This window comes from Caballeronia sp. KNU42, assembly GCF_053760385.1.
In genome coordinates, this window is record NZ_CM132389.1 from 1,203,116 (window position 1) to 1,314,910 (window position 111,795).

Annotated in this window: 112 protein-coding genes (2 of these 112 only partly in view); 70 read left to right on the top strand and 42 right to left on the bottom strand. The window is 60.1% G+C overall.

Annotated features, from left to right (window positions below):
* The 3 genes from ACSOSP_RS24530 to ACSOSP_RS24540 form a co-directional block, all read right to left on the bottom strand.
* Window positions 1–333: the 5' portion of a hypothetical protein gene (locus tag ACSOSP_RS24530; RefSeq protein WP_455313494.1), read on the bottom strand. The gene continues 279 nt to the left of window position 1, outside the view; the window shows 333 of its 612 coding nt (coding positions 1–333); its start codon is at window positions 331–333; its stop codon lies off the left edge, out of view.
* Between the two features lie 97 nt (window positions 334–430).
* Complete coding sequence (locus tag ACSOSP_RS24535; RefSeq protein WP_455313495.1) at window positions 431–802, bottom strand: hypothetical protein; 372 nt, start codon at window positions 800–802, stop codon at window positions 431–433.
* 131 nt (window positions 803–933) lie between these two features.
* Window positions 934–1,254, bottom strand: coding sequence for a ribbon-helix-helix domain-containing protein (locus ACSOSP_RS24540; protein ID WP_455313496.1), 321 nt, complete (start codon window positions 1,252–1,254; stop codon window positions 934–936).
* Between the two features lie 433 nt (window positions 1,255–1,687).
* Between ACSOSP_RS24540 and sctC the strand changes: the two genes are divergently transcribed.
* The 18 genes from sctC to ACSOSP_RS24630 all read left to right on the top strand — a co-directional run bounded on the left by sctC (window position 1,688) and on the right by ACSOSP_RS24630 (window position 17,761).
* Complete coding sequence (gene sctC, locus ACSOSP_RS24545) at window positions 1,688–3,739, top strand: type III secretion system outer membrane ring subunit SctC (RefSeq protein WP_455313497.1); 2,052 nt, start codon at window positions 1,688–1,690, stop codon at window positions 3,737–3,739.
* The gene (locus tag ACSOSP_RS24550) at window positions 3,729–4,826 is read left to right on the top strand and encodes an FHA domain-containing protein (protein ID WP_455313498.1); all 1,098 of its coding nucleotides are present in this window, start codon (window positions 3,729–3,731) and stop codon (window positions 4,824–4,826) included. Before sctC ends, ACSOSP_RS24550 begins: the two co-directional genes overlap by 11 nt.
* On the top strand, window positions 4,804–5,058 hold the full coding sequence (locus ACSOSP_RS24555) for a hypothetical protein (protein WP_455313499.1): 255 nt from the start codon (window positions 4,804–4,806) through the stop codon (window positions 5,056–5,058). Before ACSOSP_RS24550 ends, ACSOSP_RS24555 begins: the two co-directional genes overlap by 23 nt.
* A gap of 17 nt (window positions 5,059–5,075) precedes the next feature.
* On the top strand, window positions 5,076–5,402 hold the full coding sequence (locus tag ACSOSP_RS24560) for a hypothetical protein (protein ID WP_455313500.1): 327 nt from the start codon (window positions 5,076–5,078) through the stop codon (window positions 5,400–5,402).
* Window positions 5,403–5,457: 55 nt separating this feature from the next.
* On the top strand, window positions 5,458–5,907 hold the full coding sequence (locus ACSOSP_RS24565) for a tetratricopeptide repeat protein (protein WP_455313663.1): 450 nt from the start codon (window positions 5,458–5,460) through the stop codon (window positions 5,905–5,907).
* Window position 5,908: 1 nt separating this feature from the next.
* Entirely contained in the window at window positions 5,909–6,232 is a 324-nt protein-coding gene (locus tag ACSOSP_RS24570; RefSeq protein ID WP_455313501.1) for an acyl carrier protein, read from the top strand.
* Window positions 6,232–7,167, top strand: a complete 936-nt coding sequence (gene sctJ / locus ACSOSP_RS24575) for a type III secretion system inner membrane ring lipoprotein SctJ (protein ID WP_455313502.1) — start codon at window positions 6,232–6,234, stop codon at window positions 7,165–7,167. Before ACSOSP_RS24570 ends, sctJ begins: the two co-directional genes overlap by 1 nt.
* Window positions 7,164–7,739: a hypothetical protein gene (locus ACSOSP_RS24580; RefSeq protein ID WP_455313503.1), complete on the top strand. Its 576-nt coding sequence runs from the start codon at window positions 7,164–7,166 to the stop codon at window positions 7,737–7,739. The genes sctJ and ACSOSP_RS24580 overlap by 4 nt, the downstream gene beginning before the upstream one ends.
* Entirely contained in the window at window positions 7,733–8,533 is an 801-nt protein-coding gene (locus ACSOSP_RS24585; protein ID WP_455313504.1) for a FliH/SctL family protein, read from the top strand. The genes ACSOSP_RS24580 and ACSOSP_RS24585 overlap by 7 nt, the downstream gene beginning before the upstream one ends.
* Window positions 8,530–9,501 (top strand): FliM/FliN family flagellar motor switch protein, encoded by a 972-nt coding sequence (locus ACSOSP_RS24590; protein ID WP_455313505.1) that lies wholly within the window; start codon window positions 8,530–8,532, stop codon window positions 9,499–9,501. The genes ACSOSP_RS24585 and ACSOSP_RS24590 overlap by 4 nt, the downstream gene beginning before the upstream one ends.
* A complete protein-coding gene (sctR, locus tag ACSOSP_RS24595; protein WP_455313506.1) occupies window positions 9,498–10,142 on the top strand; it encodes a type III secretion system export apparatus subunit SctR in 645 nt (214 codons plus the stop codon). The genes ACSOSP_RS24590 and sctR overlap by 4 nt, the downstream gene beginning before the upstream one ends.
* Window positions 10,139–10,414, top strand: a complete 276-nt coding sequence (gene sctS, locus ACSOSP_RS24600) for a type III secretion system export apparatus subunit SctS (RefSeq protein WP_455313507.1) — start codon at window positions 10,139–10,141, stop codon at window positions 10,412–10,414. Before sctR ends, sctS begins: the two co-directional genes overlap by 4 nt.
* 2 nt (window positions 10,415–10,416) lie before the next feature.
* Entirely contained in the window at window positions 10,417–11,139 is a 723-nt protein-coding gene (locus tag ACSOSP_RS24605; protein ID WP_455313508.1) for an EscT/YscT/HrcT family type III secretion system export apparatus protein, read from the top strand.
* Entirely contained in the window at window positions 11,136–11,876 is a 741-nt protein-coding gene (locus tag ACSOSP_RS24610; protein ID WP_455313509.1) for an EscU/YscU/HrcU family type III secretion system export apparatus switch protein, read from the top strand. Before ACSOSP_RS24605 ends, ACSOSP_RS24610 begins: the two co-directional genes overlap by 4 nt.
* A 1-nt stretch (window position 11,877) precedes the next feature.
* On the top strand, window positions 11,878–13,956 hold the full coding sequence (locus ACSOSP_RS24615) for a flagellar biosynthesis protein FlhA (protein WP_455313510.1): 2,079 nt from the start codon (window positions 11,878–11,880) through the stop codon (window positions 13,954–13,956).
* On the top strand, window positions 13,953–15,293 hold the full coding sequence (locus ACSOSP_RS24620; protein ID WP_455313511.1) for a FliI/YscN family ATPase: 1,341 nt from the start codon (window positions 13,953–13,955) through the stop codon (window positions 15,291–15,293). The genes ACSOSP_RS24615 and ACSOSP_RS24620 overlap by 4 nt, the downstream gene beginning before the upstream one ends.
* A gap of 125 nt (window positions 15,294–15,418) precedes the next feature.
* A complete protein-coding gene (locus tag ACSOSP_RS24625) occupies window positions 15,419–15,721 on the top strand; it encodes a hypothetical protein (protein WP_455313512.1) in 303 nt (100 codons plus the stop codon).
* Window positions 15,722–15,877: 156 nt separating this feature from the next.
* Complete coding sequence (locus ACSOSP_RS24630) at window positions 15,878–17,761, top strand: hypothetical protein (protein ID WP_455313513.1); 1,884 nt, start codon at window positions 15,878–15,880, stop codon at window positions 17,759–17,761.
* Window positions 17,762–17,889: 128 nt separating this feature from the next.
* On the opposite strand, the gene ACSOSP_RS24635 is transcribed toward ACSOSP_RS24630, so the two are convergent.
* The 3 genes from ACSOSP_RS24635 to ACSOSP_RS24645 all read right to left on the bottom strand — a co-directional run bounded on the left by ACSOSP_RS24635 (window position 17,890) and on the right by ACSOSP_RS24645 (window position 21,445).
* Window positions 17,890–18,456, bottom strand: a complete 567-nt coding sequence (locus ACSOSP_RS24635; RefSeq protein WP_455313514.1) for a hypothetical protein — start codon at window positions 18,454–18,456, stop codon at window positions 17,890–17,892.
* A 215-nt stretch (window positions 18,457–18,671) separates the two neighbouring features.
* The gene (locus ACSOSP_RS24640) at window positions 18,672–19,940 is read right to left on the bottom strand and encodes a DUF1521 domain-containing protein (protein WP_455313515.1); all 1,269 of its coding nucleotides are present in this window, start codon (window positions 19,938–19,940) and stop codon (window positions 18,672–18,674) included.
* A gap of 1,265 nt (window positions 19,941–21,205) precedes the next feature.
* Window positions 21,206–21,445: a hypothetical protein gene (locus tag ACSOSP_RS24645; protein WP_455313516.1), complete on the bottom strand. Its 240-nt coding sequence runs from the start codon at window positions 21,443–21,445 to the stop codon at window positions 21,206–21,208.
* A 74-nt stretch (window positions 21,446–21,519) separates the two neighbouring features.
* Between ACSOSP_RS24645 and ACSOSP_RS24650 the strand changes: the two genes are divergently transcribed.
* Together ACSOSP_RS24650 and ACSOSP_RS24655 are read left to right on the top strand one after the other, a co-directional pair.
* On the top strand, window positions 21,520–22,479 hold the full coding sequence (locus tag ACSOSP_RS24650) for a cytotoxic necrotizing factor Rho-activating domain-containing protein (protein ID WP_455313517.1): 960 nt from the start codon (window positions 21,520–21,522) through the stop codon (window positions 22,477–22,479).
* Between the two features lie 173 nt (window positions 22,480–22,652).
* Window positions 22,653–23,114 (top strand): Lrp/AsnC family transcriptional regulator, encoded by a 462-nt coding sequence (locus ACSOSP_RS24655; RefSeq protein ID WP_455313664.1) that lies wholly within the window; start codon window positions 22,653–22,655, stop codon window positions 23,112–23,114.
* Between the two features lie 52 nt (window positions 23,115–23,166).
* Here the strand turns inward: ACSOSP_RS24655 and ACSOSP_RS24660 are convergent, their stop codons facing one another.
* The gene (locus ACSOSP_RS24660) at window positions 23,167–24,891 is read right to left on the bottom strand and encodes a S10 family peptidase (protein WP_455313518.1); all 1,725 of its coding nucleotides are present in this window, start codon (window positions 24,889–24,891) and stop codon (window positions 23,167–23,169) included.
* Window positions 24,892–25,362: 471 nt separating this feature from the next.
* Here ACSOSP_RS24660 and ACSOSP_RS24665 point away from each other — a divergent pair, with 471 nt between their 5' ends.
* Entirely contained in the window at window positions 25,363–27,294 is a 1,932-nt protein-coding gene (locus tag ACSOSP_RS24665) for a potassium transporter Kup (protein ID WP_455313519.1), read from the top strand.
* A gap of 60 nt (window positions 27,295–27,354) precedes the next feature.
* Here ACSOSP_RS24665 and ACSOSP_RS24670 read toward each other — a convergent pair whose 3' ends face one another.
* The 4 genes from ACSOSP_RS24670 to ACSOSP_RS24685 all read right to left on the bottom strand — a co-directional run bounded on the left by ACSOSP_RS24670 (window position 27,355) and on the right by ACSOSP_RS24685 (window position 34,441).
* The gene (locus ACSOSP_RS24670; RefSeq protein WP_455313520.1) at window positions 27,355–30,987 is read right to left on the bottom strand and encodes a hydantoinase B/oxoprolinase family protein; all 3,633 of its coding nucleotides are present in this window, start codon (window positions 30,985–30,987) and stop codon (window positions 27,355–27,357) included.
* 1,070 nt (window positions 30,988–32,057) lie between these two features.
* The gene (locus ACSOSP_RS24675) at window positions 32,058–33,362 is read right to left on the bottom strand and encodes an MFS transporter (protein WP_455313521.1); all 1,305 of its coding nucleotides are present in this window, start codon (window positions 33,360–33,362) and stop codon (window positions 32,058–32,060) included.
* Between the two features lie 29 nt (window positions 33,363–33,391).
* Complete coding sequence (locus ACSOSP_RS24680) at window positions 33,392–34,162, bottom strand: putative hydro-lyase (RefSeq protein WP_455313522.1); 771 nt, start codon at window positions 34,160–34,162, stop codon at window positions 33,392–33,394.
* Between the two features lie 12 nt (window positions 34,163–34,174).
* Entirely contained in the window at window positions 34,175–34,441 is a 267-nt protein-coding gene (locus ACSOSP_RS24685; RefSeq protein WP_455313523.1) for a hypothetical protein, read from the bottom strand.
* Between the two features lie 125 nt (window positions 34,442–34,566).
* Here ACSOSP_RS24685 and ACSOSP_RS24690 point away from each other — a divergent pair, with 125 nt between their 5' ends.
* Both ACSOSP_RS24690 and ACSOSP_RS24695 read left to right on the top strand, forming a co-directional pair.
* Window positions 34,567–36,123, top strand: a complete 1,557-nt coding sequence (locus tag ACSOSP_RS24690) for a methyl-accepting chemotaxis protein (protein ID WP_455313524.1) — start codon at window positions 34,567–34,569, stop codon at window positions 36,121–36,123.
* Window positions 36,120–37,052: a LysR family transcriptional regulator gene (locus ACSOSP_RS24695; protein WP_455313525.1), complete on the top strand. Its 933-nt coding sequence runs from the start codon at window positions 36,120–36,122 to the stop codon at window positions 37,050–37,052. Before ACSOSP_RS24690 ends, ACSOSP_RS24695 begins: the two co-directional genes overlap by 4 nt.
* On the opposite strand, the gene ACSOSP_RS24700 is transcribed toward ACSOSP_RS24695, so the two are convergent.
* Complete coding sequence (locus ACSOSP_RS24700) at window positions 37,049–37,603, bottom strand: GNAT family N-acetyltransferase (protein ID WP_455313526.1); 555 nt, start codon at window positions 37,601–37,603, stop codon at window positions 37,049–37,051. The two genes, ACSOSP_RS24695 and ACSOSP_RS24700, sit on opposite strands and share 4 nt — an antisense overlap.
* Window positions 37,604–37,748: 145 nt before the next feature.
* The gene (locus ACSOSP_RS24705; RefSeq protein WP_455313527.1) at window positions 37,749–38,651 is read right to left on the bottom strand and encodes a LysR substrate-binding domain-containing protein; all 903 of its coding nucleotides are present in this window, start codon (window positions 38,649–38,651) and stop codon (window positions 37,749–37,751) included.
* 130 nt (window positions 38,652–38,781) lie between these two features.
* Here ACSOSP_RS24705 and ACSOSP_RS24710 point away from each other — a divergent pair, with 130 nt between their 5' ends.
* The 10 genes from ACSOSP_RS24710 (at window position 38,782) to ACSOSP_RS24755 (ending at window position 48,688) form a co-directional block, all read left to right on the top strand.
* Complete coding sequence (locus ACSOSP_RS24710; RefSeq protein ID WP_455313528.1) at window positions 38,782–39,669, top strand: HalD/BesD family halogenase; 888 nt, start codon at window positions 38,782–38,784, stop codon at window positions 39,667–39,669.
* 30 nt (window positions 39,670–39,699) lie between these two features.
* Complete coding sequence (locus tag ACSOSP_RS24715) at window positions 39,700–40,926, top strand: M24 family metallopeptidase (RefSeq protein WP_455313529.1); 1,227 nt, start codon at window positions 39,700–39,702, stop codon at window positions 40,924–40,926.
* 61 nt (window positions 40,927–40,987) lie between these two features.
* Complete coding sequence (locus ACSOSP_RS24720; protein ID WP_455313530.1) at window positions 40,988–42,025, top strand: ABC transporter substrate-binding protein; 1,038 nt, start codon at window positions 40,988–40,990, stop codon at window positions 42,023–42,025.
* A 54-nt stretch (window positions 42,026–42,079) separates the two neighbouring features.
* Window positions 42,080–43,036 (top strand): ABC transporter permease, encoded by a 957-nt coding sequence (locus tag ACSOSP_RS24725; protein ID WP_455313531.1) that lies wholly within the window; start codon window positions 42,080–42,082, stop codon window positions 43,034–43,036.
* A 33-nt stretch (window positions 43,037–43,069) separates the two neighbouring features.
* Window positions 43,070–43,894: a quaternary amine ABC transporter ATP-binding protein gene (locus ACSOSP_RS24730; RefSeq protein WP_051888135.1), complete on the top strand. Its 825-nt coding sequence runs from the start codon at window positions 43,070–43,072 to the stop codon at window positions 43,892–43,894.
* A 155-nt stretch (window positions 43,895–44,049) separates the two neighbouring features.
* Window positions 44,050–45,198: a porin gene (locus tag ACSOSP_RS24735; RefSeq protein WP_455313532.1), complete on the top strand. Its 1,149-nt coding sequence runs from the start codon at window positions 44,050–44,052 to the stop codon at window positions 45,196–45,198.
* A gap of 363 nt (window positions 45,199–45,561) precedes the next feature.
* Window positions 45,562–45,753 carry a type II toxin-antitoxin system RelB/DinJ family antitoxin gene (locus ACSOSP_RS24740; RefSeq protein WP_455313533.1) on the top strand — a complete coding sequence of 64 codons (192 nt, stop codon included), beginning with the start codon at window positions 45,562–45,564 and terminating at the stop codon, window positions 45,751–45,753.
* A gap of 48 nt (window positions 45,754–45,801) precedes the next feature.
* Window positions 45,802–46,722, top strand: coding sequence for an ABC-three component system protein (locus ACSOSP_RS24745; RefSeq protein WP_455313534.1), 921 nt, complete (start codon window positions 45,802–45,804; stop codon window positions 46,720–46,722).
* Window positions 46,719–46,970, top strand: coding sequence for an ABC-three component system middle component 6 (locus ACSOSP_RS24750; protein WP_455313535.1), 252 nt, complete (start codon window positions 46,719–46,721; stop codon window positions 46,968–46,970). The genes ACSOSP_RS24745 and ACSOSP_RS24750 overlap by 4 nt, the downstream gene beginning before the upstream one ends.
* Complete coding sequence (locus ACSOSP_RS24755; protein WP_455313536.1) at window positions 46,967–48,688, top strand: ABC-three component system protein; 1,722 nt, start codon at window positions 46,967–46,969, stop codon at window positions 48,686–48,688. Before ACSOSP_RS24750 ends, ACSOSP_RS24755 begins: the two co-directional genes overlap by 4 nt.
* A 182-nt stretch (window positions 48,689–48,870) precedes the next feature.
* On the opposite strand, the gene ACSOSP_RS24760 is transcribed toward ACSOSP_RS24755, so the two are convergent.
* Window positions 48,871–49,968, bottom strand: coding sequence for a branched-chain amino acid ABC transporter substrate-binding protein (locus ACSOSP_RS24760; protein WP_455313665.1), 1,098 nt, complete (start codon window positions 49,966–49,968; stop codon window positions 48,871–48,873).
* A 395-nt stretch (window positions 49,969–50,363) separates the two neighbouring features.
* On the opposite strand from ACSOSP_RS24760, the gene ACSOSP_RS24765 reads away from it, so the two are divergent.
* A complete protein-coding gene (locus ACSOSP_RS24765; protein WP_455313537.1) occupies window positions 50,364–50,645 on the top strand; it encodes a type II toxin-antitoxin system RelE/ParE family toxin in 282 nt (93 codons plus the stop codon).
* On the top strand, window positions 50,645–50,947 hold the full coding sequence (locus tag ACSOSP_RS24770) for a HigA family addiction module antitoxin (protein WP_455313538.1): 303 nt from the start codon (window positions 50,645–50,647) through the stop codon (window positions 50,945–50,947). Before ACSOSP_RS24765 ends, ACSOSP_RS24770 begins: the two co-directional genes overlap by 1 nt.
* A gap of 146 nt (window positions 50,948–51,093) precedes the next feature.
* On the opposite strand, the gene ACSOSP_RS24775 is transcribed toward ACSOSP_RS24770, so the two are convergent.
* Entirely contained in the window at window positions 51,094–51,777 is a 684-nt protein-coding gene (locus ACSOSP_RS24775; protein WP_455313539.1) for a DUF2848 domain-containing protein, read from the bottom strand.
* 191 nt (window positions 51,778–51,968) lie between these two features.
* Here ACSOSP_RS24775 and ACSOSP_RS24780 point away from each other — a divergent pair, with 191 nt between their 5' ends.
* Complete coding sequence (locus tag ACSOSP_RS24780) at window positions 51,969–52,958, top strand: LysR family transcriptional regulator (protein ID WP_455313540.1); 990 nt, start codon at window positions 51,969–51,971, stop codon at window positions 52,956–52,958.
* Window positions 52,948–53,493 (top strand): ureidoglycolate lyase, encoded by a 546-nt coding sequence (locus ACSOSP_RS24785; protein WP_455313541.1) that lies wholly within the window; start codon window positions 52,948–52,950, stop codon window positions 53,491–53,493. Before ACSOSP_RS24780 ends, ACSOSP_RS24785 begins: the two co-directional genes overlap by 11 nt.
* A 16-nt stretch (window positions 53,494–53,509) precedes the next feature.
* Here the strand turns inward: ACSOSP_RS24785 and ACSOSP_RS24790 are convergent, their stop codons facing one another.
* Window positions 53,510–54,433 (bottom strand): LysR substrate-binding domain-containing protein, encoded by a 924-nt coding sequence (locus ACSOSP_RS24790; RefSeq protein ID WP_455313542.1) that lies wholly within the window; start codon window positions 54,431–54,433, stop codon window positions 53,510–53,512.
* Window positions 54,434–54,616: 183 nt separating this feature from the next.
* On the opposite strand from ACSOSP_RS24790, the gene ACSOSP_RS24795 reads away from it, so the two are divergent.
* The 9 genes from ACSOSP_RS24795 to ACSOSP_RS24835 all read left to right on the top strand — a co-directional run bounded on the left by ACSOSP_RS24795 (window position 54,617) and on the right by ACSOSP_RS24835 (window position 63,003).
* Window positions 54,617–55,648: an ABC transporter substrate-binding protein gene (locus tag ACSOSP_RS24795; RefSeq protein WP_455313666.1), complete on the top strand. Its 1,032-nt coding sequence runs from the start codon at window positions 54,617–54,619 to the stop codon at window positions 55,646–55,648.
* Window positions 55,649–55,707: 59 nt separating this feature from the next.
* Window positions 55,708–56,787, top strand: a complete 1,080-nt coding sequence (locus ACSOSP_RS24800; protein WP_455313543.1) for an ABC transporter ATP-binding protein — start codon at window positions 55,708–55,710, stop codon at window positions 56,785–56,787.
* Window positions 56,774–57,646, top strand: a complete 873-nt coding sequence (locus tag ACSOSP_RS24805; protein WP_455313544.1) for an ABC transporter permease — start codon at window positions 56,774–56,776, stop codon at window positions 57,644–57,646. The genes ACSOSP_RS24800 and ACSOSP_RS24805 overlap by 14 nt, the downstream gene beginning before the upstream one ends.
* A gap of 13 nt (window positions 57,647–57,659) precedes the next feature.
* On the top strand, window positions 57,660–58,457 hold the full coding sequence (locus ACSOSP_RS24810) for an ABC transporter permease (protein ID WP_455313545.1): 798 nt from the start codon (window positions 57,660–57,662) through the stop codon (window positions 58,455–58,457).
* Window positions 58,454–59,596 (top strand): NAD(P)/FAD-dependent oxidoreductase, encoded by a 1,143-nt coding sequence (locus ACSOSP_RS24815; protein ID WP_455313546.1) that lies wholly within the window; start codon window positions 58,454–58,456, stop codon window positions 59,594–59,596. Before ACSOSP_RS24810 ends, ACSOSP_RS24815 begins: the two co-directional genes overlap by 4 nt.
* Before the next feature lie 111 nt (window positions 59,597–59,707).
* Window positions 59,708–60,076 (top strand): (2Fe-2S)-binding protein, encoded by a 369-nt coding sequence (locus ACSOSP_RS24820; protein WP_455313547.1) that lies wholly within the window; start codon window positions 59,708–59,710, stop codon window positions 60,074–60,076.
* On the top strand, window positions 60,066–61,460 hold the full coding sequence (locus ACSOSP_RS24825; RefSeq protein WP_455313548.1) for an FAD/NAD(P)-dependent oxidoreductase: 1,395 nt from the start codon (window positions 60,066–60,068) through the stop codon (window positions 61,458–61,460). The genes ACSOSP_RS24820 and ACSOSP_RS24825 overlap by 11 nt, the downstream gene beginning before the upstream one ends.
* Window positions 61,453–62,589, top strand: coding sequence for an NAD(P)/FAD-dependent oxidoreductase (locus tag ACSOSP_RS24830; protein ID WP_455313549.1), 1,137 nt, complete (start codon window positions 61,453–61,455; stop codon window positions 62,587–62,589). The genes ACSOSP_RS24825 and ACSOSP_RS24830 overlap by 8 nt, the downstream gene beginning before the upstream one ends.
* 60 nt (window positions 62,590–62,649) lie before the next feature.
* Entirely contained in the window at window positions 62,650–63,003 is a 354-nt protein-coding gene (locus ACSOSP_RS24835; RefSeq protein ID WP_213768060.1) for a RidA family protein, read from the top strand.
* A 176-nt stretch (window positions 63,004–63,179) separates the two neighbouring features.
* Here ACSOSP_RS24835 and ACSOSP_RS24840 read toward each other — a convergent pair whose 3' ends face one another.
* The 3 genes from ACSOSP_RS24840 to ACSOSP_RS24850 all read right to left on the bottom strand — a co-directional run bounded on the left by ACSOSP_RS24840 (window position 63,180) and on the right by ACSOSP_RS24850 (window position 65,720).
* Entirely contained in the window at window positions 63,180–63,599 is a 420-nt protein-coding gene (locus ACSOSP_RS24840) for a type II toxin-antitoxin system HicB family antitoxin (RefSeq protein WP_455313550.1), read from the bottom strand.
* A gap of 302 nt (window positions 63,600–63,901) precedes the next feature.
* Window positions 63,902–64,531 (bottom strand): TetR/AcrR family transcriptional regulator, encoded by a 630-nt coding sequence (locus ACSOSP_RS24845; protein ID WP_455313551.1) that lies wholly within the window; start codon window positions 64,529–64,531, stop codon window positions 63,902–63,904.
* 283 nt (window positions 64,532–64,814) lie between these two features.
* On the bottom strand, window positions 64,815–65,720 hold the full coding sequence (locus ACSOSP_RS24850; protein ID WP_455313552.1) for a LysR family transcriptional regulator: 906 nt from the start codon (window positions 65,718–65,720) through the stop codon (window positions 64,815–64,817).
* Window positions 65,721–65,850: 130 nt separating this feature from the next.
* Between ACSOSP_RS24850 and ACSOSP_RS24855 the strand changes: the two genes are divergently transcribed.
* Entirely contained in the window at window positions 65,851–66,657 is an 807-nt protein-coding gene (locus ACSOSP_RS24855; protein ID WP_455313553.1) for an alpha/beta fold hydrolase, read from the top strand.
* A 25-nt stretch (window positions 66,658–66,682) separates the two neighbouring features.
* Here the strand turns inward: ACSOSP_RS24855 and ACSOSP_RS24860 are convergent, their stop codons facing one another.
* On the bottom strand, window positions 66,683–67,093 hold the full coding sequence (locus tag ACSOSP_RS24860) for a histidine kinase (protein ID WP_455313554.1): 411 nt from the start codon (window positions 67,091–67,093) through the stop codon (window positions 66,683–66,685).
* A 57-nt stretch (window positions 67,094–67,150) separates the two neighbouring features.
* The gene (locus ACSOSP_RS24865; RefSeq protein WP_455313667.1) at window positions 67,151–67,918 is read right to left on the bottom strand and encodes a COG4705 family protein; all 768 of its coding nucleotides are present in this window, start codon (window positions 67,916–67,918) and stop codon (window positions 67,151–67,153) included.
* Window positions 67,919–68,268: 350 nt separating this feature from the next.
* Here ACSOSP_RS24865 and ACSOSP_RS24870 point away from each other — a divergent pair, with 350 nt between their 5' ends.
* Together ACSOSP_RS24870 and ACSOSP_RS24875 are read left to right on the top strand one after the other, a co-directional pair.
* A complete protein-coding gene (locus tag ACSOSP_RS24870) occupies window positions 68,269–68,682 on the top strand; it encodes a DoxX family protein (protein WP_455313555.1) in 414 nt (137 codons plus the stop codon).
* Window positions 68,683–68,872: 190 nt separating this feature from the next.
* Entirely contained in the window at window positions 68,873–69,577 is a 705-nt protein-coding gene (locus ACSOSP_RS24875; RefSeq protein WP_455313556.1) for a YceH family protein, read from the top strand.
* A 27-nt stretch (window positions 69,578–69,604) separates the two neighbouring features.
* Here ACSOSP_RS24875 and ACSOSP_RS24880 read toward each other — a convergent pair whose 3' ends face one another.
* The 5 genes from ACSOSP_RS24880 to ACSOSP_RS24900 form a co-directional block, all read right to left on the bottom strand.
* Window positions 69,605–71,029 carry an efflux transporter outer membrane subunit gene (locus ACSOSP_RS24880; protein ID WP_455313557.1) on the bottom strand — a complete coding sequence of 475 codons (1,425 nt, stop codon included), beginning with the start codon at window positions 71,027–71,029 and terminating at the stop codon, window positions 69,605–69,607.
* The gene (locus ACSOSP_RS24885; RefSeq protein ID WP_455313558.1) at window positions 71,026–74,190 is read right to left on the bottom strand and encodes an efflux RND transporter permease subunit; all 3,165 of its coding nucleotides are present in this window, start codon (window positions 74,188–74,190) and stop codon (window positions 71,026–71,028) included. The genes ACSOSP_RS24880 and ACSOSP_RS24885 overlap by 4 nt, the downstream gene beginning before the upstream one ends.
* A 12-nt stretch (window positions 74,191–74,202) precedes the next feature.
* Window positions 74,203–75,453 carry an efflux RND transporter periplasmic adaptor subunit gene (locus ACSOSP_RS24890; protein ID WP_455313559.1) on the bottom strand — a complete coding sequence of 417 codons (1,251 nt, stop codon included), beginning with the start codon at window positions 75,451–75,453 and terminating at the stop codon, window positions 74,203–74,205.
* A 222-nt stretch (window positions 75,454–75,675) separates the two neighbouring features.
* The gene (locus ACSOSP_RS24895) at window positions 75,676–76,995 is read right to left on the bottom strand and encodes an ATP-binding protein (protein ID WP_455313560.1); all 1,320 of its coding nucleotides are present in this window, start codon (window positions 76,993–76,995) and stop codon (window positions 75,676–75,678) included.
* Entirely contained in the window at window positions 76,988–77,728 is a 741-nt protein-coding gene (locus ACSOSP_RS24900; RefSeq protein WP_455313561.1) for a response regulator, read from the bottom strand. Before ACSOSP_RS24900 ends, ACSOSP_RS24895 begins: the two co-directional genes overlap by 8 nt.
* Window positions 77,729–78,030: 302 nt before the next feature.
* Here ACSOSP_RS24900 and ACSOSP_RS24905 point away from each other — a divergent pair, with 302 nt between their 5' ends.
* The gene (locus ACSOSP_RS24905; protein ID WP_455313562.1) at window positions 78,031–78,897 is read left to right on the top strand and encodes an intradiol ring-cleavage dioxygenase; all 867 of its coding nucleotides are present in this window, start codon (window positions 78,031–78,033) and stop codon (window positions 78,895–78,897) included.
* 82 nt (window positions 78,898–78,979) lie between these two features.
* Here ACSOSP_RS24905 and ACSOSP_RS24910 read toward each other — a convergent pair whose 3' ends face one another.
* The 3 genes from ACSOSP_RS24910 to ACSOSP_RS24920 all read right to left on the bottom strand — a co-directional run bounded on the left by ACSOSP_RS24910 (window position 78,980) and on the right by ACSOSP_RS24920 (window position 81,709).
* On the bottom strand, window positions 78,980–79,912 hold the full coding sequence (locus tag ACSOSP_RS24910; RefSeq protein WP_455313563.1) for a glycoside hydrolase family 6 protein: 933 nt from the start codon (window positions 79,910–79,912) through the stop codon (window positions 78,980–78,982).
* A gap of 82 nt (window positions 79,913–79,994) precedes the next feature.
* Complete coding sequence (locus tag ACSOSP_RS24915; protein ID WP_455313564.1) at window positions 79,995–81,050, bottom strand: porin; 1,056 nt, start codon at window positions 81,048–81,050, stop codon at window positions 79,995–79,997.
* 140 nt (window positions 81,051–81,190) lie between these two features.
* The gene (locus tag ACSOSP_RS24920) at window positions 81,191–81,709 is read right to left on the bottom strand and encodes a PACE efflux transporter (protein WP_455313565.1); all 519 of its coding nucleotides are present in this window, start codon (window positions 81,707–81,709) and stop codon (window positions 81,191–81,193) included.
* A gap of 89 nt (window positions 81,710–81,798) precedes the next feature.
* On the opposite strand from ACSOSP_RS24920, the gene ACSOSP_RS24925 reads away from it, so the two are divergent.
* A complete protein-coding gene (locus ACSOSP_RS24925) occupies window positions 81,799–82,680 on the top strand; it encodes a LysR family transcriptional regulator (RefSeq protein WP_455313566.1) in 882 nt (293 codons plus the stop codon).
* A gap of 14 nt (window positions 82,681–82,694) precedes the next feature.
* Here the strand turns inward: ACSOSP_RS24925 and ACSOSP_RS24930 are convergent, their stop codons facing one another.
* The 3 genes from ACSOSP_RS24930 to ACSOSP_RS24940 form a co-directional block, all read right to left on the bottom strand.
* On the bottom strand, window positions 82,695–83,549 hold the full coding sequence (locus ACSOSP_RS24930; RefSeq protein WP_455313567.1) for a DUF72 domain-containing protein: 855 nt from the start codon (window positions 83,547–83,549) through the stop codon (window positions 82,695–82,697).
* A gap of 79 nt (window positions 83,550–83,628) precedes the next feature.
* Entirely contained in the window at window positions 83,629–85,023 is a 1,395-nt protein-coding gene (locus ACSOSP_RS24935) for an MFS transporter (protein WP_455313568.1), read from the bottom strand.
* A gap of 103 nt (window positions 85,024–85,126) precedes the next feature.
* The gene (locus tag ACSOSP_RS24940; RefSeq protein ID WP_455313569.1) at window positions 85,127–85,993 is read right to left on the bottom strand and encodes an alpha/beta hydrolase; all 867 of its coding nucleotides are present in this window, start codon (window positions 85,991–85,993) and stop codon (window positions 85,127–85,129) included.
* Window positions 85,994–86,121: 128 nt separating this feature from the next.
* Between ACSOSP_RS24940 and ACSOSP_RS24945 the strand changes: the two genes are divergently transcribed.
* Both ACSOSP_RS24945 and ACSOSP_RS24950 read left to right on the top strand, forming a co-directional pair.
* A complete protein-coding gene (locus ACSOSP_RS24945; protein WP_455313570.1) occupies window positions 86,122–86,997 on the top strand; it encodes a LysR family transcriptional regulator in 876 nt (291 codons plus the stop codon).
* A 119-nt stretch (window positions 86,998–87,116) separates the two neighbouring features.
* Window positions 87,117–87,494, top strand: coding sequence for a hypothetical protein (locus tag ACSOSP_RS24950; RefSeq protein WP_455313571.1), 378 nt, complete (start codon window positions 87,117–87,119; stop codon window positions 87,492–87,494).
* A gap of 32 nt (window positions 87,495–87,526) precedes the next feature.
* Here ACSOSP_RS24950 and ACSOSP_RS24955 read toward each other — a convergent pair whose 3' ends face one another.
* From ACSOSP_RS24955 to ACSOSP_RS24965, 3 genes are all read right to left on the bottom strand, one after another.
* Window positions 87,527–87,949, bottom strand: coding sequence for a DUF1801 domain-containing protein (locus ACSOSP_RS24955; RefSeq protein WP_455313572.1), 423 nt, complete (start codon window positions 87,947–87,949; stop codon window positions 87,527–87,529).
* 67 nt (window positions 87,950–88,016) lie between these two features.
* Window positions 88,017–88,544, bottom strand: coding sequence for an SRPBCC family protein (locus ACSOSP_RS24960; RefSeq protein WP_455313573.1), 528 nt, complete (start codon window positions 88,542–88,544; stop codon window positions 88,017–88,019).
* Entirely contained in the window at window positions 88,541–88,876 is a 336-nt protein-coding gene (locus ACSOSP_RS24965) for an ArsR/SmtB family transcription factor (protein ID WP_455313574.1), read from the bottom strand. The genes ACSOSP_RS24960 and ACSOSP_RS24965 overlap by 4 nt, the downstream gene beginning before the upstream one ends.
* 125 nt (window positions 88,877–89,001) lie before the next feature.
* Between ACSOSP_RS24965 and ACSOSP_RS24970 the strand changes: the two genes are divergently transcribed.
* From ACSOSP_RS24970 to ACSOSP_RS24990, 5 genes are all read left to right on the top strand, one after another.
* Window positions 89,002–90,153 (top strand): epoxide hydrolase family protein, encoded by a 1,152-nt coding sequence (locus ACSOSP_RS24970; RefSeq protein WP_455313575.1) that lies wholly within the window; start codon window positions 89,002–89,004, stop codon window positions 90,151–90,153.
* 153 nt (window positions 90,154–90,306) lie between these two features.
* Window positions 90,307–90,747: a MarR family winged helix-turn-helix transcriptional regulator gene (locus tag ACSOSP_RS24975; protein WP_455313576.1), complete on the top strand. Its 441-nt coding sequence runs from the start codon at window positions 90,307–90,309 to the stop codon at window positions 90,745–90,747.
* 98 nt (window positions 90,748–90,845) lie between these two features.
* Complete coding sequence (locus ACSOSP_RS24980) at window positions 90,846–91,325, top strand: hypothetical protein (protein ID WP_455313577.1); 480 nt, start codon at window positions 90,846–90,848, stop codon at window positions 91,323–91,325.
* A 113-nt stretch (window positions 91,326–91,438) separates the two neighbouring features.
* A complete protein-coding gene (locus ACSOSP_RS24985) occupies window positions 91,439–92,332 on the top strand; it encodes an NmrA family NAD(P)-binding protein (protein WP_455313578.1) in 894 nt (297 codons plus the stop codon).
* A gap of 153 nt (window positions 92,333–92,485) precedes the next feature.
* Complete coding sequence (locus ACSOSP_RS24990; RefSeq protein WP_455313579.1) at window positions 92,486–92,935, top strand: ester cyclase; 450 nt, start codon at window positions 92,486–92,488, stop codon at window positions 92,933–92,935.
* A gap of 86 nt (window positions 92,936–93,021) precedes the next feature.
* Here ACSOSP_RS24990 and ACSOSP_RS24995 read toward each other — a convergent pair whose 3' ends face one another.
* Window positions 93,022–93,969: a LysR family transcriptional regulator gene (locus tag ACSOSP_RS24995; protein ID WP_455313580.1), complete on the bottom strand. Its 948-nt coding sequence runs from the start codon at window positions 93,967–93,969 to the stop codon at window positions 93,022–93,024.
* 122 nt (window positions 93,970–94,091) lie between these two features.
* Between ACSOSP_RS24995 and ACSOSP_RS25000 the strand changes: the two genes are divergently transcribed.
* The 5 genes from ACSOSP_RS25000 (at window position 94,092) to ACSOSP_RS25020 (ending at window position 97,778) form a co-directional block, all read left to right on the top strand.
* Complete coding sequence (locus ACSOSP_RS25000; protein ID WP_455313581.1) at window positions 94,092–95,354, top strand: MFS transporter; 1,263 nt, start codon at window positions 94,092–94,094, stop codon at window positions 95,352–95,354.
* A 256-nt stretch (window positions 95,355–95,610) separates the two neighbouring features.
* Entirely contained in the window at window positions 95,611–96,552 is a 942-nt protein-coding gene (locus ACSOSP_RS25005) for an aldo/keto reductase (protein WP_455313582.1), read from the top strand.
* Between the two features lie 30 nt (window positions 96,553–96,582).
* Entirely contained in the window at window positions 96,583–96,966 is a 384-nt protein-coding gene (locus tag ACSOSP_RS25010) for a nuclear transport factor 2 family protein (RefSeq protein ID WP_455313583.1), read from the top strand.
* Window positions 96,967–97,121: 155 nt separating this feature from the next.
* Window positions 97,122–97,280, top strand: a complete 159-nt coding sequence (locus ACSOSP_RS25015) for an STAS domain-containing protein (RefSeq protein WP_455313584.1) — start codon at window positions 97,122–97,124, stop codon at window positions 97,278–97,280.
* Window positions 97,281–97,415: 135 nt separating this feature from the next.
* Window positions 97,416–97,778, top strand: a complete 363-nt coding sequence (locus ACSOSP_RS25020; RefSeq protein WP_455313585.1) for a translation initiation factor Sui1 — start codon at window positions 97,416–97,418, stop codon at window positions 97,776–97,778.
* Between the two features lie 47 nt (window positions 97,779–97,825).
* On the opposite strand, the gene ACSOSP_RS25025 is transcribed toward ACSOSP_RS25020, so the two are convergent.
* Window positions 97,826–98,542, bottom strand: a complete 717-nt coding sequence (locus ACSOSP_RS25025; protein WP_455313586.1) for a GNAT family N-acetyltransferase — start codon at window positions 98,540–98,542, stop codon at window positions 97,826–97,828.
* Between the two features lie 146 nt (window positions 98,543–98,688).
* On the opposite strand from ACSOSP_RS25025, the gene ACSOSP_RS25030 reads away from it, so the two are divergent.
* Complete coding sequence (locus ACSOSP_RS25030; RefSeq protein ID WP_455313587.1) at window positions 98,689–99,651, top strand: GlxA family transcriptional regulator; 963 nt, start codon at window positions 98,689–98,691, stop codon at window positions 99,649–99,651.
* A gap of 72 nt (window positions 99,652–99,723) precedes the next feature.
* Window positions 99,724–100,593, top strand: coding sequence for an ABC transporter substrate-binding protein (locus tag ACSOSP_RS25035; protein ID WP_455313588.1), 870 nt, complete (start codon window positions 99,724–99,726; stop codon window positions 100,591–100,593).
* Between the two features lie 101 nt (window positions 100,594–100,694).
* Here ACSOSP_RS25035 and ACSOSP_RS25040 read toward each other — a convergent pair whose 3' ends face one another.
* Genes ACSOSP_RS25040 through ACSOSP_RS25050 form a run of 3 tightly spaced genes read right to left on the bottom strand, consistent with a single transcriptional unit; the run spans window position 100,695 to window position 103,554 of the window.
* Entirely contained in the window at window positions 100,695–101,831 is a 1,137-nt protein-coding gene (locus tag ACSOSP_RS25040; protein ID WP_455313589.1) for a serine hydrolase domain-containing protein, read from the bottom strand.
* A 35-nt stretch (window positions 101,832–101,866) separates the two neighbouring features.
* Window positions 101,867–103,243, bottom strand: a complete 1,377-nt coding sequence (locus ACSOSP_RS25045; RefSeq protein ID WP_455313590.1) for a GIN domain-containing protein — start codon at window positions 103,241–103,243, stop codon at window positions 101,867–101,869.
* Window positions 103,240–103,554 (bottom strand): PadR family transcriptional regulator, encoded by a 315-nt coding sequence (locus ACSOSP_RS25050; protein WP_455313668.1) that lies wholly within the window; start codon window positions 103,552–103,554, stop codon window positions 103,240–103,242. The genes ACSOSP_RS25045 and ACSOSP_RS25050 overlap by 4 nt, the downstream gene beginning before the upstream one ends.
* A 350-nt stretch (window positions 103,555–103,904) precedes the next feature.
* Between ACSOSP_RS25050 and ACSOSP_RS25055 the strand changes: the two genes are divergently transcribed.
* From ACSOSP_RS25055 to ACSOSP_RS25075, 5 genes are all read left to right on the top strand, one after another.
* Window positions 103,905–105,932, top strand: a complete 2,028-nt coding sequence (locus tag ACSOSP_RS25055; protein WP_455313591.1) for an acyltransferase family protein — start codon at window positions 103,905–103,907, stop codon at window positions 105,930–105,932.
* Window positions 105,933–106,202: 270 nt separating this feature from the next.
* Complete coding sequence (locus ACSOSP_RS25060) at window positions 106,203–107,387, top strand: acyltransferase family protein (RefSeq protein ID WP_455313592.1); 1,185 nt, start codon at window positions 106,203–106,205, stop codon at window positions 107,385–107,387.
* 189 nt (window positions 107,388–107,576) lie between these two features.
* Complete coding sequence (locus tag ACSOSP_RS25065; RefSeq protein ID WP_455313593.1) at window positions 107,577–108,395, top strand: MipA/OmpV family protein; 819 nt, start codon at window positions 107,577–107,579, stop codon at window positions 108,393–108,395.
* Between the two features lie 9 nt (window positions 108,396–108,404).
* Complete coding sequence (locus tag ACSOSP_RS25070; protein ID WP_455313594.1) at window positions 108,405–109,109, top strand: response regulator transcription factor; 705 nt, start codon at window positions 108,405–108,407, stop codon at window positions 109,107–109,109.
* Between the two features lie 111 nt (window positions 109,110–109,220).
* Window positions 109,221–110,576 carry a sensor histidine kinase gene (locus tag ACSOSP_RS25075; RefSeq protein ID WP_455313595.1) on the top strand — a complete coding sequence of 452 codons (1,356 nt, stop codon included), beginning with the start codon at window positions 109,221–109,223 and terminating at the stop codon, window positions 110,574–110,576.
* Window positions 110,577–110,584: 8 nt separating this feature from the next.
* Here the strand turns inward: ACSOSP_RS25075 and speG are convergent, their stop codons facing one another.
* On the bottom strand, window positions 110,585–111,127 hold the full coding sequence (gene speG / locus ACSOSP_RS25080; RefSeq protein ID WP_455313596.1) for a spermidine N1-acetyltransferase: 543 nt from the start codon (window positions 111,125–111,127) through the stop codon (window positions 110,585–110,587).
* A 76-nt stretch (window positions 111,128–111,203) separates the two neighbouring features.
* Window positions 111,204–111,795 carry the 3' portion of a LysR family transcriptional regulator gene (locus ACSOSP_RS25085; RefSeq protein WP_455313597.1) on the bottom strand. It continues 380 nt past the right edge of the window, so only the last 592 of its 972 coding nucleotides appear in the window; its start codon lies beyond the right edge, outside the window; the stop codon is at window positions 111,204–111,206.

Sequence of the window (111,795 nt, forward strand, 5' to 3'; positions counted from 1 at the left end):
CGCGGCGGCGTTGCCCGGCAGGATAAAGGCGCACTGCACGCCGAGGTCGACAAAATACCGGCTTCGGCTGCGTTGTAGCGCGGCGAGCCCGTCGCAAGAGATCCGCGACACGCGGTACGAGGTGCCCACGTAATCCTTCATCAATTGCAATTCGTCGAGGAAACGCTGCACGATCGCGTCCGGCGGTACGGCGCTGCGCAGCATTTCGCAGACGTGGCGATGGCCGCCGTCGACAAAACCAGTAATGGCCGTGTGCGACTCCGCATTGGAGCGTCGTACGAGTCTGTCGATTCGCTGGAGATCGACACGGCCAAGCACGGGGGAATTATTCATTGCATCCTGAGGGAGCGTGATTCGAAACGGGGCGGCATGCCGGATGCCGCCCCGAGACCGGCCGAGGTTGCGCGACGGCCGGATGTTCAGGGCTTCGTCAAGCGGCGTCCTTACCCGACGTACCCGAGGTACCTGCTTTGCCCACCATCGACGTGATCATGTCGACAATTGGCGAAACCAGCTGCGTCGCGGCGGAGATAGCCGTTTTGATGAAATCCATGATCTGGCTCATCGCTTCTCCCGACTTGTCGCTACCGCCTCCGCCCTTCGCTGCGCTACTGTCACCGCTACCGTCCGCGGCTGCATTGCCAGCGTTTTGATGTGATGTCGCCGAGGTCGATTGCGTATTGCCGGTATTACCGGCGGTGTCAGGCGAGAACGTGCGCACCGAGCTCAAGTGGACATCGGTCCGCACGCTGCTTTGCGCCGGCGCGGGCGTGCTGCCGATGCTGTTGATTGCATTTGTCATTAACAGATCCTTGATATTAAAAATTTAAACTGACCGGTTGCGCTTCGCACAGTAATTGCGCGTCGTGCTCTGCATTCGCAGCAATGCATAAGAAAAATGGCTATTTTTATTCCGGTGAACCTCCTTGCAGGTTATTGAAGCGAATTGACTGGCGCATCTGGGTCGAGGGTCTTCATATCAATCAGATGCCGTTGTTCGATTATTTGGGTGACACAGATGATTCTGATAAATCCGGTAAAATTGCAGACGGTTTCTTGCGTCATATCAATATCGATAGCCCATTTCGAGATTAGCTTGCCAACTGTTAGAGACTCCCTGCGTGCAATTTCTTCGATGATCCGCCAGTAAATCTCCTCGAGCCGCAGACATGTTGCGAATCCGTTGATCCTAATGGAGCGTAGCCTTGGTTTTGCAAGTTGAGGACTGAAGTTGCAGTACTGTGTCATTCTCATGTCGCTGCGTCTCTAGGAGCTGGCGGGCCTGAAATCCATAGGTGCAAATCCTCTATTAGAGACTCAAAGTCTATTAATGCCCAGTATGAGTTCGATAAAATCGGAGAATTGCGGCTCGGATCGAATGGTTCATTTGTCATGATCGAACTAATAGGGTTGGCGGTTCGTCAATCCTCTCTCAGCGTTAACCCGGCAGGGTCGTACAGATATACGACTTGCGATCATGTGTAACTCCACTTTATTTTTAAGATAAGCATTCATCTAAATGAATTCGATGCGCGGACAGACGTCGTGCTTTGAGAGTGCTTTGAATCAACGGCGACGCGGCGCATTTGATCTTCGGCGAGTGGCATACATGTGTATGACCAGAGGGCGTTGAAACGGCATTAAATTTCTGGCTAACGTAGTCAATAATCGCAGCCAGGGATTTTCAATGTTAAAGATGTGGCCCACTGATTCGATCATCGAGAAGGGACGCCGGGTTTCGCTCCTGCCGCAGTGCGCGATCGGGGCCGCCGTGCGCCACTTCGTGGGGCTGCTCGGCGTAGCCTGTCCCGTCTTGCTGATGGCAGCGGCCGACGCCGCGACCCCCGTTTGGCAAGGCGCTCCGATTCACTACGCAGTGAACGGCGCGCCACTACCCGATGTGTTGCGCGACATGCTCGCCGTCGAAGGCCTGAGCGCTGACATCGGCCGCGACGTAAAAGGAGCGGTCAACGGCCGCTTCGACGACACGCCGGGCAACGTCTTCATCCAGCTAGTGGAGGCTTACGGCCTTGTCTGGTATTTCGACGGCAAGGCGATGCATGTCGCGACGGCTTCGGACGTGCGCAGCCGGGTCATCCCGTTTGCGCCAATGACCCGCGAGGCGGTCGCGTCGTTGCTTCGAAACCTGGATCTCGACGACCCCCGCCTGCCGATCAAATACTCGGCGAGCACGGTCAAGGTTGCGGGTCCATCGAAATTCGTCGAGGCAGTGGCGGAGGCGATCGACAAGGCGCAGCGCCAGACTACGGTCGAGCCGTCATTCGATGAGACCGTCATCCGCGTTTTCCCGCTGCGCTACGCACAGGCGCAGGACGTACGCTACACGGTCGGGGCGCAGGAGCAGACCGTGCTCGGCATTGCGTCACTCCTGCGCCGGTTGATGTCGGACACCTGGCAGCCTACTGCGCCGCGCACAGCGCGCACGCCCGGCGATGCGCGCGGCGGCCCGCCGCCGCTGCCAGGCCTGCTTGGCTTTGGTCTTGGCAGCGTATCGTCCGAAGGCGGGGGTGCGCGAACGTCACTGCCTGACTCTGACACCGCGCAGCCCGCTGCGACGCCGGCGCGCCGCAACATCGTCGCGGACCAGCGCACCAACGCGGTGGTGATCAGCGACATCGTGTCGATGATGCCGAACTACGAGCGCGCGATCGCGATGCTCGACCAGCCGCAGGAATTGGTCGAGATCGACGCGGTCGTGATCGACGTGTCGTCGAACGCGGCGCGCTCGCTCGGGGTACGGTGGGGCGGCGCCAATGGCCGGATCAACGGCGCCGTGGGAACCTCGAGCGCGCCGCTGAGCTTCGGCGCCGCTGACTTGATGACGCCGGCTAGCGCGATGGCCGGACTGAATCTCGCGACGCTGGTCGGTAATTCGGCGCAGTACCTGTTCTCACAGATCCAGGCGTTGGAAGAGGCCGGTAAGGCACGGGTTCTGTCGCGCCCGCAAGTGCTCACGCTAAACAACACGGAAGCGGCCCTGACTTCGCGCAGCTCGGTGTACGTGCGCGTGGCGGGCAACCAGGCCGTCGACCTCTTCAACATCGACACAGGGCTGACGCTGAAAGTGACGCCGAGCATTGAATCGAGCGGCGAGCCGCGCCGCAATATACGGCTCAGCATTCAGATCGAAGACGGCGCATTCAACACGCTGATGACGGTGGATGGCATTCCTAAAGTGGACAATCATTCAGTCGTCACTCAGGCGATCGTGCGCGATGGCGAGAGTCTGCTGATAGGCGGTTATCAATACGAGCGCAGCGAGAGCACCACATCGAAGGTGCCGGTGCTTGGCGACGTGCCGTTTCTTGGCGCGCTTTTCCGCGATACCCGGACCACGCACGATCGTCTTGAGCGATTGATCCTGATCACGCCGCGCCTCAAACGCATGTCGGTCGATGGAGCGCCGAACGTGGCGCCAGCCGTCGCGGGAACGACGACGGGCGCCGAAAGTCCGGGTCCTGCGGCCATCCCGGAGCAAAGGGCTGTTGTGGCGACTCTGCTGCGGGCGCCGGTACGGATGTCTCCCGGTGTCGCGGCAGGTTCTGCGGAACCGGTTCATACGAGGGTCGCTGTCGCGTCCAGCGTCGAGGTTGGGCCGCGGACTCTGGAGCAGGTCGCTGCGGGAAACATGCCGCAATCATCGTCGCCGGCGCTTTCGTCATCGCCAGTTTTGCCGCTGGCGCGCACGATGCCGTGGGAGAAGCGCTATGACCGCTGATGCCCTGATTGTCGTCATGGACGGCGTGCATACCGGCGCGAGCGTAGTGGTGCCGGCCGGCCGGCAGTTGCGCATAGGCAGCGGCGCCGATGCCGACCTGATGGTGATCGACCAGGGCGTCGAACCACTGCATGCCACCGTTGAATTGCGAGGTACGGCGCTCGCACTGGTCCCTCACCGTGCGAAGGTTGCGGTGTTCGGCCGGCCCGTGCCGCCGGGGCGGCGCGTGACGCTTGCGCACGGTGCGCGGTTTTCAGTAGGTGTCGTGACATTTCAGTTCAGTGGCCGCCATGCGCCGGGCGCGACGATGACGCGTAACGCCGAGCGCGACTATCTGCTACGCCATGCGCCGCTTGTGTTTCTCGCCAGACGCTGGTCGGATGCGTCGCCCGTGACAAAAGCAGTAGTCCTCGGATCGCCGTTCGTGTTCGTGCTGCTGACGTGGATCGTGTCAAATCAATGGTCCGGCGTACCACGCGCGATGCGTCCCAACGAAGCGTTCCGTCTGGTGACGACACATATTGACTCGAAGTCCGGTGCGCTCATCTACGAAGGCTACGTACAGTCGGCTGCCGATCTGTCAGCGCTGACCGCTAGCGCGTGGTCGCAGAAGCGCTCGCCGGTAATGCATGTGATCGTGCTTGCGCAGTTGCAGGAGCAGGTTGGCGAATTTCTCGCGCGCTACTACCGTGGCGCCACGCTGAGCTCCACGCAGCCTGGTACGTTCACTGCGATGCTGCCCGAAGCCCAGGGGTTTCTGTCGCCCGAATCGTGGGACTACGCGCGCGTCGTCCGCCTGGCGCGCGCCGAGATCGGAGGTTTGGGCGGCCTCACTTTTCCCGGTCACGCGCAGGACGGCGAACGGGTGCGTGTGCCGCTCGAAGCGCTTGGCATGAATCTGCTCGCCAGCCCTCACGCGGTGTGGCTTACGGATGCGCAGGGCGTGCGCTACTTCCCGGGTGCACGACTGTCCATCGGGCGGGTGACGCGAATATCGACCTGTTCCGCGTATGTCGTGCGCGACGATGATGGTTCGGAATACGAATTTTTTATGGATACTGCCCATGCCCCCAGAAAATGCCGGTAAAAGCACGCTTGGCGCGTGCGCCCATTTACCCCTTGAGGATCAACTTGCCGACGGCTGCGGCGGCCGCGAGATGATCGCAGCACGGCTGACGGCCGAGATTGACCGCATGTGCGCCGCGCTGGTGACAGCGGCGCCGGCTGTGAACAATGAACTGGCTCTCCTTGTCGAGTGTTTGCGAGCGGCTCGGCAGGTGGTTGAACGAAGCGCAAGCTTCAAAAACGCTCGGGATTAAATTTAGGAATCCAAAAAATGAGTGATGTAAACACGACGATGTCTCCGAATTCGGGCGGCGGCGGTCTCAGCAGCGGTGGTGGTGGCACTTCGGTGGTTGGCGACACGGGAGGTGTGTCGGCACAGAAGGTTGTCGAAGTGCTGGCGAAGATTCTTGAGAAGCAGAACAAGGACTTCGACAACAAATTGAAGCAGGCCGAAGTCGCGGACGACAAGCAGCAGAACGTCGCAATGCTGAAGGTCCAGCAGGCGATGGGCTCGGTCAACACGACCCAAAGCGCCGCAACGTCCTGTATTCAGGGCTTGACCGACGCGCAGAAGGAAACGGCGCGCGCCTCCAAGTAACGTTTTTTTAACCAGGACAAAGACGCCATGGCGGCGTCTTTGGGAGCAATTGCAGATGCAGGACGACACACTGGAACTACTGATTTCAATCGGCCACTACGCTCGCATCCACCGACGCTTCGACGAGGCGCGCTACTTGTTCGATCGACTGGTCTTGCTGTATCCGCGGCGGGCCTTTCCGTACCTCGGGAAGGGGCTTGTCGAACTCGATCGTGCGAACTACCGCGGCGCGTCGCTGCTGTTCAGCATAGCGATCGAAGTTGTGCCGGACAGCGCGCTGGCACGCGCCTGGCTCGGCGTGTGCCAGATTTTCGAAGGCCACTACGAGCTCGGCGCGCGCACGCTGACGGCGGTGGGAGACAGCGACGAACCTGCCGCAAATTCGATGGCGGCGGCATTTCTGAATCTGCCTGAATGCGCACCTTATACCCGCGCCGCTCGCGCCACGCCCTCTGCGGCTCCTTTTTCAACCATAGAACGACTGACTAATCTAGGCAGGCATTGATATGTTGCAACCCCCGGTCACCACCATGCCGACGCAAGCCGGCCCATTGTCCCCCGCGGCTCCAGCCGCGAGCGTGTCCGGCGACGGTACGGGCGACAGCGCTTCGCTGGTCGAGCGTCTGCTGACGCACGCGCAGAACGCGCAGGATGCGTCGGCGCAGCAACTGTCGCAGCACCTCGATCAACTCGACTCTGGCCGCGTCTCGACGTCAGACATGCTGCGTCTCCAGGCTGACATGGGCGCCTTCGCCGTGAAGGTGCAGATGACGGTGCGCGTGGCCGACGAGATCGGCCGCGCAATCCAGACGCTGACCCAACGAAGCTGATGCGCCGCACTCTGATCCTGCTGCCGGTCCTGCTTTTCCTCGTCGGCTGCAGAACCTCGCTTTTTGAAGGCCTGGACGAGGACCAGGCGAACCGCATCATCGCCGCGCTGAGCCATCACGGCATCACCGGCTATAAGGAGCGCAACGCGGACCGGACCTGGAACATCTCGGTCGACGACACCGATGCGGTGATCGCGACCGAGCTGGCCAGCGCGTACGCACTGCCGCGCGGCGGCCACGCGAATCTGGGCGACCTGTTCAGCCGCCAGGGGCTGATATCGAGCCCGGGGGAAGACCGTGTGCGCTACGTGTATGGGCTGTCGCAGGAACTGTCCGAAACGCTCGAAAAGATCGATGGCGTCCTGCTCGCCCGCGTGCACATCGTGTTGCCCGAAAAGGATCCGATGGATCCCGCGCAGGACACGCTGCCGTCGGCGTCCGTGATGATGCGCTACCGCAGCGACTACAACCTCGAACTGATGCGTGACCGGATTCGCGCGCTAGTGGCCGGCAGTGTGGAAGGGCTGACGCCCGAGCACGTGTCGCTGACCTTGCTGGCGGTGACGCCGGTGCTGAGCTTCCCGGGCGATTGCGCGGAGGGCGAAGTCGCCGGCGCCGCGAGTGCCGCAGGCGCGGTCGAGGCGACGGCCTGTGGGCGCGATAGCGGCAAGGCTTCGTTACGCGCGACGGCCATGCTGTACCTGTCGGCCGTGCTCGTGCTGCTGGTGGCCGGCTTCATGTGGTTCTGGCATTCGGCAGCGCGCACGTGGTTCAAGCGGAAGGAGCGCGGCGCCGGCGCCGGGGTAACACCTGAAGCTTCCGGGCAGTCTGCGCACCAAGGGCCACCTGATGCGCGTGACGCGAACACACCCGACACTGCGCACGCCGGAGCCGGTCCGTCGCAATCCACAACCCGTATTGGAGACGACGAATGAAGCACGCTTATACCTGCGCGCCTGCCCACTGGGCACATCACAGCTGGCTGGAAGCCGGGCAGAAAATTCGTCACGAGCGTGCCGCGCGCGCCGCCCATGTTTTTCTGTTTCGCCGCTATCCGCAACTCGTCCAGGTGGTGCTTGCCGACGTGCCGGCAGTCCTGCCGCTCTGGCCGCGGCCGGCTAGCGCACGCTTGTGCCGGATCGTTGCCGCGCTCGCATTCGCCCGTTCGCTGCGCCGTGTGGTCGCCGCAAGAGCGCGTGCGGCGCTAGCGGTGAGCGTCGCGCCGCATCTGCTTGTGGCGATTCAACGGCACCCGCGTGCCGACGCGGCTGACCTGAACGTCGAGCCGCAACCATCGCTATCCAGCCGGCGTGACATGACGGCCCTCGGGCTGGCGCTTGCAATGCACGCGGCGGCGGACCCCCGCTATGCATTCTGGTGGAGCCTTCGCCTGCCGCGTGACATAGCTGAAGCCGCGACTCACTTCCGCGTGGACGGATTGTCGCCGCGCGATGCGCGGGAGCTGGTCGCCGACGCGCGGCGTTTGATGGAGGCGCGCTCATGCTGATCTGTCGAATGGGTGCGTGGCGAATCGAGTCGGACGGGCATTTGAGCGCGCACGAACTGGCATCGCTCGAAGGCCTTCGTGCCGTCGAAGCAGATCGCGCAGCCGAAGCGGCGCGAGAGCGCGCTGACTTCGCCATGCGGGTGCGTGAACTCAAACGTCGCGCGTGGCGTCACGGTCACTCGTCCGGTAAGGCCGCTGCGTTGCGTGAACAGGTCGGACGCGCGGTTGCCACGGCCTTCGCCGCGCATCGCTTGCAGGACCGGTTGGCTCAGATCGTTCTGAGCGCGGTGAGCGATATTGTCGGCGGACTGCCGCCGTCGGCTGCGTTGACCAACCAGTTGCGCCGCGCAGTTGCCGTGTCGCAGTCGCAACGACTGGTATCGGTTCGCGTTCCCGCGGCGGTATTCAACGAAGCCGCACAACTGATCGCAGCGATCGAGCAGGAACTCGGAGCGCCGTTTTGCACCGTATTGGCCGATGCGGGATTGCCTGCTCATTCGTGCGTCATCGAAACCGAGGCCGGCGTGATTGATGGCGGCCTGAAGGCACAACTGCGGGCGTTGGAGCACGGCATCCGGGATGGCGTTGCGCAAGTGCTGCGTACCTACGACCTGGCTGACAGTTCGGGGCGCACGACGCTCGAGAGCATCGAGAATGGCGTGCGGCAGACGCTCGCCGTGCTGGCCGCACCACAGGCGCCTCCGCTCCCGCCGCCGCGGCCCACCGATCCGCAGCCGCCTACGCCAATGCCGTCCCGCGTCTTTGCGCGCCGGTTCATGCGGGAGGCGGCATGACGATCTGGCCAAACATGGAAACCCTCGCCGAGGCTGACGCCGAACGCAATAACCTGGCGATCCGGCACTTCGGCCAGCCACGGGCGGTGGGCGTCGGCACGCGCCGCTTCATGCTGGAGTTCGAACCGTGCCGCGAGCGCTATCCATTGCTGCTGTCCGGCACGGCAGCGCAAGCGCCGTTTAGCGCAGCGTGTGACGCCGGTGCGCTGCTGCCGGAACTTGCGCCGTCGGTCGTCGCCGAGCGGGGTGACGCAGCCCTGATGCATGTTGTTGATGCGCTGAGCGACTGGTTGTGCGCGCTCGAAGGGCTGTTCGGCTTCACGATCGAAGTCACCGCTGTCGCTTTCGATGCATTCACGCAGCCGGGCGCATACGGCATTGCCGTCACGCATGCCGCGAGCGCTCGTGCCGCTCATTTCTCGTTTTTCAGTCCCGCGGTCGACGCCTGGCTGCAGCGCCACATACCGGCGCCGCTGTCGAGCGACGCGTTGCTGCGTCGCCTGTACGTGCGGATGCCAATCTGCATGCCCGGCCCGTCGATGTCGCTCGCGCGTTTGCGCAAGATCGCGGTGGGCGATGCCCTGCTGCTCGACCGTCATTCGTGTTGCCTGCGCGTGCCCTTGAAGTTGGGCGCGTGCCGGATTTTGTTGAAGTTCACTGAGGAGCATACCTTGATAGACCATGTACTGAACGATCAAACCCCGCCCGCTGAATTGACCAGCGAGTTGTTGCCTATCGACTCGCTGACGTTCGCGTTCGACGCGATGCTCGCCACGGTGTCGTTGTCAGTCGCTGAACTGGCCCATCTGCGCCACGGATCGATCGTCGCGTTCCGGCTGCCCGCGCGTGAGCGAACCGTCACGCTGCTGTGCCAGGGCATTCCGTTTGCGCGTGGCGAGCTGATCGACATAGAAGGTTCGTTAGGCGTGCGCGTGACGCGGCTAACCCATGAGGATCTGCCGGCATGACACCCCAACTCGATCAGCTGCAAACCGTCGGCATGTTCTTCATGCTGGGTCTGCTGCCGCTTGCGGTCGTGATGACGACTTCATTCACGAAGTTCAGCATTGTGCTCACGCTGCTGCGCTCGGCGCTCGGCGTGCAGCAGGCGCCGAGCAACCTGGTGATCTCGGGGATCGCGCTCGCGGCGACTCTGGTCGTGATGTCGCCTACCGTCACGAAGATCGAAGCCGCGCTGCCGGCGGGCGACAGCGGCGAAGTGGCGATGCCGCGTCCTACTGAACTGTGGCAGGCGGTGCGCGGTCCGCTCGGCGAATTCATGCTGAAGCATTCGCGGCCCGACGAGCGGAAGTTTCTCGTCGGCGCCGCGAAGCGGATCGATCCCGGACACGACGCCCGCGAGACTGATCTCCAACTGCTGATTCCGGCGTTTCTGATCAGTGAAATATCGAGCGGGTTCGAGGCGGGCTTCCTGCTCTATATCGCGTTTCTGGTGGTGGATCTGGTCGTCGCCAACGTGCTGACCGCGATGGGCATGATGATGCTCTCGCCAAGCACGGTTTCGATTCCATTGAAGCTTTTCATCTTCGTGTCCGTGTCAGGCATCTCGAAGCTGATGCACGGGCTAATCGTCAGCTATGCAAAATGAACAGCGTCCCGTCCCTTTCCACGTTGTCCAGCGACGCACTCATGCTGGTGTTCTGGTTGTCGCTGCCGGCGCTCGCTGTGGCGACCCTCGTCGGTTTGCTGATCGGGCTGTTGCAGTCGGTCACGCAGATCCAGGATCAGAGCCTGCCTTACGGCGCAAAGATTATCTGCGTCGGTGCGGTGCTGATGGTTACCGGACCATGGGCAAGCCGCGAGGTCATGCGCTTTCTCGCTCATGTGTTCACCTTCATTGCTGCAGGGCGACTGCATTGAACATGAACTACACCGACTATCTCCAGGGTTTTGCGTTCTGTGCGATCAGGCCCGCAGTGGCGTTGTTCCTGATACCGTTTGGCCAGAGTGGTTCACTCGGTATCCTGCTGCGCCTGCCAATGCTGATTGCGTTGGCCATGCTGCCTCAACAGACCGGCTGGCCGGCGCCACTGCTACCGGCCATCTGTGTCGAAGCGGTGACCGGTATTGCGCTTGGCCTGCTGCTCGGCACGATCTTTCATGCGGCCGGCGCGGCGGGCGCAATACTCGACCAGCAGGGCGGCTACTCCAGCGCGTCGATTTACGATCCGCACTTCCAGCACGAGGCGGCGCTATTCGAAACGATGTTTTCTCAATTTGCGGCGCTGACGCTCTTTACGGGACCAGGCCTGCCGCTTCTGTTTGGCTTTTTCACGGATGCGTGGGTGTTATGGCCGCCGGGCCGTTTGCACATCGATCTGAGCGACTTGTTCCGGGACATTGCGTTGCGTGAGCTGCCCGGCGCGCTGACTGAAGGCGTACGGCTCGCCAGTCCGTTGCTCGGTCTCGCGCTGCTGATCGATATGGCCTTCGGGTTGATGTCGCGGCACGCAAGGCGGCTCAATCCGTTTGCCACAGCACGCACCGTCAAGGCAATGATCCTGTCGTTTGCCGCGATGCTCAGCGTACCGCCGCTTTTTGCCCAGTTGCGAATCGCATTCGATCAAGTGATCCATCTGCGATGAGTGACAAGACTGAAGCCCCGACCGCAAAGCGGATCCGCCGCGCGCGCAAGGACGGCGAGATCTCGAAGAGCACGCATCTGACGGTCGCGTTCAGCGGCCTGTGCTGGTGGCTGTATCTGTTCATCGAGGCCCCGCGGCTGTATGCGTTGGGCACGAGGCTGATGGCGCATATGACGGCACTCGACGCCACCGTTGCATTCGGCGATCGGCTTGCGTCGACGTTCGCCGCGCTGAGCGCGTTCATGCCGGCAATCCTGACTCCACTCGGCATCGGCGCGCTCGCAGTCCTGGTGCCGGAATTGATGCAGACGCGCGGCCTGCTCGCGTGGAAGCGCGTGACACCCGACTTGAAGCGGTTGAACCCGGTCAACGGGCTCAAGCAGATGTTCAGCCTGCGCTTGCTGTGGGACATCGTGCTCACGCTGCTCCAGTTCACGATCCTGCTATTTCTGTTCGCGCAGGCGCTCGCCGCATGGCTGCGGCAGCTGGCTCCTATCTGGGTCTTCTCGTTGCCGGTTCACCTTGGCTACACGGCGATGTCGCACTCGCATCTGCTGGCCTGGATGGCGGCATCGCAGATCGTGCCGGCTGCCGCCGATTATTTCATTCAGCGCTTTCTGTGGCTGCGCGGTTTGCGCATGGACAAGAGCGAAATCAAACGGGAATTCCGCGACGACGAAGGCGACCCCTACGTAAAGAACCGTCGCCGCGCGCTTCATCGGGAGCTTGGCCAATAAAATGTCGAACCGTTCCATTCTCAGCCGTTACGATCTCCCTTCCCTTTTTGCGCGTCACGCCGACCTCGCAGTTGGTATCGGCATCCTTGCGGTGCTCGCGCTGCTGATCGTGCCCGTGCCGCCGTTCGTGCTCGATCTGTTCATCTGTGTGAGCTTCGCTGTCAGCCTGACTATGCTAAGCGCGACCGTGTATGTATCGAAGGCTGCTGATCTCGCAAGCTTTCCGTCGCTGCTGCTGCTCACTACGCTTTTGCGTCTCGCGTTGGCGATTGCGTCGACCAAGATGATCCTGTTGCATGCGCATGCCGGGCAGATCATCGGCGCATTCGGCGAATTGGTGGTGGGCGGCAACGTCGCGGTCGGGCTGGTGGTGTTTATCGTGCTCGCCGCGATCCAGTTCATCGTCGTTGCCAAGGGCGCAGACCGGGTCGCCGAAGTGGCCGCGCGTTTCACGCTGGACGGCATTCCGGGACGCCAGATGAGCATCGACGCCGACATGCGCAACGGGGTGATCACGGCCGCCCAGGCAAGCCGGATGCGCGCGGCGCTCGAGCGTGAGACGTACTTCTACGGCTCGCTCGACGGCGCGATGAAATTCGTCAAGGGCGACGCGGTTGCGGGACTCGTCGTCGCATTGGTGAATATCGTGGGCGGGCTGGCGGTCGGCATCGCGCAGCGCGGCATGTCGTTTGGCGACGCGCTGCATACCTACACGATTCTCACGGTCGGCGACGGTCTGGTGTCGCAGATTCCGTCGCTGATCGTGTCGGTGGCGGCGGGCATCCTCGTGACGCGCGTGGCTTCGGCCGAAAACGCGGATTCGCATCTGGGCGCCGACATCTACCTGCAACTGGCGCAGCATCCGAAAGCACTCGGCATGGCCGGTGTTGCATGTCTCTCGTTGGCGGCGATTCCCGGTTTTCCGCACGTTCAGTTTCTGGTTGCCGGCGGACTGCTGCTTGCGCTGGCGATTACGCTGATGCGCAACGCCGCGCTTGCGACGAACTCGCAGCGCGCGCTGATGCCTCAGATGACGCGCGACGGCGGCAACTATGTGCCGCGCATCCTTGACGATGTCGAACTGGGCACCAGCGCGACGTTGCGGCTGCGCCTCGGCCTGAAGGCCTTCGACGCGCTGCGGCCCGAGGCGTTGAACCGGCAGCTTGGCGAGTTGCGCCGCCAACTGATGGTTGAACTGGGCGTGCCGTTTCCAGGCCTTGCGTTGCTCCGCGATCCACGGCTCGATCCGGATCGCTACATCGTCGATATCGAGGACGTACCGTTTGCGAGCAGCACGCTGATTGCCGCCCACATGCTGGTGAGCGGCGCCGAGAGCCTGATTGCGTTCGAAGGTATCGAGGGCTACCGTCCGCGCGCGGCGAAATCGGTCTGGGTGCCGGCCGCGACGGCGGCATCGATCACGGATCCGGAGATCAACAAGTCGACCGTCGACGAAGCCTTACGCGATCACCTCGCTGAAATCTGCGAGCGTTCGGCGGCCGATTTTCTCGGCACGCAGGAGACACGTTTCCTGCTCGATCAACTGGCGATCGAATTTCGCGAGCTGGTCGCGCAAGCGGCGCAGGCTGCGAGCACGGTGCAGATTGCGAGCGTGCTGCGGCAACTGCTGCAGCAGCGCGTGCCGATTCGCAACCTGCGTGCGATCCTCGAAGCAGTCGTGCGCGTGCCGGCGGGTGAGCGCACGATCGACCGGATGGTGCGGGAAGCGCGCATCAAGCTTGGACGGCAAATGACGCGCGGTTATGCTGATCTGGATACGTGGACAATTTCGGCGGCCGTGCTGGATCCGGCATGGGAGGCCAGTCTCGAGACGCAGATCAGAACCGGCATCGACGGTGAGCCCCAGTGTGTGCTGTCCGCCGAACAACTCACCCACGTGCAACAGATCCTTGCGGCGGACCTGTCAGGGATCCGTGTGGTCGTCACGAATGCTGTTCTGCGTCCGCACCTTGCGCGTGTGTTCAGCGACTTCGGCTGGCGTGTTCCTGTGCTCGCGATCGAAGAGATTCCACTCGATATCTACCGTGTCCAGACGGTTGTGACGCTGGGTGCGGCATGACCCGGAACATCTTGCGTGCGTCTGAACATGGCGTGCCGGTGTTGACCTCGGCGCCGGCGCTGCGCGGCCGGGTGATCGAAGCGCGCGGCGTGGTTGCGCGGGTGGTGGGCGTGTCGTTGCGGATCGGCGAGAAGGTGCGGCTGGTGAGCCCCGATACCTTGGAGGCGCAATACGGCGAAGTGGTCGGCTTTACGCACGACGGTACGCTCGTCATGCCCCTCTCCGGTTTGACGGGCCTCTCGGATATCACCGAGGTGCAAGGCTGTGGCTCGATGTGGGGCGCGTTCGATGCGGCGGGGCTGCTCGGACGGGTGATCGATGGCCTTGGCAACCCGCTCGACGGCAGTCCTGCGCCACGGCCCCTTGCACCAGATGAGGCATTGCATGTCGATGCCGGGGCGACGCTCAATCCGCTGGAGCGGCCCGTGATCACCACGCCGTTTTCCACCGGCGTGCGCGCGATCGACGGCCTGCTCACGTGCGGCGTCGGCCAGCGCACGGGCATCTTTGCGCCGGCAGGCGGAGGCAAGAGCACGATCATGGGCATGATCGCCAACGGTGCATCGACCGATGCGGTCGTGGTGGCCCTGATCGGCGAGCGGGGCCGCGAGGTGGCCGAATTCATCCAGGACTATCTTGCACACCGGCGCGCCTCGACGATCGTGATTGCCTCGACGTCCGACCGTCCCGCTGCGGAGCGGATCAAAGCGGCGGAACTCGCGGGCAAAGTGGCGGCAGACTTGCGAGCGACGGGGCGCAATGTGCTTCTCCTGTTCGATTCGCTGACGCGCTATGCGCGGGCGTTGCGCGAGCTTGGTTTGGCGGTCGGGGAACCACCCCTGCGCGGCGGCTTTCCGCCGAGCGTGTTCGCGCAGTTGCCGCGGCTGATCGAATCGGCCGGCGTGACGGCACGAGGCAGCATCACGGCTTTCTATACTGTGCTCGCAGACGAGGCCGATCTGTCCGATCCGGTTGCGGAAGAGGCGCGCTCGCTGCTCGACGGTCACATCCAGCTATCGTCGAAACTGGGTGCGGCCGGGCACTATCCGGCAATCGACATTCTGCGCAGCCGCAGCCGCCTGATGAATCGCGTTGCCGATGCCGCGCAGCGCGCCGAAGCCAACCGCGTGCGCGACTGGCTGGCGCGGTATGAGGAGGTCGAGATGTTGCTGCAGATCGGCGAATACGAGTGGGGTAACGACGCCGGGACGGATTACGCGATCGACCGGCGCCCTGACATCCAGCGCTTTCTGTGTCAGCCGTACGATCGTTGCAGTTCGTGGTCCGAAACGCGCGCGCTGTTGCATGAGCTGTGCGCGGGCGCGCCCACGGTGTGATGCGCGACGCGACGCGGGAGTCGGATCTTTGGGGGCTGCTCGCGAGGGTACGCGGCGTGCGAGTGCGCCGCAGGCTCCGCGCGCTGGCAGAGGCGCGCCGACATGAGCAGGAGGCGGCAGCGGCGGTGTCGGAACAGATCGCCGCACTGGAGCGGCACGCAGTCGAGCGGCAGCGCGTGCTCGCGTTCTGCCGGCGCGATCAGGGGGCCGGTCGGCAATGGCATGCGACGCTCCGTGCACATGACGCACAAACGCCTGTGCTGCAGCAGCAACTGAGCGACGCGCAGCACGGGCATGCGCTGGCGCGCCAGCATGCGGGTGAAGCACTGCGGAACTGGAACATTGAGCGGGTCCGGCATGACGATGCCAGGGAGCGTTGGCGGGCGGCTCTCGCACGCGTAGCGCGCGATGGTTGCGAACACGGCTAGCGCTCCCGCGCGGAACGGGGCGTGGCGTAATTCTGAACGTACAGGTGCATTGCCTGGATCTGTTGTGAACGGCACTCCCACCCAGTACTCCGAATTCGAGTTTCGTAAGCCTTGTCATAGATCTTTACGACATACGGCACCGAAGGCGCCTGTAGCATGAATGCCTCAAAACCACCAAAAGGAATAAACATGACACAAGTTCAGGATTCCAATTATCGCAATCGCGATTTCGACCGCAGCTATGTTGATTTATCTGAAGATGGTGGCGGCAATGAAGGATTAATCGATGACGGTCGTCCTGCTAACTTCGATACTCAACCCACAATTTATTCGCCATCATCTTTCGGAGATAACAACCTGTACGATCAGAGCGTTGAAAATTATTCGCCATCATATTCCGGTGATAACGACCAGTACGGCCAAAGCGTTGAAAATTATTCGCCGGCATATTCCGGAAAAAGCAACCTGGACGATCCAGGTATAAAAGTTGATCCGTCATATTCGGACCAAACTAACCAGTACGATCGAGATGCCGGAAGTAAGCCGCCCGTATCGCCAAACGCCCCGCATTTCAAGGATTCAGTTAAGCAGGAAGCTCTTGCGCTTGATATCATGAAGAACCTTGGATATAAGTCGCCGACGTTCGATCCCAGCTCCGAGACCAAGTTTGGAGCAAAGGAATTAGGCCTATTTGCGGATACGATTTATATATTGTCGGGCGAAGTGCCCTCTGACCAAAAGAATAAGGCGACATTCGACTTCGCTAAAGGCGTGGGATCTGATACTTTCTCGTTCGCTATGAAGCAGATGGAAAAGGATGACCTTTTCGGCATTGGCGGGAAAATGAAGTCTGCATATGGATACATAGGCGCGCTTCCAGGCATCGTGGATTCAGCGATCAAGCTGTATGACGGTGTGGCTGCCGGGAACCCTTACAAGGCTACGGCAGGAGCCATTGGTGTGGCTTCCGGTATCGTCGGTGTAGCGGCGCCAACCTCTTTAGCCGGGTCATTTCTTGGCGGCGCAGCGGTGGTAGCGGAGGGGCTGGATCAGGCACATAGCTTCGCCACTGATACAAACACTTTTAATCAGAAAACGATTCTCAATAAAGAGGAGAATCAGAGATACGACTACGTATGGACAGCCAAAGGTAATCAGAACGGTACAACGTCCTCAGGAGTAAATACACTATCCTTGGGGGCGCACGGAAGGCCGATGAGTGCGATGGTCGATACCCCCAATAATGGTGCGGTGCCACCGTTTACAGTGACAGACGTGTTCCGATACAAGAACTTGTCGCCAAGTGATACGGGTGCGGTGAATAATGATTCTTACGACTCCAATCCTAAGGAAAACCGTACAGGATTTACATCCTATGGGAACGGATTTGTTGGATTTAAAACGTCAAACTACGACAAGCCTGGCAGCGGGGAAGAACTCAGGCCAGCTAATAATCTTATCTATACATCGAATAACAGTCTAACTAACGTCATGGGTAGCGACAATAAATCAGTAGATGACATAAATCCTGATGGTACAGGATTGCCCGGTAACGACAAGATCATATCGACATCGGGTGCGGGAACAAAAATCAACGCCGGTGCGGGCGATGATTTCGTGAGTATCACCGGTAAAGAAGCGAAAGTCGACGGAGGCCCCGGATTTGATCAATTAGAGGTGAGGAATGACGGCGGGAACACTCTCGTAATGCACGGTAACCACGGACTACTCAATGGCACTGTGGAAGTGGACAACTTTGAAGTATTCAAGTTTCATGGTCAGGGAAATCATGTCTATTTGGACATGCCGAAACCGGGTGAACTGCCTGTTTTTGTGCTGACTGATACCCAAGGAGACAACACGATCGAGCTCAAACCACAGACGCCACAGGATGTGGATAGGAATGTTACACAAGAAAGGGACAGGATGCGGACCGAGGGCGAAGTCGGACATCGAACATACACGCCGTTACTGGATCAAACAACCATCAACGGTCGCGCCGTAGCGGAGACATTGAACTTCACAGTGCACCGCACCTGACGGACAACATGGCCTCTTGGAGTCGACCCGCCCAAGTTGGCAGTTATGCCGTTGAATCTCCTGTGAATGGCTTGCCTCGTTTTGACATGCTAGTGCAGGTTGTCGAGGGCCGGACGGCAGGTCGTCTATCACGACCATGAAGCCGGCCGGCGGTGGGCGCCCCGCAGGAGAATGATGTCGTTTGTTGTATGGCTCGCGGACTTGGTATTCGTGCTGGATTCGGATTCTCCTGGCTTACTGGCCTGCGGGCCGGTTGTATTCGGCTGAGCGGATTTACCGGACGCGCTACTAGCCACGGACGGAGTCTTCGAAGGTGCGAGCTGCTCGTCTGGATTCTTCGTTGAAGACGTTTCGAATGCGGGAGGCCCCGGAGCCTTGCCAGTAGGTCGAGGCGATATGGATTCGCTCGCGTCCGGCTGAACGTTCGGGGGCTGCGGCATCACCGGGCTGCCGTCCGGATTTTTCTGGCCGGCGATAACGCGAGTGATATTCAATGCCTCGCCGATAACGGGCACCTTCTCAAGTACCTCGTCGACCTTCTTGCCGGCTTCCTCGCTACTATGCTCGCGGTCGTTGCTGACTATATCCCTGGTCTTACCGACGGTTTGTCCCGGGTGCGTGGCGCCGTCCTCGGCGCCACGCTTACAGACATCCCACGGCGTTTCGTTGCCTTTGTTCTCGGGATGCGGATTCACCACGGTACTCGAACGTTTTCCAGACGAGCTTCGCTGCAATTCCGGCCGGAGGGGCAAGCGGTGCGCCTGCGTGAGAATGCCGGCGGTCGTGGTTCACAGGGCGGCGGACAGGAAAGGGGCTGAGGGGGGGCGGATACCGCACTCGATCGGCGATCGTACGTGCGGCATCCGTGGGGGCAATCACGGATGGAGTTGCCCCTCATCGTGCAGTTCGCTTACGTGTTGGCCTTGCTGATGTTGGCAGCCGTCGGCTCCTTGCCGGTGACCGGGTCGATCCAGCCGCTGCCGTTGCGAGCCGCGAGGACAGTGTAGCCGTCAGGTGTGGCGGCGTCGAGCGCGCGGCCGTTTTTGCTTTTCTGGACGTTGAGGCCCGCCGCGTCCTGCTCGCTCAGCCCAGTGACCTGGTAGGCCTGCTTGCCGTGGGTGATCGTCACCTGATCCGCAAACGAAATATTCTTGTTGTTCGCGGCCGCCTGGGTGCTGACGGTGACTTTGGTGTTGTCCGGCAACATGAACGTCATCGGGCCGTTGAACATCGCAGTCGACGAGTTGGCGGCGTTCTCGTGCTGGGTAATATGCGGATCACCCCAGATCTTCGTTATATCGCCGGATTTCGTATTGGTCATGACCATCGACGAATCGGCCTTGTTGAAGTCGAGCGTGTAGTTGCCCAGGTTGATACTCGTCTTGTTGTTGCACACCGCGGTGTTGGTCCACTCCGTCGAGTTGTTCTTGCCGGCATCCTTGCCGCCGCAGTCGTTGCGCGACGGCGTCGAGTTGTTTTTGCAGGGGTCCTTACTGCTGCAGTCGTTGCGCGACGGCGTCGGGTTGTTCTTGCCAGCGTCCTTGCCGCCGCAGTCGTTACGTGAGGGCGTCGGGTTGTTCTTGCCAGCGTCCTTGCCGCCGCAGTCGTTGCGCGATGGTGTCGGGTTGTTCTTGCCGGCGTCCTTGCCGCCGCAGTCGTTGCGCGGCGGCGTCGGGTTGTTCTTGCCGGCATCTTTGCCACCGCAGTCGTTGCGTGACGGCGTTGGGTTGTTCTTGCCGGAGTCCTTGCCGCCGCAGTCGTTGCGCGACGGCGTCGGGTTGTTCTTGCCGGCGTCCTTGCCACCGCAGTCGTTACGTGACGGCGTCGGGTTGTTCTTGCCGGAGTCCTTGCCGCCGCAGTCGTTGCGCGACGGCGTCGGATTGTTCTTGCCGGCGTCCTTGCTACCGCAATCGTTGCGCGACGGCGGTGGCGGGGCGCGGTTGTCGGCTTTCGAGTTGTCACGGCAAGGGTTGCTGCTCGCCGGCGTACAGCTTTGGCCGAAGCTGGGGAACGACGCCTTGGAAAAGCCGCTCAGCATATTTGACATCTGGCTGGCCGTTTCTGCGCCGCGTGAGAGCAGTGACTGTGCGCCGCCGCCAAACAGCGTATTTGTGCTCCCTTGAAATGAAAGATAAGGAGTATTGATTTGTGGATAGTTGCTTTGCGTAGATGCTTGCATGTCGATATTCCCGAAGTAAAAAGCCGGTCTGAGCTGTACAGCCGGAACCGCGTTGCCGACGGTATGAGGTGGGTCCCGCATAAGAATAGTAGGGGGTGAGCCACAGCAACAGGCGATACTTATGTATAGAGTTGCACACCGCCCGGAGGCTTGACTGGTCGTCTGCATATGAGACGGGTAGCCTCTCCGCTGGAGCCACGCCATCCTGAAGTACTGGAGTCACACCTCCCGGAGAGCCATGAGGTCACGATGCTGATTTGCTAGCTTGTTGAACGAGGCATGTTGACTTTGTGCCAAGTGATTACTTGCGATTCCTGAATATATGAAAACGAGCATGGGATGATAGAAATCGCCTTGAATGGTCTCAACATTTCAAGTGTTCGAAGGGGGTATTCGAACATCTGGTGCGCCAGTTTGGCGCTCATTTTATAGAGGTGCAATCGTGCGAGTGAATTCCCAAAGTGGATGGAGTTACGGTCAGGCAGATTCGACATTCAAAGACAATGGTCCAGATCCGACACACACTGGTTCGGCGGTGGATCAAACACGGGAGGCGCCTGTCTCACCAGAGCCGTCGAAGAGTGGTTTATCGTTGCCGCTGGTCCACCCGGACGCAGTCTGGGCGCGACTCCAGAACTTCGAGAAACGTGTTCAAAAGATTGAGCAAGTGCAACGCGCAGGGAGTGCGCTTTCTGATGCCGACCGTGGGGCACTTAGTGCGTACGAGAAACTGCGCAGTGATCCCTTGTTTTTGACTCCGACTCGGGGCCGGGATCCGACCATCGTGCGGCGCTCTGTGGGAAATCCAGGCACGAAAACGGCCATACCCGCTCCCTCGGACAGGAAGGAGGATGGTCCTGATCAAAAGTACATTGGCGGAGTCGGGATCAGGCGCGACTACACGTTATCGGAAGGCTCTGCCATCTTCGTAGACGCGCTGAGAAATCCATTCGGCGCTTTTGCGAGAAGTGCAATGGATTCCTACCGGAAGCTGGAACGGGGGCGTCCCATATCCGAGGAGGAAAAACAAAGCATTGATCGATACGCCAGTTTTATCGATGCCGCCTATTCGATGACCCCCCAGGGACGAGCGACGACTGCGACTGCCTCGGTGCTGGAGACAGCAAATAATGCAAGATCGGGCAAACTGCCATCGCCAGAATCCATGGCAGGTGCAATGCAGCCGGTTACCAATGCTGGTGGCCCCAGCAGCCCGCATTCAACCAAGTCGCGGGGCACAACCTCCAAGCCACCGACCACAACCTTCAAGCCTCCTGCTCGACTTCCCGACGGTCGGATCGGCTATCCTTTGAGCCCGACGAAGCCGCCCCGTTTGCCAACAAAGACGTCCCCCACGGAGTCTTCTGGAACGCATGACCCGCAGCCAGGAACGTCGGGAACGACTGGAACGCATGACCCGCAACCGGGAACATCAGGAACATCGGGAACGCCGAAAGCGCCGGGAACGACCGGCGCGAGACCGCGTCGACCGACTGAGACGCCAACCGGCCCACCGAGGAAACGCCCGTTTGGTACCGCGCTCTCCAAGTTTAGAGCGCCCTCAGTAAGAAAGGGGCACGTGGAAAAGCTCATCGGAAAAGGACCGTTCAACCTTGAACCTCCTGCAAATCCAGGAGAAGAGAGTAAGAGAATCCATGAATTCCCCCTCGATTTTGATTTTTATCGGAAGGATGGAGAGGGTGGAATGAGCTACGGAATTAATACGGAGCACGCCGTGTCGGCCAAGGAGGCCATCCCCGAAGTACGAAAGGACGTCCTGACAGTAGGAAACGGCACACAAGTTACCTCGGAGGAAAGCCACAGCAAGGTTCGTCTGGGAGATCAATGGGGGCCGTCAAGGAATCGACTTTCCAAAGATGTGAGTGTCATCGAACTAAGCAACGGTCGCAACGGCGTTGGCGCTATCAGAATTTCGTATGAGAATCTGAAACCAGGGCAGACCATTGCCGTGACCGGAGGCTCCCTGAGCGGCTGCACGATGATGTACGCATCAGATACGAAGCATTTCTATGCCTATCATGCTGGAACCTTCGGCGAAGGGAACGAACCCTGGCTTACGTCACGTGACGGTGCAAACGCCATTCGATATGCAAGCAGTAAAATGACGAATGACACGAGCATGGATCCCCATAACTACGAGGGTAATAACAATGACCTCGTGCACGTCGGCAATAAGTATCCGTTTTCCGTCATTGTGTACAACGGGAAACATGAAGCACCGGCAACGAGCGGAAAATTTTTGAAACCGTCGGATCCCCAGCCTTTGGACGCACGTATTACGGAATATCAGGGCGCGAGAAATCCTGGCACACACGCTTTCGACTATCACGTTTCTAACCAGCAAGTAGGCCAGTTGGGTACAGCGGAAGCCCTGATAAGCAAAGACAAACAAGGTGTAGTTACGGTGCGTGTACTGGCGGAAAATGGGGAAGTCGAGTTGCCGGGGCCGGGTTCCCGTCGAGGCGGAAAATATACGCCCATCAAGACGAATACGTACGAATATAAGCCGGGGAGTTGAGCGCTTGTTGATAATGCGAGTGGTGCACGGTACCAGTATCGCCGGAATAGTTCTCCCGAAAATCCGCAAGTATGTCAGTGCTGCGAGAGCCCTGCCGATCTCCAAGATTGCAGTCCAACGGAGCGCGAGCTATCTGTGGCTCAGAGAATCACAAGAGGATCAGAATGGAACGGATGGAACTCGACAAGATAGATCGTGCAATCCTGATCGCGATCCAGGCCGACGGCCGCGCGACTAATGCAAGCCTCGCCGAAGCCGTTGGTCTTAGCGAAACGCCGTGCGCCCGACGTCTCAAGCGGCTGGAAGCGGAAGGTTATATAGAAGGGTATCGGGCGCTCTTGTCCAAGCCCGCACTGAAGCTGGGTCTGGTCGCATTTACGCTGGTGCGTTTTGGCGTGCACGACCGGCCACTGGCTGACCGGTTCGAACGCGAAATCCAGGCCATACCGCGTATTGTTTCGTGCCACAACATTTCCGGCAGCGCCGACTATCTGCTGCAAGTCGTCGCGCGGGATCTGGAGGACTATGGCACCTTCCTGCGTGACGTATTGCGGACGTTGCCCGGCGTGACGGCCGTCGAGTCGACGCTTTCGCTGCGGGAGGTAAAGCGTGATGCGGGGTTGCCATTACTCTAAGCAACCGGCTCCCGGATTAATCAGGAATCCAAATAAGTGTCTCACTGGAGATTTACTGCGATCCGGTTTTAGACGCTTGCGCTGCACCGGCACTATAGAAACGCACGAGATCTTGCTTGAGCGAATGCAGGGCGGCATCGTCGAGATAAATCATGTGGCCCGTCGGATAATACGTGCGCTGCACGTTTGATCGGAGCGACGGGTCGAGCCCCATATGCGCCAGATCGTATTCGGTCTGAAAGAACGGCGTCGCCAGATCAAAGTAGCCGTTGAGCGACAGCACGCGCATCTGGGGATTCTGTCGCATCGCTTCAGCGAGGTCACCGGCCGCATAGGGCAACGCAAGCTGCTCGCCCCACCACTCGCGATGTTTCCAGTTCCATTGCTTCAGCGCGTCGTCGTTGAATACGCGATACGCATCTTTCGGTTCGACGTGCAGGTCTTGTGCGAGATGCTCGTGGTACGCAGCAACGAAGGCGCTCGACACGCTGGTGACCGACGCGTCGTAGTCGGGATGCTCGGACGCGTCGTCGTAGTCCATGCCTTCGAAGCGCGCATCGTAGCGGCCCACCGTGCGCGATTCGCGTATCAGCAGTTGCTTGCGAAACCGTGACGGCCAGATTTGCAGGCGCGACTGCTTGATGTAGTTCACATCGAGTCCTGTGTAATGCGCCAGACGTGCGGCGATCGCGTCGCGATCGGAATCGGGCAGCGAATCACCTGCTGCCAATGCTTGCGCGTAGGGGCCGGAAGCGAACGCCCTGACCTCGTCGAGGAACGCCGGCATGCTCGGCGGCTTGGGCACGATCTTGTCGTGATACCAGGCAATGGCTGCATAGGTCGGCAAGTAGCTCTCGGCCCCCAGATCCGTTCCATTCATGTGCGCGCCCGAGTTGAGGACGGAGGACATCAAGACGACCCCGTTCAATGCGATGTTGCTCTGGCTCAGGCGATACGCAAGCATGGCGGCGCGCGCCGTTCCATACGATTCGCCAAGCAGGTACTTCGGCGAATTCCAGCGCTGGTTCACGCTCAGGTAGCGCTCGATGAAATGCCCGAAAGCTTCGAGGTCTTCATCGACACCCCAGAAGCGCTTGCCGGTGGCGTGGCCAACGATCCTTGAGAAGCCTGCACCGGGTGCATCGATGAAGACCAGGTCGGTCGTGTCCAGAAGACTGTCCGGATTGTCCGCGAGCACGTAAGGCGCCGGCGCCGTGATAGCGGGACTCGATGTATGCGCGCGCTTCGGCCCAACCGATCCCATCAGCAGGAAGACGCTGCCCGCGCCCGGGCCACCGTTAAAAAGAAACGTGATGGGACGCGTGGCGGTGTTTTTCGTATTCGATGTGTAAGCAACATAAAAGACGCTGGCCTCTGCCTGCCCCGCGTTGTTGCGCAGAAGCAGATTGCCGGCTGTGGCCGTGTAGTCGATCTTGTGCCCGTCAAGACGGATCGAATGTTGCGTGACCGACGTGGTTTCCGGCGGGACCGGTATCAGGGTGTCTGCTTTCGTTTCGCTGGCGGCCTCAGTGGCAGCAGCCGGCGCTCGCGCAGCGCTTGCGCTGTTGCGGCGAGCGGGGTTTGCGATCGCATCCGATGCGGCGCGGGCGCTGGGCTGAGCGGAGAGTTTGCCTGCATCTGCGCGCGCTGGTGTTCCAGCAGGCGATGAAGCTGTCGCGTCGGGCGGCTCCTGTATGTCGGCGGGCGCAGCATCGGTTTCCTGGGACAAGGCAGCGGATGGTCCGCCGGCGAGGCCAAGCACGATCAGACTGCTCATGAGACCGCTTACTGCTGTATGGAAACAAGCGCGCATCTTAGTCCTGGCCGTTTTTGTTTTCTGTAGGTGCTGCGTGGATTCTCGATAAGCCCACTCGCTGCGTCAATAGCGTTGTTGTCATCGGAGTGATAGCGCAAGGTCCGTAAGCGCTCATGTAAGTATTTCGAAGCCATGGTGTTAGCCAAGGCACCAGGTGGTCACATGTACCGGTCACAAGTACGTCACAACTCCGCAGGAAGCCGACCGGATTTGAGTTAACCCTTAGCGCCTTTTCCGGTCGCTCAATCTATGCTGCCGTACGCGAGATGGATTCGCCGATCCGCTTACGCTTTCCTATACTTGGATCAACCAGAGATAACAAACCGCTTTTTGCCTGACAATTAAGCCGGTTTCGGATCGCGCCAGAAACAGCGGACGGACGATCCGTACCCCGGGGCCAAGGGCTCCCGGCGGCGGCCATCTGGAGGAGACATGGGACTACATGCATCCGCTGCAACCGGCGCCGAGAACGTCGGCGAGCCCCAGCCGCATCGGCCGGCCGTGTTCGGCCTGGCGCTGGCTGCGCTTGGCGTGGTTTATGGCGACATCGGCACCAGTCCGCTGTACACCCTGCAAACGGTCTTCGATCCCGGCAACGGGTTGAAGCTGGATCCCGGCAATGTGATCGGCATTGTCTCGCTGATCTTCTGGTCGCTGACGGTGGTCGTCTCGCTCAAGTACGTGACCCTCATCCTGCGCGCGAACAACCACGGCGAGGGCGGAATCATGGCGCTGCTGGCGCTTGCAGCGTCGTCGGTGGCGAGCCGGCCACGGCTGCGGCATACCCTGCTGGCGGTTGGTGTGATGGGCGCTGCACTGTTCTACGGCGATGGCGTGATTACGCCCGCCATATCGGTGCTGAGCGCGGTTGAAGGACTGCAGGTCGCAACGCCGCTGCTCAAGCCTTATGTCATTCCCATTACGCTGGCCGCGCTGATTACATTGTTCATGATGCAAAAGCACGGGACGTCCGGCATTGGCGCGGTGTTCGGGCCGATCATGGTGGTGTGGTTCATCGTCATCGCCGGGGCGGGGCTCGTCCAGATCATGAACGCGCCGCATATCCTGGTCGCGCTCAATCCGTTCGCAGGGTTGGCGTTCTGCCTGCATCATCGGTGGCTGGCGTTCGTCGCACTGGGGGCTGTTGTGCTGTCCCTGACGGGTGCAGAGGCGTTATATGCCGACATGGGGCATTTCGGCGCCCATCCGATCCGGCTCACCTGGTTTGGCCTGGTATTCCCGGCACTCGCATTGAACTACCTGGGGCAGGGCGCGCTGCTGCTGTCCGATCCATCCGCTGTGCAAAATCCGTTCTATCGATTGTTCCCGGTATGGTCGCTTTATCCGATGGTCGTGTTGTCGACGATAGCCACGGTAATCGCCTCGCAAGCCGTGATCTCAGGCACCTATTCGATGACCAAGCAGGCGATGCAACTAGGCTTCCTGCCGCGCATGAACGTGGTGTACACCTCGGCGAAAGAAATAGGGCAGATCTATGTTCCAGGCATCAACTGGACATTGCTTGTGGCCGTGGTGGCGGCTGTGATCGGCTTTGGTTCATCGACTGCGCTGGGGTCGGCTTACGGCATTGCCGTTACCGGCACGATGCTTATCACGACCATGCTCACGTTCTTCGTGATCCGCTATGCGTGGCATTACAACTGGTTCTTGTGCGTGGGCGCCACAGTGTTTTTCTTTGTGATCGACGCCACGTTCTTCTCGGCCAATCTGCTCAAGATCACGCAGGGCGGCTGGTTCCCGCTCGTTATCGGGCTGCTGATGTTCGCCGTCATGACCACGTGGGGACGTGGATGGGAAATCATGCTAGGTGAAGCCAAGGTACGGGCCGGGACCACGCCGCTTAAGCCCTTCCTGGAGTCGCTGCTCGCTCGTTCACCGGTGCGGGTCAACGGGACGGCGATTTTCCTGTCGCCTGATCCTCATGGCGTGCCGCATGCATTGATCAACAATCTCATGCATAACCAGGTGTTGCACCGGCGGGTGGTGTTCCTGACGGTGTCGAACAAAGAGGTTCCGTGGGTTGAAGAGAGCCAGCGTGTGTCGGTGCAATCGCTGTGCAGCGACTGCTATCACATCACGATCTCCTACGGCTTCAAGGACGAGGTCAACCTGCCGCGTGCCCTTGAAGCATGCAAGGCATATGGCCTTGAGTTCGAGCAGTCGGAGACGTCCTACTTCCTGAGCCGCGCGACCGTGATACCGAAGCGCGAGAGGGAAAGGTGCATGGCGCTGTGGCGCGAGCGATTGTTCGGCGTCATGCTGCACAACGTCGGCAATGTATCGGCGTATCTCAAGCTGCCGACTAATCGCGTGGTTGAATTCGGATCGAAAGTGGAGATCTGAGGTTTGCTTTCTCAGGTACCGCTGTCCGCCTCGCTAATAGCTCGAGACGGACAGCCGGCATCAACGCTCTTCGCCGTAGCCACCACCGCCTGGCGTCTGGATGACGAAGACATCGTCGGGATTCATGTGCGCCTGATGCCGCGCGCCGAAGGTTTCACGCTCCTTCCCATCTGCCCGTTCGACCCAGTTCACACCAAGCGCACCCGGCTTGCCGCCCGCCAGTCCGAACGGCGCAATACGCCGCCGGTTGGACAGGATGACGGCGGTCATCGGCGCGAGAAAACGTACCCTTCGCTCGGTGCCGTCGCCGCCTGCATGCAGTCCCGCGCCGCCGCTGCCGCGGCGGATGCGGAAGTCGTCGAGACGCACCGGAAAGCGCCACTCGAGCACCTCCGGGTCGGTCAGGCGCGAGTTCGTCATGTGCGTCTGGACCGCGCTGCAACCGTCAAAGGCAGGGCCCGCACCCGCGCCGCCGCAGATGGTCTCGTAGTACTGGAACTGCTCGTTGCCGAAGGTGAAGTTGTTCATCGTGCCCTGTGCGCCGGCCATCACGCCGAGCGCCCCGTAGAGGGCGTCCGTGACAACTTGCGAGGTCTCGACATTGCCCGCCACCACCGCTGCCGGATAGTGCGGGTTGAGCATCGATCCCGCCGGAATGCGGATCTCCAGCGGCTTCAGGCAACCGGCGTTGAGCGGGATATCGTCGTCGACCAGCGTGCGGAACACGTACAGCACCGCCGCCTTGCAGATCGCCGATGGCGCGTTGTAGTTGTTCGGTTGCTGCGCGCTCGTGCCCTCGAAGTCGATCACGGCCGACCGCGCTTCGCGGTTGATCGATACCGCCACCACGATCTTCGCGCCGTCATCGAGCGCGTATTCGAAGCGGCCGTCCTTGAGCACGGACAGCGTGCGCCGCACGACTTCTTCCGCGTTGTCCTGCACGTGCTGCATATAAGCACGAACGACGTCCAGACCGAACTGCCCGCACATGCGTTCAAGCTCCTGCGCGCCCTTCGTGCAAGCGGCAACTTGTGCGCGCAGATCGGCCAGGTTCTGTTCGACGTTGCGAACCGGGTACTGGCCGGAGGTCAGCAGGTCGCGTATTTCACGTTCGAGAAAACGCCCTTGCGCCACGAGTTGAATGTTGTCGAGCAACACGCCTTCCTGGTCCACGTGCGTGGAATCCGGCGGCATGGAGCCGGGCGTGATGCCGCCGATATCGGCATGGTGTCCGCGCGCCGCGACATAGAAGGTTGGTGTGGCGCTGGCATCGACGAACACGGGCATGATGACGGTCACGTCCGGCAAATGCGTACCGCCCGCGTACGGTGCGTTGAGCACGTAGACATCGCCGGCTTGCATGGTGCCCGCGCGCCGGTCGATGATCGTCTGCACGCTTTCGCCCATCGATCCTAGATGCACTGGCATATGCGGCGCGTTGGCGATCAGGTTGCCGCCGGTATCGAAGAGCGCGCAGGAGAAGTCGAGACGTTCCTTGATGTTCACCGAGTACGATGTGTTCGCGAGCGTCACGCCCATCTGTTCGGCAATCGACATGAACAGGTTATTGAACACTTCGAGCAGCACCGGGTCCGCTTGCGTACCGGCAGCATGACGATTGACGAGCGCGGTCGTGCGTTCAACCACCAGATGATTGTGCTTGCTCACGACCACTTGCCAGCCGGGTTCGATCACGGTCGTTCCGGTACGCTCGTTGACGATCGCCGGACCGTCGATGCTCGCGCCGGGTGCGAGCGCATCGCGATCGAAGACAGGGGTATCGCGCCATTCGCCGCCGGAGAAAATGCGCGTGGTCGCGAGCGCTTCCGGATTCACCGATGCACGTTCGGCCAGCGGCCATTGTTCGTCTTCAGCGTCCTGCGTGCGGCCAATGGCTTCGACCGCGACGGCTTCGATGATCAGCGTCTTGTTCGGCATGAGGAAGCCATAACGCGCACGATACAAACGCTCGAACGTGTCTACGATGCTGGCCGGTTCCGTCGAGAAGTCGATTTCAAGCGCGGTGTCCGTGCCGTCGTATTTGATATGCAGCGTGCGTCGCAAGACTATGTTGGTGAGCGGAATGCGTTGCTCGGCAACTTCGTTTTGCGCTGCGATTTCCAGTGGTTCGAACGTGTGATGGCAAGCGGCGAGCGCTTCTTTTGACAGCGTCGTTTCGAGCGCTTGTTGCCGCAGTGCGCGGACATCGGCGAGACCCATGCCGTAGGCTGACAGCACACCTGCCAGCGGATGGATGAACACGCGCGTCATGCCGAGCGCGTCGGCGACGAGGCACGCATGCTGACCGCCCGCGCCGCCAAAACACGCGAGCGTGTAGTGGGTAACGTCGTAGCCGCGCTGCACGGAGATCTGCTTGATCGCGTTCGCCATGTTTTCGACTGCGATCTTCAGGAAGCCCTCCGCAATTTCTTCAGGTGTTCGCGCGACGCCGGTCGCGGCTTCTACGGACGCCGCCACCTCCGCGAACTTGCGTTGCACGACGTCGGCATCCAATGGCAGGTCGCCGTCCGGCCCGAATACGTGCGGGAACCAGCGCGCGCTGATCTTGCCGGTCATCACGTTGCAGTCGGTCACGGTCAGCGGGCCACCGCGCCGGTACGAAGCCGGTCCCGGATTCGCGCCAGCGCTTTGCGGCCCGACGCGAAAACGCGCGCCGTCGAAGCTGCAGATCGAGCCGCCGCCCGCCGCGACCGTGTGGATCTTCATCATGGGCGCACGGATGCGCACGCCGGCGACTTCGGTGGCGAACTCGCGCTCGTACTCGCCGGCGTAGTGCGTGACGTCGGTGGATGTGCCGCCCATGTCGAAGCCGATGATCTTGTCGAAGCCCGCGAGCTTCGACACCTGCGCTGCACCGACGATGCCTCCCGCCGGTCCCGACAGGATCGCGTCCTTGCCCTGGAAGCGGTGGGCATCGGTGAGGCCGCCATTGCTCTGCATGAACTGCAGCGGCACCGCGCCCAGGTCGGCTTCAACCTGCCCGACATAGTGGCGCAGGATGGGCGAGAGGTATGCGTCGACTACGGTGGTGTCGCCACGAGAAACCAGCTTCATCAGCGGGCTGACTTCGTGGCTAACCGATATCTGCGTAAAGCCGATTTGCTCCGCGAGCTCCTTGAGCTTTTGTTCATGCGCGGTGTAACGATAGCCGTGCATCAGCACGATTGCGCAGGACCGAATGCCGTTATCGAAGGCGCTTTGCAATGCCTGGCGGGCCTGCTCGATGTCGAGTTCACGCACGACTTCGCCGCGGGCACCGATCCGCTCATTGATCTCAACAACTTGTTCGTATAGGAGTGTCGGCAGTTCAATGTTTCGCACGAACAGCTTCGGACGGCTTTGATATGCGATGCGGAGGGCATCGGCGAAGCCTTTCGTGATCGCGAGTACGGTTGATGCGCCCTTGCGTTCGAGCAGTGCGTTCGTGGCTACTGTGGTGCCCATGCGTACGCTATCGATCAGCTCGGCCGGCACTGCTTCATGGTTTGCGATGCCTAGTAACTCGCGGATGCCATGCACGGCGGAATCGCGATATCGCTCGGGGTTCTCTGACAACACCTTGTGCGTGACGATGCGGCCGTCGGGGCGGCGCGCGACGATGTCGGTGAAGGTGCCGCCGCGGTCGATCCAGAATTGCCAGCGGCGGTCGTGGGAGGGATTTGTCTGCGACATGGGAGGGGTCCTGTTGAAATGGATAACTTGGGTATGATGGGTTGCTCGCGCCGGTGGACGGGAGGTTTTGGGTTTGGGGGTCGGGGGTAGTGGTCGGATTGCTAGGTTCCTGCGTTAGCGGTCGGGGTCATTGCCGGGTTGCTGCTGCTTGGCTTAGCGGTCTGCTTGAGTGAGCTAATTTCTTTAGCACTATTAGCCACTGCGCGTGGCGGCGCGTCATTTCTTTGTCCAAAGCGACAAAGAAACGAAGCAAAGAAAGCGCTTTCAAAACGCGGGCTCATAAGTTGACCTAGCGTGCAGCCTCCACGTTTTTGGCACCCCAAAAGCACGGTGCTCGCAAGAGCGACGGATGTGTGAAACCCTCCTTCTCCGAATACCGATACCCACACGCTTCGCCACCAGTGACTGAACCTGCCCAAGGAACACCCCGCGCTATCCGCGAAAAACCATCCTCCGAATTTGTACGCATGCCGAACCACGTCGCCAACCCACCAAGAAATGAAGCCGTAGAGTACGTAAGGCCATACCCGCAAAAATAGCTGCGCAAATCAAACAACCAACCGACCAAATAATGAGGCACTAAAAGCGCGTGAGGCCGTGAAGGTTTCCTGGCAATGGTGCTTGCCCGAGAGCGTACGGGGCGAAGCGTGTGCGTGTAAGAATTCGCGAGAAGGAGGGTTTCACACATCGGTGGTTCTGGCGAGCACCGTGCTTTTGGGGTGCCAAAAACGCGGAAACTGCACGCTGGGTCAACGCATGAGCCCTCGTTTTGAAAGCGCTTTCTTTGCTTCGTTTCTTTGTCGCTTTGGACAAAGAAATGACGCGCCGCCACGCGCAGTGGCTAATAGCGATAAAGAAATTAGGCAACCTAAGCAGATCACTAAGCTAAGCAGCAGCAACCCGGCATCGACTCCGACCGCTAACGCCAGAACCTAGCAACCCGGCATCGACCCCGACCGCTACCGCCAGAACCTACCAACCCGGCACCAACCCCGACCCCCGACCACCAACCCCAAATCACCCCAAACCAAAACCCGTCCACCGGCGCGAGCGCACCATCCCACGAAAACCTAAGAAACAAGCCTAGCGCCACGCGTCTCCGGCAACGTCAACGCCGCCAAAATCACCACGCCGTAAGCCGCAGCCGCGAACGTCCCAATCGCGATACCCAGGGACATTTTCTGCGCGACAAAACCGATCAGAAATGGAAACGTCGCACCCACCGCACGGCCAAAGTTGTAGCAAAAGCCCTGACCGGAACCGCGTATCCGCGTAGGAAACAACTCAGTCATAAACGCGCCCATACCCGCAAAGATCCCCGACGCAAAAAATCCAAGCGGAAAGCCAAGAACCAGCAGCAGGGTATTGCTCATCGGCACACGCGTATAGACCAGCGCGATGATCATGGAAGCCAGCGAAAACACGATGAAGTTGAGCCGTCTGCCGAACCGGTCGCTGAGAAATGCGCCACACAGGTACCCCGCATACGATCCGGCGATCACCACGGCGAGATAACCGCCCGTGCCAACCACGCTCAGGTGCTGCTCAGTCTTCAGGTACGTCGGCAACCAAGTGGTAATGGCGTAATAGCCACCTTGCGTGCCGGTCGCGAGAATGGCCGTACGTAGCGTGGTGAACCACATACCGGGGCCGAAGATTTCGAGGAACGAGCTACGATCGTTGGCTTCCAGCTCGCGCCGCTTTTGCTCCTTGTGGACCTCGGGTTCATCGACAAGCCGACGGATCATGATCACGAACGGCGCGGGCAAGATCCCCAGCGCGAACAACGCGCGCCACGCGATGTCGCCAGGCAGGAAGGAAAACACCAGCGTATAGAGACCCGCGGCAACGGCCCATCCAATTGCCCAGCCCGCCTGCACCATGCCCACTGCCTTACCTCGATCACGCGGGCGGATGACCTCACCGATCAACACCGCGCCCGCTGTCCACTCGCCGCCGAAGCCGAAGCCCATCAAACCGCGTGCGACCAACAACTGCGCGTAGTTCTGGGCAAACGCGCAGACGAGCGTGAAGAACGCAAACCAGAGAATGGTGATCTGCAGCGTCTTCACGCGGCCAATGCGATCCGACAGAATGCCTGCGATCCACCCGCCGAGCGCCGACGTCAGCAACGTAACCGTACCGATCAACCCGGCCTCGCCCTTGCTCAACCCCCAGGTTGCAATCAGCGTAGGGATCACGAAGCTCAGGAACTGAGTGTCCATGGCGTCGAGTCCGTAGCCTATCTTGCAGCTCCAGAATGCGCGCTTCTCGCTCGGGGTCGTGTGTTTGTACCAGCCGAACATGCCGCTGCTGGCGGGTTCATCGGCTAGTGTTTCAACTTGCGTGCTCGCATAGTGTGCTTCGGTATTCATGGCTTTCTCCAAGGTTCGTGAGCGTGCGCTCAGAGCACAGCGAGCGATGCGTTGGGGATGTCGGTCATGAGCATGTGACCCGGCCGATGTGCAATCGCGAACGGCAAACGGGCACTTTCAATGGCGCTTTGCGGCGTCACACCGCACGCCCAGAACACAGGTATTTCGTGTTCATGGATCGAGACCGGTTGACCGTAGTCGGGCTGCATCAGGTCTTCAATACCGAGCACCGCCGGGCTGCCCAGATGCACCGGCGCACCGTGCACCGAAGGGAACCGGCTCGTGATCTGGACAGCGCGCACCGCATGCGTACCGCTCATGGGACGCATGGAGACGACCAGCTTGCCGCCAAACGGGCCGGCCGCCTGGTTGGAAATATTCGTCCGGAACATGGGTACGTTGACGCCCTCATCGACGTGCCGCAACGGAATGCGTTCGCGTCCCAGCATCTGCTCGAACGAAAACGAGCAGCCGATGGCAAACACCACGAGGTCATCGCGCCAGAGTTCGACGATATCGCCGGGCCGTTCGCACAGCACGCCGTCGCGATACACGTTGTAGCCAGGAACGTCGGTGCGGATATCGAGGTCGCGGCCGAGCGCAGGGACGTTCCACTGGCCGGGTTCTCCCACGCCGAGCAGCGGGCACGCCTTGGGGTTACGCACGCAAAAACGCAGGAAATCCTCCGCATAAGTGCTTGGGATGATGGCGAGATTGGCTTGCGCGAACTCGCCGCAGTGACCGGCTGTAGGACCGGTAAAACGCTTGCTGCGGACTTGCTGGCGGAAAAGGTGCGGCATGGTTCAGGTCCCTCACGAATGCAATGAAATGGCGATGAAACAAGTGATGGGATGCAGGTTAGGGTCGAAAAAAAAGCGGCGCCAGCGAGTTATTCCGCTCGTGGCCGTTAAGGTTTTCTTAACAGATTCGTGCGGGTTTTCACTTAACAGGGTTGGCCTCAAAGCAGCGGACACATAGCCGCCGAGCAAGGCTGCATGCCTTTGTCCGCGATGTTTTAAACCACAAAGAGCCGCGCGCCGACGCGCATCTTTTGCCCGGAAATGCGCTTCAAAAAACATCGATCACGCAGGCGCATTTTTTAGGCGGAGTTAATAATTCCTCCGGGCTGCCGTTAAGCGAACCAGCGGGCTCGTTCTCCCGCGCCTCTCCTGACCGCCGTTCCTTTCAACTGGAAAACAAAAAAATGAACCGTCTGTCCTTGCGTCAGAAGTTATGGATGCCGCTGATTCTGTCGTGGTTCGGCCTCCTGACGCTGACCGTCTGGCACGCTTACCAGACACGTGACCTGCAGTTGTCGGAGCGTCATCGCGATCTGGGCGATATTGTCTCGATGTCGTATTCAATCGCCGCCGGCCTCGACAAGCTGGCGCAAAGCGGCAAAATGTCCGTCGATGCCGCGAAGCAGGAAGCCATCGCGCGGATCGGCGACCTGCGGTATGACGGCGGCGGCTACGTGACTATCGTGGGCGCGAATTCGGTCATGATCATGCATCCGATCAGCCCGAAGCTGGACGGCAAGGACATGTCGGACTGGAAGGACGCGAAGGGCAACCCGCTCTACAAGTCCATCGCCGCGGCAGGCAGTTCCGCGGAAGGCGCGGGGTTCCTCGAATACTGGTGGCCGAAGCCGGGCGAGACCGAACCGAGCTCGAAGCTGGGCTATACGAAACGCTACAAGCCCTGGGACTGGGACATGATCGCCGGCACGTACCAGGACGATATCCAGGCCGCGTTCTATCGCACACTCCTGCATTCGTTCCTGATGCTGTTCGCGCTTGGCGCCGCTATTTCGCTGTTTGCATCGCTGGCGATCAAGAGCGTGCGCCGCTCGCTTGGCGGTGAGCCTGCCGCGGCTGCGCAACTCGCGCGGCAGATTGCATCGGGTGACCTGACGGGACGAATCGACGTGACGGCCGGCGATACGCAGAGCGTCATTTCAGCGATTGCCCATACGCGCGACAGCCTGGCGGGAACGGTATCGCGCGTGAAGGACGCCGCCGATGCCATCAAGCTCGCCGCAGCGGAAATTGCCGGCGGCAACGCGGACCTGTCGAGCCGCACCGAGCAGCAGGCAGCGGCGCTGCAGGAGACCGCGGCGGCCATGGACGAGATCACGTCCACGGTCCGCGCGAACGCCGACAACGCGTCGCAAGCCAGCCAGGTTGCGGCAAGCGCGTCGGCGCAGGCGCTGCGAGGCGGCAGCGTGGTGAATGACGTGGTCGAGAACGTGCGCGCGATTGCAACCAGTTCGAAGCAGGTTGCCGAGATCACGGCGGTGATCGACGGCATTGCATTCCAGACGAATATCCTCGCGCTGAACGCGGCAGTTGAAGCAGCGCGTGCCGGCGAAAACGGCCGTGGTTTCGCGGTGGTGGCGGGCGAGGTGCGCAGCCTCGCGCAGCGCAGCGCGGCGGCGGCAAAAGAGATCCGCGTGCTGGTCGATACCTCGCTGACGCAGATCGAAAGCGGCGCGGGACTCGCCGAAAACGCGGGCAAGGCCATGGCCGATATCGTCACGGCGGTCAAACGCGTGACATCGATTGTGGAAGACATCGCGACTGCGTCGAGCCAGCAGAGCGTGGGGATTGAAGAGGTCAACCGGGCCATCGCGCAGATGGACGGCACCACGCAACAGAACGCGGCGCTGGTCGAGCAGGCCGCAGCCGCAGCGAGTTCGATGAACGATCAGGCGTTGCGCCTGGGTCACGCCATGCAGTCGTTCCGGCTGACGCCTGCATGAATACACGCTTCCTCGAGACCTTCGTGACGCTGGCTGAACTGGAAAGTTTCCGGGCGACGGCGCGTGTTTTGCACGCCACGCCCGCGACCATTTCGCTGCGCATCAAGTCGCTCGAGGATGAGTTGAAGACTGAACTCGTCGACCGTACTTCAACAGCGTTCCGGTTGACGACGGCGGGGCAGAGTCTGCTAGGGCTCGCGAGGAACGTGGTCGATGCCGCGCGTGCGTTGCGCGAGGCCGCGGGTCAGGAGGTCGTGGTCGGCGGCAAGCTGCGGCTGGGGGTCATCGAAACCGTGGTGCATAGCTGGCTGTCGCACTACATCACGTATTTGAATGCGAACTATCCGAAGCTCGATGTCGATCTCACCGTCGACTCGAGTTCGGTGTTGCAGCGCCGTTTGCTGAGCGGTGAACTCGATCTCGTCATACGGGTGGAAGGTATCGACAGCACGAAGATTGCATCGAGCGCGGTGGCGAGTTATCCGGTGCGATGGATCGCGAGGCGCGGGTTGTTGTCGCGACGCGCGGCGGGGCTTGCATTACGTGTCTTGCAACGGCCGATCGTCACGTTCGGCCGTGGGACGGCGCCGCAAGTCGCGCTGGAAAGTATCGTGCATACGCTTGCCCGGCAAGAGAACATGCGGCCCGAACAAACGCGTATTACTTGCTCGCCCTCAGTGGCCGCTATCGTTCAACTGGTACGCGATGGATACGGCGTCGCCGGCATTCCCAGTCTTTTCGTCGCCAAGGAATTGCAAAGCGGCGAATTCGTCGAGTTGCCGTTGAAGCCGGTTCCACCGCCGATTGTTGTGTCGCTATGCAAGCCCGTTGATGCGAGTGTGATGGTCAACGCGGCGGCCAATGCCGCGCATGTTGCGTGTTCCGCCTACTCCAAATCGATCAAAAAAGACTTCCTCGAAGGGCTTTAACTTTCGCTTTCGCTTTCACGCGATGACGCCTCGCGCTGGAATACAACGGTTGCCTTGCCCTTGTACGTTGTCTCGCGACTTTGTGCGAATGAGCATTTTTTGGCGAGCGCAAGCGAGGGCGCATTTTCCGGCGAGATGATGCAGACAATCTCCGCATCGGGCCAGCGTGTATCCGCCCATCGCAACGCGGCGCGCACGGCTTCAGTTCCGTAGCCTTGTCCTTGCGACTCGGCAGTCAACATCCATCCGATCTCCGGCGCTTCATCGAACGCGGGATCGATACCGCGCTTGAATTGCCCGAAGCCGACCTCACCGACGAACTTGCCGCTGTGCTTCTCGCTGACTACCCAGTAGCCGAATCCCATCAATGACCAATGCCCCGCGCTTCGAAGCAGGCGAGCCCACGCTTCCTCTTTCGTGAAGGCGTTGCCAGTGACATGGCGCACGACGTTAATGTCCGACCACATGGCGTGGATGTCGTCGAAATCGGCTTGTTGCGGCGGGCGCAGGATGAGGCGATCGGTTTCCAGAACAACGGCGGAATGGGGCATGGCGAAACGTGTGAGCGTAGATAGGGCAGGAGACGTCGCTAACGACGCAGCCCGAAGCGAACAGGGAATATAACCGCTCGGGTCCCGACCGAAAAGTCCGGGAGCGTGGTGCACATTGTCGAGCCGTGCCGCCCGCCATCAAGCCTCAAGCTATCACGCCGCTATGCTCTGACACCAGCGTTTCGATCAGCGCGCTCAGGTCGCGCGTTGCCTCGTTACGCATGGTCGGCGCAACGTGCAGTTCCAATTCCGCAGGCGGCAGCGCCGGCAGACCCTCCGCTTCTCCGAACGTGCGCCAGCTTGCGGGCAACGTCCGGCGATCGATGATCGTCACCGCCGCGGCATGATTCACCGCGATGCGGATGCCGGTCGGACTTTGGCTCGTGTACACGAGTTGGTAATCGCGCCCGATCGCGGTCAGCGCCTGCAATCCCCGTTGCCTATAGGTACAGCTTTCGTCGAAGAGAGCGAGCGGTATCGGCGCATCCGCGCACAACTCGAAATCGCGATGCGCTGCCCACACGAGTTCCTGTCGCGCTAGGGGTTTTCCCCCGGCACGTTCGCCATGCCGCACGACCAGCGCCAGATCGAGTTCGCCCGCACCCAGCCGTTCCAGCAATTCCAGCGACGTCCGGCAATGAATATGCGGCCGAGCGCCGGGGCGCAACGCATAAAACGCCCGCAGCAATTCCGGCAACCATAGCTCCGCATAATCCTCCGGCAGCCCGAAACGAATCACGTTGCCGCGGCTACCTCGCGTAAGCGATGCAATCGCCTCGTTCTGCACCTGCAGTATCCGCCGAGCGTGAATCAGGAAATTTTCACCATCGCTGGAGAGCGCGAAATGGCGGCTATTGCGCAAGAACAGGTGCGCGCCAAGCCGCTCCTCAAGCGTCCGGATACGCAGGCTGATGGTGGATTGCGTGCGATGAAGCTGGCGCGCGGCCGCTGTAAAACCCCCACTTTCAGCCACTACTACAAACGCACGCACGAGTTCCGCATCGAGTGAAGGGATCTTGGACCAATCGGGTTCGCTAATGGAATCCATCGGAAATACTCGCTTTCCAAAAGAAATTGGCCGCCAAAAGATCAGGCCGTTGTTTGCAGATCGTGTTCGCAGATTGTTGTTGAAGTCGCCCCGTAAATCCACTCGCCAAAATATCGATCTGGAGCCTGCCGTGGTTCTCTCTGTTTCACTTGCCGATGCTGAATGCCTGGATCTCAGCGATATCGTCAACACCGACCGCTATCCCTTGCATGACCCGCAAAGCCCGCGCCTGAACGAACTGGTGGCGGCCTGCCGCGCCGAACTGGCCGCCAGCGGCAGCGCCGTGCTGCACCACTTCCTGCGCCCGGAGGCGCTGGAGCGGGCGCGCAACGAAGGTCGTGCGCTGGCCGCAAAAACCTACTTTTCAACTCGTAAGGTGAACGCCTACTTCACCGCCGACGATCCCGCACTCTCCGACGCCGATCCCCGCCGCATCTTCATGGACCGCACCAGCGGTTTTGTGACACGCGACCTGATTCCGGCGGACGCGATCGTGCATCGCATCTATGTCGCCCAGGCGATGAAGCGTTTCGTGGCGGACTGCCTGGGCGAAACGCGGGTGTGGGAATACGCCGATCCGTATGCGGGTCTGGTGCAGAACGTGATGCCGCCCGGCACTGAACAGCCGTGGCATTACGACACGAACGAATTCATCGTTTCGATGATGACCCAGCAGCCCACCTCGGGCGGCGACTTCGAATACTGCCCGAACATTCGCACGCCTCAAGGCGAGAACTATGAAGGCGTCGGCCGCGTGGTACGAGGGGAAACCCGCGAAGCCATCAACATCATTACGTTGCGTCCGGGTGACCTGCAATTGTTCAAGGGCCGCTTTTCGCTGCACCGCGTCACGCAGGTAGCGGGCGAAGTCGAGCGCCACACAGCCATCTTTGCGTACTCGCAAAAGCCTGGCGTGATCGGACGGCTTGAACGGACACGGCAGTTATACGGGCGTGTTTCGGAAGCTCACCTGGAAGCCGAGCAACGGCTCGTTCGCGCCGATAGCCTGGTTGATTAACTCGTCGATTAACTCTTATAAAAAGCCCACATGTCGATTATTCGCCCCACCCATCTCCCTGAAGATTGCGAACCCACCGCCGAGGAAATTGCGCAGATTCAACGTGACCGGCTGGCTGCCGTGCGCCGTGAGTTGAAGAAGCGCGACCTCACCGCTGCTGTTTTATTCGATCCGACGCACATGCGCTACGCCACCGGCTCGCGCAACATGCAGGTCTATTCAATGCGCAACCCGGCCCGTTATGTGTTCGTGCCGGCGGAAGGCAAGGTCGTGCTGTTCGAATACGCAGGCTGCGATTTCCTCGCCGACGGTCTGGACACTGTCGATGAGGTCCGCCCCGCCACCGCGATTTCCTATTACTTCTGCGACGACATGCTTGGTCAGGTCACCGAGCGTTGGGCTGCAGAAATCGATGAGCTGATGAAACAAAGCGGTGGCGGCAAGCGCATCGCGATCGAAAGCGCGACGTCCGCCGCGGCGTTCGCTTTGCAGGCGCGCGGCTATCAGGTCTTCGATGCACAAGAGCCGCTCGAACGGGCGCGCGCCATCAAGGTGCCCAACGAGATCAAGATGATCCGCGCGTCGCTGCGTGCCGCTGAAGAAGGCGTCCACAAACTGGAGGCGGCGCTCGTGCCGGGTATCAGCGAGAACGAGCTGTGGTCGCATCTGCACCAGCACATCATTGCGACCGATGGCGACTACATTGAAACGCGCCTGATCAGTTCGGGGCCGCGCACCAATCCCTGGTTCCAGGAAAGCAGTCCGCGCAAGATTCAGTCGGGTGAACTCGTCGGGCTCGACACGGACGTGGTCGGCCGCTTCGGTTACTACGCGGATTTCTCGCGCACGTTCCTGTGCGGCGATGTGCAAGCAACAGCCGCGCAAAAGAATCTCTACCAGCTCGCGTACGAGCAGATTCATTCGAACATGGAGAACGTGCGCGCGGGCACGACCTTCCAGGAGTTCATCGCGCGGGCGTGGAAGATTCCCGAGCCATACCGTGCACGCCGCTATTTTGCGCTCGCGCATGGCGTTGGCATGACGGGTGAATATCCGTACATCGTGCATAGAGAGGACAACGAGGCCAAGGGCTATGACGGCGTGATCGAGCCGGGCATGACCCTGTGCATTGAAAGCTATATCGGACACGAGGCCGGCGGCGAGGGCGTGAAGCTCGAAGAGCAGGTCTACATTCACGACGACGGCCGCGTCGAACTGCTCTCGGACTATCCGTTCGAGGCCAGGTTGCTGGCCTGATTCTCTCAGACGCCGTGTCACTAAAAGATCGATAACAAACCAACCCCATAGGTGCAAGACGATGCTCAAACGAATCTTCAAGGCAAGCATTTCGGCGCTGGTCGTGGCTGCGGCTAGCGCCGGCACTGCGCACGCCGCAGGGACTTTCTGCAGCTCCGGCAAGACCGTGCATTTTGCGGGCATTACGTGGGAGAGCGGTGCGTTTGCGACGGAAGTGTTGCGGCAAATACTTGAAAAGGGCTATGGCTGCGCGACGGATGTCGTGCCCGGCAGCACGGCCGCCACCGAGACCGCGCTGGCAAGCAACGACGTGCAGGTCTGGGCCGAGCAATGGACTGGTCGCAGCGAGATCACATCGAAGGCGGTCGCTGCGGGCAAGGTCAAGCTGATCGGTGACACGCTGCCGGGCGGCACCAAAGAGGGCTGGTTCGTGCCCGAATACGTGATCAAGGGCGATGCGTCCCGCAACATCAAGGCCAGCGCGCCGGGTCTTGTTTCCGTCGCGGACTTGCCGAAATACAAGGAGCTGTTTGCCGATGATGAAGAACCGGAAAAGGGCCGTTTCCTGAACTGCCCGACAGGCTGGGACTGTGAACGCGTCAATACGCGTTTGCTCAAGGTGCTGAGCCTCGATGCGTCGTACACCAACTTCCACCCGGGCACGGGCGCGGCGCTCGATGCATCGATCGAATCGGCGTATCAGCGCGGCAAGCCGCTGGTGTTTTACTACTGGGGACCGGCTGCGTTGATGGCGAAATACAAGTTCGTCGAACTCAAGATGCCGGCCTATAACGATGCCTGCTGGAAGACCCTGCGCGATGAAAGCAGCACGAAGCAATGCGCTTCGTCGTACATGGTGTCGCACGTGACCGTGGGTGTCTCGACGCCCTTCAGCGAAGCCGAACCGCAAGCGATCGAGATGTTCTCGAAAGTCCGCTTTCCGATGGACTTCCTGAACAGCACGATTCTTGAGATGACATCGAAGAAGATCGACGGCTCGGCCATGGCCACCACGTTCCTGCGCACGCATCCCGAGATGTGGAAGACCTGGGTGCCGGCCGATGTAGCGGCCAAGGTGCAGGCCAAGCTGGGTACTTAATAACGGGCCGGACCCCTTCCCTTTCACCGCGACCCTTCTCAAGACGAGTGAACCATGACGTCCATCTTTCCGCATCTGTCGCTTGCCGACCCGATCAACGACAAGGTCGCATTGCTGGTCCAGAACTATGGCGATGCCTTCCACTCGTTCAGCCTGGTCGTGCTGAAATACCTGCTGGTGCCGCTGGAAAGCGGCTTGCGGATAACGCCGCCGTGGCTGCTGTTGATACTCGCCGGTGTGCTCGCCTGGCACGCCACGCGCAAGCTTTCGCTGGCCGCGTTGTTCGTGCTGCTGCTCTACGCCATCGGCGCGTTCGGGCTGTGGGACAAGCTGATGCAGACGCTCGCGCTGATGCTGGTGGCAACCGTCCTGTCGATCGTGCTGGGCATTCCGCTCGGCATCTTGTGCTCGCAAAGCAGGTGGGTGCGCAGGGCGTTATTACCCGTGCTCGACGTGATGCAGACGCTGCCCAGCTTCGTGTACCTGATCCCGGTGCTGATGCTCTTCGGACTGGGCAAGGTGCCTGCCATTTTTGCAACCGTGATCTATTCACTCCCGCCGCTGATCCGCCTCACGGACCTGGGCATCCGGCAGGTTGACGGTGACGTCGTGGAAGCCGCGCGCTCCTTTGGCACGACACGCTGGCAGGTGCTGATAGGCGTGCAGTTGCCGCTCGCGCGGCCGAGCATCATGGCCGGTATCAACCAGACCACCATGATGTCGCTGTCGATGGTCGTAATTGCATCGATGATCGGCTCGCGTGGTTTAGGTGAAGACGTGCTGGCCGGCATCCAGACGCTCGATGTCGGCAAGGGCATGCAGGCGGGCATCGCCATTGTGATCCTGGCGATAGTAATCGATCGGATCTCGCAGGGTTATGGTCAGGAACGGCGCGCGCGTCTGGCGTTGAGCGCGAACAGAAGGGCACGCGTGCAGGCACGCCAGAGTGCGCGCAGCGCTGGTCTTGGCGAGCCGGAAGCGGCGGGCGACGCCGCTTCGCGTCACGTCTGACTCTCACCCAACCTTCTTGCGCGGAGCGCGAACATGACAGCTATCCGAGTCAGCAACGTCTACAAGATCTTCGGGCCGACGATGACCCATGCACGCGTTATCGACATGCTCAGGCACGGCGCGTCGAAGGCGGACGTGCTGGCAGACAACGGCTGCAACGTCGGCCTCAACAACATCAACCTGAACATCGAGGCGGGTCAGATCTTCGTGATCATGGGCTTGTCCGGTTCCGGCAAGTCCACGCTCGTGCGCCACTTCAACCGGCTGATCGATCCCAGTGCGGGCGAGATCGTGATCGATGGCGAGAATATTCTTTCGCTGAATGCCGCGGGGCTGCGCGAGTTCCGGCGGCATCGCGTGAGCATGGTGTTCCAGAACTTCGGCCTGTTGCCCCATGCAACGGTGCTGGAGAACGCGGCGTACGCATTGCGCGTAAGAGGCGAGCGGCACGATGTAGCGAACCAGAAGGCTCGGACCTGGCTCGGCAAGGTGGGCCTTGACGGTTACGGCGATAAATTCCCCGACGAGCTTTCAGGCGGGATGCGTCAGCGCGTGGGGCTCGCCCGTGCATTGGCGGCGGACACTGAAGTGCTGCTGATGGACGAAGCATTCTCGGCACTTGATCCGTTGATCCGCACCGAGATGCAGGATCAGCTGCTCGAACTGCAGAGGACATTGAACAAGACCATTGTCTTCATCACGCACGACCTGGACGAAGCCTTGCGGCTCGGCACGCAGATCGCGATTCTGCGCGATGGCGAACTGGTGCAGCAAGGCACGCCCGAGGACATCGTGCGTTTCCCCGCTAACGACTATGTTCGCCGGTTCGTCGAGCGGCGGGCTGAGCGCGTCGCGTAACTCAATCAGTTGGCACCGTTGACTGAGCGCAGGACAGGGCCCATGACACGGGTCCTGGAAACACACGCCCATAACGGGCGATCAATAAAAGAAGCGTCATAAAAAAAGCAGGTCCACACCGGCGACACGCCGGGTCCATGGTTTTGGAGCCATCAATGAAAAAGCAAGCAATGTGCATGACGTTGTCATGCCTGTTCGTCGCGGGCGCGCATGCCCAAAACAGTGTGACGCTGTATGGCGTCATCGACGAAGGGTTCGACTATACGAATAACGTCAACGGCAATAAAGCCTATGAAATGCAGAGCGGTTATGCGCAGGGCAGCCGTTGGGGATTGAAGGGCGGTGAAGATCTGGGCGGGGGCGTCAAGGTGATCTTCACCCTTGAAAATGGCTTCAATCTGAACAACGGGCGGCTGGGTCAGGGCGGTCTGGAATTCGGGCGGCAAGCGTTCGTGGGCATTAGCGACGCCACATACGGAACCGTTACGCTTGGCCGCCAATATGACTCGGTAGTGGACTTTCTCGCGCAGACAACGGCGAACGGCAACTGGGCAGGTTATCTGTTCGCGCATCCGTACGATAACGACAACACCGACAATTCATTCCGCGTGAATAACACGGTGAAATACACGAGCCCGACATGGGCCGGTTTTCAATTCGGCGGCATGTATGGGTTCAGTAACGTGGCCGGGGGTTTCGCCAACAACCGGTTGATGAGCGTCGGCGCGCAATATACCTACGGCGGCCTGCTGATTGCTGCGGCCTATTTGAATTCGGATAACCCTTCCGGCACGACGAGCGGCGCCATTCCCACGACCGACCAGAACTTCCTCGCGCAGCGCCTGCGCGTCTTCGGCGCCGGTATCAACTACACCATGGGCAACGCGACGGTGGGCTTCGCGTACACCAACTCCAACCTGTCCGACCCGACTTCCACGACCTATATCACGGGGTCGATCGTGCCGGCAGGCGGGTCGATATCGTCGCTCAAGTTCAACAACTTCGAGATCAACGGCAAGTATCAATTCACGCCGGCATTTTTTGTCGGTGCGCAGTATGTCTATACACGCGCTACCGATAACGCCAGCACCGGCACGGCTCATCCGAACTATCAGTCGGCGGGGTTGATGGCCGATTACCTGTTGTCCAAGCGTACCGATGTCTACGCGCAGGCTGCATTTCAATCCGTCGGTGGGGACAACACCGGGACCGCGCTGGATGATGCGTACGTGCCGGGTGCGGCCGATGCCTCGTCCACGTCGAAGCAGGTTGTCGTGCGGCTCGCGATACGGCACAAGTTCTGAGAGAGGGATGTTCCCGGGTGGCGGGCGTGGCCCAGGAATCCACCATTCTTTACGGATGCGCATTGAGCCAGACGACAATATCGGCTGCGATCTCGCGGATACTGGATGAGTTGCATTCCGCGGATCGCCGCTCGAGGCGCTTCCCTTCCTAAACTCTCGATCGCCGGGCATGAACGTCCCTGCGTGTGCTGGATCAGCATCACCTCATCGATTTCCATGCCATAGATCTGCGCGTGCAGCGCGGCGTAGCGGTCCGAGCCCGACGGCGGACCGGCGGGAAGCCACGCTGCGGAGACAAAAAGTGACTGACTTCAATGCGCACATGAGCCACAATGTAGCTACTAAAATTTAGAGCGCGCAGCAGTGGCGAATACCGATGTCGTCCGTGCCCGGATAGACGGGTATATCAAAGAGGAAGCTACTAACGTACTGGCAGAAATGGGTTTGTCCGTTTCGGATGCAATCCGAATTTTGCTTACCCGCATCGCGGCAGATAAAGCACTTCCCTTTGATATCAACCGTGCGCATCCCCAATCGGATAGTAGGACGCCGTGAGGTTTTCCCGGAAGCAATCAAACAACCTCCAGTCACGGCACCGAACCTATGGATCGCATACAACAGCTCAACTACGAAAAAGATTTCCGCATTGCATTCCTGGAGTGCAAGGGGGACGGATTTCAACGCCTTTTCGAGAAGTTGATGTCGAAGGCTCACCCGAACGACTTCATGGCTTGCCGCCCCTGGGGCAATGTTGGGGATCGGAAGAACGACGGATATCTGCCTTCGGCGCGAGTCCTGTTCCAGAGCTACGCCCCCAATGAATTGAGCGCCACAGAAGCCATTAAGAAGATCAACGAGGATTTCGAGGGCGCCAAAGAGCACTGGGCGAAATACTTCGATGAGTGGACTTTCGTCCACAACGCTCCTGACGGCCGTTTGAGTCCTCAAATCATCGAAGCACTAGCCAGAATCGGACAAGAAAACCCGAAGATCAAAATCGGCCACTGTGGATACGAGGAGATGCTGAAGAAGTTCCGCCAGTTGAATCTGCTGGATCTTGAATCCTGGTTCGGTCTCGCGCCGACGATGGAAGCGAACGTCAATCTGGGTTACGGCGACTTGGTAGCCGTGCTTACTCATATCAACGTCACTCCCATACCGACCACGAGCGAAGTGAAAGACGTATCACGCGGTAAGATCGAGGCGAACCTTCTCTCTCAGGCTGTCGCCGACTTCTTGAAGATTGGTATGCAGAAGTCGCCGCTGGTTGCACAGTTCTTCAACAACTGGAAGAACCCCATCTACGGCGAGCAGATTGCGTCAGCATTCAAGAGCGAATATATGGCGTTGCGGGAGGCGACGCCTCGACTCCATCCAGATGAGATCTTCGGCCGACTGGAAGCCTGGGCCGGAGGGTTGGCAAATACTACGCCCACGCATAAGGTTGCGGTGCTGGCCGTCATGGCCTACCTGTTCGACAAATGCGAGATTTTCGAAGACGCTCGAGCGATGGGGACAGCATGATCCTTCCATCGAAGCATCTTCCACAGGATCGCGCACTGTTGACCGTGGGCGGCCAGGTTCTGACCTTCCTGGCTGGCCCCAAGACGGTTTCCGCGTTATGGGAGGAGCTGAACAGGCACGATGCAGGTTTGACTGGCATAACGCCTCGGCGGATCACCTACGACTGGTTTTTGCTCGCACTTGATCTTCTGTATGCCCTTGGGACCATTGAACTTGACAGAGGCCTCGTGGCACGGAGGACAGCTTGATTCACCAGATTTACAGCGCGCTGCCCACTTTCAAGAATCTCGCTGATCTGAAGCCAGGCCTAAATGTCCTGCTTGCTCAAAAAACAGAGGGCGCAAGCAGCAAGCAAACACGCAATCGAGCGGGCAAAACCAGTTTCGTCGAACTTGTGCATTTCCTGACGGGCTCCGAAGCCCCTCCGGATTCCATTTTCCGCACGCCGGAACTCGTCGACTACACCTTCGGTATGAGCTTCGATCTGAAGGCTGAACACACTGTCGTTGAGCGCAGTGGCAGCTCCAAGGCGAAGATCTCCGTTGGAGCCCCGCACGCGGCCAAGAACAAATTCTCGGCAACCGAGTGGTGCACTTTCCTCGGCGAACAAATGTTCGGTTTGAGCAGCCTGGAAGCGGTAGGCAGCAAGCCGCCTTCGTTCCGGTCGCTGTTCGCCTATTTTGTGCGCCGGCAGGCAAGTGGCGCTTTCATGACGCCGGAAAAGCAGGCCACGATGCAGGGAACTGGCGACATGCAAATGGCGCTCATGTTTCTTCTCGGATTGGACTGGCAGATTGCACGCGATTGGCAAGCTGTTCGTGATCGTGAAAAGACGCTGGAAGAACTGAAGAAGGCAGCTGGAACCGGCGCGTTCGGCTCGATCATCGGCAAGGCCGCAGACTTGCGCACGCAGATGACTTTGCAAGAGGCACGTCTCAAGAAACTCCATGCAGAGATCGAGACCTTCCAGGTGTTGCCCGAATATCGGGAACTGGAGGTCGAAAGCTCCACGCTGACACGTCAACTCAATGAGTTGGCCAATGCCAACACCATCGACTTCTCGGCTATTCGCGACTTGGAAGACGCACTGACCTCCGAAATCCCTCCCGATCTTGAAGACCTTCAGGCGGTCTATCAAGAAGCAGGCGTCGCGCTTCCTGGCTTGGTCAAGCGCCGCTATGACGACGTGAAGAGTTTCCATGAGTCGGTGGTACGCAATCGCCGGGACTATCTGTCCAGCGAACTCGAAGCAGCAAAGCTGCGTATCGAGCTACGCGATGGGAAAAAGGCACAGCTTGACCATCGACGCGGTGAAGTTCTGGGCATCCTCAAGAGCCACGGTGCGCTGGAACAGTTTTTAAAGCTGCAAGGAGAACTTGGTCGACTCGAGTCCGAAGTGGAGTCGCTGCGCCAACGCTTTGAAGCCGCGGAGCAGCTTGAAGGGACGAGGAACGAGTTGGAGATCGAACGCAATCGCCTCACGATCCGGCTACGGCGCGACTTCGCCGAGCAGAAGGATCAACTGGCTGAAGCGATCGTCGCGTTCGAGGAGACCTCTCAACGCCTGTATGAATCAGCCGGTAGCATGACGGTCGATGAAACATCCAACGGCCCAATGTTCAAGTTTCCGATGCAGGGTGAGCGGAGCAAGGGCATCAAGAACATGCAGATTTTCTGCTTCGACATGATGCTTATGCGTTTGTGCGCAAAACGTCGAGTGGGGCCCGGATTTCTGATCCATGACAGCCACCTCTTTGATGGCGTGGATGGTCGCCAGGTAATTAGCGCGTTGCGTCTTGGCGCCGAGATTTCGAGTGAACTTGGTTTTCAGTACATCGTGACGATGAATGAAGACGACGCCTTCAAGGAAACCATCGAAGGGTTCGATCTCAATGACTATGTACATGGAACGCGTCTGACTGATGCAACCGAAGATGGCGGGCTGTTCGGCATCAGGTTTGGATAAGCGATGACTCCCGTCAATGCAGGGCTCTGGCCAGACTCGTGCGATCAGGCCTATGTGCCGGGTGCGGCCGATGCTTCGTCCACGTCTAAGCAGGTCGTTTGCGATACGGCACGCGTTCTGAGAGCGGCGAGTTCGCGGGCGGTAGCCAATCATTGGCCCGCGAACACCCTCCCAAGCAACCCTCACATCTTGATGACATCCATCACGGTTTTCTTCTTGTCCTTGAACTGATAGATCGTGATGGCCGCATCCTTGAGATCGCCGTGCGGATCGAACGCAATGCGGCCGATCACGCCGTCGTACTGAGTCGATGGCATCGCGGCCAGCACTTTGGTGCGCTCAGTCGAGTCCGCGCGTTTCATCGCGTTGTAGATCACGTAGACCGCGTCATAGGTGAACGGTGCATACGCATCGATCGGCGTATTGAAGCGTGCCGCATAGCGTTTTTCGAAGTCCTGGCCCTTGGGCATCTTCGAGAGCGCCAAGCCTGCCTCTGAGCAGGTCACGTTGCCGATCGCGTCGCCGGCCAGGTCGATCATCTTCTCCGTGCATGCGCCGTCGCCGCCCAGCACCTTCGCTGTAATCCCGAGATTGCCCGCCTGCTTGGCCAATGGCCCGGCGGTCGCATCCGAGCCGCCGTACATGATGACGTCGGGTCGCAAGCCTTTTATCTTCGTCAGGATCGCGCGGAAATCGGTTGCCTTGTCGTTGGTCTGTTCGCGCGTGACGATCGTGCTGCCCTTCGCTTTCGCGGCCTTTTCGAACTCATCGGCGAGTCCCTGGCCGTAAGCGGTGGAGTCGTCGATGATCGCAATCCGCTTCGCATGCAGCGAGTCGAGCGCGTAATGGGCGAGCGCCGGTCCCTGAAGCGCGTCGGTAGCGACTACGCGAAACGTGGTCTTGTAGCCCTGCAGCGTGTACGTGGGGTTGGTCGAGCCTTGCGAAATCTGCACGATGCCCGCTTCGCTGTAGATCTTCGACGCGGGGATCGAGACGCCCGAATTGATGTCGCCCACGACGGCCACCACGCCGTCATCCACCAGCTTTTGCGCGACCTGCGTGCCGGTGCGCGGATCGGCGGCATCGTCCTGGGAGTCGAGCTGGAAGCGGACCGGCTTGCCGCCGATCACCGGGTGCTGGCTGTTGATTTCGTCGATTGCCAGCCGGGCCGCATTTTCGCTGTCCTTGCCCATGTGGGAAAGCTGTCCGGTCAGCGGCGCAGCGTGGCCGATCAGGACGACCGCCGGGTCGGCGGCGAAGCATTGTCCGCTGACAATCAAAAGAACCGCTGCCGAGAGGGCGGAGCAGGCGGAACGCGAGAAACGAAACGGGGCGGAAGAGGAAGTCACGAGCGGATCCTTGGGGCTTGGAGAATGGGCGGGGGCGTCCATCGAATGCAGTTAAGCAACATGGCCGGCGAATGAGGATCAGTATTGAAACGCCAATTTCCCCCGTCCAACGACTAATTATGTTGACTGGCGATAAACAAATCTAATTGGGGCGCAAGGAATACACCAATGCTGTGTAACGATGCGTATCGCGCTGCAGTTGCAGCGGCCAGCGTCGCACGGAACGAGGTCGGGTTCGCATTCGTGTGAGTAGCCAACTGCGCGAGGAGTTCAGCCCGTGTCGTTTCTCCACCTTGTTCTTTGTAGCGCTATGCGCTACACTTCATATGGCAATCAAGACATTCAAGCATAAAGGTTTGCGGGCGTACTTCGAGACAGGCAATGTCAAAGGCATCAAGCCGGCGCATGCAGCAAGACTGAGCCGCTTGTTATACGCGCTCAATCGAGCGAGTGAGCCCAGTTCAATGAATTTCCCCGGCAACGACTTTCACAAATTGAAGGGCGATTACAGCGATTTTTTTGCTGTGTCGGTTAACGGAAACTGGCGGCTTATTTTTACTTTCGACGGTACCGATGCGGTGCTAGTCGATTACCGGGACTATCACTGATGAAGCAACATTTCGTTCCGCATCCGGGCTCGCTGTTGCGTGAAGACATTCTTCCTGCATTGGGGCTGACCGTCACCGAAGCGGCCGGGCAACTCGGCGTTTCGCGCTCCGCGTTGACGCGTTTAATCAACGAACATGCAGCGATAAGCGCGGAAATGGCCTTGCGTCTGGAGCAATGGATCACGAACCCGCCCGCGTCCATGTGGTTGCAATTGCAGAATGATCGCGATCTTTGGGAAGTCGAACAGCGCGGCGTTCCGAAGATCGTGAGGGCAGCTCCACGCACCGAAGCACCGGTTTAGCCCGTGCCGTCATCATCGCGTTGGATCTGTCAAAAAACATAATCGTTCCAACGCCGACCGACCTACACACACGCAGTCATCAAGGCCAGCAAGTCGAAAGAATCGGTCGACAACGCCGAACCCGTTGGTGATGACCCGGACCGCCGTCATTCGACATGGGCCAACGCGTCGACCCTATAGCGATGCCAAAGGCTGCGCCCAAGCACAGGATCGTGTAGTTCAAGCTCATAGCCCGCGCCAGAGCTCAGTTCGCCGAGGACGGCTTGCGTACCGCAGAACATCGCCGAACCGGGCGGCATGGCGGCCGCGTCGAAGCCTCGTTCGATCAATTCCTCCGGACGCAACAAGCGCGCGAGCGTGCCTTCCTGGTACAGCACGGGGGCGGCATCACCATCGATCCGCCAACTGCGCGCGATCAGTGAGTCCCAGTGTGGGGCGACATCGGCGTAACGCCAGAGCGCGGCGCTCACCGGCTTCGCGCACATCTGCTTCGATACCGCGACGTCATAGCTTTCCACCCGGCGATCCGTATGGTCGGACCCTATGCCGACGAGCAAACCCTCGTTCGCGCTCTGGATCAGCACGACCTCGACCTCGCCGGATGAGTGTGTACCCACCACATCGATTGCATCGCCGGTCGTCAGCAAGGCGGGCGCGACCAGGTAGAACGTTGGCACCGACGCCGGGCGTTTGACCCCGAGCGCTTCCAGTTCGCGGATATGGTGCTCGACGTCGCGCGCATCGCGCCCCGCCCAGCCGGCGATGACAAGACGGCTCACCGCTACTTCGATACTCGCGCCACCATCTATCGTGCATTCAAGTGTTTTCATCAAAACCTTTCAACGGTTGGATTCAATGAATGACAGTCTTGAAGAGGGGCTCGCCGATGTCCAACAAGTAAATGTGGGCCTACGTGCTCACTTTTTCTTATCACGCGGAAATTTTTCCAGCGATAAACTGAAGGGAATGATTCGGTCGATGCTCGCCGCTTCGCCACTCAACGCATCAGCCGGGGTGCGCCATGAATGTCCGCTTTCTCGAAACGTTTGTATGGCTCGCCAAGCTGCGCAACTTCCGGATGACGGCCGAGCATTTGCACGCGACCCAGGCCGCCATCTCCAGCCGGATATCTGCCCTGGAGCAGGAGTTTGGCGTGCGCCTGTTCGACCGCGGACCGCGCGATGTGACACTCACGCAGGAAGGCACCAAGGCGCTTGCGTTCGCGGAGCAGATCCTGAAGCTGAACCGCGACATGCTCGCGAGCGTGAGCGACCGTTCCAAGGTATCCGGGTTGTTGCGGCTGGGCGTGATCGAGTCGGTCGTGCATACGTGGCTGCCGAATCTGCTGAAGCGGGTAAGGGAGGAGTATCCGAACCTCACGATCGAACTCACGTCGGACACCACGGCCAATCTTTCCGGGCATCTCGTGAACGGCAATGTGGACGTCGCATTGCTGACCACGAACGTGACCGGCAGCGACGCCGTCAACATTCCGCTTGGGACACTCCCCATGCGATGGGTGGCGAGCCCTTCGCTCAACCTATCGGCTGAAGCGCTCTCGGAGGCTGAGCTGGCTGCGTTTCCCATCGTCAGTTTTGCGCGGCACTCGGCGCCCCATGGTTTTCTCACCGAGCTGTTCGCGGCAAGTGGTGAGACCACCGTCCAGATCAACTGTGTCTCGTCGGTGGCCGCGATTATTCGTCTTGTCGTCGATGGGTTCGGCATAGCTGTGTTGCCGACCGCGTTTGTCATGCACGAGTTGCAGTCGGGACGGCTGCAATTGCTGCAGGTGACGCACCGTGTTCCGGCGCTCCCGCTTGTAGCAACGTTCAGGCGCAGCCCGGACAGCTTGCTGTGCGAATCCATTACACGCCTTGCGTTGCAGGTCGTGCGTGATTTCAGCCTGGCCAATGGCCCCGAGTTCGCGCTTTTTCCCAATACAGACGATGCGCCGGTTTCACTACCAGGCCCCTCTATTAATCCAGACGCCTTGCCGAAAAATGCCGACTGATCTTTATCCTTCTCTCACGATTGAACCGCTCAGCGCCGAGGCCTTCAATGCCTATGGCTGGATGCTGGGCAAGCCGCTCAAGAAAGACGGCGACGCTCCCGCGTACAGCAGTCCGGCGTCAGACTTCTGGCGCGAGCATCTCTTCGATACCGGCGCGACAGGCGAGACCGAAGTCCTGTGGGTCAAGTACAGGAACGCTGATGAAACGGTCGCGAGCCTCGAAGCCCATTGGCTGACGCAGCAAGCTATCGTGCCGCTGACCGCGCCTGTGATCCAGATCGTTGCAACGAGCACAGAGGGCGGCCAACCCGATATGGAGACGCTCCGCGCGTTTTGGGTGCCGCAAGGCGTTGGTGTCTGCATGCGGCCGCACTGCTGGCACGCAACGCGGGTGCCCCACGGCGAGTCGACGTGCCTCATGCTTACGCGGCGCTCGACGACCTACGACCTGGTGGTGCATCTGGAAACCGGAGCGCCAGCATGCGAGAGCGCAATCAAGCCGATTTCGACGCATAAGCTGGTGGGTCTGAAGTAGCCAGGATCACATCTCCTCAAGCTCGCTTCAACCGCTCCAGCTTACCCATCGCCGCCATCCGATCGTCGTGCGTCTTTCGCAGTATGTCGACGAATTCCATGGTCAGGCGAGCCCGCGGCTGATGCGGAGGAAACAGCAGATAAATGGGAAACAGGACCGCTGGCGTGAACGGACGGATCTCGATGCCAGGCCCGGCAAAATCCTGTGCGACGATAGGATGTGACAGCGTCACGCCCATGCCGCTGCGGACCATCTCGCAGCAGATGGCCGAGTATTGAGCCTCGATTGCCATGACTCGTTCAACGCCCGCATGCGCGAAGACCTCGTCCATCTGGGCGCGTGTGCCGTCGCCATGACACAGAGAGATATAGGGTTCCCCCTGAAAATCCTTCGGCTTGAGCGACGCTTTCTTCGCCAGCCGATGACCCGCAGGGAGCACGCCAACCGCGGCCACCTTCGATAACAACTCGACCTCGCAATTGGACGCCTCGGCAGGATAGATCGCGACCCCGAGGTCGCAGAACTGGGAACTCGTCCAGTGGTTGACGGTGCCCGACGTGTTCACGTGCAACGAGATGGTGACTTCCGGATACAAGGCCTGGAAGCGCTGGATTGCATGCGGCACCAGAGTCATTCCCGCGGACGGCATTGCTGCAATGCGCAATCGACCGGTGCCCAGATTCTTGATCTGGGCCGCCGCATTGGTCAGCCCTTGCAGGCCGACGTACGCGCGTTCCACTTCGCGAAAGAACGCGTTCCCCTCGCTGGTCGGAATCAACCTGACGCCACTGCGCAAGAAAAGCAGGAGCCCGGTCTCGCGTTCGAGTTGCGTGATCAGGCGGCTGATATTGGGCTGCGACGTAAACAATTCCTTGGCCGCCGCGGTCATTGAACCCGCCAGCATGACTGCCCGGAACGCCTCTATGTGCTTAAGATTCATTGAACGAGACCCATATCATTCATGTATGGATAGCTATTTTATTCTTATTGGACGATATGCCCTGCAACGAACAAAATAAATTTGCCTGACCACCTTCCTCAAGCGTCCGACCCGCCCCAGTCTGGAGAATCGCCCATGAAACAACTGCAGCAGATTGCTTGTTCGTCGTCTTCTCGTTCGTATATGCGACCCCTGCTGATTGCGCTCGGCTGCGCTGCGGGGTTGTCCGGATCGCTGCTGGCGCAGGCTGAAACCACGCTTTATGTGGCGAACGTAGGTGGCTCGAACGAGACCATGTATCGCGAGAAGATCATCCCGCCGTTCGAGAAAGCGCACGACGTCAAGATCGTCTACGTTGCGGGGAATTCCAGCGACACGCTCGCGAAATTGCAGGCGCAAAAAGGGCATCAGCAGATCAATGTCGCGGTGATGGATGACGGCCCGATGTACCAGGCAATGCAGATGGGTCTATGCGCGAAGGTCGAGGAAGCGCCGGTGATGAAGGACCTGTATCCGCTTGCGCGTCTTGGTCCCACCTCGGTGGGTGTCGGCATGGTCGCCACAGGGATTGGCTATAACGCGGATGCCTTCAAGAAAATGGGCCTGCCCGCGCCGGATTCCTGGAACGTGCTGTACGACAAGCGCCTGAAGGGCAAGCTCGGCATGCCGCCGATCACCAACACCTACGGCCTGCATACGCTGGTGATGCTCGCCCGTTTGAATGGCGGCGGCGAGAAGAACATTGACCCGGGGTTTACGGCGATGTCCAAGCAGGTCGCACCGGATGTCCTGTCGTGGGCGCCGACGCCCGGTGAAATGGACGGACTGATGCAAAGCGGCGACGTGATCCTCGCGCCGTATGGAAGCGGCCGCGCCGTTGCGCTGCAGAACACGGGTTTCCCGCTGAAGTTTTTCTATCCGAAAGAGGGTGGCGTTGCGCTGCAGGTCGGGGCTTGCGCCGTGGCCGAGAACGCACAGCCGGCGTTGTCGCAGCAGTTCATCCAGTATCTGCTGAGCCCGCAGGTGCAGACGATTCAAGCGCAGGCGATCGGCCTCGGCCCGGTCAACAAGACGGTGCAACTGACGCCGGAAGTGGCGGCGCGCGTACCGTATGGTCCTGAACAGATATCGAAGCTGGTTGCGGTGGACTGGACGACGATCAACCAGCATCGGACCGAGTGGACCGAACGCTGGAATCGCAGCGTGGAGCGCTGAGCGTTGAGCTTCATCCGGAGCTTCACACGCCGGCCGCCGACTTTAACTCACGGACGCACATGAGCTTTCTGACACTCAAAGGCATCTCGAAGCATTACGGCGACTTCACCGCGATCGAACAGATCGACCTTGATGTCGAGCGTGGTGAGTTCCTGTCGCTGCTCGGTCCCTCCGGTTGCGGCAAGACCACGACGCTGCAGATGATCGCGGGCTTTGTCACGCCAAGCACCGGCACGATCCTGCTCGACGGTCGCGACATCACACATGAGCGGCCGGAGAAGCGCGGCATGGGCGTGGTGTTCCAGAGCTATGCGTTGTTTCCGCATATGACCGTGAACGGCAACGTCGGCTTTGGCCTCGAGATGCGCAACATGAAACGCGCGGCACGCGCTGATCGCGTGGCCGAAGCGCTCGATCTCGTGCGTCTGAACGGACTGGGTGGCCGCTATCCGAAAGAGTTGTCGGGCGGCCAGCGGCAACGCGTCGCGATTGCCCGCGCGCTTGCCATGCGCCCCGAACTGCTGCTGCTCGACGAACCGATGTCCAATCTCGACGCCAAGTTGCGCGAGGAAATGCACATCGAATTGCGGTCCATTCAGAAGCGGCTCGGCATCACAACCATTCTTGTGACGCACGATCAAGTCGAAGCCATGACGATGAGCGATCGCATCGCGGTGATGCATCGCGGCAAGATCGCGCAACTGAGCACGCCGTTCGAAGCGTACGAGCGCCCGGAGACTGCGTTCGCATCGGCGTTTCTTGGCAAGACCAATCTGTTGCCTGGCGCGGTGTTGCGCCTCAATGCCCGTTGCGCTGAAGTCGATGTAGCGGGGACCACGCTCAAGGTGCCGCACGAGGGTCGCGATGTGCAGGGCGAGGTGAACGTGTACATCCGCCCGGAGAAGGTCCATCTCGCGACCATCAATACAGCGGGGGTTCGCGCTACTGGCCGCATCACTACGCGCGTGTTCACCGGTAACCAATGGCTTCTGCTGATCGATACCGGTCTTGGGCGACTGAGCGTGGCCCAGGCGAACAACGGCGCACCACCGCCCGATGAAGGCGCGGAGGTCGGCGTCGCGTGGTCTGATGACGACTTGCGTGTGCTTCAGAAGGAGGGACACCATGGCCACGCTTGACAACGATCGCGCGGGTGCCGCGCCATGGCTCTTGTCCGCTCCCGCGTTGCTGTTGTTCGGCAGTCTGCTGCTGGTGCCGCTGCTGTTGACGCTCGTGTTGTCCTTCCACGTTTTCAGTGACAGCCAGGGCACGCTCACGACCTACACGCTGCGGAACTACCTCGAAGTCGTCACCGATCCCTACTACGGCGCTATCTTCGCGCGCACCGCAGGCCTCGCGTTCGCCGTGACCTTGCTATGCATCCTGCTTGGTGTGCCCGAGACCATCGTGCTCGCGCGGATGAAACGTCCGTGGCAATCCATCTGCCTGCTCGTCGTGCTCGGTCCGTTGTTGATATCGGTGGTGGTGCGCACGCTCGGCTGGCAGATCTTGCTTGGTAATAACGGTGTATTGAACAACGCGTTGCAGGCGCTTCACATCACCGATGAACCTATCCGCCTCGTCTTCACCATGACCGGCGTTGTGATCGCCCTCACGCACGTGCTGGTGCCCTTCATGGTGATGTCGGTATGGGCGACGTTGCAGAAGCTGGACCCGCAAGTGGAATGGGCCGGCCGGTCCATGGGCGCCTCGCCGTTCCGCGTGTTCCGGCGCGTGGTGCTGCCGCAAATCCTGCCGGGCATCCTGTCTGGCTCGATCATTGTCTTCGCGCTGTCGGCATCGGCGTTTGCTACGCCCGCGTTGATCGGCGGCCGGCGTCTCAAGGTGGTCGCGACCGCCGCTTACGACGAATTCCTCGGCACGCTGAACTGGCCGCTTGGAGCGACGATCGCTGTCCTGCTGCTGATCGCGAATGTGGCAATCGTACTGGGCTGTAGTCGTCTCGCCGAGCGCCGTTTCAAGCATATATTCGATTGAACCGGGAGACGTCATGAAACAAAACGGATTCCTGGGCCTGCTGTTTAATGCGCTCTTCCTTGCGTTCATCGCGGCGCCGCTGGTGGTCGTGATCGCGGTCTCGTTCACCGACAAGGGCTTCATCTCGCTGCCGTTCGACGGCGCGTCGTTGCGCTGGTTCAAGGCGCTTCTGCACAACGACCAGATCGTCGATGCCTTCTGGCTCTCGGTGCGCCTCGCGCTGGTGGCGGCCACGGTCGGCGTAGCGCTTGCGTTGCCGGCGGCGCTGGCCATCGCGCGTTATCGGTTCCCCGGACGCGGCGCGCTGACCGGCTTTTTCCTCTCGCCCATGATGATTCCCGCCGTCGTGCTGGGCATCGCGTTCCTGCGCTTCCTGAGCTTGCTCGGCCTCGGCGGCTCGTTCTGGGCGCTCTGCGCGACGCACGTGATCATTGTGTTGCCGTACGCGCTGCGGCTGGCGTTGTCATCGGCTATTGGACTCGATCGCGATGCAGAACGGGCAGCGCTGTCATGTGGCGCGAGCCGCTTCACGGCCTTTCGCCGCGTCGTGCTGCCGATGATCCGCACCGGCGTGGCCGGGGGCTGGGTGCTGTCGTTCATCCAGAGCTTCGACGAACTCACGATGACCATTTTTGTCGCGACGCCGGGCACGACCACGCTGCCCGTCGCGATGTACAACCAGATCGCGCAGACGATCGATCCATTGGTGGCCTCCGTGTCGACCGTGTTGATCGTCGGCACAATAATACTGATGCTGGTGCTCGACCGGATGGTGGGTCTGGACCGCGTCCTGATTGGAGAAACACGATGAGAGGTCATTCAGTCGACAGTCCCGACGTGCTGGTGGTCGGGGGTGGGCTGGTAGGAACGGCCGTGGCCTACGGGCTGGCGCGCGAAGGGGCAAAAGTCACGGTGCTGGATCAAGGCGATGGCGGTTTTCGTGCGTCGCGCGGCAATTTCGGGCTGGTGTGGGTGCAGGGCAAAGGCTACGGTTTGACGCCCTATGCACGCTGGTCGCGCAGTTCGTCAAGATTGTGGCCGGGACTCGCCGCGGCGTTGCTGGCAGAAACGGGTATTGATGTATCGCTCAAGCAGCCCGGCGGTTTCCACCTGTGTTTCTCCGACGAAGAAATGGCCGAGCGCGAGAAGCGCCTGTCCACGTTGCAGGCGGAACTGGGCGACGAGTATCCGTTTCAATTGCTCGATGCACGGGAGTTGCGCGAACGTATTCCCGCTGTAGGACCTGAAGTGATCGGCGCAAGTTATACGCCCATGGACGGGCATGTGAATCCGCTCAAGCTGCTGCGCGCGCTGCACGACGCCATACAGCGGCGCGGTGTGACGCTTATTAGCGGCGAAGATATCCAGCGCATTGTTCCCGAGACTAACGGCTTCGCCGTGCACGGTAAGAACGCGGTATGGCGCGCGCCGAAGGTTGTCCTGTCAGCGGGCCTTGGCAACCGGGCGCTAAGCGCCCAGGTGGGCCTGCATGCGCCGGTTGCGCCGAATCGCGGACAGGTGCTGGTCAGTGAACGGGTCGCCCCGTTCCTGCATTACCCGACCATCAATGTGCGCCAGACCGATGAAGGCTCCGTGCAGTTCGGTGACTCGATGGAGGAGGTCGGTTACAACGACTTCACCACCGCCGATGTGCTCTCGACCATCGCGCGGCGCGGTGTGCGTGCGTTCCCGTTGTTGAAGAACGTGCGGCTGGTACGCACCTGGGCTGCGCTGCGTGTCTACAGCCCGGATGGTTTCCCGATCTACGAGCAGTCGCTGCAGTATCCAGGCGCGTTCGTTGTGACCTGTCACAGCGGCGTGACGCTCGCGGCAGCGCATGCAATGCGCATTGCCCCCTGGATCAGAGGCGGACCGATCCCCGATGAACTGGCTTCGTTTCGAGGCGGCCGCTTTCTCGCCGCCGATCACGCGGCCAGCCATGCTCATTAGCCGCTTCAACGTCTCGCTTGCATCGACTTCGGGAACAACGGTTTGCCATTGTCCCTCTACCGCGATGCGTCCTGAACGCCGCCATTCCGCTTTGCTTCGACCTGTCCGACTATGACTTCAAAACCGCTATTCAGAGTGCTTTCGCCGGCTGCTGGCGCCGATGCCAAGGCCGAGGCCACTATCCAGATCTGGTTCAATGACCAGCCGCTCAGCGTGCCGGCCGGACGCTCGGTTGCCGCCGCATTGCTGGCCGCAGGCGTCCAGCGATTTCGCGCGACGCCAGTGTCCGGTGCGCCACGTGCGCCGTATTGCATGATGGGCGCGTGTTTCGAATGCCTGGTCGAGATCGACGGTATGCCGAGCCGGCAGAGTTGCCTCGTCGCGGTGCAAGACGGCATGCGTATTCATTCACAAGAGGGGGCGCGCGACTTGCCGCCGCTGTCCGATGTGAACCCGGTGGAGAACGCTCATGGCCGCTGAAACCTTTGATGTTGCCGTGATCGGCGCCGGGCCTGCCGGGCTCGCTGCTGCAACGCAGGCTGCGAGAGCCGGGCTGTCCGTGGTCCTGCTCGATGAACAGGAAGCGGTCGGCGGGCAGATCTATCGCGCGATCGAGCGTAGCGACGCTCAGCGCCGCGAGATCCTCGGCGCGGACTATGCCGCGGGTGCGGCGCTCGCGAGCGAGTTTGCGCGTTCGGGTGCGCGTTACGTGCCGAACGCGTCGGTCTGGCAAGTCACGCGCGAGCGTACGGTGCATTATCTGAAGGACGGCAAGGTGAGCAGCTTCGAGGCCCGGCGCGTGGTGCTCGCGACCGGTGCGCTGGAGCGGCCGTTTCCGATTCCCGGCTGGACCCTGCCCGGGGTGATGACCGCCGGCGCCGCACAGATCCTGCTGAAAAGCGCGGGCGAAGTGCCGGCTGATGCGCCCATACTCGTCGGCTGCGGACCGCTGCTTTATTTGCTCGGCTGGCAGTACGTCCGCGCGGGTGTACCTATTCGCGCGCTCGTGGACACTACGCGTCATGAAGACCGCTGGCGCGCGAAGCGGCACATGTTGTCCGCTTTGCGCGCGTGGCCGTATCTGAGCAAAGGCCTGCAGTTGATGCGGACCTTGCGCGAAGCAGGCGTGTCAATGCATGAAGCCGCCGATGATCTCCGGGTAGAAAGCGGTATCGATGAAGACGGTTCCGAACGGGCGCGCGCTTTGAATTTCTCAGTGCGTGGCGTGTCGCATCGGATCGAGGCCAACGTGATCCTGCTGCATCAGGGCGTGGTGCCGAATACGCAGTTCACGCTCTCGCTCAGGGCATCGCATGAGTGGGATGACGCGCAGTTATGCTTCGCGCCCGTCACCGATGAATGGGGCGAACTCGATGTCCCCGGCATCTTCGTCGCGGGAGATGGCGGTGGCATCGGCGGCGCGCAGGCGGCGCAAACGCAGGGCGAAGTCACAGCGCTGGCGATTGCTGCTCAGCTCGGCGTGATCGATACCGCCGCGCGCAATCGCACTGCGGCGCCGCTGCTTCGCCGGCTGGCCGAGGTCATGCGCATTCGTCCTTTCCTCGACAGTCTCTACCGTCCACGCGATGAAAATCGGGTGCCGAAGGACGAGGTGATCGTGTGCCGCTGCGAGGAAGTCACTGCCGGTGAGTTGCGCAATTTCGTGAAGCTCGGCTGTCTTGGGCCGAACCAGGCGAAATCCTTCGGCCGATGCGGCATGGGTCCATGTCAAGGCCGCTTGTGCGGATTGACCGTGACCGAAGTGATCGCGAATGCACGCAGCGTGCCTCCCGACACGGTGGGCTATTACCGCATCCGTCCGCCGATCAAACCACTCACGCTCGGAGAACTGGCCGGTGAATAAGCCCGTAGCCTATGAGTCGGATGTGCTGGTCATCGGCGGTGGGCTGCATGGATCGAGCAGCGCATTCCATATGGCACGCCGCGGGGTGGGCGTGACCGTGCTGGAAGCCGATTATGTCGGGCGCCACGCATCGGGCGTCAATGCGGGTGGCGTGCGTACACTCGGTCGGCCATTGCCGGAGATCCCTCTTGCGTTGATGTCCCGGGAGATCTGGCACGACATCGTCGATACAATCGGTGACGACTGCGGTTTCGTGGCGTCGGGGCAGTTGAAGATTGCGGAGACCGAAGCCGAACTCGATGAATGCCGCGAACGCGTCGCGCTGCTCGAAGCGCATGGTTTCACGCATGAGAAAATCATCGATCGTGAGACCGTGCTTGAACTTGAGCCCGCGCTTACGCCGCATGTGACCGGCGGTATCTGGGTCGAACGCGATGGTTACGCGTTGCCGTTCAGGACGACCACCGCGTTCCGGCTGGCGGCGGAGCGTCACGGGGCTGTGTTTCATGAAGGTACACCGGTCAGGCGTATTGAACAGAAGGGCGAACGGTGGTTTGCACATACCCCGTCGGGAGTTTTCTCCGCCGCGAAGCTGGTGGTCACGGCCGGCGCGTGGGCGGGTGAGCTCTCGCAACAAGTGGGCGAGCCGGTTCCGGTTCATCCGGAAGGGTTGATGCTGATGGTCACGCATCGGGCCGCACCGTTCTGCCGTGCGACACTCGGCGCGACGGGACGGCCGTTGTCGTTCAAGCAATTCGATAACGGCACGGTGGTGATTGGCGGCAAGCTGATCGGGATCGCGGACTTGCCCGGACGCCATGGCGAAGTCGATTTCGCGCGGCTGGTGAAGAGCGCAAATACGGTCGTCGATCTGTTTCCGCACTTGCGCAATCTCGGCATCAATCGAGCATGGGCCGGCGTGGAAGCGTTCACCGACGACTCGCTGCCCGTGATCTCGGCCAGCCGGCGTGCGTCGAACCTGACCTATTCGTTCGGGTACTGCGGCAGCGGGTTCCAGCTAGGGCCGGCATGCGGGAAGCTGGTGTCGGAACTGGTGCTGGACGGCGTGGCGTCTTTGCCGCTGGATGCGTTTGCCATCGACCGGTTCAAGGATGTCGCGGCGGCATAGAGATGACACATGTTTATGCCATGCTGATTGATGGTAATTTTAAATTAACGAGGAATACTTATGAATGATATCGTCAGAATCGAAACCAACCAACGGATGAGCCGTGTCGTGAAGGCGGCAGGGCTGGTGTTCGTCGGCGGACAGACGTCGAATGACCGCACGCTCGACGTAAAAGGACAGACGCAGCAGGTTCTCGCGAAGATCGACGGTTTTCTCGCGCAAGCGGGTATCGATAAAACGCGGCTGGTGTCGGCGCAGGTCTGGCTGGCGGATATTGGCCGCGACTTCGCGGGCATGAACGAAGTGTGGGATGCATGGGTCGCACCGGGTTGCGCGCCGACACGCGCGACGGTCGAATCCAAGCTGGCCGCGCCGGATCTGCTGGTTGAAATCACGGTGACTGCGCTGGCGTGATTTTGCCGGGCAAGGGTGTTGGCTTTTGCCCGGATGGTGTTTTGTTACGGATGCGCGCAAATGAGTCAAGCGCTTTGCGCAGTGCGTTGACGGGCGTCTTGGGCTCGGCAGCAGCCCAATTAGAAAGGCCCCGTAAACGCCGACGCGTCCGGGGCCGAACTTTGTGCGAAAACTGATCAGGCGATGGATATTTCCAACCGTTTGCCGAGCTTGTTGAACGCCGCTTCAATGGCATCCAGCTTGGATGAATGACGCGGATCAAGCAACCGATCGACCTGCGGCATATGTACGTCCAGACGACGTGCGAGTTCCGACTTCTTGATACCCTGGCGGATCATTTCGTTGGCGAGCAAAACCTTCGAAACGACGAGTGCCGGCAACGTCACGACAGGCTGTCCTTTTTTTGGTTTTGAAGGAGGGGGAACCTCCCGCTTCGCGTCAAAATAGATCTCGATGGCGCTCTCCAAAGCGTCCAGCGCGTTAAGTAGTGCCTCGTCTTCATCGTCTCCGACAGATACGGCTTCGGGGATATCCGGGAAGGTCACCAGATACGTGTTCTTCGTATCTAGCTCCAATTTCACAGGATAAGACAACATGGTTATGTGATTCTCCGATAATTTTCACACCTCAAAACCGAAGTGCGATGTCTTGCATTGCAACGACTCCGCGACCTATCATCTACAGCGAATGTGTGAAGGCAGCCCCTCCCGAGGCCACCGACTCACTTCAATCCAAGCTGTTTCTTAATCTGCTCAACTAACCCCGTTCCCATTTCTGAATCCGGCGGCACGGTTTTCTCATGCGTGATCGGCTGGAACTGGGCCGCCTGAGACTGCGGTCTGCGTCGCGATGCGGGGCGATCTCCACCGGGCCTATCACCTAGCGGGAATCTCCCCGATCATCCGTTTTGATCACCAGAGCTTGCGCTACGTGACCCGCGCACGGAGCGCGTTTTTTTCGGAGCTTCAGAACAACCTGCCCACTGGCGCTCGTCCAGCAGTCGATCAAATAAACGGCCGCGCTCCTTGTCTGAAAGCGGGCACAGCCCGAGCAGTGAGGTCAATGCGAGGCCTCTCGCTGCCTCCCAGCGCAACAAGGCGAGCTCAGGGTCGGCTGCCTCGGACTTGACGCGCTTGATCCTCTTTGCATCCGATTCCCGAATGGCGGACAGAAGCGTGGGATCTTCCACCAGCGCCGCCAGAATCGCATGGCCCACCGAGTCCTGCTGAGTCATGGATTCGCGGGTTGTCGCGATCTGCACCAACAGGGCGGCGCTGGGATGGTCGGGACCGATCTTCGCCAGGTAGTCCCGGGAGAAGTTCTCGAAATACTCCGTGCGGTGCTCGAGCAACGCTTTCAGCACGTTTCCTTTTGTCTGGAACTGGTGCATCAGCCCGCCCTTACTGATACCGCTTTCGCGCGAGATGGCATCGAACGTGAGCTGGCCCGGGCCATCGCGGGAAATAATGGTGAGCGCCGCCTGGATGGCTGCTGCACGGGAGCGTTCCGAGCGGGTTGGATTGTCCATAAGTTCTCTCAAGAGCTAATACGCGTCCACGCAACTGCAAAAATATCGCAAGAGCATGCGTGGCCGCTCGAGCGTTGTCGTTCTTTATCCCGCGAAGGGATGATTGCCGGACGGCTGGATGACGCCAATGACATTAGTGCCAGCCGTAGCTTCGCATACTTTTGAAGCGGCCTCTGCGCTTGTACTTTGCATCGGTCATCACGCAGCCAACCTGCACGGATCGCCACTATACAAGCGTCAGTGGTGGTGCAACACGATCAGTCATAGCCATCAGACACAGCCATCAGCGATCCCACGGCGGCTCGTCGCGAAATGCCTCGACTAGATAATCGATGAACTGCCGAACCTTCGACGGCACATAGCGTGCAGTCGGATAAACCGCGTTGATGGTCAGCTCGGCGGTCCTGTAGTCAGGGAGCAACCTGATCAAGTTTCCAGCCTTGATATCGTGCCCAAAAACGAAGGTGGGCCCATATGCAATCCCGACGCCCGCGAGTGCCGCCGAGAGCAGCATCTGCATGTTGTTGGCCTGCATCCGAAGCGGTCCGTCGATCACATGGTCGTGATCCTGTTCGTCCGTCAGTGTCCATTCAGGAGCCGATACCGCTTCGTTGAACGCCAGCCGAGGTGCAAGCCGGAGGTCGTCGGGATCTTCAGGCGTGCCCTCACGGCTGAGGTACGCCGGTGACGCGCAGATTGCCATGCGGCAGGGTGCGAGGCGCCGGGCGACGAGATCGGAGTCGGGCAGCTTGCCGATACGGATGGCCACGTCAATGCCCGCGCTTTGCAGGTCGACATAGCGATCATCGAGAGAGACTTCAATGCTTACATGGGGATGATCGTCAAGATAGCGCGCGACGAGTTCGCCCATATGCATGGTCCCGAACGTGACCGGCGCGGCGACTCGCAAGGTGCCGCGTACCGCGCTGTGCGCGTCGCTGGCTTCGCGGTTGGCATCGTCGAATTCCTCGAGGATGTGTTGGCACCGGACGTAGTACGTGCGCCCGGCGTCGGTGAGGCTCAGGCTTCGAGTGCTGCGATGAAGCAGGCGCACGTTCAACTCGGCTTCGAGCGCGCTGACGTATTTGCCCGCCATCGAGGCGGACAAGCCAAAACGTTTGCCGGCGGCCACGAGACTGCCCTCGTCGATGGCGGCCACAAACACGGCGATGCTCGCAAAGCGGTCCATTTTTATTCGATAGCCGGATGATTGGGTGATGATACCAAAGCGGGGATTATCGCCTTTCATGCGCTAATCTAACATCGCCTTGTGAGTTTGGCCGACCACGGTCAAGCCGCCGATATCAAGGAGAAGCGCGATGAAAGTAGCGTCGAACGGTATACAGATTCACGTCAAGGATCAGGGCAACGGCACACTGCCGGTTGTTTTTCTGCATTACTGGGGAGGCTCGTCGCGCACCTGGGATGACGTGATCGCTGCGCTGCCGGCGGAATACCGGACCGTTGCGCCCGATCTCCGGGGCTGGGGCGACTCGGACGCGCCGGCCGCCGGCTACACGCTCGCCGACTTCGCCGATGACGCGCAGCACGTGATTGCCGCATTGAAGTTGGACCGGTTCGTCCTGGCCGGTCATTCGATGGGCGGCAAGATTGCGCAGTTGCTCGCGTCGCGGCGGCCGCGCGGACTGGCGGGACTCGTGCTGGTTGCGCCGTCTCCGCCCGGGCCGCTGGCGCTGCCGGCCGAGGTGCGCTCAGCAATGGAAGGCGCCTACCTCACGCGGGAGTCGGTCGGCATGGCGATAGACCAGATGCTCACCGCCAAACCATTGAGTCCGAAGCACCGGGAACAGGTGATTGAAGACAGCCTGCGTGGCGCGCTTCAGGCGAAGCTGGCATGGCCCCGATCGACGAGCCAGGAAGACATTACGCTCGATGTCGCCGCGATCGATGTACCGACCATTGTCATTGCCGGCGAGCTTGACCGTGTCGACGGGACCGCGATCCTCGAAGCGGAGTTGCTCACACGCATTACTCATGCGGTCATGCGTGTGCTGCCCGGTACCGGCCACTTGTCTCCGCTGGAGTCGCCGGTGGCCATTGCGGGGATCATCCGCGAATTTGTCGATGGCATCGAGCGCGCCGGTCGCGATGCCGTCACGCGCTAACGAACGGGAACGCGGTAGCCGGGCCTTAAGCCTTTGCGCCCACGCGGTCGATTTCCTTAAGAAGATCGGCCAGCGATTGCTTGCATTCCACAGCGTCCGGCGTGCCCGCGCGTAGTGCCGACAATACGCGATCGATTGCTTTATCGACGACATGCCAGTCTGCTGCAGAGCGCGGTTTCAGGGAGGGCTCTGCCTCATCCCAAGAGGTTTCGAGATCCTTGATGCGTGTCTTTGCTCCGGCAAGATTGCCCTTGTTCACCAGGGCCGAGGTATCGACGACAATCGACCTGAAGGGTGACAAATCGCCGAGTTTCGATGCCGTTGCCGCGTGAGCCGATGCAATGAACTGGGCTGAAGGGAGGACGTGTTCGGCTGCGACTACCGCGACGCCAAGTGCTGCGGCCAAAAGGGCGCGGGAAAGGGTAATTCTGTTCATTGGGTCTTCTCCTGTGTTGGTGATCCGCTCAGGCAGCAAGCGAAAGATTTTTGTGAATCATGCTGCGTCGAATGGACTGTCTGGCGGTGTTGTTCGGCCCGATCGGTTTCGGCCCGCGCTCACGAGAGAGACCAGGGCAACGATAACTGCCAGGAACACGACGCTGGTCGTCACATTGCCGAATCCCAGGCCTCCGTAGGACCGTGCCTGGGACAACAGGTCACCCAGCGAAGCACCCAATGGGCGCGTCAGGATGTAGGCGATCCAGAACGTCAACACGGCATCGGCGCCGAGATAAAACGCAGCCATGGTGATGGCGATGAGTGCCCCGAACGCGACCACGCCAACCCTGAATCCAAGACCGAGCGCTTCGGTTGTCAGGTCGCCGGCGGCGGTGCCCAACGCGAACGTGGTCAGGATGGCAGCCCAGTAGAAGAGCTCGCGCCGCCGGGTAACAATCGTGTGGATGGACAACGTCCGCTCGCAGCGGTACCAGATCGCAAAAATCGCGGCCAGCGCAATGGCGAAAACAGTTGTGCTGACATAAAGACTGATACCGAGTCCGTCGGTGAGGGCGTCGGTGATCTGTGTCCCCACTACGCTCACGAGCACCACGCACAACCAGTAGATCCATGGCACGTACTCGCGCGAACGAAGCTGCAGCACCAGCGCAATGACCAGTAACGTGCCCATGATCGCGCCTGTTACGGCGGTGCCGAGACCCACGTGGACCGCGAGATAATCGGCGCCTGTTTCGCCGACTGTCGTCGACATGATTTTGATCATCCAGAAAGCGAGGGTGACTTCCGGGACCTTGTTGAGCATGCCGGAAACATGTTTGCTGGTAAGGTTACTCACGCTCTTTCTCCATTGGTGCCCCGTGCCTGCGGTGAGCCGAATGCGGGGCGTGAAGCGCCGGGCTTTTGGGTAGTACGTTGCAGAGCACTATATGCAATGGAACCTTATGGGTACCTTAACGCTCGGGCTGCCGCGCCGAACTCGTCGATACCGGTTCATGGAGCACGCGGGTTCGCCATGAGAAGGCGCGCCACTCACGCAGTAAATAAACCTCGTGGTTTGCCGGCCACAACATAGTGGTGCTAATGTTCGACAGGCGCGCGGACCGAGCGTCGCCCTCCCTCGTACCGTTGTCCTCTTCCCAAAGGAAAGTGATCATGCGATACAACCTCTTCGCGCAACGCAAGGATGAACTGATTCTGGTCGCGCGCATATTGCTGATGATCCTGTTTGTGATCTTCGGCTGGAGCAAGCTGACAGGTTTCTCGGGCACGGTCGGCTTCATGGCCTCCGAAGGCACTCCATTTCCCACGGTCTCCGCCGTTATCGCGGTCGTCATGGAGTTTTTTGTCGGCATCGCAATCGTGATCGGCTTCTACACCCGGCCGCTCGCGCTTCTCCTGGCGTTGTACACGCTGGGCACGGCGCTCATCGGGCATCATTTCTGGACGATGAGCGGTGATGCGCATATGGCCAACATGATCAACTTCTACAAGAACATCAGCATCATGGGCGGCCTGCTGCTGTTGTGCGTGACTGGCCCAGGCAGATATTCGATTGATCGGAAGTAGCACCTCTACTCACTGTTGCATGTTGCACGGCGGCGCGTGGCCGGCCACGATCGGCTCCGCGCCCCGCCGCCTTGCCACGTATTCTCGGGAGAAGGCAGCGGGGATATCATAGGGCTCTTTGAACGCCCATCGACGTCCGCCCGGCTCACGCCAGGTCCGAATCAAGTACCTGCACCAAGCGACCTTAAGCATGAACTCCACTCCCGATGCTCCCTCACGCCCACCCATGCGCACCCTGACGCCGCTCGAGGCGCGTGTGTTGGCCGTCCTCGTCGAAAAACAGCACACAGTGCCCGATGCATATCCGCTGTCGGTCAATGCACTGACATCTGGTTGCAACCAGAAGACCGCCCGCTCCCCGGTGATGAACGTCACCGACGCCGATGTCCTCACGACCGTCGACGACCTGAAACGCCTGAGCCTGGTTTTTGAAGGCAGCAGCAGCCGCGTGCCGCGCTTCGAGCACAACATGAACCGCGTGCTGGGTATCCCGAGCCAGGCCGCCGCGTTGCTTACTACGTTGATGCTGCGCGGGCCTCAGACTGCAGCGGAGCTACGCCTGAATGCCGCGCGCCTGCATGGCTTCGCCGATATCTCGTCGGTCGAAGCTTTCCTCGATGAACTCGCCGCGAACGAGCCGCCGCGCGTCGTGAAGCTGCCGCGCACGCCGGGCGAGCGCGAAAGCCGCTGGGCGCATTTGTTATGCGGCGAAGTGAGCGTGAGTGTGAGCGAAGCGTCGGCGGCTGGTTCTGTCGACGACTCCGTTTCATATACCGAGTTCGAGATTCTCAAGGCCGACCACAAGCGGCTCGGCGAGGAACTGGTCCAACTGCGGACAATGGTCGAACAGATGGCGGCCGAACTCGGGATTACCCTCGATAAAACGGGCGGGTAGTCAATAAGCATCACGCGCTGCCCGTTGTCACTGCACCCCGCCGCCCAGCACCTTATACAAGGTCACGAGATTGGACTGCTGCGACAGCGTGTCGGACGCCAACTGCTGCTGCGCGGTGTAGAGCGTTCGTTGTGCATCGAGGAACGTGAGGAAGCTGTCCGTGCCTGCCTTGTACCGCGCCTGCGCAATCGTGTAATAGCCCTGCGCAGACGTTACATAATCGTGATCCGCGCTCACTTGATCGATGTACGTTGCACGCGCCGTCAGCGCATTCGATACCTCCTTGAACGCCGTCTGGATCGCGCTTTCATAGTCGGCAATCTCAATGTTCTTTTCAATCTTCGCAACGTCCAGCGACGCCTTGTTGCTGCCGTAATCGAAGATCGGCAGGGAGACGGTTGGTGCGAACGCCCATGCTCCCGTTCCAGCCTTGAACAAACCGGATAGCGTCGAACTAGACGACCCCGCGGTCGCCGTCAGTTCTATCTTCGGGAAGAACGCCGCACGCGCGGCGCCCACATTCGCATTCGCGGCTTTCAACGCATGCTCCGCTTCCACGATATCCGGCCGCCGCGTGAGCAAGGTCGAAGGCAGGCCCGCGTCGATCTCGGCGAACATAGATGTGCCGGTAGCCTGGTCGAACGCGGGCGCGGCCGGGAGGTCGTCGGGGATCGGCGCGCCGAGCACCGCGACCAGATTGTTGCGGTCCTGAGCCACAGCTCGCCTGTAGGACGCCAGACTTGCCTGCGCGCTGGCGAGTGTGTTCTGCGCCTGACGCACATCGAGCAGGGACGAGTTGCCCAGTTCCTGTATGCGCTTCGTGACGTCATAGGTGGCCTGGTCAGCCGCCACCGTGTCCTGCGTGATCTTCAGCAACCACTCGTCCGAAAGCAAGGTCAGGTAGTCGGTCGCCACCGTCGCGATCAGGCTGATGCGCGTGCTCTGACGCGATGCCTCAGTCGAGAGATAGTTCTCCAGCGCTTGCCGCTTGAGACTGCGCAGACGCCCGAAGAAGTCGATCTCCCACGACGTAGTGCCGATGTTAAGGTCGTTCGATACGCTGGTTACGCCCAACGTACGTTCGCGTGTCACGCTGCCACTCGCGGATATCGAGGGCGCCAGCGCTGCACGCGTGATGCGATATTGTGCTTCGTATTCCGCCACGTTCAGCGCTGCGACGCGCAGGTCGCGGTTGTTGTCGAGGGCGATCTGGATCAGCTTTTGCAGACGCGGATCGCGAAAGAAGCTGCACCATTGAGTATCGACGGCTAGTGTTTGCGACGTATCCGAGCCTGTCTTCTGCGCGGCCGTCGTGCTTTCGTAACCGTCACCCTGTGGATAGGCCGCGGCCACCGGTGCCGCTGGCCGCTCGTAATGAGGGTCGAGCGTGCAGCCGGTGAGTGTGGTGATTGCCAGCGACAGCAGGCAAGCACCCAGTCTGAGTCTCATCATTGCTCACCTTCGGTATGCGTGGTATGCGTGGTGTGGCCGTGCTCGCCGAACAAACGCCGCACGACGACGAAGAACACCGGTACAAAAAAGATCGCGAGGACGGTGGCGGCGATCATGCCGCCCATCACGCCGGTGCCGATCGCGTGACGGCTCGCCGATCCCGCGCCCGTGCTGATCACAAGCGGCAGCACGCCGAATATGAACGCGAGCGAGGTCATCAGGATAGGCCGCAAGCGCTGGCGCGCCGCTTCGAGCGTGGCGTCGATCAAGCCGCGGCCTTGCGCTTGAAGATCCTTCGCGAATTCGACAATCAGGATCGCGTTCTTCGTCGACAGACCGATGGTCGCCAGCAGACCGACCTTGAAGTAGATGTCGTCAGGAAGACCGCGAAGATGCGCACCGAGTACGGCGCCCAGCACGCCCAGGGGCACGACGAGAATCACCGCGATCGGAATGGACCAGCTTTCGTACAGACCCGCGAGACAGAGAAACACGACGATCAGCGAGATCGCATACAGATAGATCGCTTGCGAACCCGCGAGGCGTTCCTGATAGGACTGCCCGGTCCAGTCGATGCCGAAGCCCGCGGGCAGTTTCTTGACGAGTGCCTCGACTGCATCCATCGCCTGGCCTGTGCTGGCGTCAGTGCCGGTTTGTGCGGTGATTTCCATCGCGAGCGTGCGGTTGAAACGCTCGATCTGCGGCGGCCCAAAAGTCCACGTGCCGGTGGCGAATGCCGAGAACGGCACCATCTGAGCGTCGTAATTCGTGGTGCTCGACGAACTGTTCGCACTAGCCTTCACGTACCAGCGTCCGATGTCCGAAGGCATCATCCGGTAGGGTGCATCGGCTTGCACATACACCTTCTGAATGCGGCCTGTATCGACGTAATTGTTCACGTAGGTCGAGCCGAACGCCGTCCCCAGCGTGTCGTTCACATCGGCGATGGAGAGTCCCAACGCGCTGGCCTTTTCGCGATCGATGTCGACGTGGAACTGCGGGGTATCGTCGAGACCGCCGGGACGCATGCCCGAGAGCATGCTGCTGTTCGCGGCCAGCGCCATCAACTCGCGGCGTGCCGCCATCAGCTTGTCGTGGCCTTGTCCCGCGCGATCCTCGAGTTCGAAGTCGAGCCCGCTTTGCGTGCCGAGCTCCTGGATGGCCGGCGGGTTGAGCGCGAAGATCTGCGCGTCGCGTGCGGCTGTTGCGAAATGCATGTTGGCGTGCAGGATGATCGACGACGCCTGTCCATCCTTGCCGCGGCGCGTGCTCCAGTCCTTGAGCTTGACGAACGCGAGCGCATTGTTCTGGCCCGAGCCGTTGAAGCTGAATCCCGTGAGCGTGATGATCTTGTCCACTTGCGGCAAGCCGAGATAGTAGGCCTCGACCTGCTTCACGGTATCGAGCGTTTTCGCGGAAGGCGTGCCGACCGGCGTCGAGATCGACGTAATGATGATGCCCTGGTCCTCTTCGGGAAGATAAGACGATGGCAGCTTCGTGAAGAGCAGCACGACCACGCCCGCGATCAGCGCATAGATCACGAGATAACGCACTGGCTTGCCGACCACGCGCGATACGCCCGTGGAATAGCGGTCGGTGCCACGCGCAAGCACGCGGTTGAACCAGCCGAGTACCCCGCGCTTTTCGTGATGCTCCATGTCCGAACGCTTGAGCAGCGTCGCGCATAACGCGGGAGTGAGCGTCAACGCGAGAAACACGGAGAGCAGCATGGCCGCCACGATCGTGATCGAGAACTGCCGGTAGATCGCACCGGTGGAACCGGAGAAGAAGGCCATCGGAATGAAAACCGCGATCAGCACGGTGGTGATGCCGACAAGCGCGCCGGTGATCTGCTTCATCGCTTTTCGTGTCGCCTCCAGAGGCGACAGTTTTTCCTCCGCGATCAGGCGCTCGACGTTCTCCACGACCACGATCGCGTCGTCCACCAGCAGGCCGATCGCAAGCACGAGCCCAAACATGGAAAGCACGTTGATGGAGAAGCCCACCGCAGACATCACCGCAAACGTGCCGAGCAGCGCTACGGGCACCACGATGGTCGGGATCAGCGTGGCTCGCAGGTTCTGCAGGAACACATACATCACGACGAACACCAGCATGACCGCTTCAATCAGCGTCTTCACCACTTCTTCAATCGAGATGCGCACGAACGGCGTGGTGTCGTATGGGTAATCGACGACTGCGCTGCGCGGTAACTGTGGGGTCAACTCATCGAGCTTCGCACGCACCGCCTTCGCGACGCTCATTGCGTTCGCGCCGCTTGCGAGCTTCACCGCAAGCGACGCGGCGGGCTTGCCGTTGAGCCGCGAGTCCGTGCTGTAGTCATCGCCGCCGACTTCCACGCGTGCCACATCGCTCAACAACACCTTCGAGCCGTCCGTGTTCACGCGCAGCAGGATCGAGCCGAACTCCGCGGGCGTGGTGAGGAGGCTCGACGCGGATATCGTGGCGTTGATGGCCTGCGTTTTCGTCGATGGAGAACCACCGATCTGCCCGACCGATAGCTGCACGTTCTGGTTCGTGACCGCGGTGGTGACGTCGCTTGCCGTCAGACCTACCGCCTGCAGCTTGACCGGGTCGAGCCACACGCGCATGGCGTGCTGCGCGCCGAATAGCGTCACGTCGCCCACGCCATCGATCTGCGTGAGCGGGTCCTCGATCTGTGTGGCGATGACGTTGCCGAGATCGATCGAATTCATGCTGCCATCGGATGACGAGAGCGAGACGATCATCAGGAACGCGTTGGCCGCCTTGGCGACCTGCACGCCCTGGTTCTGCACCGTTTGCGGCAACGACGAGCTTGCCTGCTCAACCTTGTTCTGCACCTGCACCTGTGCGATGTCCGCGTTGGTGCCCTGCTGGAAGGTCAGCGTGATGGTCGCCGATCCCGCGTTATTGCTGGTGGAGGACATGTAGAGCAGGTTGTCGATACCGCTCAGCTTCTGTTCGATGACCTGCGTGACCGTGGTCGCAACTGTTTCGGCGGAAGCGCCGGGATAGGTCGCCGTGATCTGCACGGACACCGGCGCGACGCTCGGATATTGCTCGACGGGCAGCGTGCGGATGGACGCCGCCCCGACCATCATGATGACGATGGCGATGACCCACGCGAGAATCGGTCGGTTGATAAAAAAGCCTGCCATGAGGTTCTCGCTTTAACTGCGGGTTGCCGATGCCGCCGCAGCTGCCGTAGCGGGCGCATCGAAATTTGAATCGGAAGGGGAGGGGCTTTCGACCGCTTTGACGAGCGCGCCGGTGCGCGCTTTCTGCGATCCCGACACGATCACGCGGTCGCCGGCCTTCAGGCCGTTCGTGATGACCCAGTCCGCGCCGTTGGCGCTGTTTGCGGTCACGGCGGTCTGCACGACCTTGCCGTCGGCGCTGACAGTGAGCACGCTGGCCGAGCCGTCCGATGCACGCGACACCGCCAGTTGCGGCACCGTGATCGCCCGCTGGTTCACGCCTTCTTCGAGCCGCGCGCGCACGAACATCCCCGGCAGCAGCGCACCTTCCGGATTGGGGAACACGCTGCGCAGCGTGACCGAACCGGTGGTGGCATCGACGGTGATATCCGAGAACAGCAACTTGCCGGCATGCGGATAATCACTGCCGTCTTCCATCACGAGGTGCACGACCGCGCCGTCGCTGCCCGCCTGCTGCAACTGGCCGCTCGCGAATTCCTTTTGCAGCCGCAACCAGTCGACCGATGAACGGGTGACATCGAGGTACATCTCGCTGGTTGCTTGAACGGTGGCGAGCGCCGTGGTCTGCACGGCCGTGACGAGCGCGCCCTCGGTCACGCTCGACTTGCCGATACGCCCGGCGATCGGCGCCACGATCTTCGTGTAACCCAGGTTGATCGCGGCGGTTTTCAATGCCGCGCGATCAGCGACCACGTCGGCCTTCGCTTCCTGCAGCGACGAGATGGCGTCGTCATAGTCCTGCTTGCTCACGCCGTCTATCTTCGACAAATCCGCATAACGGGTCGCTTTGGTTTGCGCGGCGTCGGCCGTGGCTTGTGCCTTCACGAGCGTCCCGACGGCCTGGTCATAACTCGCCTGATAGCTGGCCGGATCGATCTGGTAGAGCACGGCGCCTGCGGCGACCATCGAGCCTTCGGTGAAGAGCCGCTTCATGACAATGCCTTGCACCTGCGGCCTGACGTCGGCCACGCGTACGGCCGACAGGCGGCCGGACAGTTCGGTGCTGGCGACGATCGGATGCAGGGCGATGGTTTGAACGCCCACTTCGGGCACGCCCTGTGGCGGGCGCTGTGAACCGCCATTGCCGCAAGCGGCGAGCGAAAACGCGGCCACCGAAGCAGCAACGGTGAAAAGTGCACGGGTGCGCAGCGAGCGGGCTGACCAGGTTGGTAGTATGGATACCTGATTGATTATTCTGGGCATGCGGTGAGCATCCTTCGATCAAGGTTCGACAAAGGGCCGCCGGGCAGACATCGATGCGCAGGTCTTTCGAAAAAAGCCAGGGAAAGCGAAGGAGGCTCCGAGAAAACCGCGCAACGCCATGCCGGCGGCAAGGGATGACACGAGCTTAACGAGCCCTCCCTTACGCTGGCTTAGTGCCTGATTACGCGATGTAACATTGCCGCGGAGTGCGCGGCAATGTCGTCAGGCGCGAACGCGCAAGGGGAAGTCGAGAACAACCGCGAGGCCGCCGCCATCGGCGTTATGCATGGACAGGTCGCCGCCATATCGACGCGTGAGACGCCGCACGATCGTCAGTCCCAGGCCGCAATGTGCATCGCCGCCGCGAGCCGGATCGATTCGCACGAAGGGCCTGAGCGCGCGCGCGAAATGCGCTTCGGGCATGCCCTTGCCGTGATCGCGCACGCTCAGGCGGTCGCATCCGTTATGGCGCGACGTCGCAATGCAAAGCGGCGGCGCGCCGTAGTTGAACGCATTTTCGACGAGGTTCGACAGTATCCGGTCGAGTTCCACGGCAGGCAGGCGGAAGTCATCGCCCGCCTTCAGGTCGAGTACGAACAGCGGCTCTCGTGCAAGCACGTCATGGCCGTCGGCATCCGCTTCAGCTTCCGAGTAATGCGAACGGCAGAACGCATCGACTGAAATCCACGGGGCATGCGCGTCTGTTTCGGTATCGCGGGCGAAGTCGAGAAACTGCGTGACGATCTGCGCAAGCGATTCAGTGTCGTGGAAAAAGCCGTTGCGGGCGTTCGCGTCCTGCACAAGGTTCGCGCGGACCTGGATGCGCGTGATCGGTGCGCGCAGGTCATGCGCGACGCCGGCCAGCATGACCGCCCGTTCCTGCTCGGCGTCGCTCAGTTCACGGGCCATTTCGTTGAAGTCACCGATTAGCCCTTTGACTTCCGACGGGCCGTTGGCCAGGACCATCGGCGGACGATGCCCCAGCCTGAACTCGCGAGCAGCGCGTGCGAGCCTCAATACGGGTTTCTGTATTTGCCAGGCGCCGAGCAGTGCGATGGCAATGGCGAGGAACAGCATGAGTGCACTCGCGCTTAGCAAGCGGCTCACGGGAGGCACGATGGCTGGAATCAGAAGCCATCGCGACGATGGGCCATAACGCACCCACATGAGGTCCCCGGTGTGGTCGAACACCACTCGGCTTTGAGGCGGCAGGTCCGCGCGCAGGACGGTCTCGAACGGGCCGTGTGTATCGGCGCAGGGCGGTGGACAACCGAGCGGCGCGGACTGTGCCCCGGCGTCGGCAAAACGCAGGCCGAGCGCGGCGGCGAGACGCTCGCTCGAGCCGTCGGCGGCGCTCGCCGCCGGATCCAGCACCAGCCGTACCAGCCGGCTGACGTGATCCGCCTCGATGATACCGCGCTCGCGATCCACGATCACCATCCACGTCAGTTGCATCATGACGAGCAGGCCCACCGACAGCAGCGCGAGCCGGCCGAAGATCGTGTTGAGGGGACGCAGCAGCCTATGCATCGCGTTAGGCATCGGGTGCATCGCCGGAGGCTCGCGGCGGCACGAACATATAGCCGATACCGCGCATGGTCTGGATGATGCGCGGCTGCGAGGGATCGTCTTCAATCAGTTGGCGCAGCCGCCAGATCGGGACGTCGATACCGCGCTCGGTCACGTCCGGGTGCGTGCCGTACCAGAGGGTGAGCAGCCGCGAACGCGAGAGTGTTTCCATCGGGTGGCGCACGAGCACGTTGAGCAGGCGCAACTCGCTGTTGGTGAGGCGCTGCGGTTCGCCGTCACGCGTGAGCGTGCGGCCGTCAAAGTCGAGTTCGAAGCGCCCGAAGCGCACCGGCTCCGAGCGTTGAGTCGTCGGGCTTGGGGAACGGCTCACACCCTGGCGGCGCAGCACCGCGTTGATGCGCGCAAGCAACTCGCGCGGCATGAAAGGCTTGCCGAGATAGTCGTCCGCGCCCATCTCCAGACCCACCACGCGGTCGATGTCGTCCGCACGCGCCGTCAGCATGATGACCGGCGTATCGTCATTATCCGCACGCAGCCGGGTGAGGGCCGTCAGGCCGTCGATGCCGGGCATCATCAGGTCGAGCACGATGATCGAGGGGCGCTCGCGCATCACCACCTGATTCAGGTCGCGTGCGTCTTCACGGAACGTGGCTGAGACGCCGCGTTCATCGAAGAAAGCCTGCAGCAAGTCGCGCAGGGCGGCGTCGTCGTCGACTAGAAGGATTCGGGTTTCGCTGTTGGACATGGCTTGAGCCTGAATGAGCCCTTGAAGAGCTTTGTAAGCTGCAATCGAAGCGACTATAAACGATGCCCGCCAGGGCCGTGTTACGGCGTCTTAGTGATTCTTTCAGCGCTTTCTCGCGAATAGTGCTGGAAAGCGGGTGCTCGGCATGTGCTTGGCTGCGCACTGCATGGTCACCTTGAGATACCTAAGACCTCGTAAAAGAAGGGTAACCAATGAAATTTCCCGGCGTCTTATAGTGCGGCCGGTGCGGCAGAGTCGTAACGAGCAGCCCGCGCCATTCCCGCCAATCAAGAGTGAGCCAGATGGTTAGCAAGACCCGTATAGCCCGTCGTCAATTCATTTTCACCGCCATTGCCCTTGGGGGCGCCCTAAGATTTCCAGAGGACGCGCAAGCTTCCGGAAACATAAACGGCAGCGGTTTATGCCAGCTAAGCGCCGAGCAGGAGGTCGGCCCGTACTACATTGAAGGCGAGTTGCTCAGGTCCGGCATCGCGGAAGGACGTGCGGGCATTCCCCTGCTGTTGAATATAGCGCTTGTCGATGCGCGCCGTTGTTCGCCGCTTGCAAACGCGATCGTCGATGTCTGGCATTGCGATGCCCTTGGCATCTACTCAGGTTTCACGAAGCAGAGCATGCTACCGCCGGGGCCGCCGCCCGGCGCTCCGAATTTTGGACCTCCTCCCGGGGCCGGCGACCGTCATGGAGGACCGCTTCCGCCGCCGCCAAGCCGACCTGGTGATCGACTGACTTTCCTGAGAGGCGTGCAGCGCGCGGACGCTCAGGGGAACGTCGTCTTCCAGACAATTTTTCCCGGCTTTTATCCGGGGCGGACCAATCACATTCACTTCAAGGTGCGCGTCGCCGGGAACAGTGGCGGCGCGTCGCTTAGTGGCGAGCATGTGTCACACGTCGGACAGATTTTCTTCCCCGAAAAACTGACTGTTGAGTTGATGCAGAAGCGGCCTTATCGCAATCATCGGATTGAACGCACAGCCCTGTCCGATGATGCGGTATTCCTCGATCAGCAAGGCGCCACATCGATAGCACGCGTTCAGGCAATCGGTCAGTCAGCGACCGCAAGTGGATTGCGCGCGCAGATTGTCGCGGTAGTCGATCCGGGGGCCGAGCCGGCAGCAGCACGCCGCTCGCCTGGCGTATTCCACGGGTGACCCATCCAGACCGCGGAGCAGTTATCGGCCGCCGATTGCGGATGAGCGGCTAGCGGACAGGCAAACGCCATCCCCTTGTCCGCTAGTCGCCGTCGATAAGACGCACCGCCAGTTCCGGGCTGAACGCGCCGGCCGGCAATGTGGGAGCGACCCCGCAGGGTCCGTCGGAACTTCCCGGGACCTTGATCCATACCGGCAGCATGGTGCCCAATGCGCCGCTCGTGCGTGCGCCGATCATCCTGCCGGGCGGATTGCACCACTGGCCATCCGAACCCTTGCCGTTACGGCTTGTATCGACAACGAATGGTTTGCTATAGCCGAATTGCGCCGCTAACGCCGCGTTCACCGAGTTTGCATAAGCGGCCGATTCCTCGGTCGTATAAAAATTGGATACGTTCAATGCGAAGCCTTTCGCTTCGCTCAAACCCGCGGCGTTGAGCCGGGCCGCCATGGCAGCCGCGGGAATCCAATGTGCGTTCCCACCGTCGAGATAGACGTCCGCTACCGGTGCGTTGAGATGAAATCGCGAGACCGCATAACGCAGCAGGCCGAGCCGCTCGTCGCGCTCGTCATCAGTCTTGAAGCAATCCAGTTGCGCGGTCGAATCCGGCTCGACAATGACAATCGCACGGCGATTGCCCAGGCCGCGCGAGAACGAGTCTATCCAGACCCGATAAGCCGACGCATCGTCCACGCCGCCCGCCGATGCCCCTCCGCAGTCGCGATGAGGAATGTTGTAGGCGACCAGGATGGGTTCGCGGTGCGTGGCATTCGCCTTGTCGACGAAGCGCTTGACCGCCTTGTGCACGTCGCCGCTCCAGTTGCCGAACCAGCGCGCCATGGGTACGTTGGCAATCGACTCTGCGATGCGTGGCGAACGCGGGTCCGCTTGATGCGCTCGCACCCACAATGCGGGACTCGAGTCGGGATCGACATAAAATCCTGCGTCCGCCTGCGCTTGCGTAACACCCAGAAAAAACAGCACTGCAATAACGAGAGAGTGTTTGATGAGCATGTTCAAGTCATTTTCGAAAGGGGGGCTTGGCGGTGCATTTCTTCGTTCGGTGGCGATCAGCCAATCGCAAAAAACACCCGGTTCAAAATCGTTCGATCATGCCGAGTTGCACACCGCGTACCGGTGCGCCCGGGTAGGCGACCGGCAATCCCGTCACGTTGACGCCGCGAAGGGTGAACGTAGCGTTGCCGCGATTTTCCAGATCGGCGGCGGTGAAATACAGCAGGAGGGAACGCGACAGCGAGTATTCGAACGCGACGCTGAACTGGTCCGCGTTGTTGCCCTCGCCGCTGCGATCGCGTGCATGCGCGTAGCCTAGCGACGCGCGTGCCAGCGGCGTGATGGCCCAAGAGGCTGAGAGCGAAATGCCGTCGTCGTGATAGCGCGGACTGCCGCCGTCGCCGTTGAACAGCGCGACGTAGGTGCGCACGGGACCGAACAGATAGGATGCTCCCGCCAGATTCGCACGTAACCCGGCGTCGCCGTGGGTTTGCTGCCGTGCATATGATAAGTTCAGGGCATTCAGCGTGTAATTGGCAGTCACGTAATACCCGCCGATACCGTTGCCGTCGCCCGGGTCGCGCAGCGCTGCCATGCCGGTGACATTGAAGCCGGCTATCGAAGGGGAGATCCACGTCAACGCGTTATCCGTATAAGGCGTGATCTTCGATAAGTTGTTCAGCCCCGATCCAATGGTGCCCGCGCCAAAGGCATCGAGTCCACCCTTGAACGGGATGTAGAGCGGCGAGTATTGCCGGCCGAAGCGGGTTTGACCCCACGGTGCGTCGAGTCCGACCCATGCCTGCCGGTTGAACAGGGTGCCGGCCGTGTCGAGGGTGCCGTTTGCAGAGCCAAAGCCGTTTTCCAGGTCGAAGATCACGCTCGTGTCATTGCCCAGGGGCTCGCTGCCGCGCAGGCCGACGCGCGAGCCTCGATACGCGCCGGAATCCATTCGCGCCGTCCAGCCATTACCCGGATTAGTCACTTCGATGCTGGTGTCCAGTGTGCCGTATAGCGTGACTGAGCCTTGCGCACGGACTGTGCCTGCGGTAGCAAGGAGCGGCAGCGCGCAGAACAGCGCGTGTTTGCAAGTGCGGCGGCAGAAGAGCGCCGCATGGCGCCGGGCAAGAGAATTCATCGCGGTCGAATCAGGCTCTTGGCAATAGAATTCCGCGACTTTAACAAGTTGGACCACAGTTGCAACGAAATTCGAACAACGCCGCATTGTGCGGCGCGTGTTCGAAGAGTCGTTTCGATGCTAGGTTAGAGGGCCCACCGTCATGGCCCGGTTGTTTTCACCGGTCTTGCCGGAGCATATTGCGACCGGCGCTCAGCGACCAAGGTCTTATGCGGGGTTGAAGGACGTGACCTAAGGGGCGCTTTGACCAGACGTTGTCTTAGCATGTCGTACGCCCAATAAAAACAGAACGTGTACGGAAGAAAAACGAGCAGTAGCCCAAGATCCATCAGCAGCGCCTCAACAAACGTCATCTGTAGCCACCACGCCGACAAGGGGACCGCGATCAGGACCAGGCCAATTTCAAAACCGAGGGCATGAATGACGCGCTTCCATTTTTGAACCTTGTTTGATGCATAGGAAATAAGGATGCCGAAGAAAGAGTTGAACGCGAAACCCCACACCATGGCGGTGACGGAAATCGCGACCGTCAGGGCCGTGGTTTCGCCCAGAGGTTTGTCGACGACCCATGACAGGACGGGAGAAAAAATGCTGATGGCAAGTCCTTCGAAGAGAAGTACCTGGAATATGCGTTCGTAGAGGCTGCGTTGCGTGGTCATATCGACCTCACTTTTGAATAGACAGTTGTTATTTTCAGGGGTCGCCCTTAATATCCCAAATTGCTTACTATCGGAAAATCAGATAGATCATGGTCGCTTCTATCGACGCATTGATTGTGTTTTCGGAGGCCGCCGCCGCGGGCTCTTTTTCCGCCGCCGCGAGAAAGCTGGGGCGCAGTCAATCGACTGTCAGCACGATCATTGCGGACATGGAAATTGACTTAGGCGTCGCGCTCTTTGATCGAACTACCCGAAAGCCTCGTCTCACCGCACATGGCGAAGCGCTGCTTGCCAATGCCCGCGAGACCCTTGAGGCACACGATCGCTTGATACAAGCGGCCGCGAGACTCAGTGCTGGGCTGGAGCCCAGCTTGAGTCTGGCCATATCCAATACGTATCAGCCTCCTCACTATGAGAAGCTGCTCGTGGCATTCGAAAAGCGTTTTCCCACGGTCGAACTCGAGTGCCTGGTCAAGGAAGACGAAGATGTGGTCTCGCTGGTGCAGGAGCGCCGCGCAGCGCTTGGCGTAGTGGCGGCGCTGGCTAGCTATCCTCCGGAAGTCCGCTCGATCAGGCTGGCGGAATCGTCGGAGCTGGCACTGTTCGTCGCGACAGGACATCCTCTAAGCGGCGTTGCGGATCTGACCATGGAAAAGCTCGCCAAGCACCGTGAATTGCGAATCACCACGGGCGTGAAGCCGGGCGAGCATCAGAGAAGCGTGCGAGTCTGGTCTGCCGATAGCTATCTGCTCCTGCTGGAAATGGCGGAGCTGGGCTTCGGGTGGACCGAGCTGCCTCGGTGGGTGGCGGATCGTTTCGGCGCAAAAACCTTAAAGGAATTATCGGCGCGCGGGTGGCCCCGGTTGGTCGCGGTCGACGCCCTGTGTTTAAAGGGCGCTTCGCTGGGACTCGCTGGGAACTGGTTGTTGGATGCACTGACCACGCTCGGCGCAAAGGCCGATCCGAAGTAAGTCGCCATGACCCGCTAAGCGCTGCTGCCGTTCAGTCGCTCGATCATGGCAATGCCCGCAGCCGGGTTGTGTGCCTTGAAGCCGCTGATCACGTATAAATACACGTCTCGAGGCGTAGTCGCTGCGGCTGGCTTGCCGACAGTTTCAAGTCCCTTCGGCGCCCCGCCTGCTGCCCAGTCACGAGCCCGCTTGGTCCATAAATCCAGCGTTTTGTCGTCATAGCCTTGCGCAAATTGCTCGCTCGTTCCCATGATGCGCGCGTAGACGAACTTCGCCGTGACGTCGGCGATCTGCGGATACTTCGAATCCCCCGCCATGACGATGGCAACACCATGCTTGCGCGCGAGGGCAATGAACGTTTCGTCGCGAAAACTCTCGTGCCGCACTTCGAGCGCATGCCGGATCTCACGGCCATCGACTTTGTGGGGCAACAGGTTCAGGAAGGCTTCAACGTCGTCTGCATCGAATTGTTTGGTCGGGGCGAGTTGCCAATTGATCGGCCCGAGCTTGTTCTTCAATTCGAGCACGCCGCTTGCGAGAAATCGATCGATGGAGTCGCCGGCCTCCGCGAGCACTCGCCTATTCGTTGCGAAACGCGGCGCCTTTAGCGAGAAGACGAAATCATCCGGGGTTTCGTCGTGCCACTTGACGAACGTGGCGGGCTTCTGCGAGCCGTAGAACGTGCCGTTGATCTCGATCGTGGTGAGCTTGCGGCTCGCGTATTCGAGCTCGCGTTTTTGCACGAGTCCTTCCGGGTAGAAGGGGCCACGCCATGGCTCGAAGGTCCAGCCGCCGATGCCAATCCTGATCTGCCCGGCTTTGCCGGCTGCTTTATCGGTAGCTTTACTCGCCGTCTTCCGCGTTGCCATGAATGAGATCCCTCCCGTGCACACGATGCGCTCAAGTGTAGCGAATTGGCGCCGCGCGTGTGCTGGGGGGACGCGAGGGTCAGCTATCGGAAGACTGAAGGTTCGCTGCGGGTGCGTGCTTCGCCGCGGAAAACCGCTTACTGTTAGCGCGGTCGCTAGCCAAGGCCGCCTGCCCGGTACGCGTGAACGCAACGAGCGCAAGCGAAACCAGGGCTGCAAAGACGACATAAAAAGCGGGAACGTAGTGGCTGCCCGTGGCTTGGGTCAGCGTCGAGACGGTCAGGGGCGCAAGGCCGCCGAACAAAGTTACCGCAAGGTTGTATGACAGCGCCACGCCGGTCGAACGCGCCTTCGCCGGGAAGATTGTCGCCAGCATACCGGGGTGCGGGCCCGCTATCGCAACCTGGAAGAGCGACGCGATAATTTGCGCGATGAGAAGGCGCGTGAGCGATGGCGCGGAAACAATGAACCAGAACAGCGGGAACGTGCAAAGCAACCAGCTGACCACCAATGGATAGAAGAGCCGGTAGGCGCCGAATTTATCGGCGAGTTTGCCCGAGACCGGAAACAGCAGGAAGTTGATGACCCCGCCTATGAATGTTCCAAGCAAGGCCGACTTGAGCGGGAGATGCAGTTGGTGTTCCACATACAAAGGCAAATACGCGTTCCACAAATAGTTGGACGCCGTGCCAATGATCATCACGCCCATCGCACATAGAGCGGCATCGCCCTGTTCTCGCACGAAGTCGCCTAGCCGGAAAGCACGCGCGGCACCTGTGCGGACTTGTTTGCGCAGGGCCTCGAATTCCGGCGACTCCGCAATGTTGTGGCGGATGTAAAAACCAAGCGGCCCGATGAGCGTGCCAACCAGGAACGGCACGCGCCAGCCCCAACTTACGAGGGAATTCGTAGAGAGATTATTGATGAGCAGATAACTGCATCCTGAAGCCAGCAGGATGGCGAGCGCCTGCGACGACATATTGAAACTGCCGTAGAACATCTTTTTGGCCGGCGGCGCGCTCTCCACGACAACCACCGACGAGAGGCTGAACTGCCCGCCGATCGCCAGTCCCTGGATCAGCCGTGCCAATAGGACCAGGAGCGGAGCGGCGACGCCCAGGGTCGCGTAACCCGGCGCCAAACCCAGTATCAGCGTTCCGGCGCACATCATCAGCATAACCAACGAAAGTGCACGGGTACGTCCCACGCGATCCGAATAGATGCCTAGCAGGACCCCGCCGAGCGGCCGGACAAGGAATCCGAGAGCGAATGTCGCAAGCGCAAGCGACATCGACACCACGCTGCTTCCCACGGAGAAGAACACCTCTGCGATGATCTTCGAGAAGTAGACATACGCCGTGAAGTCGAACCACTCGAAGCCGCTGCCGATCACGGAGGCGATCAGTGCGCGGCGGACTTGACGCGGGTCAGGTGCAGCGGGCGTTGATGCGCCTTCGTGTCCTGCTGGATACATATGTCATCTCCTCCTGCGCGCCGCCGCTCGAGAGCAGGCAAATGACGCTTGATATGCACCACTGGCGCATGACAGGAATGCGCCCGGCCGGGGTAAGGTTGAACTAGCTGGACCGGCGCGCCCGCAGCACGCCCGCGAGAAAGTCCTGAACCGCGCTCACGGCCATCATGCCGTTGTGTGGAACGTTATCCAGTTCATCGAGTTCAACACTGACCCCCTGTGCTTCGAACGACGCCCTGAGCGACCTGAGACGCTCTGGACGGGTTGCACCGGCGTCGTTTGCGCCCGGCATGTTATGGCGGCCACCTTCCCGATGCGTGATCTCCCATGTTTCCAGATCCGCCTTGCCGACCACCATATGAACGGGCACGCGGCGCAACGCGTCGAGGTCGAATGCCTTGCCGAACTGCTGCTCGAAACCCCGCAGGCCGACCCACCAGTCGCGCTTGATATCGAGCAGCGTCACCGAGCCCGGTGCGCCGATCGACACTGCCCATAATTTTTCCGGATGCAGGTAGGCAAACCGGTTTGCAAACTGCCCGCCGCCTGAGAAGCCGAACAACGCCAACTGGTCGAAGCGCTTGCCGTAACGCTCGCCGATCTCATCGACCATGTCGAGCAGCACGCGGTCATAGCGGATGTCGCCTTCGATCAGATGTTTGAAGCCGTCGCGGTTACCGTCACCGCGCACGCCGACAGGAAATAGCGGGCATAAAACGATGCAGTTGTTCCAGCGGCCGAACTCCGCGAACGCGTCGCGATAGTGGGCGAACTGACGCCCCGTCCCGTGCATGACCACGACGAGTTCAACGTTATTGCCCGACTCCATGATGGTTTCAGGCACGTACATCGTGTAAGCGAAACGCGGGTCGTGGCGCGCCGCGAACACGGTCGTCGAACCAAGTTCGTAATACGCCTGCCCGCGCTCGATGGCCTTGTCTACGGGTGGGCGATCAATTGCTTGCGTCATGTCTGCAGCCTTGTAGTGGAATGGTTCACCGTACAATTGTGCAGTCGGTCATTCAAAAAAACTAACTGATTTATATTTACACAAACTAAACTAGACCTTTAGTCTCGCAACGTCGGAATGCCATTTCCATGAGCACCATTCGATTTTTGCGCACCTTCCTGGCCGTCGAAAAATACGGCTCCTTCGCCGCCGCCGCGGGTCGCGTTGCATTGACACAGGCCGCGGTCGGACAACAGATGCGTGCGCTTGAGGAAGAGTTCCGACGGCCGCTGTTCTCCCGGTCAGGGCGAGTCATCACGCTAACCCCGGCGGCCCGCTTGCTGATCCCGCAGGCGCGCAAGCTGGTCACGGCGTATGAGGCAATGCTGGCCGACGCGGACACGGGGCACGAGATCGCCGGCAGCATTACCGTGGGCGCGATTGTTTCGGCGATGGGCTTTCTGTCGGAGAACCTGGTCAGCCTGAAGGCGCACTATCCGGCACTCGATGTTCGGCTTGTTCTTGGTCATACGAAAGAGCTCGCGGAGCAGGTCGCGGCATGCGAGATAGACGCCGCGCTCACTGTGCAGATACCGTACGAGACGCCTGTCAATCTTCAATGGACGCCGCTTTATGAAGAACCCCTTATGCTGATTGCAAGCACGCGGGTTGCGACGGCGCAGGCAGACGTCTCATCCTTGCTCAAGAGTCATCCGTTCATTCGCTTCGACCGGACCTCGCCAACAGGGGCAAAAGTCGAGCAGACCCTGCGGCGCATGCGGATAAAACCCAGGGAGATTCTCGAGGTCAACTCGGTGGCCGCGATCATCGATCTGGTCCGGCAAAACGTGGGGATTTCCATCGTGCCTTTGCTTAAGCATGTTGCATGGACGCGTGACCATTCGCTGATAGCACTACAACTTCCCTACGGCCCGCTCAAGCGGGTAATCGGAATGTTCGAAAACGACCGTCAGCTTGAGATTACGGCGGTAGTGCGGCAGAAGTTGCTGCAGGCATTGGCTTAAGCCACCCCGGATTTTCACGACGCACTGCGCTGACCCTTACCTATCCTTTCCAACGCTAAAGATTCGACCGCTTGAGTCGATAAGCCGAAGAGGCCGACTAAGAGGATGAGGGATTTGCTATGCAGATAGGCAATGCCGCGTCGTCGCCAACTCAGGAGCGGACGATATCGGCTTCGAGTGCCGCGACTGACCAACGGTCTATATCGGACGATAACGTCGACCCGGTACAAACAACGCAAGCGACCAACGCGGCAGATGTCGTGACACAGGACTCGGCCGTCACGATTTCGCCCGAAGGCGCCGCCATGGCTAGTCAGGATGCGAGCAGTGACGAGGGCTCGGCGTCCAACGTATCGGCGGTCAAGTCGCTTGCTTACGGGACGCTTGGTCTCGAACGTCCCGACCAGCCGAAACAGAATACCAACGAGTTCTACACGGCCGGAAGATGGATTGCTGCGGGACTCACCATTGGAGGGATCATTTCGCTACTGGTCTGAGGTTCGCGTATTGAGGCTCCTAAGAAACAATCTTATTTCGCTCGCTTAGGCTTGGCCTTGGCTTTTACACCGGCGGAATTAAGAGCGATAGCAGCGCCGATAAGCGTCTTGAACGCTGCCGAGTCAATCTCCTCGCCTTCATGGATGTCAATCGCGCGCCTTGTGTTTCCGTCGAGGCTCGAGTTGAAGAGCTTCGCCGGGTCCTTCAATGAAGCCCCCTTGGCGAAGGTCAATTTCACGACCGACTTGTAAGACTCGCCGGTGCAGATGATCCCGTCGTGCGACCACACGGGCGTTCCCATCCACTTCCACTCCTCCACGACATCCGGGTCCGCGTCCTTGATGAGCTTGCGCATCCTGCCCAACGTCTCTCCGCGCCAGTCGCCAAGCTCGATGATCCTTTTGTCGATCAACTCGGATGCCGGCTGGCTCTCGGTCGAAGCCGATTTTTTCATTGTTTCCTCCTAAAACGTCAAGGCGCTTCCTGATTTCAGGGCAAGCGCTCTCCCTGCACTCTGCGAGTCAAATACCAAATTGCTTTGCATACTCGGTGTTCAAGCGAGGCCAGCCGAATTTCATCGCTTCGCCACCGACGATACGCCCGATGGGATCGTTGCCAACAAGCCGATCGAGCACATCGAGGCAGATATGCCAGCCGGCTGCACCCATCGATATGAAGCCGCGATCGATGTTGTGCCAGAGCGTAAGACGCGTGCCGTCGCCAAGCGGTTCAAGTTGCCATCGCATGTCATTTTCGCCCCAGCGGTACTCGAGCAGAGTCGGCGCATCGGCGCGCGTCACTTGCGTATCCGAGATCTGCGGCGTCGGAGTGCCGACCGTTGAAAGCTTGACTGGGCCGACTGAGGCAAGGCTTCGATCAGCATCGAATGGCGCCCATTCACGCAGACTGGCCGGATCGGTCAATGCTTGCCACACTTTCTCCGGCGAGTGCCGCAACTCGCGGACGAGAACCAGCGTCCACTTTTCCCCGTCTTTCCTGACTTCGGCGCCCGCGGCCGGGCCTGGCGTGTATTCGTCGCGGTTGCTCATCGTTTCTTCCCCTTTTTGCGCGGTACAGGATCCATTTGATCAAGGTGGCGTTCCAGAGCGTCCACATGGAACGACCAGAATTGCCGGAACGGTGCGAGCCACGCGTCTATCTCCATGAGTGGTTCCGGTTTGATCCGGTATAGACGCCGCTGCGCGTCAACGCGCGATTCCACGAATCCGGCCTCACGGAGCACTCGCAGATGCTTTGAGACTGAGGGCTGCGAGAGGTTTAACTCCTCCTCGATATCACCCACGGACCGCTCGGACGTTGCAAGCAGACTCAGGATGGCGCGGCGGCTCGGCTCGGCGATGATGGCAAATGTCGATTCCATTTCCTATATATACTCGGTGAGGTATATACGTGTCAAGCCGCACGCATGGACGCTGTGCTGTCAGGCGCGCTTTCATTTACAGTCGGGTGTTGGAGAATTGACTGCATCCGTCCAGAGGAGGTGTCATGCATATCGAGCCATTTCAGATTTCCGTGTCCGATGTTGAGATCGACGACTTGCGCCGGCGTTTGCGCGCGAGCCGATGGGCATCCATGACACCGTCCCCGTCGTGGCAACAAGGCACGGACACCGCATGGCTGCGGGAATTGGTGGAGTACTGGGCCGACGGTTTTGACTGGCGGGCCGCGGAACGCGGTCTGAACCGGCAACCGCAGTTCACGGCCGACGTGAATGGTCAGCGCGTGCACTTCGTTCATCGGCGTGGTGTTGGACCCAAGCCATTTCCGTTGGTCATCACGCACGGCTGGCCGGGATCGTTCTTCGAATTTCACGCGCTGGCTGATCTGTTGTGCGATCCGGCTGCGTTCGGTGCGGACCCGAACGATGCGTTCGATGTCGTGATTCCTTCACTCCCGGGCTTCGGGTTTTCACCGGCGTCTGCGACCCCTGGCACCTCCGCGTTTCAGGTGGCCGATCTGTGGGCATCGCTTATGCGAGGTCTTGGCTACGAGCGATTTGGCGCTCAGGGTGGTGACCTGGGTGCGGGGGTGTCGGTCGCGCTCGCGTTGCGGCACGCCCAGGTAGTCGATGGCATTCATCTCAACTTCCTGCCGAGCTCGTACGATCCCGGAATCGACGCCGCAAGTTCGCCGCTCACCATCGCAGAACAAGACTACCTTCAAGCGAAGAGTGAGTGGGCTGCGCTCGAGGGCGCTTATGCGCACATGCACGGCACGAGACCGCAGACGTTAGCCGCGTCGCTTAACGACTCACCGGCCGGGCTGGCCGCGTGGATCGGGGAGAAGTTTCGCGCGTGGAGCGATTGCGACGGGGTTATCGAGCGCAGATTTTCGAAAGATGAGTTGCTTACCAATTTATCGCTCTACTGGTACACCCAGAGCATTGGTTCAGCCATTCAAATGTACTGGGAAAACCGCCTGCAACCCATCCGTTTAGCCGCTGGACAACGGATATTGCCGCCGGTGGCCTTCGCACATTTTCCGAAAGAGATTAACCATCCGCCGCGCGCTTGGCTGGAACGAGCGTTCGATGTCGCGCAGTGGACCGACATGCCACGTGGCGGCCATTTCGCGGCAATGGAAGAACCTGAACTTCTCGCGGCTGACATTCGCAGCTTTTTCAGGCGTTTCCGGTAACGAGTCCGGCGGCGAATGGCCCCTATGCGGAATTCGTTCTGCATTTCGCCAATCCGCGAGCACCGAAAGCACTCGATAGAGCCGGCAAAAATAAACTTGACAATGCACGTTGTATCTACAACAATGAGTCGATCAACAAACCTGGTTCGATTCATGACTACACGTAGCGCCGTCCGCGAAATCATCAGCAATTGTCTGGCCATGCGCGTTCGTATTGTCGCGCGGTCGGTGTCGGCGATCTACGAACAGGCTATGGCAAGCCATGATGTGACGGTTGCCCAAGTCAACATGCTGACGGCGTTGGGAGAAATTGGCTCTTGCGCTCCGGGTAAGATTGGCGAGGTACTTCAACTGGAACGATCTACCGTGTCGCGCAATCTGGATCTGTTGATACAGAAGGGGTTGGTTGAGGCAGTGTCCTCGGATGCAAAGGGAATTCGAGAAGTCGCGCTCACGGCAGCAGGCAACGCGAAGATTGAAGCCGTGCTTCCGGATTGGCGGGCCGCACAGAAACAAGCCGGCAAGTTGCTTGGGCCGGATGGAGTCAGGGCAGTTCACAAAGCATCGGAATCCGTCTGGAGTTCGCCGCATTGATGCGTCGCTTGCCTCTGATTGACGCCGTCGCTTCGATGGCATTTTTTTTAAGTCCAATGTTGTATATACACCAAATAGCAACCCTTGAAGGAGATCTCATGACCATCGAGAAAACCATGAACTTAAGAGCAATCGGTCCTGCTCTGCAGGTACCGAAACGATTGGCGACGGCTGCAATTGCGTTCATTTTGACGCTTTCCATACCTGCTTTCAGCTTCGCACAGGCGGCCGAACCCGCACAAACGCCCGCTTCACTCGGATTACCTGACGTTCCCACCACCAGAATACTTGTGATCGGCCGGTTGACGTCCAAGTCGACGCCCGGTGCTATCGGAGCGGTGCTTCCTCAGGAAGTTCGCGAGACGGTCAAACTTTACCTCGGAGGAAAGATTGAACAGTGGTACGTCCGCAAGGACCAGGCCAGTGTCGTTTTTATCCTTGATATGACCGATGTGAATGAGGCACGCAAAACACTTGCACAGTTGCCGCTCGGCAGGGCGGATCTAATGGAATTCGACCTGATTCCACTGGGTCCGTTATCTCCGTTGGCAGCCCTGGGCGGTGCGCAAAGCCGGTAGAAAATAGCAGGGCATCTTAAGTCACAAGGCAGCGTGGGCGAAGAATATTGGAAGGAGAGTCCATTCAATATATGTAGGATTACGAACATTAAATATCATATTCGGAGCAAGAAATGAGCAATGAACTGTATTTAGTAACAGGCGCAACGGGCGCCACCGGCCGGAGCGCCATCGACCACTTGTTGTCGAGAGGATCGAAGGTTCGGGCCTTCGTACATAACGACGACGACCGTGCCGAGGCATTGCGCAGCAAAGGAGTCGAGGTTGTCTTCGGCGATCTTCTCGATAACGTTGCCGTTCAAAAAGCCGTTCAGGGAGTGACCAGCGCCTACTTCGTATATCCCATTATGCAGCCGCAACTCGTCGATGCAAGCGCCTATTTCGCGCAGGCCGCGATAGCCGCAGGGGTGCGTTCCATTGTCAATATGTCGCAGATTTCTGCGAGGGCCGACGCCGTGAGCCTCGCTGCGCGTTCGCATTGGTACGGAGAACGCGTATTCGACTGGGCCGGTGTTCTTGTTACGCATCTGCGTCCCACCTTTTTCATGGAATGGCTGACGTACGGGTTCCAACTGCCGCTTATCGCAAACCACGATCTCATCAAGGTTCCGGCGGGAGACGGGCGCCACGCACCCATCTCGGCGGAAAACCAGGGACGCGCCATCGCCAATATCATGCTCGACCCAGCGCCCCATTCCGGCAAGACCTACCCGCTCTTCGGGGCGGTGGAGATGAATCACGACGAGCTCGCGAGCGCCGTTGGCGAGGCATTGGGCCGAAAGATCCGCTACGAACCCGAGAGTTTCGACGATTTTAGCGCGCGGCTGAATTCGATCGGGATGCCGAAGCATTTCATTCAGCATATTGTTGCAGTCTATCGCGACTACCAGAACGGGGATTTCGCCGGGAACAACGATGCAATTGAGGCTTTAACCGGTAGAAAGCCAATGACGGTAGGTGAATACGTCAGAGCGAACCGCAAGCTCTTTCAGCCGGCAGAACGGTAGTCCTTGATCGCACATCTGTACTTGCGTCAATCGTCAACCTTCGAATATTGCCGCAAGAAACGGAGGGTGCCGGAGCGCTTGCGTCGATATGGTTCAGGCAGAGAGAGGCGATCGTGCCGCTCTTCTTCAACCACAGTCATTGAGGAATTCACCATGTCCAGGGAAGACGACAACAAGGCCATCGTAGGCCGCTGGTTCACCGATTTCTGGGGCAAGACCTGCAACCTCGACATCGTCGACGAACTTGCTGCTCCTGACATGCTTCTGCGCTACTCGTTGCACGAGCCGCGCCATGGGCGCGAGGACATCAAGGCGTTCATGGTCGATTTCCGCGAGGCGTTCCCGGACCTGAACTTCTGGGGCGCCGCTGATCTCATCGCCGAGGGGGAGTATGTGGTCGGCCGTTGGGAGGGTGGCGGCACGCATACGGGTCCGGCATTCAACGATTTCCTGATTGGATCGTTGCCGGCTGCGACTGGCCGGAAAATGCGCTTCACCGGCACGACCGTGCTCCGTCTGAAAGATGGCAAGATTGTCGAGGAGATCGGTCTGGACGACGGCGTGACCGCCTTGCAGCAACTCGGACTGATCAAGGCAGCATGACCGAGCGCACGGTGTTGCCGGTATCGTTCAGCAACGCCGTGTGCATCCAAAATTCTTCGGCTAACCGCGAGCCGTTCCCGAAAAATTCAGGATATCGAACTATGTGATGAATCCATGCCTTCCCCGTGCGTTACCACCATTCCTTCGGTGATCACCTCGGTGAGCGAAGAGCGCAACAGATCGATAGCCCGCATGAGCCGGCCGGGGACGGAACCGTGAACGAACCACACATCGACTCCCGTGCGAAAGTCAGTGGTCTCGATCACCTGTAGCGCCGGACGATGCAGCGTGCGTTGCAGCATGTCCGGCGTGACGAGTCCGATACCCAGGCCACGTGCTACCAGAGACAATTGCAACTCGGAGCCAAACGCCTCAACGGCGACATTGAAAGGCAAGCCAGCCGCTTCCATCGCACGTCTTAACACCGAGCGCATCCCGCAGCCATCCTGGTTCAGCACCCATTCGTAACGGGCCAGATCCGCCAATGTCACTGGCGTATCGGGCAGACCGAGGGTGCGGGCGGCGACGATCACCGTTGGCAGGAACGCGAGGCGCGTAGCGCGCAGCGTCTCGGGTAGTGCGGTGCCGGACGGCATCAACACGATGGATGCATCGAGTGAAGCCCGTTCGACGCTTTGCATCAAAGCCGGCGACCAACCCGCTGTTACGCGCAGCGTAAGCCGGGGAAAGGCATAGCGAAGGAGATCGACAGGCTTTTCGAGCGCCATTTCCGCCAGAAACGGCGGCATTCCAATTCTCAACTCGCCGGACGGCTCGCTTTCGGGAGAGGCCACCAACAATAGATCGTCCACCGCGCGCAACACGGTGCGCGCCAGCGCAACCACCTCGTTGCCCGCGGCGGTCGGCTTGAGCGGCTTGCTTTGGCGATCGAGCAATTCCACGCCCAGCATGGTTTCAAGATTTTGCACGCGCCGTGTCAGCCCAGGCTGCGTGAGATGGAGTTTTTCCGCCGCGCGCACCATCGAACCGCTGTCGACAACCGCAACGAACGCTTGTAGATCTCGCGTATTCACACGGGTGCTCCAAAGGCGTATTCAAAGACAATGCGCATAATCATTATCAACATATTTCAATTGTCGCATAATACATGCATCACTAGGATGGCTTCTCAGATCCCGTTTTGAGAACCCGTTCGATGAATCCATCAGCAGAAAGTCCCGCCCGTGCCATCACGACGCCGGACGCCGACGACCCGCGCAGACTCACGGGGCCGTTGACTGTCTTCTTCGCGACCGCCGTCGGCGTGATTGTGATGAACCTGTTTGCCGCACAGACGCTGACCGGCGCGATCAGCCGCAGCTTGCATCTCGCGCCTGAGTTCTCCGGCCTCGCGGCCATGCTGCCGCAACTGGGCTACGCGGTCGGCCTGGTGCTGCTCGTGCCGCTGTGCGACCTGCTGGAGAACCGGCGGCTGATCGTACGCACACTGGCATGCTGCGCCGGTTTTCTCGCGATCGCGATGCTTACCGAGTCACGCGTATTGTTCCTGGCCGCTGTCTTCCTGGCGGGCGCCGCCACCAGCGTGATCCAGATGCTGGTGCCCATGGCCGCTTCGATGGCGCCGGAAAGTCACCGTGGACGTGCAGTCGGCAACGTGATGAGCGGCTTGATGCTCGGCATCCTGTTGTCACGACCGGCCGCGAGCTTGATTGCCGGGTCAGCGGGCTGGCGTGCTTTCTACGGGCTTGCAGCGGTGACCGATGCACTCGTCGCTATCGTGTTGTATGTGAAGCTGCCTGCGCGCCTGCCGGCCATGCCGAAGCGTTACCCGGCCCTCCTGTACTCGCTCTGGACATTGCTGCGCACTGAGCCTGTGCTGCAACGGAACGCTGCATCGGCGGCGTTGGTGATGGGCGCGTTCAGCGCGTTCTGGACTGCGATCGGCCTGCGGCTCGTGCAGCCGCCATTCAGCTTCGATATGAACGGCATCGCATTGTTCGCACTCGCGGGCGCGGCGGGTGTGATCGTGACGCCGCTCGCCGGCCGCGCGGGAGACCGCGGGTGGGGTCGCATGGCCCTGCTTGCCGGCCACCTGACGATGCTCGCGGCGCTTGTGGGAATCGGCATGGCAGGCGCGGGATGGGGAGGCTTCTCGGCGAGCGCCCATCCTGTTCTGGCGGTTGCGATCCTCGTCGCGGGGGCGGCCGCGCTTGACGCAGACGTTGTCACTGACCAGACCTTGGGACGACGTGCGATTAACCTGATGGATCCCGCCGCGCGCGGAAGGCTGAACGGTTTGTTCGTCGGAGTTTTTTTCGTCGGCGGCGCGTTGGGAGCCGCGCTTTCCGGCGCTGCGTGGGCGTCGGCCGGCTGGACCGGCGTGTGTGCAGTCGGATTCGTTTTCACCGGCCTCTCTTTCGTTCTCCGGCTGATGAGGCCAACTGACCAAGCGGGTTAAGGGAGTCGATGTCCTGTTTTCATGGAAAGGTTCAAACATGCCCAGGCTGTCCGGCGCCCGCCAACTCGGTGTCGTACCAACGGAATCGTTCGCTGCCGGCCGGTAATTCATGCGCTACACTTCATCGGGAAGCCCGGCTTGACAGCTTCAACTGTCACACATTCAACACCAATCCGGTCATGGGCCTGACGCCACTATTGCAGGCTCAAGCGTCGGTCTTTCCTCGCAGGGCATGAACTAGTGCGGAGCTGTCGCCATGATTGAGTCTTCCGATTTTCGGAGCAAAAAAATTGCGCTTAATCACGGAGACGGGCGTATGCCCGCGCTCGGATTTGGCACGCTGATCCCCGATGCGGCTACGACCATCAATGCCACCAGATACGCGCTGGAAGCCGGATATCGACACTTCGATTGTGCCGAGCGATATCAGAACGAGCGCGAGGTGGGCGAGGCTCTGCGGATAGGGCGTGCTGCCGGAGGGATCGCGCGCGAAGACATCTTCATGACCACAAAATTGTGGAACTCCAATCATCGGCCCGAGCGTGTCCAAGCGGCATTCGACGCAAGTCTTGAGAGGCTCGGGCTCGACTATCTCGATCTTTACCTGATACATACTCCGTTTGCATTTCAACCGGGTGACGAGCAGGATCCCCGCGATGAAAACGGCGATGTCATCTACGATAAAGACGTGACATTGCTGGACACGTGGAAGGCGATGGAAGATCTCGTCGACGGTGGAAGATGCCGGGCCATCGGACTTTCCGATGTCGGCTTGGACGAATTGCGGCCTCTCTATGAATCGGCACGAATCAAGCCGGCGGCGGTGCAGATCGAAGCACATCCGTATCTTCCGGAAACGGAGCTCCTGGAGTTCTGCAAGGAGAGAGAGATCGTGTTTTTGGCCTTTGCGCCATTGGGTCATGGAATCAGGCCGGGGCCGCTCGAGGATCCAGTCGTCTTGCAGATTGCAGCGCGAACCGGAACGACGCCGGCACAGGTACTGCTCGCCTGGGCGATCCAGCGCGGCGGGGCTTTGCTCACCACTCCCAAAACCCCGGCCCGCGCGCGCGAGAATTTCGATGTCTCCGCGCTTCCAGCAGACGCGTTCGACGAGATCAACCGGATTGAGACAAGGCAACGGTTCAACCAGGTCGTCAAGACAGGCAGTCCCGGGTTTATTCCGCGGAGCAAGCAATAGATAGACGTGAACGGTATCCGGAGGCACTCCATGCAGGACGAACAAATACGTGAAGCCCTGAATGCGCACTGGGAGGCGTCGGCGGCGGGTGATCTCGACGCGGAACATGATATTTACGATGACGACGCCATCTGTGACTATCCCCAATCAGGTGAACGAATTATTGGGCGAAGCAATTTGCAGGCGCTGCGGGGTCACCATCCGGGTAAGCCGTCAGGTTTCGATGTCAGGCGAATTCAAGGCGAGGGCAGTCTCTGGGTTACGGAATACGCCATCACCTATAACGGGCGAGTCGCTTACACAGTCAGCATCATGGAGTTTTGCAACGGCAAGGTCATGCACGAGACCCAGTATTTTTCGGATCCCTTTGAAGCACCGGGTTGGCGGAGCCAGTGGGTTCAGAAGATCGCGTGACATCATGTTGCATGCGCGCGAAATACGCGCCGAGGTGAAAACAGCAATGAAGGTGCGCGGACATATGTCTTGCACGTCACCTTGTTTTTCGCCTCTACCGCGAATTCGCAGGACCTTTTTCAGCCCCTAACCGATGCAGAAGAGGTTATCGTTGATTGCAGCATTCGCATGTTGCCGATCACTCTTCAATCGTTGCATTTGAAGCGGTAAAGGAGCGCTATCGAAAGGCCGGAAGGCGTTTGCGATTTGTGAACCTGTCGTCGCGCGGTCAACATATTCTTAAGCGCGCTGGTGTTTCGTCTGTCAACGCCTGACGCCGATTTAGTCGCATAGTCGTGTGGCCGTTGTACTTCGAGACCGGACTTGGTCGAAGGCGGCTGCTAAGGCGCACCTGCTAAACTCGTTCGGATTCCCGGTTCTCGACTTAAGCGATTTTGAGTAAGCCAATCATGAAGAGCAGTCCCACAGGCGGCCTTGTCTATTCCACCGATGGCGGGCGGATGTGTCCCGAATGCCGGCAAGCGCTCGCAGAGTGTATCTGCAAGACGGCTGCCAAGACACTGCCGGTAGGTGATGGCGTAGTGCGGGTGACTCGCGAGACCAAAGGCCGGGGCGGGAAGAGCGTCACGCTCGTCAAAGGGCTGGCGCTCGATCCGCTTGCCTTGGCATTACTCGGCAAGCAATTGCGCACGGCCTGCGGTTCCGGTGGAACAGTCAAGGAAGGCGTGATCGAAGTGCAGGGTGACCATTGCGAGCGGATCATCGAAGCGCTCAAAAAATTCGGCCACAACGCGAAGCGGGCCGGAGGTTAATCGTTTCGATGATGCTCGGCCCACATTCGCCCTTTCACAACATAGGTTCAAAGGGCGGTAGCCGACCCCGGATCTGCATGTCCGATCCGCGTGAGGTGAAACGTGCGACGCAATTCGAAGCCAAGACGTTCATACAACCCAATCGCAGAACGATTGTCACTGAACACGTGCAAAAACGGAGTATCTCCCCGTTGCGCAATTTGTCTGCCCAAGGTTTTCACGAGCCGACCGGCAAGCCCTCTGCCACGCCAGTCTTCATCGACGCAAACGGCGCTTATCTCAACGTATCCGTCGAAGCGCATCCGTTCTCCGGCCATTGCAATGAGACGTCCCTGATCGCGAATGCCAATGTAGTTGCCCATCTCGCCTGTTCGCTTGCTGTAAGGACCGGGTTTGGTCTTTTGGGCGAGATCGAGCATGTCTTTCGCATCCACGTTGCTTAGTTGGATCAACTCTTGAGTATCCGTGGTTCCAGCTTCCAGACGGGTAGCGACCATTTGATGGATGATGCCCACGTGCGTTATTTGCAGTGCATCGACTTGACTCAAAGGACCCGTGGATAGCAAAACGACCTGGTCCTGAGGCAGCAGAAGTTTATGGAGCGCCTCGTAAGCAGCAGGGGTTTCGGACGCCAAAGCGGCGAACGGAGCCACATCGGGATGGTATCGACGGGCAAGTGCGTCTCCGCTCCCAAGATGGGCCTGCCTGGTCGTAAGCGCGGTCCAGACCGGGCGGTCGAGGCCAGTGTGTATCGAACTATTCATATACTTTCCTTTGCAAGAGCCAACTCTGTCCCAGCGGATTGAATGCCCAGCCAAGCGCAACACCGAGGCCGCATTGCTACGCAGTCTAGACGCTGAACCTGTACACGGCTATAGTCACAAATGACATTAATCGAGTCATTTGTGACATGAGACTGGCTATCCTCGCGCTCGACGGAGTATTCGATACTGGGCTTACCGTTCTGCTGGATACCTTCGGGACGGCGAACGAACTCGCCGTCGCCCAGGGGTTCGCCTCACCGCCCTTCGACGTAAGCCTCGTGGGCGTGCGCAGACGCATCCGTACCGCGCACGGATTGTCCACACCGGTCGAATCGGCAAGCACCGTTCGTCAGCCGGATTGGGTAGTCGTACCTGCGCTGAATGCCAAACAACCGGAGCGTCTGATCGAAGCGCTGGGGCGCAGTGACGTGCGCGACGCCATGGCGTACCTCCGCACCTGCAACGCTGAGGGCATCGGAATCGCAGCGGCGTGTATTGGTACGTTTGTGCTCGCGGAAGCCGGGCTTCTGGACAATCGCGACGCGACAACCAGCTGGCCGTTGGCGCCGTTCTTCCGTCAACGCTACCCGACTGTCAGACTGGACGATTCCCGCATGGTTGTCGCGTCGCATCGCGTGGTGACTGCCGCAGCTATGATGGGCCATCTCGATCTTGCACTTTGGCTGGTGCGACAGGCGAGTCCCGAGTTGGCGACACTCGTCGCCCGCTTCATGCTGGTTGACACACGTTCATCCCAGGCCGAATACATTGTTCCGGATCACCTTGCCCATGCCGATCCGCTGATTGCGAAATTCGAGCGATGGGCTCGCGACAATCTCTCCTCCGGATTTTCGCTTCAGCACGCAGCGAGCACATTGTCCGTCGGTACTCGCACTTTGCAACGCCGCACGGAGGCGGTGCTCGGCAAATCGCCGCTGGCATTTTTCCAGGACCTTCGGATCGAACGGGCACGGCACCTCGTGTCTATTGGCTACGACGTCGAGACCATTGCGAGCGAGGTAGGCTACGCCGACTCGGCGACATTGCGGACTCTGTTGCGCCGGAGGCTGGGCCGTGGGGTGCGGGAGCTTCGCGCCGATATGCGATAACGCACATCTTCGCCAGACAGTCATGCATAAGGTCACGCGGGTTCGCTAAAGCTAAATAAAGGGCATCTCAAGATGACGAAGTTTTCAACGATGAAACGCCGGGCAGTCCTCATTGCTACGCTGGCAGTCAACGCCGCTCTATGCGTTCCTGCGTTCGCGCAGGCCCAAGGTGCGATCCCGCCGCCAACCGCGTCGCAATCCGCGCAGCAGGCTAGTGAATCCATCGTGAAAGCATTTGCGCCTGGCGGCGCGTTGCGCGCTTCTATCAATCTTGGGAATCCGGTGCTGGCGAGCATCGATCCGGCAACTGGCAAGGCGGTCGGCGTATCGGTCGATCTCGCCACCGAACTCGCCAGGCGTCTCGGTGTGCCGCTGCAACTGGTCGTGGTCAAGTCGGCGGGAGCATCGGTGGATAACGTCAACCAGGACAAGGCCGATGTCGGTTTCTTTGCCGTCGATCCGAAGCGCGGACAAGAAATCAGTTTCACGAAACCGTATGTGTTGATCGAAGGTTTTTACCTGGTGCGCGACACGTCGCCGATCACCACCAACGATCAGGTCGACCAACCGGGAGTCACTGTGGCTGTTGGCAAGGACAGCGCATACGACCTGTTCCTCACGCGCGAATTGCATCGCGCGAAGATAGTGCGGATTCCGACATCCCCCGCAGTGGTGCAAGATTTTCTAAGTCAGCATCTGGACGTGGCGGCAGGCGTCAGGCAACAACTCGAAAGCGACGCCGCGAAGGCCGGCGGATTGCGGCTGCTCGATCAACGTTTCATGGTGATCCGTCAGGCGATGGGGGTGCCAAAAGCAAAGGGCGATGAAGCGGCCGCGTATCTGTCGACGTTTGTCGACGACATGAAAGCATCGGGCTTTGTCGGGGCGTCCCTGGCGCGCCATCAAATTGCGGGCGCGGTCGTTGCGAAGGACAACGATTAGCGGGTGCGCAGCGTTGCCTGGCCAGGACGCGTTGACATACGATAAGGATTCCTGTGCTTGATGCGGAGAAGGCGGATGTAGATCATTCACGGATAGATACATCACACCATGAGGCTGGGCAGCACGAAGTGGCGCAGCACTTCGTCGGGCACTTGCCAGTCTTTTCGATCGTTGTAATTTCCTGCTGTGACCACCACCACAAGTGCGCGTGCTGGAATGATAGCCAGTAGCTGTCCGCCATTACCCAAACCCAAAACATAGCGTTCGCCGCGAATTCCGGTCTTGCTCGGATAAGCGATTTCGCCGACTCGCCAGAAGTAGCCATATGACTGTCCGTCACGCACAGTGGCGGCGGGACTGAAGCTCGCGTCGAGCCAGGCCGCGGGCACGATCGTACGGCCGTCCCATTGACCCCGGGCGAGCACTAATTGTCCTACACGCGCGAGTTCACGCGGCGTCAGGCGCAATCCGGACGCGGCAATGGCCTCTCCATCCGTTCCTTTCACCCATGAGAATTTGTCGATGCCAAGCGGCTCGAACAGAGCGGAGCGCGCATAGTCCGCCAGTGCTTGCCCAGTGCCTTTCTCGATCACGCGCGCGACCAGCGCAACGGCTCCGCCGCTATAGATCCAGACTTCGCCCGGTGCGGCGACTATCGGCCGTGCGAGCACGTAGCGATATCGATCGGGAGCCGCATCCATCGCCGTCTCGCTGTTGGCCGGATCCAGATACGAAAGTTGCTCGTTCCATTGCATGCCGAGCGTCATGGTCAACGCATTGGCGATCGTGAGATTCGCCCGTTGCGGATCTCTAGCGAGGTCCGGGTATTCCGGGAACTGCGACAGGAGCGGCGTATTGACCGGCGGGACGCGCTTGTCCGCGAGCGCAATGCCGTAGAGCAACGACACGAGGCTCTTGGTGACGGAGCGCAGGTCGTGTTGAGTGTCGGGACCGAACACGACTTCCGCAGGCGCTTGGCCCCGGGTTTCATCAAGACCCGAAAAATAGCGTTCGAAGGCGATGCGCCCTTCATGCAACACCAGGACGCTGTGGAGGTTGGGCAGCGAGGTGCTGGTACGAAAGGCCTCGAAGCGGGCATCGAGATCGGGTGCGAAGCCGGAGGCAACGGAGGGCTTCGCTGCCAAGGAAACGGATTGGGCGAATACAGGCATATGGCTCGCTATCAATGCAGCTCCGGCTAGTTTGAGGATATCGCGGCGGCTGGCAGACTTGATCATGAACGTCTCCTTGAAGACCCTGGCGTGCTCTGTCGCTAGGGCATGTTCTCGATACGGCCACTACCCGATATGGCCGAATGCAACTGCGCGGGTTGGCCGTGCAGCTTCACGACACCACTGCCGCGGATGACAACGTCAGCGCTATCCTTTGCCGCGACCTGCACTTCGCCGCTGCCATGGACCACGATCTCCGCAGACCTCGCCGAGAGGCCTTGCAGTTCCGCCTCGCCCGAACCCGCGACATTGAGCGCAACAACTTGTACGGCGCCACTCGCGACAACATGGCCGCTTCCTGTGATGTGCAATCGCAGCTTCTGCTGATCGATACCCGAAAGAACGAGTGCGCTACTGCCTCTGATGCCCCACGCTGCGATCGACGGGGCCGTCAGGCGAACCGAGAGATGCGCAAGCGGGGCACATTCGAGATCGTTATCGAAGCCGAGCCGGCCATCAACAATGCGCACATGGCTGATGACAGAAGAATCGCCCGTCACGGTCGCTTCGGCTTTGGGGCCAGGCTGATAGCTGACAGAGGCCGGCAGATCGATGTCGATGCGGTCGTTCGCCTCGAACGGGAACGTAACGGAGGCGGGCGAGGTACTGGCAGGGGCCGAGGCATTGACGCCGCTTGCAGACGCCCGGTCGAGCCATGTCGGACCACAACCCCATCCCGCATGTCGCCACCACGACGCACCGCTGTCCCGATGCGATCCGGCGAGCGAACTGCCTAGCGCAAGGAGAGCAACAAGCGCGACGGCGGCGGTCAATCCCGCGACTACAAACAATGCCGGTCGCTTGGTCGCGTTCCGCGGCTGCGTCGAAATGTTTTTATCCGAGTCTTGCGTCCTGTCCTCATCGGGGTCGAGCAGGTGGTAATGCAATCGCATATAGCGTCCGAGCGTTCGCACGCCTGCGCCGAGTCCCATCAGCAGCAGCGAGCCGCCGACGACAAGGCACGCAATCAGCCCGATACCGACCACGAAGCGGATCACGCCGCCAACGAACGAGCCACCGTGCGCAAAAAATACGACGGTGAAGATCATGTGTGCCCCCACAGCGCCAAGCGCCGCGAGGCCGATGCCAATCCCGAGGGCAATGGCTGCGAGGACGAGCAGCAGTGGCATCAGGAAGAAGATGTCGACCGCCGCGAGGCCTGCCAGCGCAAGCATGGCCGTGATGAGGTTGGCAAAGCTGCGGTGCGACTCGAATCGCCGCAGGCCGGTTTCGGCGCGTAACTCGCGGGCGAGCCGCGCCGGATCACCGAGGGCCTCGGCGACCTCCGCCTCACTGCGACCCGACGCGCGCGCCTCGGCGAAATGGGCTTCGTAGTCGGCGATGATCTCGTCGACCTCCTGCTTCGACAGGCCGGCGAGCCCGGCTCGCAGCGTGCGCAAGAATGCTTCACTGTTCACGTCTGGTCTCCGAGAAGTTGATCGACTGCGGCCACGAAGGCGCGCCAGTCACGCCGATGCGCTTCAAGCGCGTCATGGCCCATGGGCGTGAGCCGATAATATTTACGCGAGGGTCCGCTGGCCGATTCGACCAGGCGGGTCGCGACCAGCCCGTCGTTCTGCATGCGGCGCATCAGCGGATAGATCGTGCCTTCGCCCATGCCGACGGCACCGGCGAGCGTGCTGGCGATCTCGTAGCCGTAGCTCTCCCCACGTGACAACAGGGCGAGCACACACAGATCGAGTGCCCCTTTCTTCAATTGAACCTGGATCGATTCGGTCATGTGCGAACTCGGTGAATAGCTTAAACATATAACACGCTACCTGTTTATGCAAGGTAGTCAAATTGATATTTATCGGGGAGCTGGCCTCATGGGTCGGTGGGTCGAAAAATGCAATTGAAAGGAGCGCGGGGCTTTGCGCGAAGGTATCTGCAAGAGCCCCGGCGAGCGGCCGCGCAACCACCTCGTGCGCTAGCGTACCCACCGAAATTATTTTTGCTGAAGCATGCAGGCGACTCGGTTATTGTGCGAGCGGAATCTTCAGGGGAAACGGTTGCCATGACGAGATTGGGGCTCGCCATGCCCGTGTGTTCGATATCCCACTTAAAGGGCTGCACTCGATGCAAATAACAAAATCAGTCGTTGAGAGCGGATTTACCGGCGTTCAGCGCACAGAGGAAGCTGTCCGCTCAGCGTTCCGCTACGACATTAACGGCCTGCGCGCATGGGCGGTGCTGCCGGTCGTGCTCTTTCACTTCGGCATACCGGGATTTTCTGGAGGGTTCGTCGGCGTCGACGTGTTCTTCGTTATCTCAGGATTCCTGATGACCGGAATTGTCGTCTCGGCGCTCGAGCGCGACCGGTTCTCGCTTCTCGACTTCTATCTGGCGCGTGCTGTGCGCATCTTGCCGGCCCTTCTCGCGCTGTGTGCCGTGCTGCTCGCGGTCGGCTGGTTCTGGCTTGTGCGCGTCGACTATCGGGCGCTCTCGCTCAATGTTGTGTCCGCGCTCACGTTCGTCTCCAACATCCTGTTCTGGAAACGCTCCGGCTACTTCGACACAGCGTCGCATGAGAACTGGCTTCTGCAAAGGTGGTCGTTGTCCGTAGAGTGGCAGTTTTACCTATTGTTGCCGGTTGCGGCAGCGTTCGCGTGGCGCTGGCGGCGCAAGGCCGGCGTGTGCGCGCTGTTGGCCGCCGTGGGTGTCGCGTCGCTCGGCTGCTCGGTTTACGGGTCCGAGCGTTGGCCCGACGCCGCGTTCTTTTTGTTGCCGAGTCGTGCGTGGGAATTGCTGGCGGGCGCAATGGTCTGGTTCTGCGCCGGACGGCGCGAGTTGCCCGCTGCGCTCGCGGGCATGCTTGAAGCCGTCGGACTTGCGCTGATCGCACTGGCCATCGTGCGTATGGATTCCGGGCTAAGGTGGCATGGTGGCTTCGTAATCTTGCCTGTACTCGGAGCGGCACTGGTGATTGCTGTATCGAGGCAGCGCTCGCCGTTCACCGGCAACGTTGTCGCGCAATGGCTCGGCACCCGTTCGTATTCGCTCTACCTCTGGCACTGGCCAGTGTCGGTGTTGCTGGTCTACTCCGATCGGCAGCACGATTTCGCGAGCGTGGCTATCGGCATTGCCGCAGCGCTGCTGCTCGGCGAAGCGTCCTATCAGTTCGTAGAACGGCCTTCGCGCGAGCATCTCGCACGGTTTGCGAAGCCTGCGCGCCTTCTGTGTCTCGGCGCGGCGCTGGCGGGCGTGACGCTTGGTGCGGTTGCTGCCCGGTATCAGCACGTGCCGAACCGGGTGCCGCAGCAATGGGACATGGCCGCGGACGAGCAGCTCGACCACAGCCCGGTGCGTGACCAGTGCCTCGCTGCATCCGGCAGCACATCGCCCGCTTGCCTGTTCGGCAGTGGTCCACTGCGGGCGGTCGTGCTCGGCGACAGCCACGCGGACGCTATGGTAAGCGCCGTCCAGGAAGCATTGCGCGGCGGTGCGGTCATGGAGCTGAGTTATTCGGGCTGCCCGACGCTCTACGGCGAGCATGCCGTCCCTGGCGGGGAAGATGCTGGTCAGCCCTGTGCTGACTTTAACGAATGGGCATTGCGCAAGCTGGCTTCGATCGACCCCGCGATCCCGGTGTTCATCGTCAACCGTACGTCGGACTACGCGTTCGGGCCGATCGATGGCAGCGCGTTCAGCCACCATCCCCTTGTCTACTTTTCGCGCGTGTACGATTCTCCGACGCCCGCGTTTCTCGCGGAGTTTGCGCAGCATCTGGTTGCGTCGACGTGCTTGATCGCGAAGTCCCGTCCGGTGTATCTGGTGCAGCCGGTACCGGAAATGCCATTCAGTGTTCCGCAGGCGATGTCGCGCCAGTTGATATTCAGGCGGGGTACCGCCGACCTGTCTATCTCGCTCGATGACTACAACACGCGCAACGCGGTCGTGCGCTCGGCACAGGAGGCCGCGGCCGCACAGTGCGGCGTGAAGCTGCTCGATCCCGAACGCTGGATGTGCGACCGCGGGCGTTGCTGGGGAAGCCAGCAGCTTAAGCCGTTGTACTACGACGCGGATCATCTCAGCGAATTCGGCAACAAGCGGCTGGTGCCGATGTTTCGCGAGGCCTTTGCGCAATCCACGGCGGCGCTGAAATAGAAGATAGGGGCGTGCCAAATTGAATGGCCGTGATTAAGAAAGTTGACCATCGCTTTAGGGGTGACGCGTGCCCGACGCGGTCGACCGACAATGTGCCGCTCTTGTCATTAAGCCTTCGAAGATGTTGTCCGATCCACTCTTAGTTCGAAGGGTGCGTACTCCATCGCACATCACGCTGTTTCCACCAATGGTAAATTGAGCGGCATTATTGCAGTAACGACGGACAAGTCAAGACTGCTTATAAGTTTGCAAAAATAAAGAGGCCTACCGATGTCCGCGACACACACTAGATTCGACGCGCTCGATGGGCTGAGAGGCGTTGCCGCTATCGCAGTCATGATCTCCCATTTCAGCCAGGAGGAGGTGTTCAAGAACGCCTATGAAGCTGTCGATCTGTTCTTCATGCTGAGCGGCTTTGTCATCGCACATTCTTACGGTGCGCGCCTCCTAAGCGGCATGACACGCGTGGAGTATGTGAAAAGACGCCTGATCCGTCTATACCCGATGTTGTTGATTTCCTTAGTGATCGGGCTGCCTGTTTTGATCGAGGCGGGGGCGGTTGGCTTATCGAATTATCCAGCCCGAAGTATCGTCACCTCAACGTTTGAGAATATGTTTGTCGTTCCGTATATGGGCGATTTCGGTGCGGCCACTATGCACAGCCTTAAGGACGTGTCGACAGCATCATTCTCGACAGGTGTCATTTTTCCTAGCAATCCACCGGCCTGGTCGCTTTTCTTCGAAGTGCTGGCAAGTCTGGCGTTTGTGGTCGTAGTGCGCTTTAGTACCCGGACGAAAATGATTGGAATCGCCTTCAGCGCTCTCATGTTGCTGGCATTCAGCGTAATGACGGTGCGTGCAACTCATGGTCATGGGCTGGTCGATCTTGAGCAAGGCTGGTCCAGCAGCCGATTCTACGGCGGCTTTTTTCGGATCTCGTTTGGATTTATGGTAGGAGTGCTTCTTTATAATATTAAGAATACGCGCGTTGGATCTGCAACGGCAATGATACCCAGGGTGTTTGCAAACATCTATGTGCTGTACGCGCTTGTACTAGTCCTGTTCCTGTTTCCCATGTCGCTGCGCGGCTTCTATCCGATGCTTATTATCTTCTGCGTCGCGCCGTGGTTGGTGTTGTTCGGATCGACGGTCCGGTGTATGTCCTCGGTCGAGATACAAACAGCGCGTTTCCTCGGATGGCTTTCGTATCCAATCTATTTGCTTCACTATCCGATAGGACAGGTGGTGTACATGGTCATGGGAACAACGAACCCGGTTGCAGCCGCACCGATGTTGGTAGCGAGCGCTACGACGTTCCTAAGCGCCATCGTTGTGACGAAATATGTGGAAGAGCCAGTACGCGGTTTTCTTTCCAGGCGTTTTGTGGGTCGCTCTGCCGCCGCGCATTCCACTTCGATAGACTCGAGCGTCCAAAGCGACCGGAATCCTGTTTAGTGCGGACGTGGCGAGCGTTGCTCCCACGTCATTGCTAACCGTAGCAACCCGACGAGCTATCCCGCGACGTCGAAAATAGTTAACCCGCCCATCCCTCTTCCATAGCAGCGATTGATCATCGAGTAAGTGAGCAGTAAGTGCCTTGGTCATACAGTACGCCCCAACGACCACCCCATAAAAGGCACCACTGTGAACAAACACCTTCGTCGCGAGTATCAACTGCTATTCGCCGCCGCATCCGCTCTGATGGTTTCGGGCGCGGCCTGGGCAGAGGGTCCTGGTGCGAATGTGCCTAACGCCGACACAACCGGCTTTGCAATTCTGAACAATGCCACGAACGTCACCCATTGGGGACTTGGCGGCGGCGCGGCCTTCGAGCAATCACCTTACAAAGGATATGGCACGCATATAACGCCCGTTCCATTCTTCTTTTTCGACGACAAATGGATCCACGCAATTGGCACCACCGTTGATCTGAAGGTCGGAAAATGGGGCGGCGTTGCGTTCACCCTGCGCGGTAATTACGCGATCGCAGACGGCTACAAGGGCTCCGACGCACCCATACTGAATGGGATGCAAACGCGTCGTGCCGCATTCTGGCTGGGCCCTGCATTCAAATGGCAGACGCAGTACGGCGATCTGTCGGGTGAGTACCTGACTGGCGGAAACAAAGGCCAGAAGGCTGATATCGAGTTCGGCAAGACCCTGGACTATGGTAGGTTCTCTATGGAACCCCATGCAGGAGCCGGTTGGCTCAGCGGCAAATACGTTGATTATTACTATGGCGTAAGGACGTCGGAGGCGCGAGCCGGACGACCTGCATACACCGGGACAGCCACTTACAAGGAATCAGCCGGCGCCAAGTTCGACTATCGCGTAACGCGCCAACAGCTCGTGAGCCTTGATTTGAGCGTAGCGCACCTGGGTAGCGGAATAACCGACAGCCCGATCGTCGGCAGGCGATTCATTCCTGAAGCCAAGATCGCCTATCTCTACCAATTCAATTGAACCGGACATATGTCGCGAATTGCACTGATCGAAGATCATGCCCGCCTGGCGGGTATGATCCGGCAGTCGTTGTCCGGCGCGGGAATCGAAACCGATATCTTCAGCAGTCTCTCTGAAGCAGCGTATGGCCTAAGCCGTGCCGACTACTCGGTCATGATCCTTGACCGCGGATTGCCCGACGGCGACGGGCTACTTTTCCTGCGGACGTTACGTGCCGCCGGAGCCATGACGCCCTGCCTGATGCTGACAGCGCGGGATGCGTTGCACGATCGGATAGAAGGGCTTGAGACTGGCGCGGACGACTACGTCACCAAGCCATTCGAGATGGGTGAGCTGGTAGCACGCGTTCGAACGCTGATGCGCAGGCCCCCCGAAATGACGACGCTGATTCAAAGCTTCGCCGATATTGCAATCGATCCACAGCAACATGCAATGCGTTGCGGCAACCAGTCCATCCCGCTTGCACCCGCCGAATTGCAGATCATGTCTGTTCTCTTGAAGGCCGCGGGCCGGACGGTTCGCCATGGGGCGCTCGAACATGCGGGCTGGGGGTTGGGTGATGCAGTCACACCGAACGCCCTCGAAGTGACCATTCACCGGTTGCGAAAGAAGCTGCTGGCGGTGGGGGCGACCACACGACTTGCGAACATCAGGGGTGCGGGTTTCGCGGTCCAGCGGCTGGACTCAGTGCGAGATGACCAGCGGTCAGATTGACCGGTACGGTCGACCGTTTTGGCGAATGAGCGGGTCAACTCCAGCCTCGCGACCGCATCGCGCAATGTGACCCTTGACCGCATTCGATCAAGTTACACGGACAGCATCATCATGCTCAGCTACTGGATCAAAAGCCTCTCGGTGCGCTTATGGGTGACAAGCGTCGCGGCTTTGGCCGTGAGTCTCACTGTCATCGCCGCGATCGTGCTGTACGCCTTCAATCACTTGCCGCCCGATACATTCAGGGTGAGCGAGAGCATAAGAAGCGCCCGCCTGTTAGCCTCCCAATTGCGCTTTGACGACTCGGGGCGGCCGGTGTCGATAAACCTCGACGAGCGCGCCACCTGGCTCTTCGATTTCGCATCGACCGAGTTGCTGTACCGTACGCTCGACGCCTCCGGACATGTGCTTCTTGCTTCCCGTGGCGCGCTGAACAATCCCTCCTGGGATACTGGCGATCTGACAAGCTCCGTCGGCGCCATGAAACGCGTTGCCATCAACGGTAAGCCTTTTGACGTCGTGACCCTCGAGATCATGCACGGGCAAACGCCATTTTTTGTGCAAAGCGCGGCGAGCGTGGCGTTCAATAAAGCCGTGCTCGGTGAGAGGATCGAGCCGATTCCGGAGATCGTAGGCTATACCTTGCTGATCGCGACAATTATCTTCGGCCTGACCTTGACGTTCACGGTTCGCCGCGTGCTGCGGCCTTTGCGCGTGGCATCGGATTCCGCTGCTTCAATCACCCCGCAAAACCTTCGTATGCGGCTTTCCATCAAGGGTGTTCCCAGCGAGATCAAGCCTATTCTTATCGCGTTCAATGATGCGCTGGCGCGCCTCGAAAATGGCTTCGCGGTACAGCAGCAATTTCTCGCCTCGGCAGCTCATGAACTTCAAACACCGCTGACTTTGATAAGAGGGCAGATCGAGTTGCAGCCCGAGGTCGAGAACAAGGATTTGCTGTTCCGCGAAATCGACTTGATGGCGCGGCAGGTCCGGCAGCTCTTGCATCTCGCCGAAGTAAGTGAATCGCAAAACTTTGAATTCGGCGAGGTCGACAAGGTCGATGTTGTCGAGGACGTCGTGGATTATCTGGCGCGCAAGGCGGACAAAAAACAAGTGAAACTGCACGTCGACGCTCCTGTCATTCCCGCGACAATGCGAGCTGACAGGAGCGCGCTTTTCATCTTGCTGAAAAATATAGTTGAAAACGCGATCAACGCGACGCCTACGCATGGATCCGTCATTGTTTCCGTCGACGAAAAGACGATCTGTATCCAGGACGAGGGACCCGGCGTCAACCCTGAACATTTGCCATTTTTATTTGAGCGTTTTTGGCGCGCACCCGATGCTCAACATGACGGCGCCGGCCTGGGCCTATCGATCTGCAAGGAAATAGCGCTGGCGCACAATTGGACACTGTCCGTCAGAACCTTGCCGTCCGGAACCCGGTTTATTGTTTCCTTCTAGCCCCGTCCTTACTTGCCTGCCTGCATTTGCTTAAGGAAATCGTGCTGGAAAATGCACATGCGATAGACATTGTGATACCGGCCGTTGCCAAAAAACTCTTCGATCAATTCCGCTTCCTGTTTGAAGCCGCACTTCTCGTAGACGTGAATGGCCGACTGATTCGATACATCGACGATCAGGTAAAGCTTGCGCAGATTGAGCACGGAAAACGCATAGTCCGTTGCAAGCAGGGTCGCGCTCGTTGCAAAGCCCTGGCCCTGAGCGCCGGGTGCAATGATGATCTGGAATTCGCCGCGCCTGTGGATGTAATCAAGCTCGATCAATTCTGCGAGCCCTATTGTCTCGCCGGTCTTGTCGACAGCAACAAAGCGGCGTTCACGCAGATCGTGGACGTGGCGATCGTATAGCTGGGACAACTCGGAGAATGTTTCGTAGGGCTCTTCGAACCAGTAACGCATGATCTTTGCGTTGTTGTTCAGGCTGTGGACGAAGTGGAGATCGGTACGTTCGAGTGGCCGCAGCATGAGCTGATTGTTCTCTTCGATGATCATGAGTGACACTCCGTAAATGATGGACCGACCTGCAATATAGCTTAAGGGCCCGTGCGCTCTTCGCAGCCCACAGGCCTTAAGTAATGGCGTCCAGCCGCACGCCATACACTTCGAGCGCGGCATCGTGCAGCGCCTTAAGCACAACGGTTGCCGCTGGCGACAATAGTTGCGTTTGCCGCGTGATAATGCCGAATGCGTCCATGCGGAACGGCAGTTCAATCGCCAACCGCTTCAGTGTGCCGAATTCCTCGTATTGCCGTGCGACCTCTTCGGGCATGACCGCGAGCATGTCGCTCTGCAGCAAGATGCCCGAGATGGCGAGGATGTTGTTGGTATTCACCACATTCTGCGGCGAACTGAGGCCGATCTGCGAAAACACCATGTCGAACCGGTGCCGCAGCACGCTGCCCGGCGGATGCAGAACCCAGCCGGCATTGACAATGTCATGCATGGTCAGGCCGGTCGCCTGTTCGAGCGGATGCCCGGGGCGAACGACCACGCAAAGCGGTTCCTCGGCAATAGGCTCGTAACGCACCGTATCCTTGAACTCGCCTTGTCGCTCGAGTACGCGGCCGATCATGATGTCCAGGTGACCCTCTGCAATCAGCGGCAGCATCATGTTTGACGTCTCCACTTGCAGCCAGATCTGCAATTGCGGATAAAGCGCT

What these genes read in the sequence shown, in the direction of transcription:
- sctR (WP_455313506.1), top strand. Translation starts at nt 9,498, where the DNA reads ATGACACCCCAACTCGATCAGCTGCAAACCGTCGGCATGTTCTTCATG.
- ACSOSP_RS24925 (WP_455313566.1), top strand. Translation starts at nt 81,799, where the DNA reads ATGGTCGCTTCTATCGACGCATTGATTGTGTTTTCGGAGGCCGCCGCC.
- ACSOSP_RS24620 (WP_455313511.1), top strand. Translation starts at nt 13,953, where the DNA reads ATGACCCGGAACATCTTGCGTGCGTCTGAACATGGCGTGCCGGTGTTG.
- ACSOSP_RS24750 (WP_455313535.1), top strand. Translation starts at nt 46,719, where the DNA reads ATGATCCTTCCATCGAAGCATCTTCCACAGGATCGCGCACTGTTGACC.
- ACSOSP_RS24555 (WP_455313499.1), top strand. Translation starts at nt 4,804, where the DNA reads ATGCCCCCAGAAAATGCCGGTAAAAGCACGCTTGGCGCGTGCGCCCAT.
- ACSOSP_RS24810 (WP_455313545.1), top strand. Translation starts at nt 57,660, where the DNA reads ATGAAACAAAACGGATTCCTGGGCCTGCTGTTTAATGCGCTCTTCCTT.
- ACSOSP_RS24920 (WP_455313565.1), bottom strand. Translation starts at nt 81,709, where the DNA reads ATGACCACGCAACGCAGCCTCTACGAACGCATATTCCAGGTACTTCTC.
- ACSOSP_RS24565 (WP_455313663.1), top strand. Translation starts at nt 5,458, where the DNA reads ATGCAGGACGACACACTGGAACTACTGATTTCAATCGGCCACTACGCT.
- ACSOSP_RS24685 (WP_455313523.1), bottom strand. Translation starts at nt 34,441, where the DNA reads ATGTTTTTTGAAGCGCATTTCCGGGCAAAAGATGCGCGTCGGCGCGCG.
- ACSOSP_RS24865 (WP_455313667.1), bottom strand. Translation starts at nt 67,918, where the DNA reads ATGCTCAACAAGGTCCCGGAAGTCACCCTCGCTTTCTGGATGATCAAA.
- ACSOSP_RS25035 (WP_455313588.1), top strand. Translation starts at nt 99,724, where the DNA reads ATGACGAAGTTTTCAACGATGAAACGCCGGGCAGTCCTCATTGCTACG.
- ACSOSP_RS24735 (WP_455313532.1), top strand. Translation starts at nt 44,050, where the DNA reads ATGAAAAAGCAAGCAATGTGCATGACGTTGTCATGCCTGTTCGTCGCG.
- ACSOSP_RS24700 (WP_455313526.1), bottom strand. Translation starts at nt 37,603, where the DNA reads ATGCCCCATTCCGCCGTTGTTCTGGAAACCGATCGCCTCATCCTGCGC.
- ACSOSP_RS24930 (WP_455313567.1), bottom strand. Translation starts at nt 83,549, where the DNA reads ATGGCAACGCGGAAGACGGCGAGTAAAGCTACCGATAAAGCAGCCGGC.
- ACSOSP_RS25025 (WP_455313586.1), bottom strand. Translation starts at nt 98,542, where the DNA reads ATGAATAGTTCGATACACACTGGCCTCGACCGCCCGGTCTGGACCGCG.
- ACSOSP_RS24945 (WP_455313570.1), top strand. Translation starts at nt 86,122, where the DNA reads ATGAGCACCATTCGATTTTTGCGCACCTTCCTGGCCGTCGAAAAATAC.
- ACSOSP_RS24665 (WP_455313519.1), top strand. Translation starts at nt 25,363, where the DNA reads ATGGGACTACATGCATCCGCTGCAACCGGCGCCGAGAACGTCGGCGAG.
- sctC (WP_455313497.1), top strand. Translation starts at nt 1,688, where the DNA reads ATGTTAAAGATGTGGCCCACTGATTCGATCATCGAGAAGGGACGCCGG.
- ACSOSP_RS24785 (WP_455313541.1), top strand. Translation starts at nt 52,948, where the DNA reads ATGCCGACTGATCTTTATCCTTCTCTCACGATTGAACCGCTCAGCGCC.
- ACSOSP_RS25010 (WP_455313583.1), top strand. Translation starts at nt 96,583, where the DNA reads ATGCAGGACGAACAAATACGTGAAGCCCTGAATGCGCACTGGGAGGCG.
- ACSOSP_RS25070 (WP_455313594.1), top strand. Translation starts at nt 108,405, where the DNA reads ATGTCGCGAATTGCACTGATCGAAGATCATGCCCGCCTGGCGGGTATG.
- ACSOSP_RS24745 (WP_455313534.1), top strand. Translation starts at nt 45,802, where the DNA reads ATGGATCGCATACAACAGCTCAACTACGAAAAAGATTTCCGCATTGCA.
- ACSOSP_RS24845 (WP_455313551.1), bottom strand. Translation starts at nt 64,531, where the DNA reads ATGGACAATCCAACCCGCTCGGAACGCTCCCGTGCAGCAGCCATCCAG.
- ACSOSP_RS24835 (WP_213768060.1), top strand. Translation starts at nt 62,650, where the DNA reads ATGAATGATATCGTCAGAATCGAAACCAACCAACGGATGAGCCGTGTC.
- ACSOSP_RS25055 (WP_455313591.1), top strand. Translation starts at nt 103,905, where the DNA reads ATGCAAATAACAAAATCAGTCGTTGAGAGCGGATTTACCGGCGTTCAG.
- ACSOSP_RS24605 (WP_455313508.1), top strand. Translation starts at nt 10,417, where the DNA reads ATGAACTACACCGACTATCTCCAGGGTTTTGCGTTCTGTGCGATCAGG.
- ACSOSP_RS24720 (WP_455313530.1), top strand. Translation starts at nt 40,988, where the DNA reads ATGCTCAAACGAATCTTCAAGGCAAGCATTTCGGCGCTGGTCGTGGCT.
- ACSOSP_RS24560 (WP_455313500.1), top strand. Translation starts at nt 5,076, where the DNA reads ATGAGTGATGTAAACACGACGATGTCTCCGAATTCGGGCGGCGGCGGT.
- ACSOSP_RS25020 (WP_455313585.1), top strand. Translation starts at nt 97,416, where the DNA reads ATGAAGAGCAGTCCCACAGGCGGCCTTGTCTATTCCACCGATGGCGGG.
- ACSOSP_RS24805 (WP_455313544.1), top strand. Translation starts at nt 56,774, where the DNA reads ATGGCCACGCTTGACAACGATCGCGCGGGTGCCGCGCCATGGCTCTTG.
- ACSOSP_RS24535 (WP_455313495.1), bottom strand. Translation starts at nt 802, where the DNA reads ATGACAAATGCAATCAACAGCATCGGCAGCACGCCCGCGCCGGCGCAA.
- ACSOSP_RS24820 (WP_455313547.1), top strand. Translation starts at nt 59,708, where the DNA reads ATGACTTCAAAACCGCTATTCAGAGTGCTTTCGCCGGCTGCTGGCGCC.
- ACSOSP_RS24715 (WP_455313529.1), top strand. Translation starts at nt 39,700, where the DNA reads ATGTCGATTATTCGCCCCACCCATCTCCCTGAAGATTGCGAACCCACC.
- ACSOSP_RS24990 (WP_455313579.1), top strand. Translation starts at nt 92,486, where the DNA reads ATGTCCAGGGAAGACGACAACAAGGCCATCGTAGGCCGCTGGTTCACC.
- ACSOSP_RS24950 (WP_455313571.1), top strand. Translation starts at nt 87,117, where the DNA reads ATGCAGATAGGCAATGCCGCGTCGTCGCCAACTCAGGAGCGGACGATA.
- ACSOSP_RS24540 (WP_455313496.1), bottom strand. Translation starts at nt 1,254, where the DNA reads ATGAGAATGACACAGTACTGCAACTTCAGTCCTCAACTTGCAAAACCA.
- ACSOSP_RS25075 (WP_455313595.1), top strand. Translation starts at nt 109,221, where the DNA reads ATGCTCAGCTACTGGATCAAAAGCCTCTCGGTGCGCTTATGGGTGACA.
- ACSOSP_RS24910 (WP_455313563.1), bottom strand. Translation starts at nt 79,912, where the DNA reads ATGCTCATCAAACACTCTCTCGTTATTGCAGTGCTGTTTTTTCTGGGT.
- ACSOSP_RS25005 (WP_455313582.1), top strand. Translation starts at nt 95,611, where the DNA reads ATGATTGAGTCTTCCGATTTTCGGAGCAAAAAAATTGCGCTTAATCAC.
- ACSOSP_RS25000 (WP_455313581.1), top strand. Translation starts at nt 94,092, where the DNA reads ATGAATCCATCAGCAGAAAGTCCCGCCCGTGCCATCACGACGCCGGAC.
- ACSOSP_RS24655 (WP_455313664.1), top strand. Translation starts at nt 22,653, where the DNA reads ATGGAACTCGACAAGATAGATCGTGCAATCCTGATCGCGATCCAGGCC.
- ACSOSP_RS24985 (WP_455313578.1), top strand. Translation starts at nt 91,439, where the DNA reads ATGAGCAATGAACTGTATTTAGTAACAGGCGCAACGGGCGCCACCGGC.
- ACSOSP_RS24855 (WP_455313553.1), top strand. Translation starts at nt 65,851, where the DNA reads ATGAAAGTAGCGTCGAACGGTATACAGATTCACGTCAAGGATCAGGGC.
- ACSOSP_RS24885 (WP_455313558.1), bottom strand. Translation starts at nt 74,190, where the DNA reads ATGGCAGGCTTTTTTATCAACCGACCGATTCTCGCGTGGGTCATCGCC.
- ACSOSP_RS24900 (WP_455313561.1), bottom strand. Translation starts at nt 77,728, where the DNA reads ATGTCCAACAGCGAAACCCGAATCCTTCTAGTCGACGACGACGCCGCC.
- ACSOSP_RS24825 (WP_455313548.1), top strand. Translation starts at nt 60,066, where the DNA reads ATGGCCGCTGAAACCTTTGATGTTGCCGTGATCGGCGCCGGGCCTGCC.
- ACSOSP_RS24860 (WP_455313554.1), bottom strand. Translation starts at nt 67,093, where the DNA reads ATGAACAGAATTACCCTTTCCCGCGCCCTTTTGGCCGCAGCACTTGGC.
- ACSOSP_RS25060 (WP_455313592.1), top strand. Translation starts at nt 106,203, where the DNA reads ATGTCCGCGACACACACTAGATTCGACGCGCTCGATGGGCTGAGAGGC.
- ACSOSP_RS24615 (WP_455313510.1), top strand. Translation starts at nt 11,878, where the DNA reads ATGTCGAACCGTTCCATTCTCAGCCGTTACGATCTCCCTTCCCTTTTT.
- ACSOSP_RS24690 (WP_455313524.1), top strand. Translation starts at nt 34,567, where the DNA reads ATGAACCGTCTGTCCTTGCGTCAGAAGTTATGGATGCCGCTGATTCTG.
- ACSOSP_RS24905 (WP_455313562.1), top strand. Translation starts at nt 78,031, where the DNA reads ATGGTTAGCAAGACCCGTATAGCCCGTCGTCAATTCATTTTCACCGCC.
- ACSOSP_RS25030 (WP_455313587.1), top strand. Translation starts at nt 98,689, where the DNA reads ATGAGACTGGCTATCCTCGCGCTCGACGGAGTATTCGATACTGGGCTT.
- speG (WP_455313596.1), bottom strand. Translation starts at nt 111,127, where the DNA reads ATGATCATCGAAGAGAACAATCAGCTCATGCTGCGGCCACTCGAACGT.
- ACSOSP_RS24800 (WP_455313543.1), top strand. Translation starts at nt 55,708, where the DNA reads ATGAGCTTTCTGACACTCAAAGGCATCTCGAAGCATTACGGCGACTTC.
- ACSOSP_RS24915 (WP_455313564.1), bottom strand. Translation starts at nt 81,050, where the DNA reads ATGAATTCTCTTGCCCGGCGCCATGCGGCGCTCTTCTGCCGCCGCACT.
- ACSOSP_RS24935 (WP_455313568.1), bottom strand. Translation starts at nt 85,023, where the DNA reads ATGTATCCAGCAGGACACGAAGGCGCATCAACGCCCGCTGCACCTGAC.
- ACSOSP_RS24730 (WP_051888135.1), top strand. Translation starts at nt 43,070, where the DNA reads ATGACAGCTATCCGAGTCAGCAACGTCTACAAGATCTTCGGGCCGACG.
- sctJ (WP_455313502.1), top strand. Translation starts at nt 6,232, where the DNA reads ATGCGCCGCACTCTGATCCTGCTGCCGGTCCTGCTTTTCCTCGTCGGC.
- ACSOSP_RS24875 (WP_455313556.1), top strand. Translation starts at nt 68,873, where the DNA reads ATGAACTCCACTCCCGATGCTCCCTCACGCCCACCCATGCGCACCCTG.
- ACSOSP_RS24980 (WP_455313577.1), top strand. Translation starts at nt 90,846, where the DNA reads ATGACCATCGAGAAAACCATGAACTTAAGAGCAATCGGTCCTGCTCTG.
- ACSOSP_RS24770 (WP_455313538.1), top strand. Translation starts at nt 50,645, where the DNA reads ATGAAGCAACATTTCGTTCCGCATCCGGGCTCGCTGTTGCGTGAAGAC.
- ACSOSP_RS24970 (WP_455313575.1), top strand. Translation starts at nt 89,002, where the DNA reads ATGCATATCGAGCCATTTCAGATTTCCGTGTCCGATGTTGAGATCGAC.
- ACSOSP_RS24680 (WP_455313522.1), bottom strand. Translation starts at nt 34,162, where the DNA reads ATGCCGCACCTTTTCCGCCAGCAAGTCCGCAGCAAGCGTTTTACCGGT.
- ACSOSP_RS24840 (WP_455313550.1), bottom strand. Translation starts at nt 63,599, where the DNA reads ATGTTGTCTTATCCTGTGAAATTGGAGCTAGATACGAAGAACACGTAT.
- ACSOSP_RS25040 (WP_455313589.1), bottom strand. Translation starts at nt 101,831, where the DNA reads ATGATCAAGTCTGCCAGCCGCCGCGATATCCTCAAACTAGCCGGAGCT.
- ACSOSP_RS24960 (WP_455313573.1), bottom strand. Translation starts at nt 88,544, where the DNA reads ATGAGCAACCGCGACGAATACACGCCAGGCCCGGCCGCGGGCGCCGAA.
- ACSOSP_RS24695 (WP_455313525.1), top strand. Translation starts at nt 36,120, where the DNA reads ATGAATACACGCTTCCTCGAGACCTTCGTGACGCTGGCTGAACTGGAA.
- ACSOSP_RS24850 (WP_455313552.1), bottom strand. Translation starts at nt 65,720, where the DNA reads ATGGACCGCTTTGCGAGCATCGCCGTGTTTGTGGCCGCCATCGACGAG.
- ACSOSP_RS24765 (WP_455313537.1), top strand. Translation starts at nt 50,364, where the DNA reads ATGGCAATCAAGACATTCAAGCATAAAGGTTTGCGGGCGTACTTCGAG.
- ACSOSP_RS24580 (WP_455313503.1), top strand. Translation starts at nt 7,164, where the DNA reads ATGAAGCACGCTTATACCTGCGCGCCTGCCCACTGGGCACATCACAGC.
- ACSOSP_RS24660 (WP_455313518.1), bottom strand. Translation starts at nt 24,891, where the DNA reads ATGAGCAGTCTGATCGTGCTTGGCCTCGCCGGCGGACCATCCGCTGCC.
- sctS (WP_455313507.1), top strand. Translation starts at nt 10,139, where the DNA reads ATGAACAGCGTCCCGTCCCTTTCCACGTTGTCCAGCGACGCACTCATG.
- ACSOSP_RS24705 (WP_455313527.1), bottom strand. Translation starts at nt 38,651, where the DNA reads ATGGATTCCATTAGCGAACCCGATTGGTCCAAGATCCCTTCACTCGAT.
- ACSOSP_RS24675 (WP_455313521.1), bottom strand. Translation starts at nt 33,362, where the DNA reads ATGAATACCGAAGCACACTATGCGAGCACGCAAGTTGAAACACTAGCC.
- ACSOSP_RS24610 (WP_455313509.1), top strand. Translation starts at nt 11,136, where the DNA reads ATGAGTGACAAGACTGAAGCCCCGACCGCAAAGCGGATCCGCCGCGCG.
- ACSOSP_RS24585 (WP_455313504.1), top strand. Translation starts at nt 7,733, where the DNA reads ATGCTGATCTGTCGAATGGGTGCGTGGCGAATCGAGTCGGACGGGCAT.
- ACSOSP_RS24670 (WP_455313520.1), bottom strand. Translation starts at nt 30,987, where the DNA reads ATGTCGCAGACAAATCCCTCCCACGACCGCCGCTGGCAATTCTGGATC.
- ACSOSP_RS24780 (WP_455313540.1), top strand. Translation starts at nt 51,969, where the DNA reads ATGAATGTCCGCTTTCTCGAAACGTTTGTATGGCTCGCCAAGCTGCGC.
- ACSOSP_RS24895 (WP_455313560.1), bottom strand. Translation starts at nt 76,995, where the DNA reads ATGCCTAACGCGATGCATAGGCTGCTGCGTCCCCTCAACACGATCTTC.
- ACSOSP_RS24955 (WP_455313572.1), bottom strand. Translation starts at nt 87,949, where the DNA reads ATGAAAAAATCGGCTTCGACCGAGAGCCAGCCGGCATCCGAGTTGATC.
- ACSOSP_RS24790 (WP_455313542.1), bottom strand. Translation starts at nt 54,433, where the DNA reads ATGAATCTTAAGCACATAGAGGCGTTCCGGGCAGTCATGCTGGCGGGT.
- ACSOSP_RS24630 (WP_455313513.1), top strand. Translation starts at nt 15,878, where the DNA reads ATGAATGCCTCAAAACCACCAAAAGGAATAAACATGACACAAGTTCAG.
- ACSOSP_RS24965 (WP_455313574.1), bottom strand. Translation starts at nt 88,876, where the DNA reads ATGGAATCGACATTTGCCATCATCGCCGAGCCGAGCCGCCGCGCCATC.
- ACSOSP_RS24775 (WP_455313539.1), bottom strand. Translation starts at nt 51,777, where the DNA reads ATGAAAACACTTGAATGCACGATAGATGGTGGCGCGAGTATCGAAGTA.
- ACSOSP_RS24880 (WP_455313557.1), bottom strand. Translation starts at nt 71,029, where the DNA reads ATGATGAGACTCAGACTGGGTGCTTGCCTGCTGTCGCTGGCAATCACC.
- ACSOSP_RS24940 (WP_455313569.1), bottom strand. Translation starts at nt 85,993, where the DNA reads ATGACGCAAGCAATTGATCGCCCACCCGTAGACAAGGCCATCGAGCGC.
- ACSOSP_RS24590 (WP_455313505.1), top strand. Translation starts at nt 8,530, where the DNA reads ATGACGATCTGGCCAAACATGGAAACCCTCGCCGAGGCTGACGCCGAA.
- ACSOSP_RS24795 (WP_455313666.1), top strand. Translation starts at nt 54,617, where the DNA reads ATGCGACCCCTGCTGATTGCGCTCGGCTGCGCTGCGGGGTTGTCCGGA.
- ACSOSP_RS24815 (WP_455313546.1), top strand. Translation starts at nt 58,454, where the DNA reads ATGAGAGGTCATTCAGTCGACAGTCCCGACGTGCTGGTGGTCGGGGGT.
- ACSOSP_RS24550 (WP_455313498.1), top strand. Translation starts at nt 3,729, where the DNA reads ATGACCGCTGATGCCCTGATTGTCGTCATGGACGGCGTGCATACCGGC.
- ACSOSP_RS24975 (WP_455313576.1), top strand. Translation starts at nt 90,307, where the DNA reads ATGACTACACGTAGCGCCGTCCGCGAAATCATCAGCAATTGTCTGGCC.
- ACSOSP_RS24870 (WP_455313555.1), top strand. Translation starts at nt 68,269, where the DNA reads ATGCGATACAACCTCTTCGCGCAACGCAAGGATGAACTGATTCTGGTC.
- ACSOSP_RS24640 (WP_455313515.1), bottom strand. Translation starts at nt 19,940, where the DNA reads ATGCAAGCATCTACGCAAAGCAACTATCCACAAATCAATACTCCTTAT.
- ACSOSP_RS24570 (WP_455313501.1), top strand. Translation starts at nt 5,909, where the DNA reads ATGTTGCAACCCCCGGTCACCACCATGCCGACGCAAGCCGGCCCATTG.
- ACSOSP_RS24725 (WP_455313531.1), top strand. Translation starts at nt 42,080, where the DNA reads ATGACGTCCATCTTTCCGCATCTGTCGCTTGCCGACCCGATCAACGAC.
- ACSOSP_RS24890 (WP_455313559.1), bottom strand. Translation starts at nt 75,453, where the DNA reads ATGCCCAGAATAATCAATCAGGTATCCATACTACCAACCTGGTCAGCC.